Raw genomic sequence first — 115,343 nt, 5'->3', positions numbered from 1 at the left:
GCCGCACGAACCGGGCAAGGGATCTCCCTGCCGAAGGACTGGCCGGCCTCACGCCGCAGCCACCATCATGCCGAACTGGCGCGCGCGCAGATGTGGACGGGCGATATCGACGGCGCCTTCAAGAATCTGCTGTCGGCGCGTAAGGCAGCCCCGCAGCAGGCGCGTTACCACCAGACCGTGCGTGAGACGTACGCGGGCCTGGAAGCGGCCAAGCGTCAACTCCCTGACTCCTTCCTCTCATTCGGCTCCTGGCTCGGAGCCTGACGCACCGCAAAGCCCTGGCCCCGGCTATCACCATGTCGTGATAACCGGGGCCTTTCCGTGCGCTCACCATGGCACTCACTTGCCCCAAGTGCATGGAGCCGACCATGACGTACACCGCCCCCGATACCGAGACGGCCATCTCCCGCTGGCTGGCCTCCACCACCCGACACCCTGAAATCGCCGAACAGGACTGGCGCGACGGACGCCCGGCGATCCTCCGGACCGGCATCATCTACGACGCCGTCCGCATGCCCATGGAACTGGTGCACGCCGCCGTCCAGAGCACCGTCCCGGACGAGGTGGCCCGTGCCCTGACCGAGGCCCTCGACGGTCCTGTGGTGTGCCACCCGGGTCGGTGGCACTACGCCCTGGTGCCACCGGGGACCTGCGAAATCTGGATGTCCCCGGTGGCTGCCATCCGTGGTCGGGGCGGGTGGCTCGGCATCCCGAGAGTGGACCGTACGAAACCCACCCCGGTGGATCCGTACTGGGCCGTCCCCGTCGAGCGGATCGGCCGGTTATGCCTGCCGGCCGCAGTGGCCGAACTGCTGCACATCGGCCGTGAACGGTGCGAAGGCGAAGGCGCATGCCCGGAACACACGGCGGCGTACATCGCCTTCCTGGAGCACGCCGAGGAGTGCACCGCGTGCGCCACGGCCACCACCTCTACAGCCTCGACCTGCACCGTAGGCACCCGCTTGCGCGAAGCGGAACGGACAGCCCGCCGGTGAGCGGCATCCGGCCCACCGCCCCGAACCCGCCGCCCCTGTGCGACTACTGCGGCCACGTCCACGATGCCCTCATCGTCGTCGGCGTCGTCCACTCGGCGAGCGGCCCCGGGCGAACCATTCGGGCATGCGTGCCGTGCCGTACCGCGCGCCGCCTCCTACCCCTGGCCGAGCACCCCGCCGACAGCCTCGGGCTCGTACGCGTAGAACCACGAACTCCCGCCCGCCACTGACCACACGCGGCGAGCGGGAACCCACCGCCCCGGCCGGCCACCATCCCCCGCCGCGCCGGCCGGGGCACCTCAGCCCGGCAAACGGGGCTGTCCACGACGGCTTCGCCGCCGTGATCACACCAGTCGCCCTGTGATCATTTCACTGCTGCCGCACTGGCTCTCAGGTCCTTCACCCGGCCTCCCTGCCGCCCGCGAGCCGACGACGCCACCAAAGGTCAGAACGCCACTGCCGACGGTCGGCGAACGGGTCGGGAAGAGTGCGCTTCACGTACACCGTGTCCAGAGAGGACACTTGGCGCTTCAGCTCGGCCCGAGCCCGGACAGGCAACTGCTCAAGGACCAGCCCAAGCACGTCGCGTGCGTGTCTCACGTCGTCAAAGGAACAGCCGCGGCACGAACACACCGCGTCCTGCGGATAGAGCGGCCGGCGTCCAGGCGATGCCAGAAACGCCTGGTATCGGCGCAGCGCACGGTCCGTGGCACCGGGATAGACGTAATAGTCGCCGGACAGCCTCTCCACTCGATGTATCGCGAGGCTGGTGTGGGTGGGGAGCCCGTGGATCCGATCCGGCGGCGGGCCCTCCCAGGTGCGAGGACCACGCTGTTCGACGCGCAGGGCGCCAGGCCGTCTACGCGGCATCGGCCTTTCGGTATGCAGTCATGGACGTCATCATGCCAGCACCCAGCCGCAGCCAGAGGTAAGGGGACACCCCTTGGGGCTTCCAGAGAATCAACCTGAGGTCGAACGATCTTTCTGGGCTGGGGCATCAAGAGAGAAAGCGCGAAACTTACGTCTGCAAGCCCTTGGCCAAGCCGGCGCGCACCTGTTCACCCCCGCGTTCTTCAAGCCCCGACTAAGCTCCGACTCCGGCGTCTTCGCGCTTCGCCGGCTGTCAGCCGCCCCGATAGAACGTCGCGCAAAGCAGTGTCTTGTTGTCGTTCACCAACCAGGCCAGGTACTGCGTCTGGTCGTACGCCCCCTGCACACAGTTGCGGGGGCCGGCACTCTGCGGGGCCTCATAGACGCCGAGGATGTGGATGATCCGGTTGTACGCGACGGGAATCTGCTGCGCCTTGCAGTCGACGGCCGTCATCGATCCCAGCTTGGTCTCGTCGCCAACCTGATTGCCGAGTACGCAGTAGTACTTGAAGTAGATGCGGGTGACACAGAGCGTCGTGGTTTCGCGCGAGACGGCGGACGTGTATATCCAGGACGATTTCCCCGCACCGTTGGGACAGGTGGTGTTCGTGGTGCTGGTGACTTGGACGAGGCCCGCTCCCTGAATGTTGCAGGGCACGGGGGCCGGCGGAACGTCGACGCTCCAGTCGATGCTGCCGACGCGGCGGCCGGTGTCGTGGACCTCCAGGCAGTCGCCGACCGATACAGCCTTGAATGACTCTTCGGTGGGGTCCGGAGTGGGTGACGGTGTCTCGGATTCGGGCTCCTCCGATCCGCCACCGACGCCGCCGCCCGAATCCGGACGGACGGTTTCCACATCACTGGTCTCAGTTACGTCGGGGGTGTGAACAGTCTCCGAAGGCTCAAGTGTCGTTGAGCTGGAACTGGAACTAGGTGGGGACGAGTCGACCAACACCTCTCTGAACTCCTGCGCGTTGCTCACACCCAACCAGGCCAGGATGGCCAGCGCGGATGCGATTCCTCCGAGTAGCGCCCAAAACTTACTGGTGGAATCGCCGTCGGATGAACCTGTCATGATCCCCTCCCCCGTCAATTCCCAGACGATATCGGCTTCTACAGATCAGCCCAAGAGCCTTACCCTCCACCTCCGTAAGTCGACCTCGGCAACGACCGCGGCATTATGCTGAGAGGTCGAGTTCTCTCCTTTGCGTGCCCTGCGACAGACCGTCGTCACGGCTACTGACCTGTGTGGGAACGTCCACCTTGCGTCCTGGTCAGTGAGGGGAGTACGGGGCGAACTTGGCCTTCGGCCGTGGCGCAGGTGCAGGCACAGGTGCGGACAAAGGGTGCCGCAGGTCGGCGCAGGCCGTCAGCTGCGCCGACCCCTTTACTTCTCTGCGCCGTGCGGTCGAAAATGTGCTGCTCCCCCACCACCTGAACCGTACGGAACGGAACGGTGCCGCCTCCCCCACTTCCCCTGACCACTTGGTCATCGGAGCTCCGGAGAATGGTGCGCCATGCGAAGTTCCACCGTCCTGACCCGCCTCTGCGGCGGTGCCGCGCTCGTCGCGGTTGCCGTAGCGATCGGTCTGGCCCTCGTACGGCAGGACGCTCCCACCCCCAGGTGGGACATCATCGAGGCACTCGGGGTCGCTGCCCTGGCCGTCTGCGGGTGGGTACTCGCGTGCCGGGCCGCGCCCGCGGTGCGGGTCGAGTCGCCCGTGCCGGCGCAGCCGTCGATCCCGCGCTCGTTACGCAAACCGCCCCACGACTGGGGCCTGGCGGCGGGCGCGGTACTGACGATCGTCGCTCCGCTCACCGTGCTGCGGTTCGGATTCGATCTGTACGAGGGTGTACTGACGGGGCTCGTCGGCATCGCGGGGACGGGCCTCGGCTTCTGGCTGCTCGTCTACGTCGCGACGGACCTGCTGGGGCACCGGCTGGGCCCCAGCCAGCGCGTCCTGTTCGCGGACGCAGCCGCAGGGCAGGTGCACGCCGTGCGCGTACGGATCGGGGCACCCGTCTGGAAGCGGTACGAGAAGCGCGGCGACAAGCCCGGCACGACCAAGGCCGAACACACGCACTGGCTCGAAGTGTCACCGGTCGAGGGCGGCCCACCACTGCGGGTCCACCCGATGTATCCGGCGGGCGGCGGCACCGGCCTGACGCGCGCCACCACGGACCTGCTCCAGGCCGGACTTCAACTCACCGGACATCAGGCCTGGTTGTGCCTGCCGACGCGCTGGAAGCTGATCGAGAAGGGGCTCCCCGCAGCTCTCGTCACCGATACCGGGCATGTGGTGTGGGGCGAGCTCTCCCGCGATGCCGCCCGCCAGTACCTCGCCGACCCCGTCAACGGCGCCTCCGTCAACGTGCACGCCACCTCTCCCGACCGCCCGAGCGTCGCCCTGCCCGACCGCGCGAAGTTCCGCCAGGATCTGCACGGACCCCAACTCCTCTGGCTGCTCGGCGCGTTCGCACTGGCGGCACCAGCCCTCCTCGGCGCGGTGGAGGGCTTCCCCGGCTCGCTGCTCTGCCTCGGCTCGGCGGTGACCGTGGCCACCTCCGGCCTGGGCGTCACACGCCGCGCCCGAGAACTTCCGGGCACGATCGGCTGGACGGTCCGCGAAGGTCGGGACCCGGCGATCCAGTAACCAGGCCCGAGGGGCGGAAGGCCGCAAGTGGGCCTCGCCGCACGGATTGTCCGGCCTCGTCGCACGGATTGTCGCTGAAGACTTTCGGCCATGTGTAACTGCGGGTAAGACCGAGATCGATCGGCAACTCAGAGCCGTTCCTGGACGTCATGGGAGCACCCCGGTCGGCGTGCACGCTCTCGGGCGCGATCCCATTACGTTCAAGGGTTTCCCTGATCAGCGGTCAAACAGCGCTCCAGGCAGGGCGGCACCACACCCCTCAGGCCATCAGATCCTCATGAGGGACAACGAGCGCAGTGATGCCGGAGCCGAAGGCCGATTGGCCTCGCCGCGAGGCCACTGAAAAAGGCAATGATGTGCTCTTTTCATGTACATGATTCTTATTGTTCAGAGAATCGACCCTCAACACCTGGCATGGTCTCGTTCTGTTCGCAGTGCCCCGACACTCACTTGATGAGAGGGAACGCCCATGTCTGGACGCACTACCTCCTCGCCCCACTCTGGCAGACGACGCTTCCTTGCCACCGGAGCCGGCGCGCTCGGCGCCGCCGCCGTCAGCCAGTTCGTCGTGACCGGGACCGCCCGCGCCGCCGCCGATCCGCTGCCCGACGGCGTGTTCGCCCTCGGTGTCGCCTCGGGTGATCCGCTGCCCGACGGCGTGGTGCTGTGGACCCGGCTCGCACCGGATCCGCTGAACGGCGGCGGCATGCCGGACCGTACGGTGGAAGTCGAGTGGCAGGTAGCCAAGGACCGGGGCTTCCGCAGCATCGTGAGGCGGGGTACCGCCCAGGCAACGCCCGCGCTCGGCCACAGCGTTCACGTGGACGTACGCGGACTGCACGCGCACCGCGACTACTGGTACCGCTTCCGCGTCGAGGGCCAGATCTCCCAGGTCGGCCGCACCCGCACCGCTCCGTCACGGACCTCGTCCGGGCGACTGCGGCTGGCGCTGGCCTCCTGCCAGAACTGGCAGCACGGGTACTTCACCCCCTACGCCGACATGGCCGAACAGGACCCGGACGCAGTGCTGTTCGTCGGGGACTACATCTACGAGAGCGTTCCGGCGTCCACGGGCGTACGGCGCCACGAGGGCAAGGGCGAGCCGGTCTCGCTCGTCCAGTACCGCAACCGCTACGCCCAGTACCACACCGACCCCGACCTGATGCGGATGCGCGCCTCCGCGCCCTGGATCGTCACCTTCGACGACCACGAGGTGGACAACGACTGGGCGGGTGAGATCCCGCAGGACCCGGACAAGCAGCCGCACGACGCGTTCGTGGCCCGACTGACCGCCGCGTACCAGGCGTTCTACGAGAACATGCCTGTACGGGCCACCGCCGTGCCGAACGGGCCGCACATCAGGATGCACCGCCGCCTCGACTTCGGCCGCCTGGCCCGGCTCCAGGTCCTGGACACCCGGCAGTTCCGCAGCGACCAGGTGACCACCCAACAGGCTGCGCAGGACCCGTCGTTGACGATGCTCGGCGCCGACCAGAAGGCGTGGCTGCTGGACGGCCTGCGCCGTTCGCCCGCCCGGTGGAACCTGATCGGCTCCCAGATCATGATGGCCGAGACCGACATGCTCGCGGGCCCCGGGAAGTTGTGGTTCTACGACGCCTGGGACGGCTACCAGGTCGAACGCAACGCGCTGCTCAAGGAACTGGCCGCCGTCCGTAACCCCGTAGTCCTGTCCGGGGACCGCCACCTGACGATGATCAGCGACCTGAAGCGGGACTTCGCGAACCCCTCGTCACAGGTGATCGGGGCGGAGTTCGTCGGCACGTCGATCAGCTCCAACGGAGACCAGGACCAGGCCGCCTTCCACGCCCAGTTCGACCCACTGGTCCCGGACAACCCGCACTGGAAGATCATCGACGCCCACCGCGGCTACCACCTCTTCGACATCGATCGCGGAGGCATCGACGCCCAGGTACGGATCGTGGACACCGTGACCAGCCCCAAGTCGGCGGCACGAACGCTGGCGCGACTGCGGGTGGAGAACGGCCGGCCGGGCGTCGACCTGGTGTGACCGGAGCGACATGATCCGGGGCCGGGCCGAAGGCGTGTGATCCGGAGACCGGCCGACTGTAACGGGTGGGTGCGTCGGCCGGGTTTTCTCCCGGCCGGCGCTCTCACGGTTCACGCGGCGGCGAAGCCGACGAAGACCACCGTGTTACGGAGGCCAGGTCTGGGCGCACCCTCATCGAGAGAAGACATCCTCGGCGGCCCGGAGGAGGCCATCCAGGCGCCACATCACGGGCACCGCGCGGCACCACAGCAGGTCCGACCGTTGCCGCCTCTTACGACTGGTCAAACGACTCCAGCGACGGACGTGAGCGCCTGCGGTGCTCCCGTGTGGCATCTTCGACGCAGCGGAGCGGGCGGCATGTTCGACACCTACGCCGGCAGCTTCGACGCGGTGTGGGCGACCGCGACGCCGGTAAGGGAAGGGCAACCGTGGCACGGACCGAGTATTACGACGCCCCGGCGGCACCGGAGCCGAACAGCTTGGTGGTCGCCGCGTCCGCCGTGGTGACCGACGACGAAGAGCGCATTCTCCTTCAGCGCCGCCGGGACAACGACCTCTGGGCCCTCCCTGGTGGCGGCATGGAGATGACCGACTCACTCCCGGGAGCGGCCGTCCGCGAGGTGAAGGAGGAAACGGGTCTGGACGTAGAGATCACCGGGCTCGTAGGCACGTACACCGACCCGCGGCACATCATCGCCTACTCGGACGGTGAGGTGCGCAGACAGTTCAACGTCTGCTTCACCGCCCGTGTGGTCGGTGGCTGCCTCGCGATCTCGGACGAGTCCACGGAGCTGCGGTTTGTCCAGCCGGAGGAGATCGCCCAACTGCCGATGCACCACACGCAGCGACTCCGGATCCGTCACTTCCTGGAGCACCGCGAGCGTCCCTATCTCGGCTGACTTCTTGGGTTGGAGTGACGGCTCCTGGCCGAGCCGGTCGACCAGTCCGTGCGCTTGGACCGCGTAGCCATCGATGGGCGCCGCAGGATAAGCACCGCCCACAGCGAGTACGTCGGTGAGCAGGCGGCTGTGCGGGTCGGTGAGGTTCACTCAGCGCCATGGGCGCTGCGAGCAAGTTCGCCGAAGGAACTCTCCCAGACCTCACGGACATCACGGCTGACCAGTGAGCGCAGCGTGGGCCACAGGCCGAGGAGCAGATCGTGGTTGAGGTACCGCACCAGGTCGTCGCGCTGCCCCTCGGCCAGCACAACGCGGTAGTAGCTCATCCGCAGGCGGGGCCGATCAAGGTCGAACGTGGTCAGCCCCGACCACGCAAGGTGGAGCGGCAGACTCACTGTGCCGTGCTCGGGGCCGGCAAGCTCGGAGAGCCCTGCGGGCAGGCGCCGCGCGAGCTTCGCAGAGCGGAGATCGGAAAGACCGGGCTGTGATGCCATACGTCAACTATCCAGAAAGAGGCCGCGGCCAGCTGCCCGGTCCGGGAGCATGGGCCACAAACGGCGATGGCCGACCGATGGTTGACCAAAAGATCGGCCCGGGTCCACGACCTGGGCCTTTGCCGTGGAGCGCGTGACGAGAATCGAACTCGCGCTCTGAGCTTGGGAATCACCGAACAATTGCGGGCCCATAGTCGGTCTAACCTGGCCGAATTCGCTCTTCCTGGAACGAGAGCTCTAGCTTGACCGACCGCCATTGACCGTGGTTTACCGCGTGGTCTGGTGCGCATCTGGTGCGGCCCTGGATCTACAGACCTCGCAAGGCCTCTCGGAAGTCTGTGTAAGCGCTCCAGCAATCAACACTGCCGTCGTCGTTGAGACTGCCCATGTACCAATCCTTGTCGTCAATCGACTGCACCAGGCAGAGGCTGTGAAACCCGATCACCATCTCGGGCCGTATCTGCTCGCCGTCCGCCGGCCCTCCACGCCACACTGCTACGCGCTCGACGCTGAGCAGGACTGCTTCCTGGTCTCCAGAGACATCACGGATCGCTGTAAGGGTCCAACCTGCGGGCAGTCGCTCACTTGCCATGTCTCGATCATGCCACCCGGGCAGAAGGCCGCGACTGCGGCAACCGAGTCAGACACTCACTCGGGACACGACTCACCTGAAAGGCGCTGCGCGGGTTCGACGGGAGCCTGCTGCTTGCGTCAGATGGCTGTGACATCAGGGCACGAGAAACCGTGCTGCTCCCGGGTGGTCGCGCGCGTACCGTTGGTTGAACCATGGGGGTGGAAGTCTGTGTTGTACGCACACGAGGTGATCCTGAACGAACTCGCTCGGGGGCTCAGACCGGTGGCCGAGGGTATCGAGTGGTTCGAGGGTCTCTCAGAGGATGACCAGCGCAAGGTCCTGCACGCATTGGTGTTGTTCTGTGGGCAGGCTCGCGCCTGCGAGGAGGACGTGCCGGAGAGCATCGCGCGTTCCGGTGTCCGTCCCACTCACGCGCCGTCGGTGATGCTTACGAAGTGGCGCTTCGGAATGGAAGCCCTTCCGGCCTACGAACTCACCAAGTCTTTCCGCCTGCTCGTCGCCCTCTTCAGCATCGCGGACACCCGCAGGCGGACGCTGTACTGCATCGGGGGATGTGGTCATGCGTGGCACAACCTGCCCGATCCGCCACGGGACGCAACCTGAAATGACTTCTTGCCCTGGATCTTGTGGGGACCTTGATGGGCTGCGATGCGTCTGAGTCGGTGTCATTGGTCATCGTTGGCCCCTGTCGAGCGGCCTCGGGCGCCAAGCATGGCCCACGCAAGGCCGCTGATGAGCCCCCTCATGCGGTACGTCGGAGCCTCAGCCGACGGCAGTCAGCCACGATGGCGGGTGCATCGACCGATCTGGCGCGCGCATGCCTCGCTGTACTCCCACCGGCCTTAGCCACGCTATCGGATGTTGTCGTCGACCAGAGAGCCTCCGTGACGGCTGGCCCGCGGTGATGGCACTGGAGTCTTGCGGTCTGTGTCAGGACCGACCGTACTGGCGGTTTGGCGATTACGGAACCTGCGTCACTCGGCGGTACTTCCTGGCGACCGCCTACGGTTCTGAAATTCCTCGTACTTGACCGTGAAGACGTAGACGTAGTTCAGAAGAGCCTCGGCGAGAGACAAGGCGTCTGCTGCGTCTTCCCGGCTCACCGAGTGCTCGCTGAAGTGCGCGCCTTGATTGCCGAGCACTCGCAGCGCCTGTGCCCAGTCGAAGAGGCGGCCCTCAATCTTCCCGTCATCCCGGAGTTCCTGGAGTGCCTGAAAGAGGGCTCCCTTCTTCGTGCCCTGCTCGATGCACATGCCTTCCAGCGAGCGACGGACCATGACTGCGGCAGCTGTGTACAGCTTGGCATCGAAGCATGCACGTGCTTCGATTACCTCGCGCGCTATCGGCGTCGGGATGTCCTGAGCCAGCGTGGGAACCTGCGGCCACAACCGTTGACGCTCATCCGAGTCGTCAAATTCCGCGGGCTCAGTCCAGAGCCAGAGCTGAGATTGTCGGCACAGCATGCAACCAAGAAGAGTGTAGGAAGTTTCCGAGAAATCTTGATCTGGGTCGGGAATGTCGTCATACCTGGCCCATATCTCCAAGAAGGACGATTTCTTGCAGCGTGGGCACTCGCCCACCTGTATTGCTTGGCCCATGTATTTCCCCCCGGGATCTGGCGCACTCGCCTCCTGAGCCTAGCGTGACTGCCTCGGGCACGATGTACCCGCTTTCGATACAAAGGCGGATTGCTTGGCGCGGCCGGGGTGTCGGCCGGGCTGCAGCGGGCCGGAGACAGGAGCGCAGGCGCGGCCGGGGGCCGGGCCGCTCGCGGGGAGCGAAGCGAGCCGCCTTGAGGCCGTAGAGAAAGTTGTTACTCAGGCTTTGGCCCGGATGTGTCAGAAGGGACCACGTGCTGCTCAGGCTGGGCTGCCGATCAGTGGAGATCTGAAGTCTCGGCGCAGGTTAACCGCGCGCGGACCGCTCTCGGTCGAGGATCGCGTGGACGATGGAGTCTCGCCATTGGCCGCCCTCCGGCGGCTGATCGGATACATGCTCCGGACTCTACTCACGCAGATCAGTGGGGAAGAGTGAGCCTGGTGGGGGCGCCGAGTTCCTGCACCAGCTCACCGCTGACTGACACGGCAAGGGCATCCGCTCCCCGCTCAGCACGGCCCAAGCGGCATCAAGGCGGCTGCGGAAAGTCCGGAGGTTGGATCTTGGGTGGGCACTCCGGGACAGCGGAGTTCATGGGCATACGCGGGCTTCCGGCGATGTCGAAGTTGCGAGGGAGCAGAACGCTGCGCAAGGTGGACAAGACGAGGATCGACTCACCATCCACGTTCGTCCGACGGTTTACCGGGTCAGCCCAACTGGGCCACCGACCGCGCTGTCGAGCGGAGGGCCACCATCATGGCAACGACGGAAACCTCCCGGGCCGGGGCGGCGTGGCCGCGGTTGCGCGTGGACGATTGGGCCGAGACCCGCGAAACGCTGCACATGTGGGTCCAGATCGTGGGCAAGGTCCGGTTGGCGCACGCCCCCTTGCTCAACCACTGGTGGGAGGTGACCTTTTACGTCACTCCCCGGGGGCTCACCACCTCAGCCATTCCCTACGGTGCCGGATTCTTCGACATCGAGTTCGACTTCGTCGACCACATGCTGCGTCTGCGCACCAGTGACGGCGGTGCCCGCGACATCGCCCTGGAGTCCATGCCGGTGGCCGACTTCCACGGCTGCGTCGGGCAAGCGCTGGAGGAACTGGGCGTACCCACAACCATCCAGGACCATCCGAACGAAGTCGAGCCGGCGGTCCCGTTCTCGGTGGACTACCAGCACCACACCTACGACCCGCGGGCGGCGCACCTGTTCTGGCGGCAACTCCTTCAGGCAGACCGCGTGTTGGGGGCATTTCGCGCGCAATTCGTCGGCAAGGTGAGCCCGGTGCACTTCTTCTGGGGGGCCATGGACCTGGCGTGCACCCGGTTCTCCGGGCGCCGGGCCCCCAGACATCCCGGGGGTGCGCCGAACTGCGGTGACTGGGTCATGGTGGAGGGCTACTCGCACGAGCTGAGCAGTTGCGGGTTCTGGCCGGGCGGCGGGGAGGAAGGGGCCTTCTACTCGTACGCCTACCCCGAGCCGGCCGGGTTCGCCGACAGCCCGGTCAGCCCGTCGGATGCCTTCTACAGCCGGCAGAACGGGCAGTTCCTGCTGCCGTACGAGGCGGTACGCACCGCCGACGATCCGGACCGCACAGTCGCCGGTTTCCTGCACAGCACCTACGTGGCGGCCGCGAACGGGGCCGGATGGGACCGGGCGGCACTGGAGACCGATCCGGACCGCTGGGCCGACCGGTAGGCAGGCTCATCGATGTGGCGAGCGCCGCCAAGCCCATGCCCAGGCCAGGGGCGGTCTTCCGCTGTCCGTCACCTCGCGTCCGAGCGCACCGGACCGACGCGGCACCACCGCGTACCACTGGGTGACCGCCGTGATGGCGCGGACAGTACGGAGCCCTCGGCCCCAGCAACCGGGCTGTCACCGCTGCGGTGACCGGCTGAGGCTCGTACAACCGATCGACGCTCTTGTCGGTCCTGTTCGGCGACGTCTGATCGACATCTGTCGCCGAACAGGACTGAAGGACTTGATGAACCCAGCCAGACGCAGCACCGCCACCGCCTTGGTTCTGGCCACGGCAGGCGGAGTGCTCTACGCCACGGCCGTACCCGCCTCCGCGGCGGTGAGCTGTACCTCCCCCGTCTTCAAACGGCAGTTCTTCGCGAACACGACGTTCTCGGGCACACCCAAGAAGTCGGACTGCGACTCAGTGATCGACCAGAACTGGGGCACGGACGAACCCGCCTCCGGCGTGCCGTCCGACAACTTCGGCGTACGCTGGTCGGTGACGCGCGACTTCGGCTCCGGCGGCCCCGTCACGTTCACGGCGTCCGCCCAGGACGGCATACGGGTCTACCTCGACGGTGTCCGCAAGATCGACCTGTGGAAGAACGTCTCCACCACCGTCAAGAAGACGGTCAACGTGACGATCCCCAGCGGCAAGCACACGCTCCGCGTCGATTTCGTCAACTGGACGGGCACTGCGAACGTCAAGTACGCCTACACGCCGCGCACTTCCGCCAACCTTGACAAGGTCAAGCCCCTCACGCCTATGGGCGTGGCCGTCTCTTACAACACCGCCACCGGCACGGCCAAGCTCAACTGGTCCAGGAACAGGGAGATGGACCTCGCGAACTACTGGGTCCACCGGCGGCCAAAGGGCTCGTCGTACGGTAGCAAGCCGCTCGCGACGACCACCGCCACGTCGTACACCGACAGCACCCTGCCGAAGACCGGCGCGGCCCATTTCTACGAGGTGCGGGCCGTCGACAAGGCGGGCAATGTCTCCGGCGGCAGCGCCGACAAGCTCGTCACCACCATCGACAAGACGCCGCCCGCCGCGCCCTTCGTCGAATGGGACGTGTGCCCGTCCGACCAGCCCTACGCGGCCCCACAGCTGGTTACCACCGCGGAGAACGCCGCAGACATCGCCTGGTACGAGATGCAGCGGCTCGACGCCGTCACGACCCGCTGGAGCACCGTCTACTCCGGCGCCAAGGGCGCGATCTGCGACACCGGCTATCCGGCCGACGGCAGCAAGGTCACCTACCGGGGGCGGGCCCGGGACACCGCCGGGAACTGGTCGGCGTACTCGGCCGCCACGACGTTCACCACCCCCGACCTGACCCCGCCGGCCGCCGTCGCACAGCTCGACGTCGAGTACCGGTCGGGCGTTCCGCATCTGGTGTGGTCGCCCGTCACCGGGGCCGCCTCGTACCAAGTCCTCCAGTACAACCCGGCAACCGGCGGCTATGGCGATGCCCTGCCCGAGAACAGCACCACCACGCAGACCGACGTGGTGCCGCGCCAGCTGGCGGCCGTCGCCGACAGCTACCGGTACGCGGTGCGCTCGGTGGACGCCAAGGGCAACGCCGCCGCGCCAGTGGAAATCACGCTGAAGATGGCCGACCGGCCGGAAGCGGTCCCCGCGTTCAAGACCACCGCCCACAGGTTCGATGAGGGCGTGATGGTCGCGTGGAGCAGCGTCGACCCGTGGACCGTCGACGAAACGCCCCTTCCCACGTACAAGATCGTCCGCACCGACACCGCGACCGGCGAGACCAGCATCGTGGACAAGTGCAAGCCGTTCACCCCGTGGGACGAGCCGCTGGAGGACCCGGACACGTACTGGACCTGGGCGGACGACGATGCCCCCTTGTCCGCACGCAAGCAGGTCAACGGCACCTGCTGGGACGTCCAGGGCAAGTCGGAGACGACGTACGAGTACCGAGTCGTGACGACCGACCGGTACGGGCGTGTCTCGCGGCCCGGACCGGCCGCCACGGCGACCACCCCGGACACCGAACGTCCCGCCCCGGTGCAGGACCTGACCGCGGAACGCGTCCCACTCGGCGTCCGGCTGACCTGGACGCCGCCCGCCGATGCCGACGTCACCGGCTACCACGTGTGGCATGGCGTCACCGACCCGGACAGCGGCGAGACGGTCTGGAAGGAGAACTGCTGGACCGGCAGCTCCCTGGCCAGGACCGAGATCCTCTGTCCGACAATCCCCGACGGCGCCACCCATATCTACAAGGTGGCCGCCACGGACGGTCGGCTTCAGCACGACGACAAGCCGCTCGACGTCCTCCACCCCGCCGAGATCTCGGTCACCCTGCCCGACACCCGACCGCCGGGCTGGACGGAGACCGAGGTCCATCAGGGCCAGTACCCGAAGCTGTACGTCGGCTGCTCCGAGACCTCCGACCCCCGGGACTGTTCCCGGTTCGCGAGCTACCGCGTGGAGCGCTGGGAGCCCGCCACGGCCGCCTACGTCACCCTGGCCGAGGGCACGATGGGTGACGCCGCGTACTACATGGACACCACGGTGCACAAGGACCGGCTCGGCCTGTACTACTACCGCGTCGTACTCCTGGACGCCTCGGGCGCCGAGGCCGTGACCCGATCGACGGCGTACGGCATCTGGGACTCCTGGCTCTGACCGGCCGTGAGTCATGAGGAGGGGGCCAAAGGATCCTCCGGGCCCCTCCTCACACGCCCCTGAGCGTCAGTCCGATTGCCGATTCCGCTTGGGCAACCGCCACTCCAGCAGGTGCGGGCGGCTTATCTCTCCTCGTCCAGGACACGCGGCGAGAGGCCGTCAGCCACCTGGACCGGATACTCAAGAGGCGCTCCGATCGGGCATGATCCTGCACGTAGATGCCGAAGGCCCCCCGTAGAGAAAGTTGTTACTCAGGCTTCGGCCCGGATGTGCCAGAAGGGGGCGCGGGCTGCTCAAGGTGGGCTGCCGGCCGGTGGAGATCTGAAGTCTCAGGGCAGGCTGACCGTGCGGGACCACTCACGGTCATCGCGAACACGTCATCCGCGTCAGTGGTCTGGACTTCCCGGACTTCCAGGCGTTCGCTCCGGCGGCTGATCGGATACATACTCCGGACTCTACTCACACAGATCAGTGAGGAAGAGTGAGACTGGTGGGGGTGAACTGGGAGATCTCTTCCCGCAGTTGCTTGGCGACGGCCGCCGTACGGACCGGTCCTCGGAGGGCGCCGACCTGCTGCTCAGCCCAGTCCTCTGAGTCGAGCTGGATCAGCTCGTCTGTGAGTTTGATTGCCAACAGCCGGATCGTAAGTCAGTCCTCGGCTACTACCTCCTGGCCACGGCCTCCTCGGCAGCCACCAGAGCGCGCCCCCACGGGAAAGCCTGCGGGTCTCCCTGCTTCGGCGGGTGCGACTCGTAGCCCTCCGTGCCGTCCAGGTACCACACCCCCTGCGCCCGCAAGTCCGCGACACTCCGGGCTACCGCCGGCTGGCCGCCCTGTGCCCGGTTGAAGTACGGCATCGCCAGCACGGGCACGCCCATGTTCACGCCCTCCGACACCAGGCCGAGAGCGAGCGTGTCCGCGATCCCTGCGCCCCACTTGTTCAAGCTCGTGCTGCTCAGCGGGGCGACCAGCATCGCGTCCGCCTTCGGCAGTGCGTCCGACTCCCACGGCAGCTTGTACCGCGACCGCACGGGATGACCGGTCAGCTCTTCCAGCTCGGCCATACGCGGCTCCCACCACCGGGCCGCCGACGGCGTAAGAATCAGGCAGACGTCCCAGCCCGCGGCCTGCGCCGCCCGTACGCCATCGTCTATGTACTGGGTCGGGCCCGCTGCGCAGGCGATCAAGTAGAGCACTCGCATCGTCATGCCCGGAGTCCACACCGCTCGGCCAGAGCACGCAACTCCCCGCTCGGCACCGGCATCGCTCCCACAACGTCCGCCACCAGGTCCACGGTGGACTTCCTTCGCCGGACCTCCTCCGGAGCCAGCTTGTCCGCTCGCAGCAGAGACTTGCCCGCCTCGCTCTTACGTCGTGTCAAGAGTTGGGCGCGTGCCATCGTAATGAGGTGCTGTGCTTTCCGTTCACGCGTCAGTCCGGCAAGCGCCGCCGCGTCCACACCCTCAGCCGCCTCCAGGGCTGACCAGCCATCCTCGAAACGGGCCAGCACATCCACCCGGTGCAACCCCACGTTCGTCGGCCCGAACGCAGTCCAGTCCTCGTTCAAGTCCACGCCCTGCTGCTCGGCCACCTCGCCGGCATGGTCGACAAGGCTCGTCGCCCGAGCCACTGCGGCCGTCGACCGTTCTGAAGCAGCTGACGAGATCGCGGCGGACAGGTACAGCATCCCGAGAGTCGACAGGCCCAACGGGCCGGCTGCGGCCAGGTCTTCTTGGAGGCGGCGTGCTGCCGATACCGCGAAGTCGCGTGCCGCTTCCGGACGGCCCTGATAGGCCAGGGCCTTCGCAACTCGTCGGGAGGCCGCGCCGATTGCTACGGCGTCTCCGGACCGCTCGGCCGCGCTGAGCGCACGGTCGGCTACGAGGGCGGCCGGCACAGCAGTGCTGGAACCGTATTTATGGAGAAACGAGGCGGTCAGCTGAAGAGTGCGGGACAGCAGGGCGTGCGCCTCGCCCGCTTCAGTTTCCAAGTCTGCGGCACGCTGAGCGTTCAGCAGCAGGGCAGGCAGATCCCGGCCGAGCGCCCCGTAATGGCATGCCTGAAATGCGACGCAACAGAAGGCGAGGGCTCGGCGAAGGTCGGCGAGCGGTGGAGGCCGCTCACCGTCCTCGGTCCGGTACAGGACGTCAATCACGGCAACCGCTTCGGCGGGGGGCGTGGTCTCGGGTGGCGGGCTCGCAGGGGAGTCCATCAGGAGTTGCTCCAAGGGAATGCGCAGGACTTCAGCCGCGCGCACCAGCACCGAGAGGCGCGGGTCGACCTGGCGTTTTCCGCCTTCGAGGTCCTGCACCCAGCGTTTCGTCTGTCCCATCAGCCGACCGAAGTCTGTCTGGGTGAAGCCTCGCCGTTCGCGCCAGTAGGCGATGCGTCGACCGATGCGGCCAGTCTCCATCACTACTCCCCGTACGAGGCACGCACTTTGCGTGCTCGCCTCCGTTGTACCGCGACCTACGGTGCAGAAACAGCGGTTCCAACGGACGGGACATCATGAGCGATACAACCGAAAGTCGACTCGCACCGACGGCAGCGATCTCGCGGTGGCTGACGTCCACCACCCGACATCCCGAGATCGCCGAACAGGACTGGGCGGCCGGGCGCCCGGCGATCCTCCGGACCGGCATCCTGTACGACGCCGTGCGCATGCCCATGGAGCTGGTGCACGCAGCCGTCTGGAGCACTGTCCCGGCCGTAGTGAGCGGCGCGCTGGCCGAGGTCCTCGACGGCCCGGTGGTGTGCCACCCCGGGCAGTGGTACTACGCCCTGGTGCAGCCCGGGACGTGCGAGGTGTGGAGGGACCCGGTGTCGGTTACCCGTGGCCGGGGCGGGTGGCTCGGCATCCCGAGGGTGGACCGTACGGAGCCCGCCCCGGTAGACCCGTACTGGGCCGTGCCTGTGGAACGGATCGACCGGCTGTGCCTGCCGGCTGCGGTGGCCGAACTGATGCGCATCGGCCGGGAGCGGAGCGAAGGCGCTGGCGGTGGAGTTCACTCGGCGGCGTACGTCGCCGTACTGGAGCACACGGAAGAGTGCACCGCATGCGCCACCGCCACCTCGACCTGCGCCGTCGGCGCGCAGCTGCGTAAAGCGGAGCGGGAGGCCCGCGCGTGACCAGAAAGGACATCAACGCCCCGGCCCCGGCGCCCTTGTGCGACTACTGCGGTCATGCCCGCGACACGCTCATCGTCGTCGGCGTCGTCCACTCGGCGAGCGGCCCCGGGCGAACCATGCGCGCCTGCCCGCCATGCCGTACCGCGCGCCGCCTCCTACCCCTGGCCGACCACCCCGCCGACAGCCTCGGACTCGTACTCGTGGAACCGCGCCTCTGACCCCCGCTCGTCGCTGTCACACAGCGACGGGCGGGTGGCTACCGCACCGGCCGGTTGTCGCCCCCCGTCGGCGCCGGCCCCCGTTGTTCCCCCCTTGCGGGGGCCGTCGCGCTCGTCAGGTCAGTGCCGTCATTCTTCGTTGCGGCATGCGGCTTTACCTCGCCGCGGTTTGAGCCTTATTCACACGCGACACCGTCCCCGTCGCGGTCCAGGTGACTGCCGTAGCCAGGATCGCCGGTGCGAATCGGCGCCGCGCCCGCGGCGCGGACGGCCGAGCAGTTCGCGTAGTACGTCGACCCGCCACCGGACGAGCCGCCCGTCGAGCTGCTGCTGTCGTCGCTGTCGTCAACGGCAGGCGCGACGGTGACGCGGACGGTCTTCGTCTTCGTGACCGTAGGCGCCGGCTTCGGCTTGGCCGTGACGGTCTTGGTGGCCGCGGGTTCCGGCTCGGCGGTCTCGGTCGTGGTCGCCGTTACGGTCGCCGCGGGTGCGGCCTTCACGCTGGCGGCCTTCTCCGCCTGGGCCGGATCATCGGAGACACCGACCATCACACCCAGGAAGAACAGGGCACCTCCGACGGGGAGCAGGATCCTCTTCCTCATCCACTTCGGTCGGCTCTCCGGCAGTGCGGGCGCTATGTACGGGGTCGGGCCGGGCTGGGGCGGCTGACCCCACGGCGGCGGCTGCGACGGCGGGTTGTACGACATGAGTCCCCCTGAGTGGTTCGTGAGCGATGACCGTAACGAGAGATGTGGGCATCGTGTGACGAGTGCGCACAATCGGTAATCGAGTTGTGACCAATAAGTTGAGGGGGTACTTCCCGGGAGTCGGCCGCCGTGAGTGATCGCCGCCGTTGATGTCAGACCTCAATGCCGAAGGCCCCCAACCATGATCGGTTGGGGGCCTTCGTAGCTGTGGGCGCGGACGGTTTCGAACCGCCGACATCTGCTTTGTAAGAGCAGCGCTCTACCCCTGAGCTACGCACCCGTGGATGAAGGAACAGCGTACATGGCCGACGGGCCGGGCCTGTAAACCGATCCCGTACCGGCCCAGGGTACGGACGGGTACGGGGGCTATCCCCACCTTCGAGACGGTGGTCGGCCGGATCGGCCCCGGCGGCGCGGCTCCGTACGGTGTGGGGACACAGCCGAGACGTGTCGGCAGGCATCGCAGCATCGCCGCGGGGCCGCCCGACCAACTGGGGGACGATCACCGTGGCCGCACGCCGTAACCGCACCCGTACGCTCCTCGCCGTGGGCGGGGCCGCGCTCGTCGTGGTCTCCGTCAGTGGGTGCGGTGGCGCGGACGCCTCGGACGCGCCTGCCGAGAAGAAGTCGTTCCCCCTCAGCGGGAAGACTCTGACGATCGACGCCGGGAATTCCGCGGTCGATCTCGTGCCCGCCGATGTGAAGGCGGTCGAGGTGACCCGGCGGGTCGACGGTTGGGTGGTCATGGGGAATGGGCCTCATCCCCGCTGGAAGATGGCGGGCGGCACGCTCACGCTCGACGTGAAGTGCAGTGGGGTCGTGAGCAACTGTGTGGCGCAGCACGAGGTGAAAGTGCCGCGTGGGGTCGCGGTGACGGTGAACGGGGACAACGGGGGCGTGCGCGCCACCGGGTTCGACACCGCGTTGCGACTGAAGGCCGACAACGGGGCGATGACCGTACGGGACTCCAGCGGGCCGCTCGACCTGGAGAGCGACAACGGAAAGATCACGGCGGAGGGAATCTCGGCCAAGGACCTGGCCGTGAAGTCGAGCAACGGGGGCGTACGCATCGCATTCACCACCGTGCCCGATTCGGTGGAGGCGACCAGCGACAACGGGGGCATCGTGATCGATCTGCCCAGGTCAGATACCTCGTACGCGGTGAAGACGCGCACCGAGAACGGCAAGATCGACGTGAACGTACCGACCTCCGACACCAGCTCCCACATGGTGAAGGCGCGCACCGAAAACGGGAAGATCACTGTCCGAACCGTGAACTAACCGGCCCGTGTGTTCGTCCTTACCTGGTGGGAGAATGGACCAGGCAGGGCGAACTCGGCACGGGAGAGGGATGTGACGGCCACACACGCGCAGTCGCACACGCAGCCGCACGCGAGAGCGAAGCCGAGTGCCGTCCAGGCGGAAAGCGACGTAGACGTAACAGCGGTTCGTGCCGTACCAGCGGTGCGCGTCGGCCGTGGGGTCCGGGATGTCCTCACGCTCGTGCTGCTGCCGGTACCACTGGTCGTCGCCGCGCTGCCGGCCGCCTTCGCCGGTGGGGGTACGAGGCGCTGGTTCGGCGGTCGCGGGGAGAGCCAGCGGGCCGACGCCCAGGCGGCGAAGGACGACGCGGCGGCGGCGTTCTACGAGTTGGACACGGCCCAGCGCGATCTGCGGATCTCGATAGAGACGATCACGGCGGTGGACAGTTCGCCGGGTGCCCGTAAGGCCGTGTCGGACTTCGCCGTCCTGGGGCAGCGTATCGACGAAGTGAGCCAGGGCTACATCAGCGCCGTGGACGCGCACGACCTGGACCGCGACGACCTGGAGCCGTCGGTCGCCTCCAAGGCCCGCGGCGAGCTGACGCGGGCCAAGGACGAGCTGAATCGGGTCAAGAGCGAACTGGACCGGTTCGAGCAGGGGCTCGGGCCGCTGCTGGACAAGGCCGAGACGCAGCTGGCACGGCTCGCCCCGGCGGTGGAGCGCGCACGGCAGGCGCTCCTCGGCGCGAGCAATGCCCTCGACACGGTGCGCGCCTCCGGGCTGCGCGCGGACGAGCTGGCCACCCGTCTCGCCCAGCTCGGGCCCGAGCTGACCAGGCTCAACGAGGGCGCCGGCCGGCACGGCGTTCCGGAGACCCTCCAGCGCGCCGACCGGGTGCTCCGTGACGCCGAGGCCGTCCGTACGGAAGCCGAGCGGCTGCCGGAGCGCGCTCAGGAGATAGACCGGCGTCTGGTGTCGCTGCGTACCCGCGCGCAGGCCCTGACCAACCGCGCGGGCTCCGTGGAGCCCATCCTCAGCGAGCTGCGCCGTCGCTTCACCGCCGCCTGCTGGCAGGATCTCCAGCACGTCCCCGACCACGCCGCGACCAGCGTCCGCCAGGCCGAGGAGAAGCTCAAGGAAGCCGGCCAGGCGCGCACGGAGCAGCGGTGGGCGGACGCGACATCGCGGCTCGCTACGGCACGGGCCCTGCTGAACAGCACCGATGAGGCGGTCTCCGCAGCCGGTGACCGGCTGCAACGGTTGAACGCCGTATCGAAGGACCCGCAGCAGGAGATCGACCGCACCCGGTTCGCGATCCGGGACGCGCAGCGGCTGGCCATGACCGGGCGGAACACTCCCGAGCCCCGCCATGCCCGCCCCCTGGACGGATCCGTGGCCAGGCTGGACCGGGCGGTGGCCGCGCTGGAGGGCCGCCACCCCGACTACTGGCACTTTCTTACGGAGACCGAGGCGGTACGGGAGGCCGTGGCCCAGGTGGTCTCGGACATCCGTGAGGAGCGGGGCGCGGCGGCCGGACACGGCGGCGGCTGAATCGAGTTCGGTCCGTCGGGCACGGCGGCGGCTGAACGGCGGCTGAATCGAGCTCGGTCCGTGCCCCGGTTTCGCACCCGGTTTCGCACTCGGTCCGCGCCGTTCTGGCGCCTGTCTCACGCCTGATTCGCGCCCGTCACCAGCTCACCACCAGCCCACTTCGCCCTGATTTGTCCCCTGGTCATGGTGGGCGGATCCTGGAGGGGTACTCAGTAGCCCCATACGTACCTACACCGCCAGGAGACACAAGGAGACCGCTCATGGCCACCCAAGCGCTCCGTCCCCCGCCGCGGCGGCATGTCAGGCTCGACGAACAGCTCCCCCTCGACCACCGCCTCAACCAGGTCTACCGCATCGGGGCCGGGCTGATGGGCCTGATCCTGATCATCTTCGGAGTCCTCGGACTGATCGACAAGATCGGCTTCTTCGACACCGGCGGCGACACGGTCGCGGGCCTCAACACCAACGGCGCGCTGAGTGTGCTGTCCATCTGTGTCGGGCTGATCCTCCTCGTCGGGATGGTGGTCGGCGGGAACATCGCCTCGACCCTGAACATGGTCCTCGGCGTGCTCTTCATCGCCAGCGGCTTCGTCAACCTCGCCCTGCTGGACACCAGTTACAACTTCCTCGCCTTCCATATCCAGAATGTGCTGTTCAGCTTCGTGGTCGGGGTGATGCTCATGTTCTTCGGGATGTACGGAAGAGTCAGCGGCAGCCTGCCGCACGACAATCCGTACTGGCGGGCCCGCCACCCGGAGCAGGCGGAGCGCGAGCAGCGCGACAGGGCCAGGGGGCGCCTCGGCCGGGTGGGCGTCGGATAGGCCTAGCCGGACGGGCGTGCCGGACGGTTCAGGTCCGCCTCCGCAACGGCTGGGCGGTCGTCCGCCGGGCCGGATAACCTGCCTCTATGCCTCGTTACGAGTACCGCTGCCGCTCCTGTGGTGACACCTTCGAACTCAGCCGCCCGATGTCGGAATCCTCGGCCCCCGCGTCGTGCCCGGCCGGGCCCGACGACACCGTGAAGCTCCTCTCCACCGTGGCCGTCGGCGGAACCGCCAAGGGCGGCGCCCCCGGCCCGGCGGCCGGTGGCGGCGGAGGCGGCGGGTGCTGCGGCGGTGGTTGCTGCGGCTGATCCGCCTCGAACCGGGCCGGGCTCAGACCGGAGCGGGCTCAGACCGGAGCGGGCTCAGACCGGAGCGGGCCCGTCCGGGGCGGGCTCAGACCGGGTCAGGCCCGTCCGGGGCGGCGGCGAAGCTGAGGCGGCGGAGGATCTCCTCGCCCGCCGCGACGCCCGTCTCCGTGAGCACCTCGACGTGCGGGGCGCTCCAGCCGGAGTCGGCGAGTTCGCCGTGGCCCGGACGCCAGGCACGGTCGGCGGCCAGCAGCAGGTCGGCGTCGAGAAGCGAATCGCCTGCCGCGAGGGTGAGTTCGGCACCGGCCCTACGGGCCACCTCGCGCATCGCGGCGCTCTTCGTGAGCGGCTGCGGTACGGCGTAGATCTTGCGGCCCTGGAGAGAGACGGTCCAGCCACGGCTTCCCGCCCACTCGGCGAGTTCCTTCACCCAGCCGTCGGGCAGCAGGGCGCGGTCCACCACCAGATAGGCGAAGAGATCTTCCGCGATCCGCTCCTTGAGGAGCCACGCGGGGTCGGCGGCGGCGAGCAGATGTGCGCGGACCTCGGCGAGAGGGGCGCACTCCTCGGCCAGCCGGCGGACCACCCGCGCCTGCCAGTCGGGGTCGGACACCCCGTCGACCAGCAGATGCCCGCCGTTGGCGCAGATCGCGAACTCCGGTTCCGGACCCGGCAGATGGATACGGGCGTACTGCTCGCGGGTGCGCGTGGTCGTCGGTACGAAGACCGTGGCACGGGCGAGTTGGGCGAGCAGCCCGGCGGCCGTCTCCGTGAGATACGACAGTGGCTTGCTCTCGTACATCTCGACGCAGAGCAGCCGGGGAGCCTCGGCATCCGGCATCGGGAGCTGGAGCGCCGCCGCCGAATAGATGAGGGTGCGGTCCAGATCGCTGGCGACCAGGACCCGTGACATCGCGGACGCGTTCTCGGGTGTGTTCACGGCGTATGGGGTCCCGTCGTAAGGAGTCGCGTCGTAAGGAGTCGCGTCGTAAGAGGTGTTCACGGTGCGACCACCGCTTTGCCGTCCGCTCCGGTCGCGCCACGCGTGTACTTCGGGTGGATCAGCCCGACACAGGAGTACGGGAGTCCGTCGACCTCCTCCACGGGCACACCACGCTGCTCGGCGAGCAGCCGTACGTGGTCGAGGTCGGCGCCCGCGTCGCGCTGGGCGAGAACCTTCCAGGGAACGCGGCGCAGCAGGACGCGGGTCGTTTCCCCCACCCCCGGCTTGACGAGGTTCACGTCGTGGATGCCGTACTGCTCGCTGATCCGCTCGACCGCCGCCCAGCCCTCCCAGGTGGGCGCCCGGTCCGCCGCGAGCAGCTCCTTGACCTCGGCGTCCACGGCGTCCGTGACCTCGTCGAAGCGGGCGGCGACGGTGTCCACGAAGTAGCCGGAGACATCGGTGTCGGCCAGTTCGCGGTAGTGCTTGGCGCCGTGGAAGTCGTACGGGCCGACCAGGTCGGATCGTAGGACCGTACGGGAAATCAGCCCGGAGACGGTCGAGTTGAGGCAGGCGGAGGGTACGAGGAAGTCCTCGCGGGTGCCATAGGTCCGTACGCAGCCGCCCGGGTCGGCGAGGACCGCGATCTCGGGGTTGAAGCCGTCGAACTCGGCGAGAGCCTCGGCCAGTTCACGAGTGATCGCCCCCTTGCCGGTCCAGCCGTCGACGAAGACGACGTCGGCGGGATCGTGGTGGGCGGCGAGCCAGCGCAGGGCGTTGGCGTCGATGCCCCGGCCACGCACGATGGAGACGGCGTAGTGCGGCAGGTCCAGTCCGTGCCGCCGCTGGGCCCAGCGGCGCATCAGGACGCCGACGGGGGTACCGGCGCGGGCCAGCGAGACCAGGACCGGGCGGGGCGAACGCTCGGCGAGCACGGTCTCGGTGACGGTGCCCACGGCCCGTGCGATACGGGCGGCCGAGGTCTCCAGAGCGGATGTGAACAGCTGCTGGTACTGGGCGCTGGGCTGGTATTCGACCGGAAGCGATTCGGCGTAGTGCGCACCGCCGCTCTGGACCGCCTCCTCGCGCTCCTCCGTCGGGGCCTCCAGTTTTACGTCGGACAGGTCCTGGAGCAGCCAGCCCACGTCGTCGGGCGCGTAGGAGGAGAAGGCGGGGCCACGGAGGGGGTCGGGCAGCATGGCGAGTTCCTGCCGTTCAGCGTCGCGCGAGGGAGTGGTGGGGAGAGATGAGGAGGCGGGGAGAGACGAGGGAGTGGTCGAGAGAGCGGAGGAGGCGGGGAGAGCGGAGGAGGCGGGGAGATACGACGGGACGACGGTCAGGACCACGCGGGGTATGTGTGCGGCGAGCTGCTCCAACAGACCGCCGGGCGCGTGCAGTTCGGGAGAGTCGGCCAGGGAGTCGACCACGGCGACCACGGCGTCGAAGCCGCCGCCCGCGACGTTGTACGCGTACCGGTCACCGATGCCTTCGCCGTCCGGGAACGCCTCGGTGTCGTGGGCGGGGAAGACGAGACGGCTGCGTATCGCGTATCCGGGGTCGTCCACCGCCAGCACGGGCGAACGCGTCGTCGTGGAATACCGCACCTCGGCGTCGGAGTCGGAGGTCCGCTCCAGGGCCTCGGCCAGCCGCAGGGGGGCGTACATCAGCTCCTCGAAGCCGAGGACCAGTATGCGCCGGGCATCGCCCAGTTCGTCGGCCACGGCTGCGGCCATGGACGGCAGCGCGGACTCCAGCCGGGCCCGGTGGTCGGGGGTGAAGCCGTGACGGCCGCCGTCCGGAAGCCCGGCCGGCCAGTCGAGCACCACCCGGGACACGGCGCCGAGTTCCGTCCCGGTACCCCGCTCAGCTTCCGTCCCACTCCCGCCCTGGGCCTTCTCCTCGTACTCCGCCACCAGCGCCTGGCCCTTCTCCAGGACGCCGTCCGGCAGTTGGACCGTCCCGGTCGCCAGGGTGACCAGATCGACACGGGCCCCGATCTCCCGGGCGAACTCCGAGAGCCGCCCCTGGTCGGCCGCCGAGCGCATATCGACCAGGGCGACGATGACGTACCAGGCACGGGGGTAACGCTCGTGAAGCGAACGGATGGTGTTCAGGACGGTGTTGCCCGTCGAGAACTCGTCGTCGACAAGGATCAGCGGGCCGCCCGAGGCGAGCAGTCCGGTGTCCTCGGGCAGCAGCAGATGTGAGGTGTGGTGCGAGTGCGACTCCTCGAAGCCGCCCGACCTCTCGGCCCCCGGGACCGGGCGGCGGGTGGAGTGGAGATACGGAGCACTGAGCACGCCGTCCGCGACCGAGTGGCCCAGGCCGGTCGCCGTCTCGGCATAGCCGAGCACCACCGCCCGCTCCACGTCGGCACCCAGCAGATCCCGTACGCGCCCGCCCAGTTCGACGCCTGTCCCGTAGACGACGCCGGGATGCTGAGGCACATGCTTGCCCAGCACGTTCGAGACGAGGAGGTGCGCCCGCTTCGGGTTCCGGCGCAGGGCCAGGCCGAGCAGGTCCCGCAGCCCCTCGCCACCGGCGAGCTCGACTCCCAGCCGTTCAGCGACCCATGTCCCCGACCACACCACCATGTTGGCGATCTCTTCCTTCGTCGTATGTCCGGCCATCACCGACCCGGACCTCACTGGCCCACCCGCAGACGAACCGCCCGTCGGCGCCCCATCCCCAGGCGAACCGCCACTCGGCGACCCGGCCCATCCGGACCGTACCGGCCCGGTCACTCGGCCAGGCCGGCGGTGAGCAGCTCCACGAAGCCGACGTCCGCGCGCGCGACACCGAAGACCTCGGCCCGCTGAAGAGTGCGCTCGGCCCAGGCCCGGTGGGGCTTCACCTCGTTCATCTTGTTCGTGTACGCCGAGCGCAGCACACCTCCGCCGCCGCGCTCCGGCCGCAGGATGTCCTGGGCGTCGCTGAACTCCTCGTGACTGACGACCGACAGCGCGTGGACGGGCGGGACGTGCGAGGGATGGATGCAGGTCTTGCCCAGCAGTCCGTTGGCCCGGTCCAGCTCGATCTCGCGCAGCAGTCCGTCGATGTCGTGCTCGATCAGGGCCGTACGCAGCTCCTCGGCGCGGCCTTCGAGGAAGGGGCTGCGGCGCAGCTGCGGCTTGAACATGCGCTCCTGAAGCCGGAAGTACTCCCAGACAGGACCGGTGATCGTGAAGCCCGAGCCGTCGGCGCGGCCCAGCACATTGACCACGTCCGCGATGACCGCGGCCACGATGCGTACGTCGTACGCCGTCATGTCCGGCGACCGGCGCAGGCCGTACGCCGAGCAGAAGTCGGTGACGCCCAGGCGCAGCGCGAGCACCCGGTCGCGGTACTTGTCGACCACGTTGGCGATCCCGGTGAGTGTCGTGGTCCTGCTCTCCAGATGCAGCAGCTCGGGCGATTCGAGCACCGGCATCGCGTAGAGCCTGCGGCCGCTCACGCTCTCCGCGTCGACGAGCGCCTCCAGGAAGGGTGTCCCGCGCTCCTCGGTGAATTTGGGAAGTACAAATCCGGACAGCAGCCGGACGGCGGTTCCCAGCCTCCGTACGAGGTCGGAAATCTGCTCCGGCTCCCGGACCCGGATGAACAGCAAGGGGGCCTCGGCGCCCCGCTCCTCAAGATCCTTGAACTGCCGGACGAGGTTCGTCTCGGCCTCCTCGACCTCGGAGTCATGGATGGAATCCTCCAGGCAGAGCACCATGGAGACGACTCCGCGCCCGGTCTGCTTCACCACGTCGTCGGCGAGCCGGGGCCGGGTCGCCGGGCTGTAGAGCGTGGCTCCCAGAGCGGCCGACAGCAGCCAGGCCGGGGAGTCCGAGCTGAACTCGCACGGCTCCTGGTGGAACAGGCCCTCCCTGACAGCAGGCGAGATATGCCCGAAATGACGCATTTAAATCCCCCGTACTGCCTCATTGGCCCGTTGGTCATGTGGCCGGTAATAGTACGTATGGGTGGGTGTCAAGAGTTCCCCAGGTAGATGAAATCCCGGTAACCCGTCCGCTTCACGCCGCTGCTCTGTGCGTGCCTCCGGGCCCGCCGAACCTACGTGGACCAGGCCCACGTTGTCCGCGCGGGTACCGGGAGGGCAGGATGACCGACATGACGCACGCGATGCTGAAGGGCTCGAACGTCCCTCTCGATGCCATGGCCGTACGAGCCGTGCTGCACTGGTCCCCGGGCCCCGGGATCCCTGATGTGGATGTCTCCGCCCTGCTGCTCGGGGCAGAGGGCCGGGTGCGTTCCGACGAGGACTTCATTTTCTACAACCAGCCGCGGCATCCGTCGGGTCTGGTACGACGGCTGCCCAAGAAACAGGCCGGTGAGGCGCTGACCGATGCGGTCGAGGCCGATCTCACCGCGCTCGACGCCTCGGTCGAACAGGTGGTGCTGGCGGCCTCCACCGACGGCGCGACCTTCCAGCATGTGAACGATCTTCGGATCCTGCTGTACGACGCCGCCTCGGCCGACGGCGAACCGCTGGCCGTCTTCGACGTCCGGCCGGAGACCGGCGAGGAGACCGCCATCATCTGCGGCGAGCTCTACCGGCGCGGGGACAGCTGGAAGTTCCGTGCCGTGGGGCAGGGCTATCCGACCGGTCTGGTCGGCCTGGCCACGGCCTTCGGTATCTCGGTGGACGACACGGAAGCCGCGGACGAGCCCGGCACCGATCCGTCGGCCGATCTTTCGGCCGACCCTTCGGCCGTCACCTCGGCGCTCCCCGGGCCGTCCGCCCAGCTGCCGCCGCCACCGGCCCAGCCGCCCGCCCAGCCGGTCGGCCCGCCGGCGTACGGATACCCACAGCCGCCCCTGCCCGCGGCCCAGCCCACGTACGGCTATCCGCAGCCGGTGTCCTCGCCGCAGCCCGCCTACGGCTACCCGCAGCCGGCCGCGGCAGCGGCGCCCGCGCCCGATCCCAACTTCCGGCTGCCTCCGATGGGGCCGCAGTTCGCCCGCTGACCTCCGTGGGCGCCCGAACCTCCACGGGCGCCCACGCCGTCGCCGACAGCCGAGACGTCGCTGACACCCGGGCCGTCGCCGATGTCCGGGCTTACCCGGGTGCCCCGCTCTCGCCGGGCACCCGGGTAAGCCATGGCCGCTCCGGTCGCCGGGGACACCCCGGCGACCCCCGCTCACGGCCACCCCTCAGGTCTTCGTCTTGTAGCCACGCCCCCACTGGAGGCCCCAGCCGTACAGCCGGTCCAGCTCCGCCTGGAAGCCGTAGACGAACTTCACCTCACGCCGTACGACCAGCTCGCCCTTGACGTTCTCCAGCGAGAACACCGCACAGGACCGGGCCTCGGGAGCGTGCTCGTCCAGTTCGATCTCGACGCGCGGGCCGTTGCTCGGATACAGCGTCACCGTGGCGTGCGTACGGTCGAAGGCAGGCGTCTGGTCATAGATGTAGACGAAGAACAGCAGCCGCTTGAACTCCTCGCGGTGGTCGAGATTGACGTAGACCGTCTCGCCCGACGCGGCCCCGAACCGGTCGTCACCGCTGAGCTTGATGTACGGCGCTTCGTTGAGATCCCCCAGGAAATTACCCAGCGGCTGTACCACGCCCTTGCTGCCGTCCTTCAGTTCGTACATGCAGCCGAGGTCCAGGTCCACATTGACCACGCCCTGTGTATGGGCCTGCACCACTTCGGGCTTGAAGAGTTTGAGGGGGTTGCCCAGCAGCCGGCCGCTCTGCTTGGACCGTCCCCCGATGTCGGACGTACGCATCTGCCAGGAGAGGTTGACCCGCAGATTGCCGGTGGCCGCCCCCTGCTTGGAGAGCGAGACCGTGGGGTGTCGCTTGGTCAGCCCGATGGAGTTGGATGCGGCACTGCCCGAATCGAATTGCGATGCCCTTTGTCCCTGCCACAGATTGTCCCAGAAGGCCATGCCCACCCCACCTCTGTCGTCAACTCGCCACCACCACACGGAACAACGGGGCGGCCCGGAGGCTTCCGCCTCCCGGCCGCCCCGTTGAGAGCGTTCCCGAAAACCCCTCCGGATCACACCCCGGAGGACCGGCTCACCAGAGGGCTCACCGGAGCACGGCGTCAGACGGGCAGCGCCGTCTTGTCCTCGTCGGGATCCTTACCGGCCTGCGCCTCGATCGCCTTGTTACGGCGGACCGAGGACCAGAACGAGGCCGCGATCAGGACAATACCCACCAGACCTGTGATGACTTCGTGGATCGAGTGCTGAATGGTGATCAGCAGGATCACGGCCAGCGCACCGATCGCGTAGTGCGCGCCGTGCTCCAGGTAGACGTAGTCGTCCAGGGTGCCCTCGCGGACCAGGTAGACCGTGAGCGAACGGACGTACATGGCACCGATACCGAGACCCAGCGCCATCCAGAAGATGTGGTTCGTGATCGCGAAGGCGCCGATCACTCCGTCGAAGGAGAAGGACGCGTCCAGGACCTCCAGGTAGAGGAAGAGGAAGAACGCGGCCTTGCCGGCCAGGCCGACCGCGGACACTTCCTTGCCCTCGGCCCGCGCCTTCGCCTCTTCCTCCTGCTCGTGTTCCTCCTGCTCCTCCAGCCGGTTCTCGAAGTAGCCCGAGAGTCCGCCCACGACGAGGTAGGTGATCAGACCGGCGACGCCGGCGAGCAGCACGGTGGCCGACTTGTCCTGGGTGCCGGTGCTGGTGTGGGCGTGGGTGGCGAAGGTCAGTGCCGTGCCGAGGAGAACGATCAGCGCGATGCAGACCGACAGCATGTCGACCTTGCCGAGCTTGGCCAGCGGACGCTCCAGCCAGCTCAGCCACTTGATGTCCCGCTCCTCGAAGACGAAGTCGAGGAAGATCATCAACAGGAACATGCCACCGAAGGCCGCGATCGCCGGATGGGCGTCCGTGACCAGCGCTTCGTACCTCTCGGGATTGTCCATCGCGAGTTCGACGGCCTCGATGGGGCCGACTTTGGCACTGATGGCGACGATGACGACAGGGAAGACCAGTCGCATACCGAACACCGCGACGAGGATGCCGATGGTGAGGAAGATCTTCTGCCAGAAGGCGTTCATCTTCTTCAGAACACCGGCATTGACGACCGCGTTGTCGAACGACAGCGAGATCTCTAGGATCGACAGGATCAGTACGATCCCGAACGCCTCCCACCCCCACTGCCAGGCCGCGAAGGCGAGGCCGATCGCCGTGATGGCGAACGACCAGCCGAAGGTTTTCAGGATCACTGGCTACCCCATCTGGTGATTAACGGGTATTCCCCCGCGCAGAGTGCTGCTTTACGAAACGTTGACCCCGAAGTCTAGAGCGATGCCCCTCAGGCCCGACGCGTACCCCTGCCCCACGGCCCGGAACTTCCACTCAGCGCCATAGCGGTAGAGCTCGCCGAAGATCATCGCGGTCTCCGTGGAGGCGTCCTCGCTGAGGTCGTAACGCGCCAGCTCCTGGCCGTCGGCCTGGTTGGCCACCCGGATGAAGGCGTTGCTGACTTGGCCGAATGTCTGGCCGCGGTTGTCGGCGTCATGGATCGAGACCGGAAAGACGATCTTGTCGCAGCCCTCCGGCACCTTGGAGAGGTCGACCAGCAGGGACTCGTCGTCTCCCTCGCCCTCACCCGTCAGATTGTCACCGGTGTGCTCGACGGATCCGTCCGGACTGATCAGATTGTTGTAAAAAATGAACCACTCGTCGCCGAGGACCCGGCCGGCCTGGCACAGGAGTGCGCTGGCGTCGAGGTCGAAGTCGGCTCCGGTGGTGGAACGCGCGTCCCAGCCGAGCCCGACCAACACCTGGGTGAGGTTGGGTGCGGCCTTGGAGAGGGAGACATTGCCTCCCTTTGCGAGTGTGACGCCCATGACGGTGAGTCCTCCCCGAGGTGATGTGCTGCGAGCCGGCCGAACAGGCCTGTGCGCGCCTGACGTCATGCCCGTTCACGCCCTGTTCATGCCGCTCGTACCCGTATCGATGCATGTACGGGACGTCCCGCACCGATGCGTGTACGCGGGACGTGAGCGCGTACGGGGCGCGTGGCGCGGCCGGAGCGCCCACAACCCCCGGCAGGCGTGTCCGGCGCCGCACAACAGGAGCTGTGCGGCGCCGGACACGGAGGAACCGAGCCCGGCCGGCTCAGACGTTGACGCCGAAGTCCTGCGCGATACCGCGCAGGCCCGAGGCGTACCCCTGACCGATGGCGCGGAACTTCCACTCCGCGCCGTTGCGGTACAGCTCGCCGAAGACCATCGCGGTCTCCGTCGAGGCGTCCTCGCTCAGGTCGTACCGCGCCAGCTCGTTGTTGTCGGCCTGGTTGACGACGCGGATGAACGCGTTGCGGACCTGCCCGAAGGACTGCTGGCGGCTCTCCGCCTCGTAGATCGAGACGGGGAAGACGATCTTGTCGACGTCGGCGGGGACCGTGGCCAGATTGACCTTGATCGCCTCGTCGTCACCCTCGCCCTCACCGGTGAGGTTGTCACCGGTGTGCTCGACGGATCCGTCGGGGCTCTTGAGGTTGTTGAAGAAGATGAAGTTGCCGTCGATGGCGACCTTGCCCTCGGCGTTCGTCAGCAGGGCGCTGGCGTCGAGGTCGAAGTCACTGCCGGTGGTCGTACGGACATCCCAGCCCAGACCCACGGTGACCGCGGTCAGGTTGGGCGCGGCCTTGGTCAGCGAGACGTTTCCGCCCTTGCTGAGGCTGACTCCCACGAGTCCTCCCTATGGTTTCTCGGGTCCGGCGACCGCGGTCGGCGACTGATCCCGCGGGTCGCGCGTCCCCTGAAGCGTTGGCATCGGATCAACGACTGGATCCTAGTGACCGGTTCCCCGTCGCTGTGCGATTTCGGGGGACCCGGGTGGATTTCAGAGGGTGGCGAGCGCCTTGACGTACTGGTCGAGGTCCCTCGCGTCCGGCAGACCGTTCACCACGGTCCAGCGCACGATGCCTTCCTTGTCGATGATGAACGTGCCCCGCACGGCGCACCCCTTGTCCTCGTCGAACACTCCGTACGCGCGCGAGACCTCGCCGTGCGGCCAGAAGTCCGACAGCAGCGGGTACTCCAGGCCCTCCTGCTCGGCGAAGACCCGCAGGGTGTGGATGGAGTCGTTCGAGACGGCGAGCAGCTGGGTGTCCTCGTTGACGAACGAGGGAAGCTCGTCGCGGAGCGCGCACAGCTCGCCCGTGCAGACACCGGTGAAGGCGAACGGATAGAAGAGCAGGACCACGTTCTTCGCGTCGGGCCCCCGGAAGTCGGACAGGCGCACGGTCCGCCCGTGGTTGTCCTTCAGTTCGAAGTCCGGGGCGAGGGTGCCGACCTCGATCGCCATGGAGAAACGTCCTTTCAGGTGGCTCAACAGATGCTGTCCGATCCCATCGCGTCGATGGCATCGGATGCCGTCAGGCGCCGTCCACCCTACGCACAGGGCCCCCGCCGACGGGAGGTCGGCGGGGGCCCTCAAAAGCCGCTCGCTGGGAGCTGCTGTGTCTTGCGCGCTCGATACGGCGCTCGGCGTCAGCGCTTCGTCTTCGCCGCCTTGGGGGTGACGAGCCGGCTGGCGCTCCAGTCCTTGCCGGCGCTGATGCTCTTGGTCTGGGACAGGCCCGAGGTCTGGGCGGCCTCGTTGATGTCGCTCGGTTCGACGTAGCCGTCACGGCCCGTCTTGGGCGTCAGCAGCCAGACCGCTCCGCCGTCCTCGATCAAACCGATGGCGTCCACCAGCGCGTCCGTAAGGTCGCCGTCCTCGTCACGGAACCACAGAAGGACGGCGTCGGCCACGTCCTCGTAATCCTCGTCGACGAGCTCCTGGCCGATGACGGCCTCGATGGACTCGCGGAGCTCCTGCTCGACGTCGTCGTCGTAGCCGATCTCCTGGACCACCTGTCCGGGTTCGAACCCCAGCCTTGCGGCCAGGTTGGTCCGTTCCTCCGCGTGGTCCGCGGTCGCGCTCACGGATTGCCTCCTGATCATGTTTCGGAAAATGCTTCAGCCACGCGCGCACGCGGGGCACTGGCCGTAGTCCACACGGGCGGGACGGATCGCGCAAGTACCCGGCCGCCGAGACCGCCGAAACGGTGACGATCCGGGCCTCTTCATCGCATCTCCTGTCACTTCGATACCTACCCCTGTGACGCAGGCCATATATTTCCTCCTCCTTTGCCATGTTATGCCGTTTCAGTATGCCAATCAGAGCCGAACGACCGAACGAAACGCATAGCCGGGTTGGGCGTAAGGTTGCGATTCAAGCGACGCGCAGACCCGCGCGGAGACCGGTCTCGAACCTGGTTTTCCTGGCGAAATGCGGGTTACTCCTCAGTAGAGGTGACGTTTGCGTCGTCGCGGTACACGATGGAGACGGCGTACGAGCCCACCCCCCTCGGGGCTCCGGTGAGACACCCGCAGAACCTTCGGATCGCCGGGCCCACGCAGAACCCGCGTAGAAGCAGTATCCCGACGGCGTGCACCGCATCGATCGCGTGCGGGGCACGACACGACGAGCGAAGGAAAAGCGTGGCTTCCGGATCCGATCGCACCCCGATCATCATTGGCGGCCTTCCCAGCCAGGTCCCGGACTTCGATCCCGAAGAGACCCAGGAGTGGCTCGACTCCCTCGATGCCGCTGTCGACGAGCGCGGTCGTGAACGCGCCCGGTATCTGATGCTCCGGCTGATCGAGCGCGCGCGTGAGAAGCGTGTGGCCGTGCCCGAGATGCGCAGCACGGACTACATCAACACCATCGCGACCAAGGACGAGCCGTTCTTCCCCGGCAACGAGGAGATCGAACGCAAGGTCCTCAACGCCACCCGCTGGAACGCGGCCGTGATGGTGTCGCGCGCTCAGCGCCCGGGAATCGGCGTGGGCGGTCACATCGCCACCTTCGCCTCTTCCGCCTCCCTGTACGACGTGGGCTTCAACCACTTCTTCCGGGGCAAGGACGACGGCAAGGGCGGCGACCAGATCTTTTTCCAGGGCCATGCCTCCCCCGGCATCTACGCCCGCGCCTTTCTCCTCGACCGGCTGAGCGAGGCCCAGCTCGACGCGTTCCGCCAGGAGAAGTCGAAGGCTCCGAACGGACTGTCCAGCTACCCGCACCCGCGGCTGATGCCGGACTTCTGGGAGTTCCCGACCGTCTCGATGGGCCTCGGCCCCCTCGGCGCGATCTACCAGGCGCGGATGAACCGTTACATGGAGGCGCGCGGTATCGCCGACACCTCCGGTTCCCATGTCTGGGCGTATCTGGGCGACGGCGAGATGGACGAGCCCGAGTCGCTGGGCCAGCTGTCCATCGCCGCCCGCGAGGGCCTGGACAACCTGACCTTCGTCGTCAACTGCAACCTCCAGCGCCTCGACGGCCCGGTGCGCGGCAACGGCAAGATCATCCAGGAGCTGGAGTCGCAGTTCCGCGGGGCCGGCTGGAATGTGATCAAGCTGGTCTGGGACCGCTCCTGGGATCCGCTGCTCGCCCAGGACCGCGACGGTGTGCTGGTCAACCGGCTGAACACCACGCCGGACGGACAGTTCCAGACGTACGCCACGGAGACCGGCGCGTACATCCGTGAGCACTTCTTCGGTGACGACCAGCGGCTGCGCGCCATGGTCGAGAACATGTCCGACGACCAGATCCTGCATCTGGGCCGCGGCGGGCACGACCACAAGAAGGTCTACGCGGCGTACGCGGCGGCCAAGGCCCACACGGGCCAGCCGACCGTGATCCTGGCGCAGACCGTCAAGGGCTGGACGCTCGGGCCGAACTTCGAGGGCCGCAACGCGACCCACCAGATGAAGAAGCTGACCGTCGCCGACCTCAAGGGCTTCCGCGACCGGCTGCACCTCCCGATCACGGACCAGCAGCTGGAGGACGGCGCGCCGCCGTACTACCACCCGGGCCGGGACTCGGAGGAGATCCAGTACATGCACGACCAGCGCAGTTCGCTGGGCGGGTACGTACCGACCCGGGTCGTGCGCGCGAAGCCGCTGAATCTCCCGGAGGACAAGACCTACGCGGCGGTGCGGAAGGGGTCGGGCCAGCAGTCGATCGCCACCACCATGGCGTTCGTCCGGCTGCTCAAGGACCTGATGCGGGACAAGGAGATCGGCAAGCGCTTCGTGCTGATCGCCCCCGACGAGTACCGCACGTTCGGAATGGACTCGTTCTTCCCGAGCGCCAAGATCTACAACCCGCTGGGCCAGCAGTACGAGTCCGTGGACCGTGAGCTGCTGCTCGCGTACAAGGAGTCGCCGACCGGCCAGATGCTGCACGACGGCATCTCCGAGGCGGGCTGTACGGCCTCGCTGATCGCGGCGGGCTCGGCCTACGCCACGCACGGCGAGCCGCTGATCCCGGTGTACGTCTTCTACTCGATGTTCGGCTTCCAGCGGACCGGTGACCAGTTCTGGCAGATGGCCGACCAGCTCGCACGCGGCTTTGTGCTGGGTGCGACCGCCGGACGTACGACTCTGACCGGTGAGGGCCTCCAGCACGCGGACGGCCACTCGCAGCTGCTGGCCTCGACCAACCCGGCCTGTGTCGCGTACGACCCCGCCTACGGCTTCGAGATCGCGCATATCGTCAAGGACGGTCTGCGCCGGATGTACGGCGCGGACAGCGAGGACGTCTTCTACTACCTCACCGTCTACAACGAACCGATCCAGCACCCCGCCGAGCCGGCCGATGTGGATGTCGACGGCATCCTCAAGGGAATCCACCGCTTCAAGCGGGCCGAGCAGGGATCGATCCCGGCGCAGATCATGGCGTCCGGTGTGGCCGTGCCCTGGGCGGTGGAGGCACAGCGGATCCTCGCCGAGGAGTGGGACGTCAAGGCCGATGTCTGGTCGGCGACGTCCTGGAACGAGCTGCGCCGCGAGGCCGTCGAGGTGGAGCGGCACAACCTGCTGCACCCGGAGGAGGAGCAGCGCGTTCCGTACGTAACGCGCAAGCTGTCCGACGCGCGGGGGCCGTTCGTGGCGGTCTCCGACTGGATGCGGTCCGTACCCGACCAGATCGCGCGCTGGGTTCCCGGCACGTACCAGTCGCTGGGCGCGGACGGCTTCGGCTTCGCGGACACGCGCGGCGCGGCCCGTCGCTTCTTCCACATCGACGCGCAGTCGATCGTGCTGGGCGTGCTCACGGAGCTGGCCAAGGAGGGCAAGGTCGACCGCTCGGTGCTGAAGCAGGCGCTGGACCGCTACCAGCTGCTGGACGCATCGGCGGCCGACCCGGGCGCAGCCGGCGGCGACGCGTGACCGTAGCGGCGACGGCTTCGGCTGTGACGGCAGTGGTGGCAGCAGCGGCTCGGTAGTACGCGGGGCTGATGTGCGGCCCCGGAGGGCGGCGGAACGTGTCTGTTCCGCCGCCCTCCGGCTTTCCCCAGCCGGTGGACACCCGCCGCCGTGGAGGACGGTCACGTCTCCCAGACCTTGAACGCCCGTACGCGGTACGGCGAGCGGGGCAGCCAGGTGCCACCTCCCGGATAGGTCTCGAACTCCCCCGTCTCCGCGCACTCCTCGGACTGATAGGTGGTCACCGGCCGCCCGGTGCGGTTGGCCAGCGAGTGGGCGGTGACGCCCGCCGGGAGCGGCACACAGCTGTCGATGTCGATGCTGGACAGCTCATGCGTCCGCCGTGAGCCCTTGAAATCGTCCTTCTCCCAGAGGCACAGTTCGCCCGCCGCGCACTCGCCGAGCCGGGGCGGGGCGGCCTCGGCGACGGTCTGAGGCAGCAGGGCGGCGACAGCCAGCACCCCTACGGCGACGGCTTTCGGAGCCCGCGCGGAGCTCCTTTTCGGCGTACCGGCGGAGACGGCGCCGGGCGTACGGGCGACGCCCTTCGGCGTGCCGGCGGAGACGGCTTTCGGCGTCCCGGTGCATGTGGTCGTGCGCATATGGATCAGTCCCCGTGTCGTATCGGATCGGTCGGCGAAAAGGTCGGTCGACGCCTCGGTTCACGAGCCGGTCGGCGATTCGCTCGACAGCAGCCTGACCTGCGGCGCACGGCCGGCGGAAGGGGGTCCGGGCTCCCTCCACCCGGATAGGCGACAGCCCCGCCGGAACCTTCCGGCGGGGCTGTCACAGGCACGGAGTTGACGTCGGGTCACCCGCGGATTGACATCAGATGTGCACCCCTCCGCCCGCCGCGTCCGCGTTGTCACCGCGCTTCGTCAGCAGGGCGACAAAAACCGCCACGGTCGCGACACCGGCCGCGACCAGGCAGGCCAGCCCCATGCCGGACATGAAGGTCTCGTGGGCGACGCTCGTGATCTTCTCGCCGATCGCCGCCGGGGTGTTCGGCGGTACCGGAGCCACCCCGACCTGGACCGCCTCGGTCGCCTGACCGACCTGCTCGTCGGTGAGCGGCGGCAGACCGGCGCCGGTCCAGTTGCCGGGCAGGTCGGAGGAGACCTTCGAGGCCATGACCGCGCCGAGCACCGCCGTACCGAGGCTGCCGCCGATCTGCATCGCGGACTGCTGAAGGCCGCCGGCCACACCGGACAGCTCCATCGGGGCGTTGCCCACGATGACCTCGGTCGCGCCCACCATCACCGGGGCCAGACCGAGACCGAGCATCGCGAACCAGATCGACATGGTCACGGTGCCGGTCTCCGTGTCCAGGGTGGACATACCGAACATGGCGACCGCCGTGAGCACCATGCCGCCGGCCAGCGGGATACGCGGCCCCAGCTTCGTGATCGCCAGACCCGCCAGCGGCGAGCCGACGATCATCATGCCGGTGAGCGGCAGCAGACGCAGACCGCTGTCGACCGGGCTCATCCCGTGCACGTTCTGAAGGTAGAAGGTGACGAAGAAGAGGCCGCCGAGGAAGGCGACGGCCATGAGCACCATCAGGATCACACCGGCGGACAGCGGTACGGAACGGAAGAGGCCCACCGGGACGAGCGGTTCCGCGACCTTGGTCTCCCAGACCGCGAAGAGTACGAAGCAGGCCAGCGCGATGCCTATGAAAAGCCAGGTCATCCCGTCGCCCCAGCCCCATTCCGGGGCCTTGATGATCGCCCAGACCAGACAGAACATGGCGGCGGAGAGCAGCAGGATACCGAGAATGTCGAACGACCTCGGGGCGTTCTCGGCCCGGTGGTTCTTGAGGATCAGCGCGCCGGTCACCAGCGCCACCACACCCACCGGCACGTTGATGAAGAAGACCGACTGCCAGCTCACATGCTCGACCAGTACGCCGCCGATAATCGGTCCGCCCGCGGTGGAGGCGCCGATGACCATGCCCCAGACGCCGAGGGCCATGTTGAGCTTCTCGGCGGGGAACGTGGCACGCAGCAGACCCAGCGCGGCGGGCATCAGCAGGGCGCCGAAGAGGCCCTGGAGCACCCGGAAGCCGATCACGAGCGCGATGCTCTTGGACATGCCGATGGCCCCCGAGGCCACGGCGAAACCGACCACGCCGACGAGGAAGGTCTGCCGGTGGCCGAAGCGGTCACCGAGCTTGCCGGCCGTGATCAGTGCCACGGCGAGGGCGAGGAAGTACCCGTTGGTGATCCACTGGACATCGGCGAAGGTGGCACCGAGGTCGTCGCGGATGACCGGGTTGGCGATCGCGACGATGGTGCCGTCCAGGGCCACCATCATGACGCCGATCGCGACGGAGAACAGGGTCAGCCAGGGATGGCCGCGCAGTCCTCCGGACGGCGCCGATGGTGGAGGTTCCGGGCTCTGCGGCGCCTTGTCGACGGCAGTCTGACTAGTCATATCCGGAAGATAATGTCAGCGACTGACAGTTGACAAACCAATTCACAAGCCGGTAGCTGTCAGGTGACCCACGACTACACTGAGCAAGCCGGATCAAGGAAAGCGGTGCACATGAGGGCCATGTGGTGACCCCCACGCACGACATCACCACCGAGCAGCCGGCCGTTCAGCCGGCTGAACGGCCGGCCGGGCTGCGCGCCCGCAAGAAGCGACGCACGCACGACGCCCTGCTGCGCGTGGCGCTTGAACGGTTTACCACTCAGGGGTACGAACAGACCACCATCGACGAGATCACGGACGCCGTGGAGGTTTCGCAGCGCACCTTCTTCCGCTATTTCGCCAGCAAGGAAGAGGTCGCCTTCACCGCGATGGACATGGTCGAGGACGCGCTCATCGAGGCGCTGCGCACCCGGCCCGCCACAGAGCCACCGTTCGAGGCGATGCGGCACGCCATCACGTCCGCCTGGAGCACCGTCGTCGAGACCATCGAGACCGTCATGCCGGTCGGGCTCTACATGCGGACGTGCCTGATGATCGAATCGACCCCGCCCCTCGCCGCCGTCCATCTGCGGCGCTCCGTCGACCTTGAGGACGGGCTCGCACGGCTGATCGCCGACCGCGAAGGCCTCGACGTGAACACGGATCCGCGGCCACGGGTGGCCGTCGCCGCGTTCACCGGGGTGATGCGGCTGACCGGACGGCTCTGGGGCCGGAGGCAGGAAGCGGACCTGGAGTCGCTGCGCGAGCTGACCGAGCTCTATCTCGACCAGCTGACCCCGGTACTCGCCGGGGAGTGGCAGCGGCCGGAGCGAGAGGGCTCGGGGCCCGCCTGACCACGCGCCTCCGCCTGCCCCGCACGCCTCCGCGTACGCCCACGCTCCCGCGGCACCTCCGCGCACGCCCAGGCCGCTCCCGCGGCGCCTCCGCGTACGCCCGCGTGGCACGCCACGCCGAATGCCCCTTCGTTTCCGTTCCGTTCCCATTCCGTGCCCGCCCCGTGCTTGCCTCGCCGCCACCACGCCCTCGTTCCGTTTCCGCTCCGGGCGCCCGCGATGCGCCGGAGCGTGTGTGCGGCGTGCACAATCGGTGAGGTTACCGGCGGTTCAACCCCCCGGAACCCGTGATCTGCCTCACCCTCGTCGCGAGGGCCCCCGCGCTCGGCCTAGGGTTATGGGCAGTGACTTCCTTCGACTCCTCCCCCACCCTCGGCGCATGGCGGGCTCTGCTCGCCATCGCCGTGGTGTTCGTGATGCTGGCGTCCACCGGATGGACCGCTGTCCAGCATCAGCGCGATCCCGGCGAGCCTTTGAAGGTCGCCCTGTCGGCGTGGGAGCGGGGCCGGATAGGAGCCCACGACCTGCCGTCGCCGAACACCTCGGCGAAGCGGCTGGCCTCTTTCTTCGCCTCCCTCAGCACCACTCAGCAGGAGAGGCTGACCACCCGGTATCCGCTCGTCGTCGGCAATCTCAACGGTGCGCCGGTCACGCTGCGCTACCGCGCCAACCGGCTGGCCCTGCTCCATGCGCGTGGGGTGGAGGAGCGCCGTATGCAGGACGGCAGGCTGTCGGCCGACGGCCGGCAGCAGGCGAGCCGCCGGATGAGCCGGTTCGAGTCGATGCTCAGCAGCGGTCGGCAGATTCTCGCTTTCGACCCGTCGGGGAAGGGCCGGGCGGCCGAGGTCTTCGGTGATCTCGACCGCGCCGAGCGCGTCTCGGTGGTGGTTCCCGGAGTCGACACGAACGTCCTGACGTTCGAGAAGACGAACCGCCCCTACACGGCGCCGGTGGGCATGGCCGAGTCGCTGTACTCCGCCGAACAGAAAGCCGATCCCGGCACCCCTACCGCCGTCATCGCCTGGGCCGACTACACCTCGCCCGCCGGTCTCGGTGTGGACGCGGCGATCGGCAAGCTCGCCGAGGACGGTGCCGTACGGCTCTCCGCGCTCACCGCGGCACTGCCGGGGAAGTCCCGGGTCTCGCTCTTCTGCCACAGCTACGGCTCCGTGGTGTGCGGCGTCGCCGCCCATACGCTGCCGGGCCGGGTCACGGACGTGGCGGTCGCGGGCAGCCCCGGGATGCGGGTCGGGAGCGCGGAACAGCTGCGCACCAACGCCCGCGTGTGGGCCATGCGTGACCAGGACGACTGGATCCAGGACGTCCCGTACATGGCGGTCGGCGGGCTCGGACACGGCGCGGACCCGGTGACCCGGGCCTTCGGGGCACGGGTGCTCTCGTCGTCCGGCGCGGTCGGCCACGCCGGCTACTTCCAACCCGGTACGGAGAGCCTCGACAACTTCGCGGACATCGGGGTCGGTTCGTACCGCGCGGTGACCTGCGCGGACGGCGCGACGGCCTGCCGGAGCGGAATCGCCTCGTCCGGCGTGAGCATGGCGGGCTGAGACCGACCGGCGGAGGGCTGGTGCCTGTTGATCCACGAACAGGCTCAGGTCAAGGACCGGTTCGGGGCGCGGATCGGTCTCAGGGGCGGCCCGAAGCGGCACGGGAACGGTCTCAGGGCGGGGCGGGAACGGGCTCGGACCGTGGCGTACATCGGACGCGCGTAGAAATGGTTCGCTGCGGCAGGGGACTCAGGCGCGCGCGCCGCCTACGATGAAGCACATGGGTGATGTGCTGGCGGGGATTCATGCCACCTGGGAGTTCGAAAGCGACTCCGTGCTCATCCGCTTCGAACGGGGGATACGGACGCCGAAGCTCTTTCAGGCGCTCGGCGAACGTCGCATCCCCCACGAGGCGTTGTCATCGGTGTCGCTCACTCCCGGCAAACGCGGAACGGTGGTGCTGCACGCTGTGCCGAGAGCCGGCGCCGACCCCCTCGTGGAGGCGGCGGCCGGGCAGCTGAAGGCGAGTGGTGATCCGTACCGGCTGGTGCTGCCGGCCGATCGCGAGACCCTCGCGGAGTACTACGCCGACGAGTTGCGGGCCGCGCTGGCCCGTACGCGAGGCCGGGGCCAGGGGCTGTCCCTGGAGCAGGAGGCTGCCGAACGCTATCTGGTGGCCGCGCCCGAACCTCCCCTGAACTTCAAGGCGTACGACGGCAAGGCCTCCTTCGACGGGGAACGGGTCGTCTTCCGCTGGTTCTGGACGGGCGCGTCCTCCGCCAAGTGGAAGGCGGGCGATCAGGACCTCCCGGTCGGGGAGTTGCAAGGGGTCGAATGGCGCTCTCCCGAGCTCTTCGACGGCTATCTGCGACTGCTGCGGCGCGACGGAGACGGTACGGGGCCGGCGCAGCCGCCCCAGGTGGACCACGACCCGGCGGCCGTTGTCTTCGGGCTCGGCTACGGACCGGTGCACGAGTCGCTGCCGTTCGCGGCGGCCGTCCTGGAAGCGGTCCAGGGCGCGGCGACGAACCGTGCCGTAGTCCCGGTGCACGCCGTGGTGTCCGGCCGTCGCGACCCGGCCGACGTCGCGGACCGGATACGGCATCTCGGCGAGCTGCATCAGGCGGGACTGGTGACGGACGAGGAATTCACGGCGAAGAAGGCGGAGTTGCTGGCGGAGCTGTGACGGACAGACCTCCGGACGGGACTGTGACGGTCAGCCGTCCGGCCGGGACCGGGACGGACAGCCCTCCGGACGGGACCGGGACGTCATACCCCGGTATGACATTCGGACCAGCTCCCCGGTATGACGCCCGTCCACCCGGCGCTGCCTACCCTGTAACGGGTCATGAGTAGCGCACCCCCGCCCGCACCCCCGCCCGCACCCCGTAACCCGCCACGAGCCCCGCTCGGTTCGCGGACTCCGCTCGGCTCGTGGGCGCTCCCCGCGCTGCGGGCGCTGTTCGGCGCGCTGCGCACGCCGGCGGAATCCACCGAGCCGCTGTTCGCCCACGCGCCCCGGCCGTGGCAGCGGCTCGCGCCGTACGTCGTGGCGTTCGGCTTCGCCGTGTCGCTGCTGCCGACCACCACATCCGTCCTCATGGGCGACTACCGGCTGGGCGGCGCCTGGTCGGGCGCGCTCGCCACCGCGCAGAGCGCGCCCCTGCTGCTCGCGGTGACCCGGCCCCTCCAGGCGTGGTGGATCATCTTCACCGCCGATGTCGTCGGTGCGGTGCTGCTCCAGAGCGCGGACGGCATCGCGGGCCGCTCCTGGCCGTGGCCACCCACGGTCATCGTCGGTTACGTGGTGCTGATGATCTGCCTGGGGCTGCGTGCATCACGCCGTACTCTGCTCGCCGTCTGGCTGGCGACGGGCGCGGCCGGCTTCTTCTTCGAACTGATCTCGCAGAAGCACAGCGACGGCTCCCATCTGCTGTTGACCGTACTCGCCGGCGTGACACTGGTCGTTACCGCCGCGCTGCGCGAACGCGGCGACGCCCAGCGCAAGTTGGTGGAACAGGAGAACATCAGCGAGGCGGAGCGCGCCCGGCGCACACTGCTGGAGGAGCGCGCCCGTATCGCCCGTGAGCTGCACGATGTGGTGGCCCACCACATGTCGGTGATCACGGTGCAGGCGGACTCCGCCCCGTACCGGATCGAGGGCCTGCCGGACCCCGCGCGCGAGGAGTTCTCCACGATCGCCGCGAGCGCGCGCGAGTCGCTGGCCGAGATGCGGCGGCTGCTCTCGGTACTGCGCAGTGACGGTACGGAGAGCGAGCGGGCGCCGCAGCCGGGGCTCGACCGGGTGCAGCAGCTGGTGGAGGCGACGGTACGGGCCGGAGTCCCGGCCGAGTTGTCGCTGGCCGCCGACCTGGGTCCCGTACCGCCGGCCGTGGATCTGTCCGCGTACCGCATCGTGCAGGAGGCACTCGCCAACGTGGTGCGCCACGCGCCCGGCGCGCGGACCCGGGTCTCGGTGACCTCCGACGGCGACCGGCTGACCGTCCTCGTCGTCAACGGCCGTACTGAAGGCCGCACTTCACCGCTGGAGACCACCGGGACAGGGCACGGGCTGGTCGGGATGCGTGAGCGCGTACGGCTGACCGGTGGCACGCTGGACACCGGTCCGCTGCCCGACGGCGGCTTCCGGGTGGCCGCACAACTCCCCCTCGCGGACGCGGCCCGGCTCCGCCACGCGGACCCGGCTCCTACCGGCTCCGACTCCGGCCCGAAGGACTCCCCTTGACCATCCGTGTGATCGTTGTCGACGACCAGGCCATGGTGCGCGCGGGGTTCGCCGCGCTGCTCTCCGCGCAGGCCGACATCGATGTGGTCGGCGAGGCGCCGGACGGCCGCCGGGGCGTCGAGGTGAGCCGTTCCGTCCATCCGGACGTGGTCCTGATGGACGTCCGGATGCCGGAGATGGACGGACTGGCCGCCGCCCGGGAGCTGTTGAACCCGCCGGCGGGCGTGGTCCATCTCCCGAAGGTGCTGATGCTGACCACCTTCGACGTGGACGACTATGTGTACGAGGCGCTGCGCGCCGGGGCGTCCGGGTTCCTGCTCAAGGACGCGCCCCCGGCCGACCTGATCGCGGCGGTACGGATCGTCGCGGCCGGCGAGGCGCTGCTCGCGCCGTCCGTGACCCGACGGCTGATCGCGGACTTCGCCCAGCGGCGGCCCGCCCCGCGCAGGGACCCGTCCCTGCGGCTGAACGGCCTCACCCCTCGCGAGACCGAAGTGCTCGAACTGATCGCCCGGGGCCTGTCCAACCAGGAGATCGCCGACCGTCTCGTGGTCGCCGAGCAGACGGTGAAGACCCATATAGGCCGCGTACTGTCCAAGCTCGATCTGCGCGACCGCGCGCAGGCGGTGATCTTCGCGTACGAGTCGGGCCTGGTCACACCGGGCGACGCGCCCGCCTGACTCCGCCCCGGCGCGGACCGGCGCGCCCCGGCTCGGACCGTTCCCTTTTCCGTTCCAGGACCACCCCTACCCAGGTATCACCCGGCAGTTGGCTCCCCGGTGTGACGCCCGCCCGCGCACCGTCTCCTTACCTTCCTGCTCGCCACCTCCACGGACGAGCAGCAGAAGAAGGAGGCGCACATGCGCCGCTACAAGAGGACCCTGGCCGCCGCAGTGCTGGCGACGACCATGGCCGGGGGCACGGTGGGCTGGGCCTCCGGGAGTGCGCAGCGGGCCGTGACCGGGCCGCCCGTGGGGAGCGCCGCCTGGCGTGCGGATGGTTCGCTCGGCCGGGCCCTGCCCGATCCGGCGACGGCCTCACCTGCCCAAGTGTCGCGATTCTTCGCCTCGCTGACGCCGCGTCAGCGACAGAAGCTGCTCCGCGATCATCCGCTCGTCGTCGGCAATCTCGACGGTGCGCCGGTCGCACTGCGGTACGAGGCCAACTCCCTGGCTGTACGGGCCGAGCACGACCCGCGCTACGACCGGCTCGCGGAACCCGGCCGCCAGATCCTCGCCTTCGACCCGCGCGGCCGTGGACAGGCCGCCGAGGTGTACGGCGATCTGACCGGCACCCGTCATGTGTCCGTCGTCGTACCGGGTTCGGACATCGACGCGGCGAACTTCGACCGTACGCACGATCCTTACGGCACCCCCGCCGGTATGGCCGCCTCGCTGCGAGCCGCGACGGGCGGCCGTACCGCCGTCGTCGCCTGGACCGGCTACACCACTCCCCTCGGGGTCGGCCCGGATGCCGCCGGCGGTGATCTCGCCGAGGCCGGAGCGGCGCGTCTGGCCCGGTTCACCCAGGGGCTCGCGGCGGCCGGGGCCGAGAAACCCGTGCTGTTCTGCCACAGCTACGGCTCCGTGGTGTGCGGGCTCGCCGCCCACGCGGTGAACGCCTCCGACATCGTGGTGCTCGGTTCCCCCGGTATGCGCGCCGCCGACGTGGCGGACCTCCGTACCGACGCACGCGTCTGGGCCGCCAAGGACCGTTCCGACTGGATCTCGAAGGTCCCGAACGTCGAACTCATGGGCCTGGGACATGGCCAGGACCCGACCGCACGGGACTTCGGCGCCCGCCGGGTGCCCGCCGAGGAGGCCCGGGGGCACACCGGCTACTTCGCCCCCGGCAGCGACTCGCTCCGCGCTTTCGCCGCCATCGCGCGGGGAGAGACTCGGGGAGACGTCCGATGAGCCGGACAGATTCCACGAGTCCCACACGCCCGACCCGCCGGACGGCGCTCGCCGGGACCATCGAGAAGATCGAGGCACGCACCCCCGCCCACCGCGACCGCGCGATCGACGGACTGCGCGCCCTCGCGGTGCTCGCCGTACCGACCGGGCACTGGCTGCTCGGCGGCTTCACCCTGGACCGTGACGGCGCGCTCCACAACGCCAGCCCGCTCGCCACCTTCGGCGGCTTCGCGCCCGTGAGCTGGGTGCTCCAGATGCTGGGCATCTTCTTCCTGGTGGGCGGGTACGCCTCCGTGCTCTCGTACCGCAGGAGGCCGGCCACGACCAGCGCCTGGCTCCGGCAGCGTCTGGTCCGGCTGGGCAGGCCCGTCCTCGGGGTGACGGCCGTCTGGGCGGTGCTGGTCCCGGTGCTGTACGGGCTCGGGGTGCCCGAGGCCACTCTGCGTACCGGATCGACGCTGATCGTCCAGCCCCTGTGGTTCGTGGGCGTCTACACCGTGGTGACCGCGCTGACGCCGTACTGTGTGCGCGCCGCGCACGCGATGGGCGCCTGGGCCGCCGCTCCCCTGTTGGTGACCGTCGCCGTCGTCGACTTCCTGCGCTACGGACCGTACGCCGACACCATGCCGTCCTGGCTGAGCATGGTGAACGTGCTGCCGGGCTGGCTCTTCGCCTATCAGATCGGGGTCTCCTGGGGCGAGGGCAGGATCGGCCGGCGAGGGGCCCGGGTCCTGCTCGTCGGCGGTTCGGTCCTCTTCGCCGCGCTGCTGCTCGTCTTCCACTACCCGGCGTCGATGGTCGGCGTCCCCGGTGAGGTCCGTACGAACTCGCATCCGCCGTCACTGCTGGTCCTCGCCCTGGCCGCGGCCCAGAGCGGCGCGGCGATCCTGCTGCGGGACCGGATCGGACGTCTGCTGACGAAGCCCGCCGTGTGGGCGCCGGTCGTCGTCGTCAACCTCTCCGCGATGACGATCCTGTGCTGGCACCAGACGGCGATGCTCGCGGTCGCCGTGCCCGGCTCCTTCCTCGGTCCGGTGGCGGGCCTGACGACCGCCCCCGACTCCCTGGGCTGGATCGTGGCCCGGCTGACCTGGATGCCGCTGTTCGCCACGCTGCTCGTGGTCATCGGGCGGTACGCGCGCGGCTTCGACGGGCCCTGGAAGACGGGGACGCGCGCGGCGAAAGCCCGCCGCGCGGCAGCGGCGGGGCTGCTCGCGGCGGGCTTCGCCCTGTTCGCGCTGGGGCTGACGTGAGCCGGAGGCCCCGGCGGCAGCCGACAGGAGCTACGGGGTCACGGCGGCCCCGGCAACCCCGGCGACCAGGGGGCCCGCAGCGCCTACGAGGACTCCTCGCGACCGGCCGAGGTGAACGTCATGTCGTAGTACCGGCCACCGGCCACCCGGTCCGCGATCGGCTCCAGCAGCTGAAGCTCGCTCTCGGTGAGGATCAGGTGCGTCGCCGCGGTATTCTCCTCGACCCGGCTGCGCTTGCGGGTCCCCGGGATCGGTACGACGGCCAGCCCGCGCACCGCCGCCTGCTGCTGCACCCAGGCGAGCGCGACCTGCCCGAGCGTGGCGTTCCGCCCCTCGGCCATCTTGCGCACCGGTTCGAGCAGCGCGGCGTTCGAGGCTGCGTTGTCACCGGTGAAGCGGGGCTGCTGGCGGCGGAAGTCGTCGGCGCTCAGTTCCTGGTCGGCGTTGACGAACGCGCCGGTCAGGAAGCCACGCCCGAGCGGCGAGTACGGCACGAGCGCGACACCCAGCTCGGCGGCGGCGGGCACGACCCGCGCCTCGATGTCCCGGCTGAACAGCGACCACTCCGACTGCACGGCGGCGATCGGGTGCACGGCGTGCGCCGCGCGCAGCTCGTCGGCGGTGACCTCGCTGAGCCCCAGGTACTTGACCTTGCCCTCGGCCACCAGTTCCGCCATGGCGCCGACCGTCTCCTCGATGGGGACGTTCACATCGCGCCGGTGCATGTAGTACAGGTCGATCTCGTCCACCCCGAGGCGCTGGAGGCTTCCCTCGACGCACTCGCGGATGTACGGGCGGTCATTGCGGATGACCCGCTTGGTGGGGTCGGCCCGGTCCATCCCCAGCGCGAACTTCGTGGCCAGGATGATCTCGTCGCGGTGCTCCCGGACAAACGGCGCGATGAACTTCTCGTTCTCGCCGAATCCGTACACGTCCGCCGTGTCGTACAGCGTCACACCCAGCTCGAAGGCGCGCTCCAGAGTGGCCCGCGCCTCGTCCACGTCCGTCGGCCCGTACGCGAAGCTCATCCCCATGCAGCCGAGGCCCTGAGCGCCGACCTCCGGGCCCCCGGCTCCGAGCAGCACCTTTTCGATCTTGTCGCTCTTGCTGTCGCTCATCAGGGTTCAGACCCTCTCCGACGCCTTGCGGGCGTCCGCGTAAATACCGATCTTCAGATCGAGAACGGCGACCGTGTCCTGGAGCTCCTCGATCCGGTCCAGCACATCACGCCGCGTGCTCTCCAGCAGCTCCTGCCGCTCCTCGAACGTCTCCTCACCTGCCCGGACCAGCTCGGCGTAACGGACCATGTGGGCCACCGGCATCCCGGTCAGCCGCAGCTTTCCGACGAAACCGAGCCAGTCCAGGTCCTTGTTGCTGAAGCGGCGCTGCCCGGTGTGCGACCGGTCCACGTCGGGCAGCAGGCCGATCCGCTCGTACCAGCGCAGGGTGTGGGCGCTGAGGCCGGTGAGGGCGGCGACCTCACTGATCGTGTACCGGTCCTTGCCGTCCGGACGTGGATGCGCCGGAGGAGCCGGAGCGCAGCCGTCCACGCGATCCGTCCGTACGAGCCTGCCCTCGGTCAGCGTCATGATGTCAACGCTAAATCCTTCGAGTGCACTCCAAGCAAGGGGAAAAGGTCAGGAGTTTCGTGGCGCCCCCGATTGGGCTCCTGCCCCAGGAACCTCACGGTCCTGGGGCGCCCCCGCACCCACCCCCGCGACGCCGCCTCCCGATCGCCGGTCGGTCCAAGACCGGCCGACGATCGGGGGGTGGGAGAAGGAGCGGGAGTGGGTGCGTGCAGGTGCAAGGCGGAGGACCGAGTCAACGCGGAGCGTTGGTGAGGGACGACAACGCCGCAGATGCGCGTGCCCACCCCCGCGACGCCACCCCCCGATCGTCGGCCGGTCTAAAGTCGTAGCCATGCAGAGCAAGGCGCTGATCGAGAACTGGCCCGTGACTACCGCAGCGGCCGCCGTCGTACGAGCCGACGGCACCGTCTTCGCGTCGTACGGCCCCACGTCGCACCGCTTCCCCCTCGCCTCCGTGACCAAGCCGCTCGCCGCGTACGCGGTGCTCGTGGCGTACGAGGAAGGGGCGATCGAACTGGACGAGCCGGCCGGGCCCGAGGGGTCCACGGTCCGTCATCTGCTCGCACACACGAGCGGTCTGGCCTTCGACGAGCACCGCGCGTCGAGCGGGCCCGGCACGCGCCGGCTCTACTCCAACGCGGGCTTCGAGGTGCTCGGCGACCATGTCGCCAAGGCCACCGACATCCCGTTCGCCGACTACCTGCGCGAGGCGGTGCTCGAACCGCTCGGGATGGACGCGACGTCCCTGGACGGTTCGCCCGCCAAGGACGGCGTCTCGACCGTGGACGACATGGTGCGGTTCGCCGCCGAGCTCCAGGCGCCCCGGCTGCTCGACGCGCGCACGGTCCTCGACGCGATGACGGTCGTGCACCCCGGGCTGTCCGGTGTCCTGCCCGGTTACGGCAACCAGAAGAACAACGACTGGGGTCTGGGCTTCGAGATCCGGGACGCCAAGTCCCCGCACTGGACGGGTGGTTCGTCCTCGCCGCGTACGGTCGGGCACTTCGGCCAGTCGGGTACGTTCCTGTGGGTCGACCCGGACGCGGGGGCGGCGTGTGTGGCGCTGGCCGACCGGGACTTCGGCTCGTGGGCGATCGAGGCCTGGCCGCCCTTCACCGACGCCGTGCTGAGCGAGCTGCGCTCAGCCTGACATCTCCCAGAGCAGCACTTCGGCCGACGGCGGGGTTCCCGGCCCCGCCGCCGGATCCCTTCCCGACGGCTCCAGCCCGGTCGCCGTCAGCTCCAGGCCCGCCGCGTCCGTGATCCGCGCCGAGTCGCCGGGCCCCAGCTCCGTACCCGCACCCGTATCCGTATCCGTACCGACACTCCCGCCCTGCCCCGCGCCGCCGTCGAGCCGTACCCCGCCGCGCACCACATGGACGTACACGGACCGCGCGTCCGGCACGGCGGAGCGCTCACCCTCCTGGAGTCGCCGCACGTGCAGCATCGCCCCGGCCTGCGGAAGGGCGTACGGCGTGGAGTCGGCGATGCCCCGCACGATCTCGTACACCGGCTCGCCGCCCGGCTCCAGCGGCGCGAGCCACATCTGTACGAAGACCAGCGGCCGCTCGCCGTCGTTGCGCTCCACATGCCGCACTCCGCCGGCCGAACTGAGCCGCTGGACGTCGCCCGCCCTGACGACCGTGGCGTGCCCGGCCGAATCGCGGTGTGTCAGCTCGCCCTCGACGACCCAGGTGACGATCTCCGTATGGCTGTGGGGATGCTCGTCGAATCCCGCACCCGGCGCGAGCCGCTCCTCGTTGCAGGCGAGGACCGCGCCGAAGCGCAGGTTGTCCGGATCGTAGAAGTGTCCGAAGGAGAAGGCGTGCAAGGACTCGATGCCCGCGGCCGGGTCGCCGCCGGCGTAACGCTCCGCCGCGTGCCGTACGAAAATCACGGTCCCACGGTAGTGGAGGGCGTCCCGTGGGCCGGATCGGATCACATCGAACCGGACCGCACAGAACCAGACAGGACCGGCCGAGCGGGCCACATTCACTCAGGATCGATCAGCTTGGATCAAGCCTGATCCAGCCCGATCAGGCCGGATCGGCGCGCGGGCCCCCCGCGCGGGAAAGATCCACAGGACGCACCCCTCCACCCCACCCCCGCGCCGCCCCTTCCCGATAAGGCAGTCTTGTCCCCGTGTCTGAACCCTCGAACGAACCCCATCCGCATCCCGCGACGCTGCGGCGGCTGGAACAGTCATCAGGACGGCTCGCCGCGAGCGCCATCGCCCGTATGGACGAGACGCTGCCGTGGTACCGGGCGATGCCGCCGGAGAACCGTTCCTGGATCGGGCTGGTCGCCCAGGCCGGTATCGCCGCGTTCACCGAGTGGTTCCGTCACCCGGAGGCCCCGCAGGCCATCTCCACCGATGTCTTCGGCACGGCACCGCGCGAGCTGACGCGCGCGATCACACTGCGCCAGACCGTGGAGATGGTGCGGACCACGATGGTGGTCATGGAGTCGGCGATCGAGGAGGTCGCGGCGCCGGGCGACGAGTCCGTACTGCGCGAGGCACTGCTCGTGTACGCGCGGGAGATCGCCTTCGCGACGGCCCAGGTGTACGCGCAGGCCGCCGAGGCCCGGGGCGCGTGGGACGCGCGGCTGGAGTCCCTCGTCGTGAACGCCGTGCTCTCCGGGGAGGCCGACGAGGGCGCGATCTCCCGGGCGGCGGCCCTCGGCTGGAACTCGCCCGAGCATGTCTGCGTACTGCTCGGCACCGCCCCGGACGGGGACAGCGAACTGATCGTCGAGGCGATCCGCCGGGCCGCCCGGCACGCCAAGCTCCAGGTCCTCACCGGGGTGCTCGGCGACCGGCTCGTGGTGATCGCCGGCGGCAGCGACAACCCCCTCCAGGTCGCCAAGTCACTGATCGGCCCCTACGCCGCCGGTCCGGTGGTGGCCGGTCCGGTGGTGCCCGACCTGCTGGCCGCCACTAAATCGGCGCAGGCCGCGGCCGCCGGGCTCAAGGCCTGTTCCGCCTGGCAGGACGCACCGCGCCCGGTGCTCGCCGACGATCTGCTGCCGGAGCGCGCGATCGCCGCCGACCCCGCCGCGCGCGACCAGTTGGTGGAGGAGATCTACAGACCGCTGGAGGAAGCGGGGTCGGCACTGCTGGAGACTCTGAGTGTCTATCTGGAGCAGGCGAGCAGTCTGGAAGGCGCCGCCCGGATGCTCTTCGTACACCCCAACACCGTGCGCTACCGGCTGCGACGTGTGACTGACGTCACCGGCTGGTCACCCTCCGATGTCAGGTCCGCCTTCACGCTGCGGATTGCCCTGATCCTGGGACGCCTGGCCGACGGGGATCCCCAGTCCTAGACTTTTGTCGTACCCCAACAATTACCCCGACAGTTCTTCGTCCCTGTCCCCACGGGCGCCGAGGACCGTCCGCAAGAGAGAGTGTGAGGGTGCTCGTACTCGTCGCTCCCGGCCAAGGCGCTCAGACGCCCGGCTTCCTGACCCCCTGGCTCGACCTCCCCGGTGCCGAAGATCGGCTGCGGGCCTGGTCCGACGCCCTTGACCTGGACCTTGTCCACTACGGCACAGAAGCCGACGCGGACGAGATCCGTGACACCGCCATCGCCCAGCCCCTGCTGGTCGCCGCCGCACTGCTGTCCGCCCGTCAGCTCTTCCCGGCCACCGAGGACGTGGCACGTGAGGTCGGCGCCACGGCGGGCCACAGCGTCGGTGAACTGGCCGCCTCGGCGCTGTCCGGTGTGCTCACGGACGACGAGGCCCTGAAGCTCGTACGGGCCCGTGGCCTGGCCATGGCCGAAGCCGCCGCGGTCACGGAGACCGGGATGGCGGCGCTGCTCGGCGGTGACCCCGAGACCACCGTCGCGCATCTGGAGAAGCTCGGCCTGACCCCGGCCAATGTGAACGGCGCCGGCCAGATCGTGGCCGCGGGCACGCTCGAACAGCTCGCCGCGCTGGAGTCCGACAAGCCGGAGGGCGTACGCCGTGTGGTGATGCTCAAGGTCGCCGGGGCGTTCCACACGGAGCACATGCTCCCCGCGGTCGCGAAGCTCGAAGCGGCCGCCGCCTCGCTCGACGCCGCCGCCCCGGCCGTCCCGTACGTCTCGAACCGGGACGGGCTGGCCGTCGCCACCGGTGCCGAGGTCGTGACACGCCTGGTCGGCCAGGTCGCCAATCCGGTCCGCTGGGACCTGTGCATGGAGACTTTCCAGGACCTGGGCGCGACCGCGCTGATCGAGCTGTGCCCCGGCGGCACCCTCACCGGCATCGCCAAGCGCGCCCTGCCCGGTGTGAAGCCCCTGGCGCTCAAGACCCCCGACAACCTCGACGCCGCCCGGACGCTGATCGCCGAGCACTCCTCCACGGCTGAATAGGAGTCCGAGAGCATGTCGAAGATCAAGCCGAGCAAGGGCGCCCCGTACGCGCGCATCATGGGTGTGGGCGGTTACCGCCCGACCCGTGTCGTGCCCAACGAGGTGATCCTGGAGACGATCGACTCGTCCGACGAGTGGATCCGCTCGCGCTCCGGCATCGCGACCCGGCACTGGGCCTCCCCCGAGGAGACCGTCGCCGCGATGTCCATCGAGGCCTCGGGCAAGGCGATCGCCGACGCGGGGATCACGCCCGAGCAGATCGGCGCCGTGGTGGTCTGCACCGTCTCGCACTTCAAGCAGACCCCGGCCGTCGCGACCGAGATCGCCGACAGGATCGGCGCGGGCAAGCCGGCCGCGTTCGACATCTCGGCGGGCTGCGCCGGCTTCGGCTACGGGCTGACCCTGGCCAAGGGCATGGTCGTCGAGGGCTCGGCGGAGCATGTCCTGGTGATCGGTGTCGAGCGGCTCTCCGACCTGACCGACCTGGAGGACCGCGCGACGGCCTTCCTGTTCGGTGACGGCGCGGGCGCGGTCGTGGTCGGCCCGGCGAAGGGCCCGATGATGGGACCGACCATCTGGGGCTCCGAGGGTGACAAGTCCGACACGATCAAGCAGACCGTGCCGTGGGACGATTACCGCAACGGCACCGTGGCGAAGTTCCCGGCCATCACGCAGGAGGGCCAGGCGGTCTTCCGCTGGGCCGTCTTCGAGATGGCGAAGGTCGCCCAGCAGGCGCTGGACGCGGCCGGGATCAGCGCGGCAGACCTGGACGTCTTCATTCCGCACCAGGCCAATATGCGGATCATCGACTCGATGGTGAAGACTCTCAAACTGCCGGAGAGCGTCACGGTCGCCCGTGACGTGGAGACCACCGGCAACACCTCGGCCGCCTCGATCCCGCTCGCGATGGAGCGGCTCCTGGCGACCGGACAAGCGAAGAGCGGTGACACCGCGCTCGTCATCGGCTTCGGGGCGGGTCTCGTGTACGCCGCGACGGTCGTTACCCTCCCCTAGGCACACCGGATCTTTCCGGAGCGTGTTCCCATATTTCCGTCAGCTCAATATCGAAGGAGCGCCCACATGGCCGCCACCCAGGAAGAGATCGTCGCCGGTCTCGCCGAGATCGTGAACGAGATCGCCGGTATCCCGGTCGAGGACGTTCAGCTGGACAAGTCCTTCACCGACGACCTGGACGTCGACTCGCTGTCCATGGTCGAGGTCGTCGTCGCCGCCGAAGAGCGCTTCGACGTCAAGATCCCGGACGACGACGTCAAGAACCTGAAGACGGTCGGCGACGCCGCCGCCTACATCCTGAAGCACCAGGCTGCCTGACCCGGGCAGCACGGCTGACGCCACCTGGTGGTGGCGCCGTAAAAATTCAGCACCCTCTACACGTGGAGAAAGAATTCCAGTGAGCTCGACCAATCGCACCGTGGTCGTCACCGGTATCGGCGCAACCACACCGCTGGGTGGCGACAGCGCATCGACCTGGGACGGCCTGCTCGCGGGCCGCTCCGGGGTACGTCCCCTGGAGGACGAACGCTTCGCCGAGCTGCCGGTCCGTATCGCCGCCACGGCGGCGGTCGACCCGGGCGATGTACTGCCCCGTCCGCTCGCCCGCAAACTGGACCGTTCGGCGCAGTTCGCGCTGATCGCGGCCCGGGAGGCCTGGGCGGACGCGGGTTACACCGCCAGGGCCGGCGACGACACCTCCGTCGACCCCGACCGGCTCGGCACCGTGATCGCCTCCGGCATCGGCGGCGTGACCACCCTGCTCGACCAGTACGACGTGCTCAAGGAGCGGGGCGTCCGCCGCGTCTCCCCGCACACCGTGCCGATGCTGATGCCGAACAGCCCCTCCGCCAACGTCAGCCTGGAAGTGGGCGCCCGCGCGGGCGTGCACACCCCGGTCTCCGCCTGCGCCTCGGGCGCCGAGGCCGTCGGCTACGCGGTGGAGATGATCCGCACCGGCCGCGCCGACGTGGTCGTCACCGGCGGTACGGAAGCGGCCATCCATCCGCTGCCCGTCGTCGCGTTCGCCAACATGATGGCGATGTCCAAGAACAACGACGAACCCACCAAGGCATCGCGGCCGTACGACAAGGCGCGTGACGGCTTCGTCCTCGGCGAGGGCGCGGGCGTCCTCGTCCTGGAGTCCGCCGAGCACGCGGCGAAGCGCGGGGCGCGGGTCTACTGCGAGGTTCTCGGCCAGGGCCTGTCCTCGGACGCCCATCACATCGCCCAGCCGGAGCCCACCGGCCGGGGTATCGCCAAGGCGCTCCAGAACCTGCTGGACTCCACGGACCTCAAGACGTCCGAGGTCGCCCACCTCAACGCGCACGCCACGTCCACGCCGCAGGGCGACCTGGCGGAGATCAAGGCGCTGCGCATGGTGCTGGGCGACGATCTCGAACATGTCGCCATCTCCGCCACGAAGTCGATGACGGGCCACCTGCTGGGCGGGGCGGGCGGCATCGAGACGGTGGCCACGGCCCTCGCGCTGTACCACCGCACGGCCCCGCCGACGATCAACGTCGACGACCTGGACGACGAGGTGGACGCGGACGTCGTACGCGACGAACCGCGCGCGCTTCCGAGCGGCACGATCGCGGCGATCAACAACTCGTTCGGTTTCGGCGGCCACAACGTGGTGCTGGCGCTGCGTACGGTCTGATCGCACGACGCGCGAACGAGACGCCCGGCCGGGGCTTCCCCCGGCCGGGCGTCTCGTTTCGTCTGTACGTGTCGTGTCCGGACGGGGCGGTCTCTTCCGTACGCGTCTGTCTCGTCCGCCTCGTCCGTCCGCCTCGTCCGTACGTGCCGGTCTCAGCGGTCGAAGCTCGCGAAGTACGTCGCCGCCATGTCCTTGTCGCCGTGCCCCTGGGCCTCCGCCCGGCGGAAACGTTCCGCGCCCGCTGCCGCGACGTCCAGGCGTACGCCTTCGGCCGCACCGGCCTCGACGATCAGGCGGGCGTCCTTGCCGGCCGTGGTGACCGAGAAGCTCGGGGTGTAGTCGTCCCGCATGATCGCGGCGGCCTTGGCGTGGAGGTAGCCGCAGTCCAGGGAGCCGCCGGCCATCGCCTCCAGGAAGTACTGCGGGTCGACGCCCAGGCCCTTGGCCAGGGAGAGCGCCTCGGCGGCACCGTTGGTGAGGGCCAGCACCCAGCTGTTGCAGACGAGCTTCAGGCGGCTGGCCGCGCCGGTGGTGCCGTCGTCGGACAGCCAGACCGTACGCCGGCCCACGGCGTCGAGGACGGGGGCCAGCGGGGTGCGGGCCTCTTCGGGGCCCGCCGCAAGGATGAGGAGTTCGCCGTCCTCGGCGGGTGCCTTGGTTCCGAGAACGGGGGCATCGACGAAGACCAGGCCCTGCCGGCGGGCCAGATCGGCCAGCGGGGCGATGGCCTCGACTCCCGCGGTCGTGGACTGGAGCCAGATGGCGCCGGGCCGCAGTCCGGGGCCCGCGGCCGTCATGGCCTCCAGCGCGGCCGGGCCGTCGTACAGCATGGTGAGGACGACATCGGCGTCGGCCACAGCCTCGGCGGGCGTGGCGGCGACCGTGGCACCGTCGGCGGCGAGGGGTTCGGCCTTGGCGAGGGTCCGGTTCCAGACGCGGACGTCGTGGCCGGCGCGGCAGAGATTACGGGCCATCGCGGCGCCCATGATGCCGGTGCCGAGGACAGCTACTGCGAGTTGGTCAGGCATGGGACCACGGTAAGACGGCTCGCTCCGGCGCGCTCGGAAGGCCGGGAGGGCGATCGGTCCGAGGTCGGTCGGTCCGAGGGCGAGGTCGGCCAGGCGCGCGCCCGGAGCGTCGAGCTGAGCGCGCCCGGAGGCTCCGGTGCGCTCAGACGACCTGGTGCAGCCAGCGGACCGGGGCGCCCTCGCCCGCGTACCGGAACGGCTCCAGTTCGTCGTCCCACGGCTTGCCGAGCAGCTTGGCGACCTCCGCCTCCAAGGCGGTCTCACCCTGCTGGGAGCGTACGAGCGCGGCGCGCAGCCGGTCCTCCGGGATCAGGATGTCGCCGTGCATGCCGGTGACGGCGTGGAAGATGCCCAGGTCGGGAGTGGCGCTGTAGCGCTCGCCCTCGGCCGTGGCGCACGGCTCCGCGGTCACCTCGAACCGGAGCATCTGCCAGCCGCGCAGTGCGGAAGCGATCTTGGAGCCGGTGCCCGCCCGGCCCTTCCAGGACACCTCGGCTCTCCAGGTGCCCGGCGAGGCCGGCTGCCGGATCCAGTCGAGCTGGACCCGCTGGCCCAGCACACCAGCCACCGCCCATTCGACGTGCGGGCACATCGCGCGCGGTGCGGAGTGCACGTACAGAACTCCACGTGTCGTCACCGGGACCTCCAGTGTGGGACGAGGTTCGCCTTTCCCAGCGGCCTCAGTAAACAGCATCGGGAGTAAAACTCCGCAAAAGGGACAGCATGTGACGTGATGTAATTTACCGGAGCCCAGAGATCTGGCGCCTCTGGTTCGACGTGGGAAAAGCTACCGTGCGGCGAGGGACCCGGGGTGACGTACCGTCGGTCTCGGCTCCGATATACGCGAAGCTTTCACTCGCCAGGAGGCCGCCGGATGTCTGAAGGCACCGTAGGACGCCGAAGATGCCAGAGGACACCAGACGACGCCGACCGGGGAGGCCTTGGTGCGGAAGACCCTTGAGAGCTCGGAACGAGGCGGAAGCCCCGTCCCGGGCCGGGGCGCGAGCAGCGCTCCGGGCCGGCCGCACGACCCTGCGCGGGACCGTGTCCTGAGTGGGAGCGAGCGGCGGGGTCCCGGGCACCGGTCACGGGCCGGCGTCGCCGCCATGACCGCCACGCTGCTCGCCGTGTCCGGCGCGCTGGCGGGCTGCTCCGGGTCCGGCGACGGGGACGCCGAGCCGTCCCCGCGCCCCACTCCCGTCTGGAACCGCAGCCCCGCCTCGGTGGCCGCCGTCGGCGACTCGATCACCCGCGGCTTCGACGCGTGTGTGGTGCTCGCGGACTGCCCGCAGGCGTCCTGGTCGACGGGTACGGACAGCGAGGTGCGCAGCCTCGCTCTCCGGCTCCTGGGTGCGCCCGCCACGAAGAACCGCAGCTGGAACCACGCCCAGACCGGCGCCAAGATGTCCGACCTGCCCGGCCAGATGGCGCAGGCCGCACAGCGCGAGCCCGAACTGGTCACGGTCATGGTGGGGGCCAACGACGCCTGCCAGGACACGGCGAGGCAGATGACACCGGTCGACGACTTCCGCACGTCCTTCGAGGCGTCGATGCGTCAACTGCGCGCCGGGGCGCCCAAGGCGCAGGTGTACGTGTCGAGCGTGCCGGACCTCAAACGGCTCTGGTCGACCGGGCGCGGCAATCCGCTGGGCCGGCAGATCTGGAAGCTGGGGATCTGCGCCACGATGCTCGGGGACTCGCAGGACATGAGCGAGCGGGCGAAGAAGCGGCGGGACAACGTCTACGAGCGGGTCGTGGCGTACAACGGGGTGCTGAAGGACGTGTGCGCGAAGGACCGGCGCTGCCGGTACGACGGCGGTGCGGTCTTCGACTACCGGTTCACCGGCGAGCAGTTGAGCCACTGGGACTGGTTCCATCCGAGCAAGAACGGGCAGGGCCGGCTCGCGGAGATCGCGTACCGCAATGTCACGTCGGCCAAGCCGCCCGCGTAGAGCCTGATTTCCGGACGGCGTGAGTGACTCCGGCCGCGGGCAGCGCGGCGTAGGGTCCTGATCGTGACTGTCATGAACACGGAACGTGTCGGTACGACCCCCGAGGGCACGCCCTTTCACCGCTGGACCCTCGAACGCGCCGGTACCCGGATACGGCTGCTGACGTACGGCGGTGTCCTCCAGTCGGTCGAGGTGCCCGACCGGAACGGGAACGTCGCCGACGTGGTGCTCGGCTTACCGGACGCCGCGGGCTATCCGGAGTCCCGAGGGTCGTATTTCGGTGCCCTGGTGGGCCGTTACGCCAACCGCGTCGCGGGAGCGGCCTTCACTCTGGACGGCCGGACGTACCGGCTCGCGCGCAACGACGGGCCGAACAATCTGCACGGCGGCGAGGAAGGCTTCGACCGGCGGGTGTGGGACGCGGAGGCGGTCGGCGGCCACGGCGTACGGCTCTCCCGGATCAGCCCGGACGGCGAGGAGGGATTCCCCGGCCGCCTGGAGGTCTCGGCGACGTACACGCTGGACGCGGACGGCGCGCTGCGGATCGGCTACCGCGCGGTGACGGACGCCCCCACGCACGTCAATCTGACGAACCACACGTACTGGAACCTGACCGGCGCGGGCAGCGGCCCGGCGACCGGGCACCTGCTGCGGATCGCGGCCGGACGGATCACTCCGGTGGACGACTCCACGATGCCGACCGGGGAGCTGGCGCCGGTCGACGGCACGCGCTTCGACTTCCGTACGTCGCGCCCGGTGGGTCCCGGCTACGACCACAACTTCGTTCTGGACGGAGACGAGAGCCAGGACGGGGAGAGCCAGGACGGGGAGCGGACCGCGGCCGAGCTGTACGACCCGGTGTCAGGGCGTGTGCTGACCGTCGCCACCACCGAACCGGGGCTCCAGCTCTACACCGGTGACCACTTCGACGGGAAGCCGTACGGTCCCGGCGAGGGCATCGCGCTGGAGACCCAGCACTTCCCGGACTCCCCCAACCGGCCCGCTTTCCCGAGCACGGTGCTGCGGCCCGGCGAGGTGTACGCGTCGAGCACGACGTATGCCTTCGGTGTGCGCCGGTAGACCAACGTGGCAGACCGGCGAGGAGCGCGCATACGGCCCCGGGGCGGTGTCAGGTCCGCCCCGGGGCCGTACGTTTCTCCACCCCGCGCGCCGGTACGCGGTTGCGCCCGCGCGCCGGTACGTGGTTGCGCCCGCGCGCCGGTGGGCGGTTACGCCCGCGCCTCCACCAGGCCGGTCAGCCGGCGGTCGGTGACCGAGCGGGCGGCCTGGACCTCGTACGTACCGGGGACGAACGACCAGGCGCCCGACTCCTCGTCCCAGATCTCGAACGCCCGGCGCCGGAGCGGGATCCGCACCTCGACGCTCTCGCCCGGTCCTGCCTCGACCGGAGCGAAGCCGGCCAGCCAGCGCGCCGGGCGTTCCGGGGTGTCCGGGCCCTGGCCGGGCACCGGTGCCAGGTAGATCTGGACGACCTCACGGCCCGTGCGTGTGCCGGTGTTGCGCAGGCGGACCCGGGCGTCGGCCGGGGTCGCCGCGAGCGTCTCGTACTCCCAGTCGGTGTAGCCGAAGCCGTGGCCGAAGGGGTACGCGGGGGTCGTCCCCGCCCGTTCCCAGGCGCGGTAGCCGATGAACACGCCCTCGGTGTAGTGGAGTTCGCCGTCCGCCGGGGTGGTCGCCGAGACCGGTGCGTCCGCCAGGGCGACCGGCCAGGTGGTGGGCAGCCGGCCGCCGGGCTCCGCCGCGCCCAGCAGGACATCGGCGAGGGCCGCGCCGCCCTCCTGTCCCGGGAACCAGCTGAGCAGGATCGCGGCCACGTCCTCACGCCACGGCAGCTCCACCGGGGAGCCGGTGTTGACGACCACCACGGTGTCCGGGTTGACGGCGGCGACGGCTCGTACGAGATCGTCCTGACGGCCCGGCAGCTTCAGGTTCACGCGGTCGAAGCCCTCGGACTCGACGCGTTCGGTGGTGGCGACCACGACGACCGCCGTGTCCGCCGCGCGGGCGGCCTCGACGGCCTCCGCGATCAGTTCGTCGGGGTCGTGGCGCGGGCCGAGGTGGAGGAGGGAGAAGGCGACGGCCTGGATCGGGGCGTCCGGGATCTTGTGAACGGTGTGCAGAAGCGAGATCTCGACCTCCTCGCCCTCGGTCAGCTCGACGCGGGCGCGCTCCACCGGGCCGCCGAAGAACGCCTCGAACGGGTCGGAGGCCAGGCCGGGTTCCTGCGTACCGTCGAAGACGGCGTCGCCTCCGATGGCGAGGGAGAAACCGCCCAGGCCACGGGTGCCGAAGGCGTGCTCGCCGCTCTCCCGGGGGACGAACCGGCCCGTCAGCTCGACGGTGTGCAGTGCCTCGTGGGTGACTCCCTCGGGGATGTCGGCGCCGGCCCACTGCACCCGGCCGCCGGGGACGGTGGAGGTGCCGAGCACCCGCCCGTCGGCCGCGCGGCAGATGGCGGTCAGCTCGAATCCCTTGTCGGCGTCGGCGAGTTCGTCGTTGGGGTCGGCGCCGACGGAGTAGGTCAGGGCGCCCTCGGGCAGGGCCCGGGTGAGCCCGTCGAGCGGGGAGACGATGTGGTCGGGGAAGACCACGGCCGAGCCGCCGCCGAGGACCCGGGCGTCGCGGGCGGCGGCCCCGATGAGCGCGATGGTGCCGGTCCGGCCGGACGCCCCGTCCGGGGTGATCGGGAGAGCCCGGCGCCCGTCGCCGGACTCGCCTCGTACCTCGTTGCGTACGAGGACGAAGGAACGGCGCGCGACCTCGCGGGCCAGGGCCTCGCCGTCGAGGGGCGCGGGGAGTTCGGTGACGGCCGGCGGGGCGCCGTCCAGGATGCCGACGCGGGCGGCGAGCCGCAGCACACGCCGTACGGCGTCGTCGATGGCGGGCTCCGCCACCTCACCGGCCCCGACGGCGGCGACGAGGGCCTCTCCGTACACCGTCCTCGGTCCCGGCATCGCGACATCGAGACCGCCGAGGAGGGCGCCGACGGTGGAGCGGGCGGCCAGCCAGTCGGAGACGATGTAGCCGTCGAAGCCCCATTCACCGCGCAGGACTTCGTTCTGGAGGTAGCGGTGTTCGGTCATGGTCGAGCCGTTGACCTGGTTGTACGCGGCCATGATGCCCCAGGGGCGGGCGTGGGCGACGATGGCCTCGAAGGGCGCGAGATACAGCTCGCGCAGGGGGCGCGGGGAGACGATGTTGTCGACGGTGAAGCGGTCGGTCTCGGCGTCGTTGGCGACGAAGTGCTTGACGGTGGTGCCGACTCCGCCGTCCTGGACACCGCGGACATAGCCGGTGCCGATCTCGCCGGTGAGGTACGGGTCTTCGCTGTACGCCTCGAAGTGGCGCCCGCCGAGCGGCGATCGGTGCAGATTGACGGTCGGCGCCAGCAGTACGTGCACGCCCTTGCGGCGGGCCTCCTGCGCGAGCAGCCGCCCGGCCCGGCGGGCCAGCTCCGGGTCCCAAGTGGCGGCGAGCGCGGTCGGCGAGGGCAGGGCGACGGACGGGTCGTCGGCGGTCCAGCGGATCCCGCGGACACCGATGGGGCCGTCGGACATCACCAGGGAGGCCAGCCCGATCTCGGGGAGCCCCGGCAGGGACCACATGTCCTGGCCGGCCAACAGCCGTGCCTTGGCGTCCAGATCGAGCTTGCCGAGCGCCGCCTCGACGACGGCTTCGCGTGCCTGGTCGGCCCGGGTGGTGGATGCGCCTGTCACGGATGCCACGGACGTACCTCCTCGTCGATGTGTGCTGAATGGTTACATGACGATCCGCGAATCTGTAGCTCTCCTTCCAGGCCAAGGAGCACCGGGACGCAGTGGCGGATGCCAGGTTCCGGACGGCCATGGTCAACCGCCTGGCCGGGAAGCGATACTTCCGCCACCGACGGAAGGACTCCCATGAGACTCACGCGCCCCACGGAGCGAATAGGCGTACGGACGCGGGCACAGGCTCGGACACGGCTGCGCGTACAGCTGCGCGTACGGCCTGACCTGCTCGGACTCGTCCTGCTCACGTCCGCCGCCCTCACTCTCGCCGCTCCGCCACCGCTCGCCGCCGCGGCGGCTCAGGAGTCCCCCGGCACACGGGCGTTCACCGTCGAGGAGCAGCGTCTCGACCAGGACGTGCCGCGGGAGATCCTGCGGCGCAGCGGTTTCGACGGCGTGGCGCCGGACTTCGTACGGTCGTTGCACGGCGCGCGGTCGTACGCGCAGGCCGAGCGGGCCGTCGCGCGGCAGGGCGAGCGGCTGTGGCAGCGGGCCGTGGACCGCGCGCAGGGGCGAGGGAGCGCGCACGGCGATCTGAGCCGGGACGACGACCGGCCGCTGTACTGGGCGCGGCTCGGGATGACCCGTGAACTGCGCCAGTGGCAGCCGGAGTTCACCTTGTCCGAGGCGGCGCGGGCGCGGCTGCTGGGGAAGCTGGAGCGTTCGTCGCGCGGCCAGGACTCCCTGGCGTTCCCGTCGGGGAAGGGCGACGCGGGCGTCAAGCGGATCGTCGTGACCGGATTCGACCCGTTCACGCTGGACCGCGACATCCGGATCAGCAATCCCTCCGGGGCGACGGCGCTGGCCCTGGACGGCGCGGTCATCAGCACCGCCGACGGGCCCGCCCGTATCCAGACCGCCGTCTTCCCGGTGCGCTGGCAGGACTTCGCGGACGGCACGGTCGAACGCGCCCTGCGCGTACCGCTGTCGCGCGCCGACCTGTTCACGACGGTCAGCCAGGGCCGCGTCGGCCGGATCGACGTCGAGCGCTTCAACGGCGCCTGGCGCGGCGGGTTCGGGGACAACGAGAACGTCTCGGAGACCGGGCTCGTGCCGGTGACCGACCCCGCCTCGCAGCCGCAGTGGACGACGACCAGCCTGCCGTACCGCGCGATCGTGGCGGCGGACACCGGCCGGTTCCCGGTGTACGACAACACGTCGGTGACGGAGGTCCCGGCGGGCGGGACCGGTCCGGTGGTACGGCCCGACGGTCCGACGGCCGGGTCCGCGGCCCGCGCCGGGGGCGGCGGGGACTATCTGTCCAACGAGATCGCCTACCGGGCGACGCTGCTGCGGGACCGGCTGGGCCGGGACATCCCGGGCGGCCATGTGCACACGCCCGTACTGGAATTCGGGGCGGGGAACACGGACCCGGCGACGGGCTCCGTGACCGATCCGGAGTTCGTGCGGAACCGGCTGGACATCATCGCGCAGCTGAAGTCGATCGTCACGGTGGCGGCGGACGCGTCCTGAGAGTCGCCGGAGGACTCGCCGCACATGAGTCCGCCGCCGGATCCGGGACGGTACGGCCTCGGATCCGGCGGCGGTGACGTTTGACTGTGGGCTATCGGCTACTTGTCGAGGGTGAGCGGTACGGCGGACTGCCGCGCGCCCTGCCCGGCGCCCTCGGCGTCCTCCGGCCGCGCCGTCAGCTCGCGCGCCATCAGCGTCGCTCCCGCCACCGCGCCCGGCATCAGGAAGACCGCCACGAACGGAATCAGGAAGGCGAGCGTCAGCGGTACGCCGAAGCCGAGCGTGAGCATGCGACGGCCCCGGAGCAGGCCGAGGCGTTCCTTCAGCTCGATGCCGCGCCGTTGGAGCGCCACCGCCGTCAGCTCCTCCGCCAGGAAGAAGCCGGAGACACAGAAACCGAGCACGGGGACGGCCGTCTGACCGACGACCGGAATGAAACCGAGCGCGAAGAGCAGGATGCCGTACAGCGCCACCCGCACCAGGATCCGCAGGCTGTCCCGGGCGGAGATCCACAGGTCGCGCCAGAACGACAGGCCCGACTCGGGGACTTCGCCGCCCTGCGTACGGTCGACCTCCTCCGAGAGCGACTCGTAGAAGGGCTGGCCGACGAGGAGTGTCACGGCGGTGAAGGTGACCACCGCGAGGAACAGTCCGAGCGCGAAGAGCAGCGCGGTGAGGGAGCCCCGGAAGAGACCGACCCAGGGCGAGGACCAGTCGTCGGCGAAGGGGGTCGCCCAGGCCGTGAAGTCGTCGGCGCCGTACCACAGGCCGACGAGCGCGCCCGTGTACAACACCAGTGTCACCAGACCGGGCAGCAGCCCGAATCCGAACCACCGACCGTGGCCGGCGACCCATCGCTGGCCTTTCCACAGATAGCCGAAGCCTGCCCCGAGATCACGCATGCGGCTCACCCTACCGGCGGATCGGACGCCCTCTTGTTCTTCGAGGGCATAACAGGTAGACCCTGCCTAACGATCACCGTCGATCGCTTCAGATCAATTCAGGTCAACTCGGATCACTCTCCAGACCGTATCTGATCATCTTGGAGCGTTTCGGATCGTTCCAGCTCTCTCTGGATGATCACGGATCGCTTTGCCCACCCACGCGCCACCCACGCGCCACCCACCCTTTCTCGGAAGCCCGGAGGTACACACGTATGGGGATGCCCAGACCCGTCCTGCTCACCACCGCCGTCACAGCCGGCGCCCTGCTGCTCGCCCCGCTCCCCGCGACCCCCGCGACCGCCGTTCCCGGCCGCGACGCGCTCCGGCCGCATCCCGTACGGGAGAACGGCGCCCCCGACGCGGCCACCACCCTCGGCACGTCCGCGACCCGCACCACACCCACGACCGGGACGGCGGCCACCACCGCTCCCGCCCTCCGCAAGGACGGCGGCTATCCGCGTCGTACGGTCCTCACCCCGCCCCCGGCGAACCCCGCCGACAAGTCGATCAAGCTCGGCCTGACCCCGTACCACTCCCTCGCCCCCAGGCTCAACGCCCTCCAGAAGCTGGGCAACCGGGTCAGCGTGGAGGTGGCGGGCCGGTCCGCGGGCGGCCATGAGCTGTATCTGGTCACCGTCACGGCGCCCGAGAGCACGCGGGAGGCCCGCGAGCAGGACCGGATGCGCGAACTGATCGAGGACTCCCCCGCGGCCGCCGCGAAGGACCGTCGTATCAAGTCCGCCTACAAGACACCGGTCTTCATCAACAACAACATCCACGGCAACGAGTGGGAGGGCACCGACGCCGCCCTGAAGCTCATCGAGGAACTCGCGAAGGCGAAGGACGGCCGGACCCGCGACCTGCTCGACAGGAACCGGATCTATCTCAATGTCACCGCCAACCCGGACGGCCGGATCGCCGGAACCCGCGCCAACTCCGAGGGCTTCGACCTGAACCGGGACTTCATCACCGCCTCGCAGCCCGAGGCGCGCGCGGTCCGGCAGATCGCCGTCGACAAGCAGCCCGCCGTGATGCTCGATCTCCACGGCTACGTCAACGGCACACTGATCGAGCCGACGACCCCGCCGCACGGCGAGAACTACGAATACGACCTGTTCCTCAAGAACAGCTACGCCAACGCCCTCGGTATGGAGAAGGCGGTGAACGACCTCGGCTACACGCCCGGCAAGGACGGCGTCGAGCCGCCCGTCATCCCCTTCCGCGACCAGCAGGAGGGCTGGGACGACTGGCCGCCGGTCTTCACCCCGCAGTACATGGCGTTCCAGGGCGCGGTCGCGTCGCACACCGTCGAGTTCCCGATGCGGGTCAACAACAGCGACTACGAGACGCTCCCGGTGCCGGAGCTGCGCCGGCGGTCCGCGATCAACACGGACATCGCGGGCGCGGTGATGCGCGCGACCCTCACCTACGCGCTCGGCCACCGCACGTCGGTGATCGCCGACCAGATCGAGACCTTCCGGCGGGGCGCGGCGGGCGAGGCCCAGCGGCCGGTGTCGGCGCAGACCGTGCCGGGCGTGCCGGGGATCGGCCCCGAGGACGTGTACACCACGGACTTCCCTCGCGCGTACGTGATCCCGGCCGGCGGCGGTCAGCGCTCCGCGACCGCGGCGGCCCGGCTGGTGGACCACCTGATCGCCAATGACGTACAGGTGCGGCGGGCGACCGCCGGCTTCCGGCTGGCGGGACGCTCCTATCCGGCGGGCTCGTACGTGGTCGACATGCACCAGGCCAAGCGCGGTATCGCCAATGTGATCCTGGCCGAGGGGCGCGACATCAGCGCGGACGTCTCCACGATGTACGACATCTCGGGGTGGAGCCTCGGGCTGCTGTGGGGCGCGAGCGTCGACAAGGTCCAGCGGGCCGACGGCGGGCTGCGTGTTCCGGGCCGTACCGTCCGGGCCGCCTCCCCCACCGGCTCCGTGGCGGGGGTGCCGGGCGGCGGCGCCCTGCGGCTGCGCCTGGACGACCCCGACGAGCTGGCCGCGCTCAACTCCCTGCTCGGGCAAGGGGTGAGGATACGGCGGGCGGCTGACGGTTCGGCGATCGTGCCGGGCTCGGCGCGCCGTCAGGCCGCGGTCCTGGCCGACCGTTACGGCGTGGCCTTCGCCGCGACGAAGGAGAAGGGAACCGGGGAGCTGCACCGTACGCGCGTCGCCGCCGCGGTGACGCCCGGGGAGCGGTTCGCGCTGCGCGAGATGGGCTTCGAGGTGCTGCCCGTGTCGACGGAGACACTGAACGCGGGCTTCGACTGGTCGACGGCGGATGTGCTGTACGTGTCCTCCGGCCTCCAGTACGACGGTCTGAACCCGGCCGCGCGCACGGCCCTGGACGGCTTCCTCAACGGAGGCGCGGACGGTGGCGGGGACGGTAACGGGCGTGTGGTGGCGCTCGGTTCGGCGGGAGCGGCCTTCAACACCGCCGCCGGTCTGCTCACGGCCGAGCCGGTCGCGGGCAACGGCGACGCCAACGGTGTGGTGCGGGTGACCAACGCCGGTGGCCCGGTCACCGGCGGCGCCCCGGCGCACTCCTTCGTCTACTCGCCGCTCTGGTTCACGGGCCTCGGCGACGAGGTGCGCGTCGACCAGTCGTACGGCACCGGCAACCCGCTGGTCTCGGGCCACTGGCGCGCGGCTCAGAACGGTACGGGCGGCCCCACGGACGCGGCGGGCAAGGCGTCGGTCGTCAGCGGTACGGCGGCGAAGGGCACGCGGGTCGTGCTGTTCGGCACGGAACCGCTGTTCCGGGACCACCCGAAGGGTCTGTTCCCGCAGGTCGGCCGCGCGCTGCTGGGCGCGGCGGGCTGATCTGATCACGTACGACGTCAGGGGTGTTCTTCGGCAGGGAAGAACACCCCTGACGCTCTGCCGAAACGAACCGATCTGGTTTGTCAGGCCGGCTTCAACTGCCACTGCTGGCACGTGTTGTTCAGCCAGGGCCACTGCCGTACGTCCGCCCCGTCCGCCGTGGAGCAGTCGGCGACGTCCGCGACCTTGCCGCTGCGCGCGCCCACGATCCGTACCCAGCCGCCCTGATCGGTGACGACGAGGCGGAACGCCTGGCAGATGTTGTTCAGCCAGGACCACTGCCGCAGATCGGCGCCGTCGGCGACGGAACAGTCCGCCGTGTCCAGCACCTTGCCGCTCGCGACGTTGACCAGACGGCTGGTGTCGTTGCCGAGATCGTCGACGCGCCAGCGCTGGTGGGTACCGCCGTCGCAGGTCCACTGGAGGACATTGGCGCCGTCCGCGCCCGAACCGCCTTCCACCTCAAGGCACTTGCCGCTGTTCCGGTTCACCAAGGTGTACGCGGTCGGAGTGGCCGCGCTCTCACCGGCGGGCCCGGCGAGGGTGGTGCCGAGCGCGACCGGGCTGCCGAGGTTCGGTGTGCCGTCCGCGTTCCAGGTGAACTTCTGGGCACGGGTGGTGCGGCCGTTGTCACAGCCGTCGCCCGCCGCGTCGTTGGCGTGGTAGACGATCCAGCTCTCGGCCCCGTCGGGCGAGTTGAAGAACCCGTTGTGGCCGGGTCCGTACACTCCCGCCGCGTCATTGCGGCTGAAGACCGGCGTGGACTTCTTCGTCCAGGAGGACGCGCTCAGCGGGTTGGTCCCGGTGTACGCCAGCTGCCCGAGCTTGTAGTCGGCGGTCCAGCAGCCGCTCGCCGAGTAGACGATGAACGTCTTCCCGCCGCGTTGCAGGACCTCCGGCCCCTCGTTGACCGAGCCGCCCGACTTCTCCCAGCCGTACGTCGGCGTGGAGATGGTCGAGAAGGCGCCGCTCGGGGTGTACGGGTTGCTCATCGGGGCAATGACCAGGTTCTGCGTACCGCCCCCGCTCGCGCTGCCCAGCAGGTAGAGGCTTCCGTTCAGCGTCAGCAGGCTGGCGTCCAGCATCCAGGCGCTGCCCAGCTGGTTCCTGTACTTGTACGGGCCCATGGGGTCGGAGCCCGCGCTCTCCAGCACATGCACGCGCTGCGTGGGGTTGTAGTCCACGATGCCCTGGCCCGCCACGTAGTAGAGGTACCAGTGACCGTTCCAGAAGTGGATCTCGGGCGCCCACATGTTGCAGCAGCGCGAGGCGGTGGAGTCGGCCCACACCTGCACACTCGGCGCGGTCGCGAGCCCGGCCAGGGTGGGTGACTTGCGCATGGTGAGCTCGGACGTCCAGGACGTCGTGACCAGGTAGTAGTTGCCGTCGTAGTACTGGATCCAGGGGTCTGCGCCCTTCTGGGACTTGACGGGATTGGTGTACGGACGGCCCTCGGCGGCACCGGCCGGCTGGGCGACGAAGGCGGCGAGCAGCAGGGCCAGCAGGAAGGCCAGCGAACGGTTGCCCCTGCGGGTACGAGGGCGGAGGCGGGTGCCGCTACGGCTACGGGTGCGAGTCATGGCTACACCCCGTCAGTACGCCGTAGGCCAACCGCCGGACCAGCTCAGCAGATTGACGCCAAGCTTGGGTGTGCCGTTGTCCTGGCCGTCGTAGTAGTGGTAGACGAGCAGGTCACCGTCGCTGTCCGGCATGATCGACTGCCCGCCGGGCCCGATGTAACGGCCATGGCTCTCCAGTACGAGCGAGCCGCCGTTGTTCATCATGTTCACGCCGTTCTTGTCGACGTAGGGTCCGGTGACACTGGTGGCCCGGCCGACCTTGATCTTGTACGTGGAGCCGGCACCGGCGCAGCAGGTGTCGTACGAGGCGAACAGGTAGTAGTACCCGTTGCGTTTGACCACGACCGGCGCCTCGACCGCCTTGGTCCCCGTGGGGCGTGAGGCGAGGCTGCGGCGGGCGGTGTCCCCCGCGTACTGCTTGCCGGTCGACGGATCGATCCGGATCATCTTGATGCCGGTCCACCAGGAGCCGAAGGACAGCCACCACGTGCCGTCGTCGTCCACGAAGAGGTTGGGGTCGATGGCGTTGTAGTCGCTCGTGGAGCTGGACGTGTAGACGATGCCCTGGTCGGTCCAGCTGCCGGCCTGCCCGGTGGCCGAGGTCGCCAGCCCGATCGCGGAGGTGCTGGAGCCGAAGGACGAAACGGCGTAGTACATCAGGTACTTGCCGCCCCGGTACGAGATGTCGGGTGCCCACGGGTCCTTGGCCGAGGAGTAGGTGGACCACCAGCTCGGCAGGGTGGTGAAGGCCGAGCGGTTCCGGCTGAAGGCGATCCGGTCGGTGGAGGTGCGGGCCTGGAGGCCGTCCCCGGTGGAGTAGAGCAGGTACTGGCCGGACGAGGTGCGGAGCATCGTCGGGTCGTGGACGACGATGTCGCCGGTGACCCGGCCCGGGTTGGGGTAGGCCGAGGCACTGCTCGGGACCAGGGCGAGGAGAAGGGCGGCGGGCAGGGCGACGAGCGTGGTTCTGCGAGAGGTGCGGCTCACGCGAAGTCTCCTTACGGCGTGGGGAGGCAGGGGGGACCGTTCGGAATATCGAACTGCGATCGCGACTTCGAACGGGAAGCTAGAGTCGAAGCGCTTGCGCGTCAATGCTTCGCCCGGAATTGGAGGCCGGGCGCGGTGGGGGCGGCCCCTCGCACGACGTGACGGGCGGCGCGTGGGGCGCCGCCCGTCACCGGGTCGGAGGTCAGGGGGCTGGGTCAGAGCTCAGGGGGCTGGGATCACGCCAGCCGGATCACATTCCAGGAGAGCGGCTCCAGCGTCGCCTTCAGCGTCCCGTCGGTGAGTGTCGCGCCCTCGCCCGGGTGCGGGGCGACCCTGTTCCGGTCCTCCAGGGTGTTCCTGGCGTCCGGATCGGCGTCGGCGAGCACGCTGTGCTCGACCAGGGTCGTCAGTTCCAGGCCGGACAGCAGCACCTCCAGCGGCAGCGACTCGGTCAGTCCGCGGTTGACCGCGAAGACGGTGACCGTACCGTCGTCGGCCCGTACGGCGGTGGCGTGCAGCAGGTCCGTCTCGCCGAACTTCTTCGTCTTGTGCGTCGGCGAGTCGACCCGTACGTCCAGCACCGTCCCCCGCCCGTACCGCGAAGCCTGGGCGAAGGGGAAGAAGGTGGTCTGCCGCCAGGCCGCGCCGCCCGGCTCGGTCATGATCGGTGCGATGACATTGACCAGTTGCGCGAGGCACGCCACCGTCACCCGGTCCGCGTGCCGGAGCAGGGCGATCAGCAAGGTGCCGAACACGACGGCGTCCGTCACCGAGTAGACGTCCTCCAGGATGCGGGGAGCCTCCTGCCACTCCTCGACCTCGTGCGGATTCGGCCGGTCCATGTACCAGACGTTCCACTCGTCGAACGAGAGGTTGATCTTCTTGTCGGACTTCAGCTTGGCCCCGACATGGTCACAGGTCACGACGACCTTCTCGATGAAGGACTCCATGTCCACCGCCGAGGCCAGGAAGGAGTCCCGGTCGCCGTCCTGCTCCCAGTAATAGGCGTGCAGGGAGACGTAGTCCACCAGGTCGTACGTCTCGGTGAGGACGGTCGCCTCCCACGCGGCGAAGGTGTCCATCCCCGCGCCGGAGGACCCGCAGGCGACCAGCTCGACGCTCGGGTCGATCTGCCGCATCGCCCGCGCGGTCTCGGCCGCGAGCCGCCCGTACTCCTCCGCCGTCTTGTGGCCGGTCTGCCAGGGCCCGTCCATCTCGTTGCCGAGACACCACAGCTTGATGCCGTACGGGTCCTTGTCGCCGTGCGCCCTGCGGCGCTCGGAGAGTTCGGTCCCCGACGGGTGGTTGGCGTACTCCTGGAGTCCGATGGCCTCGGCCACGCCGCGCGTACCGAGGTTGACGGCCATCATCGGCTCGGCCTCCGGGCCGGCCTTGCGTACGAAGTCGATGAACTCGGCGAGTCCGAAACGGTTGGACTCGGTGGTCTTCCAGGCCAGATCGAGGCGGCGCGGCCGCTCGTCCGCCGGGCCGACGCCGTCCTCCCAGCGGTAGCCGGACACGAAGTTGCCGCCGGGGTAGCGGATGGCGGTCGGGCCGAGTTCACGGATCAGGTCGAGTACGTCCGTACGGAGCCCCGCGTCGTCGGCGGACGGGTGGCCGGGCTCGTGCACACCGGTGTAGACGCAGCGGCCGAGATGTTCGACGAACGAGCCGAAGAGACGTGGGTTCACCTCACCGACGGTGAAGTCGGGGTGCAGGGTGAAGCGTGCGGTTCGGGTCATGATTCCTCAACTCGGTAGGACACAGGCAGGACATCGAGGGGACCTTGGCGGGACAACGGCGGCGGGACAACGACGACATGGGACATCCGCGCACGAATCGCGGAAGCGCTTCGACTCACTGACCCGCCAGGCCGGTATGGGCCACGCCACTGACGATCTGACGCTGGAAGAAGACGAAGACGACGACCAGCGGAAGCCCCGCCATCAGACCGCCCGCCATCAGCTGCGCCCACTGGATGCCGTAGGAGTTCATGACGGTGGCGATGCCGTTCGGCATGGTCATCAGGTCGGGGTTGTTGGTCACCATGTACGGCCACAGGAAGTTGTTCCACGAGGCGATGAACGTGAAGATGCCGACCGCCGAGAGCGAGGGCCGTGAGAGCGGCAGCACGATGGTGAAGAAGACCCGCCAGCGCCCGGCGCCGTCGATGAACGCGGCCTCCTCCAGCTCGCGCGGGATCGACTGGAAGAACTTGTAGAGGATGTAGACCATCGCCGCCGGCGCGCACTGCGGCAGGATCATGCCCCAGTACGTGTCGACCATTCCCATCGACTGCACGGTGGCGAACAGCGGTACGCCCAGTACCGCCGGCGACACCATCAGACCGGCCATGACGAGGGTCATCAGCGCGCTCTTGCCACGGAACTCGGTGCGGGCGAAACCGTAGCCCGCCAACGCGCCGACCAGCATCACGATGAAGGTGACACAGACCGAGACGACGACTGAGTTGACGAACCAGTTGGGGATGTTGCCGGTCTCGAAGATGCCCTCCCAGGCCTGGGTCGTCCATACCTTCGGCAGCCACCGCACCGGGACGGCGACGGCCTCGGTCTCCGACTTGAACGAGGTGAACACCGCCCACAGCAGCGGCGCCGTCCAGATCGCGGAGACGACGACACCGGCCGCCGTGAGCACGATCTGGCCACCGGTCCACTTCCTGCGGACCGCCGGAGCTTTCGGGGCCGTCGGGGCCTTCGGGTCCTTCGAGGCCTTCGGGTCCTTCGAGGCCTTCGGGTCCTTCGAGCTTGTCCGGGAGAACACCGTGTCGGCGGTCATCGCACACCCTCCTCACGCTTGCGCAGCAGCCACATCCGTCCCAGGGCGACGACCGCGATGATCACAAAGAAGATGATGGAGATCGCCGAGGCGTAACCGACGCGATAGCTGGTGAACCCCTCCTCCAGCGTGTACTGGACGAAGGTGCGGGTGCTCTCCTCGGGCCCCGGGCCGAAGTCGTACATCACGACGACCTGGTCGAAGACCTGGAGCGAGGCGAGCACTTGAAGGGTGATGACGAGTCCGGTGATGGTGCGCAGCATCGGCAGGGTGATGCGCACCATGCGGTGCCAGGCGTTCGCGCCGTCGAGCTCCGCGGCCTCGTACAGGTGCCGCGGAATGCTCTGCAGCGCCGCCAGGTAGAGCAGGAAGCTGAAGCCGACCGTCCACCACAGGGTGGCGATGACGACGGCGATCATGGCGGTGGACTTCTGGGTGAGCCAGGGGGTCTCGATGCCGAGGACATGGTTGACCATGCCCGTGCCCGGGTTGAACAGCCACTGCCACAGATTGCCGATGACGGCCGACGGCAGGAGGAACGGGGCGAAGAAGCACAGCCGCCACAGCCACTTGGCGCGCTCGATGTGGTGCGCGAGCATCGCCATCAGGAAGGCGAGGACGACGATGCAGGGCACCACGAGGAGCGTGAAGTACGCGCTGTGGCCGAGCGATTGCCACACCAGCGGGTCGCCGAACGCCTCGCGGTAGTTGTCGAGGCCCACGAAGCGGGTCCCGACGCCGGAGATGTTGGCGTCGGTGAAGCTCAGGACCAGCCCGCGGACCACGGGCAGCAGGACGAAGAGCGCGAACAACACCAGGAACGGCGCGACGAACCAGCCGCCGTGCTGCATCACCCGCCCCAGCCGGGCGCGCACGGTCCCGTCACCGGCGGCGCGGTCGGGACGTACGGCCTCCGCGGTCGGGACCGGGGTCTCGGCGGTCGTCGCGGACATCGCATGCGTCGTCATACGCCGGAACCTCCCTCGGCCGCGGCCTTGCCCTCCATCGGGTTCTTCGTCACCAGGAGCCGTTCCAGTACGCCGTTCATACGGCGGGCGGTCGCGGCGGGCTTGGCGGATCCGAGGTTGGAGGAGGCGACCGCCGGGCCGATGCGCGCCGCGAGGGTGCCGGCCGAGCCGGCGAACCACGCCTGCGGTTCCAGCGCCATGGTGTCCATGGCCGAGACGTACTCGTACTGCGGTTCGAGCTTCTTGTACGCGGGACTGGTCAAGGTCGGCAGATAGGCGGGGATGTGGCCGCCCTTGGCCCACTCCAGGGCGTGGAGCACGACGTACGCGGCCAGTCGGTGCGCCCCCTCGTTGACGGCGCCACCGCGGTCGCTACGGTGCGGCAGGACGAAGCAGTGCGATTCGGCCTGGGTGGCGGGCCTGCCGAAGACGGACGGCAGCGGAGTGGCCCCGTAGTCCAGCTTCGGGCCCGAGTAGACGGGCACGGACCTGTCGCCCTCCCAGACGAAGGGGCTGCCGTTGACGAACTGCTCGGAGTCGGCGGCGCCCACGGTGGAGTACCCGTCGGTGACATGCCTGCGCAGGAACTCCAGGACCTCGGTGGCCTTGTCCTCGTCGAACGTGACGTCCGTGAGACCCGCGTCGAAGTACGTTCCGCCGAGTTGCGCGTAGAAGGAGAGGAAGAACCACCAGGAGAAGTTCGGGTCGTTGGCGTGTAATCCGAGGGCCTGAAGGCCGGACCCGGTCGCCTTCTTCGCCGCCTTCAGCGCGCCGAACCACTCGTCGGTGGAGGTGATCGGCACGAGACGGCCGCCGTCACCGATCAGCCCCGCCTTCTCGCACACGTCCTTCCGGTAGAAGCTGACCTGGGGGTGGATGTCGAGCGGCAGCGCGTACAACTCGCCGTCGATGACGGCACGCTTCCACAGCGCCGGGTTGAAGTCCCGCTCGTGGACGCCGTACCGGGCCAGAAGTTCCACATCGAAGGGGTCGAGGAGCCGGCCCGGCGCGAAGCCCGCGATACGCCCCAGGTGCATCACGGCGAGGTCGGGCGCGCGGCTGCCGGAAGCCGCCATGGCGAGCTTGGTGTAGTACGGATTGCCCCACTGGAGGGTCGAATCCTTCACGTCGATACCGGGATTGGCCGCGCGGAAGGCGTCGAGCACGGCGATCATATTGGCGCCGTCGCCGCCGCTGAACAGGTTCCAGTAGCGGACGCGTACCTCCGCGTCCGAGGTGAGCGCGGAGGCGCCGCTCCCGGCGGCGGCCAGCCCGAAGCCGCCCGCGACGGCAAGCGCTCCGAGCCCGCCGAGCACGCCGCGGCGGCTCGGAAGGGAAGGTGACATAGCGGCTCGTTTCTGTCGTCCCACGGCCCCGCCCACCTGGTCCGACATACCGAACGGCGACCGTAACTTCGAACCCGGAAACTAAGGTCGAACAGAAAGCACGTCAATGCCTGGCGCAAGAATCCCGAACGATGTTCGTGATGCCGAACACGCGAAGGCCGAGGGCCGCACCCCTGGTCCAGGAGTGCGGCCCTCGGCCGTGCGCCGCGTTCACGACGCGATCGGGCGGCCCCTCAGCGGGCGGCCCGTCAGACGACGGTGAGCTCGACCTTGATGTTGCCGCGCGTCGCGTTGGAGTACGGGCACACCTGGTGCGCCTTCTCCACCAGCGCCTTGGCGGTGGCCTCGTCCACGTTCGGGATGGAGGTGGTGAGCTCGACCTCAAGGCCGAAACCACCGTCGCCGAGCTTGCCGATGCCGACCGTGGCGGTCACGGTCGACCCGGAGATGTCGGCCTTCTGCTGACGGGCGACCACACCGAGCGCGCTCTGGAAACAGGCGCTGTACCCGGCGGCGAAGAGCTGCTCCGGGTTGGTCCCGTTGCCGCTGCCGCCCATGCTCTTGGGCGGGTTGACGACGACGTCCAGGTTGCCGTCGTCGCTGGAGACACGGCCGTCACGGCCGTTCTCGGCGGTGGCGACGGCGGTGTACAGGACGTCTATCTGCTGGATGCTCATGCGGTGCGTTCCTCCTGTGAAACCGACTGGTGACACGAATCTAACGGTCGAGCGTGACGATCATCTTCCCGGCGTTGTCACCGCGAAGGAGCCCGAGGAAGGCGTCGAAGCCGTTCTCGATGCCCTTGACCGAGGTCTCGTTGTACTTCAGCTCACCGGAGGCGAGCCAGCCAGCGACGTCCTCGACGAACTGCTCCTTGAGGTCGAAGTGGTCGCCGACGAGCATGCCCTGGAGCCGCAGTCGCTTGCCGATGGCCAGCGCGAGGTTGCGCGGGCCCGCGGGCGGCTCGGTGCTGTTGTACTGCGCGATCGCGCCGCACAGGGTGGCCCGGCCGTGGACGTTGAACGAGGAGAGCGCGGCTTCCAGGTGATCGCCGCCCACGTTGTCGAAGTAGACGTCGATGCCGTCGGGCGCCGCTTCCTTGAGCTGGTCCCTGACCGGGCCGTTCTTGTAGTTGAAGGCCGCGTCGAAGCCGTAGCCCTCGGTCAGCAGCTTGACCTTCTCGTCGGAACCCGCCGAACCGATCACCCGCGAGGCGCCCTTGAGCCGGGCCATCTGGCCGACCTGGCTGCCGACCGCGCCGGCCGCGCCGGAGACGAAGACGACATCGCCCTCCTTGAAGGACGCGGTCCTGAAGAGGCCCGCGTAAGCGGTCAGGCCGGTCATGCCCAGCACACCGAGGTACGCGGAGAGCGGGGCCAGCGAGGCGTCGACCTTGGTCCCGTGCTCGGCCGGGAATTCGGCGTACTCACGCCAGCCGAGACCGTGCAGGACATGGTCACCGACGGCGAAGCCCTCGGCGCGGGAGGCGATGACCACACCGACCGCTCCGCCGTCCATCGGCTGGTCCAGCCGGAAGGGAGCCGTGTACGACTTCACGTCGTTCATCCGGCCCCGCATGTACGGGTCGACCGAGAAGTGGAGGTTACGGATCAGGATCCGGCCCTCGCCCGGCTCCGTCACCGGGACCTCGCGCAGGGCGACGTCGGCCGGCTCGGGCCAGCCGTGGGGGCGGGCTACGAGATACCAGGCACGGCCGGATTCGGGAAGTGCGGTCATGGGGGCGAAACCTCCTCAGATAGTCCTGCGACGGTGAGCCATGGGGAAAGCTTCACCACCTGAAACAACCATGCTCCTGAATATTTCATGTTGTCAAGTAAACGGGTACCCTGGCGCCCATGGCCACTACGCGCAAGGACCCACTGACCCTGGAAGTCATCGAACTCATCGGCTCCGTCGTGGCCCGTTACTACGAGGAGTACGAGCAGGCCGCGGCCAAGTACTCCCTCACCGGCGCACAGGCGCGCGTACTGGGGCTGCTCTCCCTGGAACCTATGCCTATGCGTCGGATCGCGCAGAAGCTGAAGTGCGAGCCGTCGAACGTCACGGGCATCGTGGACCGGCTCGAAGCACGCGCCCTGGTGGAGCGCCGCCCCGATCCGGCCGACCGCAGGGTGAAGCTCGCGGCCCCGACGGAGCAGGGCCTCGCGACGGCCGCGCGGCTGCGGGACGGACTGAACTTCGCCCGCGAGCCGCTCGCCGAACTCTCCGCCGAGGAGCGCGGGATGCTGCGCGATCTGCTCAAGCGGATGCTGGGCGAGCGCGTGCTGTAGCGCACGGAGACGCGGGGCGCGGCCGACGCCGTGAGAGTGGTCGGCGCCGTGAGAGTGGCCGACGCCGTGAGAGTGGCCGACGTGCGGGCATCGAGGCCCGGATCAGCTGCACCACCAGAGGAACGGGGTGCAGGTCTCGGAGGGCTCGGGATCGGGCTCCGGCTCCGGCTCGGAATCCGACGGGGTGGGCGCGCCGGGCGTCGCCGGATCGCCCGAGGTGGGATCGTCCGTCGGCCCGGACGGCCCGCTCGTCCCCGTCGTGGGGGCGTCGGAGGTGGGCGATCCGGGCCGCGACGACTCCGTACCGTCCGGGCCCGGCGAGGCGGAGGACGACGCCGACGCGTCCGGAGATCCCGAAGCGCCCGGTTCCCGGCTGTCGTCCGGGCTCGCGGTCCCGCTCGCGCCCGGCCCCGATGACGCGGCGGGCCCCGGATCGTCGGGGTCGGCGGGACGGTCCGAGCCGTCCGGTCCGCCCTCCATGTCGACGGCCGCCTCCTCCTTCACGGAGTCGGCGCCACCCCTGCCCGGCGCCTCCATGGCCAGTTCGGCCAGGCTCAGCGCGGCCGCCGCGAGAACCACACCGAATATGACGGTCCGCGTCCGGCGACCACGCTTGCTGCGCGCCCGGCGCGGTCCGGCGCGACGGGGAGCGTCACGACGGGAGGGACGGGAGGCCTCGCGACGAGAGGCCTTACGCCGTGAGGAGCGGGTGGAGTCCGAGGAGTCCGAAGACCGGGAGGAGTCCGAGGAGTCCGAGGAGTCCGAGGAGCGGGAGGACCGCGAGGAGGCGCGATCCGAGGCCTGTCCGCCACCCTCCCGCGTGCCGCCCTCGGGGTCGAGGCTCACCAGCCCGTACTCACCCTCCGACGCGACCTCGTACGCTCCGTGACCACTCTCCCCCTCGCCACCCCGCTCGTCCTGGTCCGAGCGCCGACGACGGCGCGAACCGGACGGTGCGGAATCTCGCTGACGCAGCTCCTCGACGGGGGTGCCGCAGTCGGCACAGGTCAACGCCCCGTTGAGATGCCGTCGGCACTGGTGGCAGTAGTCCATGGCGCCCGCAGAGTATGCGGCGGCCGGACAAGGCCGGTAGCCAAGGCTGTGAGGATCTTGTGTGAACAACCGCCCTTCACGGATATGCCCCGTTTCGGCCCGCCAGGAGGAGGCAGTTCCCTGCCCGCCAGGAGGAGGCGGTCCCTGCCCGCCGGGCCTGCTCCGACCCACGCCGGGCGCAGCGGGCAGGATGGCGGCATGACGTCCAACGGGCCGTTCGGGCCGCGCGAATTCCAGCTCGTACTGCTGCGCAGGATGGCCGATCACCAACCGGAACTGGTCGAGGACGCCCGCCGCGAACTGGGCGCGTCCCTGGCCGACATGCGCGAGGCCAACCGCCGCTGGCAGGCGATGGTGCGCTCCCCGCGCGCCCGGGGCACGCTGTCCCGCTACCGCTCCGTACTCGGCGCGCCCGAGCTGACTTTCCGGCGGACGGTCGGCGATCTGGAGTGCGAGGCCCTGCTGTGGCCCGTGCCGCTCTGGCCCGGCCTGCGCTTCGAGGTGATGGCCGCGCCGGGCGGCGCCGTATGGAACGAGTGGCTGATCCGCGCACCGGGGGCGACCGGCCCCGGGCCGCGCACGGCCGAGGATCTGCGCCCCTGGTCATGGACCGTGGACGAGGTCGCGCGGGCGTTCCCGCCGGCCCGCCCCCTGGAGGGCACCGCCCCGACCCGGATGGGGCTGGCGTTCACCCTGCCGGACGGCGGACCGGCCGTCGCGGAGTTCACCTGGGGACTGTTGCAGCGCTGGTCGCGCCAGACCGCGCCGGGCGGATCCGACAAGGGCCCCTGACCGCCCGACCAGGTGACGCGGTCATACGGATACGACCGGGGCAGTCGTACCGTGCGACAGACGCCGTCATACGAATACGCCGCGCGGGTCCGGCCGAACGGGCGTCACACGGGCGCCGAGCGGACCGGTGTACGGGCGGGGAGCGGCCCTGCCGCACGGGCGGGGAGCCGGGCCCCGTACGCGTCCCGCACACGAATCCCACGCCGGGCCCCCGCGCGAGCACCGCGTCCGAGTCCGCCATTCGGGTTCGTCGCGCGCGTCGATCGTACGATCCGACGCGTCAGGGTCATGCTTTCTGACGTGCCGTCAGCTCCGTACGCCCGACTGGCGTAGTCCAGCGCGCGTGGCGGAGCCCCTCGACGCACGATGCGAACAGGGCCCGGCGGCCGCCGGTGAACCATCTCAGCGTTCTCGGGAGAACCTGCCGTGACCGTCAGTCTTGAGCAGTTGCGCCGTTGCCACATCGCCGTCGACCTGGGGGCCGCCAGGACCCGGGTCTTTGTGAAGGGAGCCGGACTCGTCGTCGACGAGCCGAGCGTCGCCGCGGTGAACACCCGTACCGGTGCCCTCATCGCCGTCGGAACCCTCGCCGAGCGGATGACGGGCCGTACGCCCGACTACATCCAGGTCGCCCGCCCCGTCACCGGCGGCACCGTCATCGACATCGAGATGGCCCAGCGGATGCTGCGCCATCTACTCGGCGACAAGCTCCGTCGCCAGCTGCGCCGCAAGCCGCGACTGCGCGCCGCCGCCTGCACCCCGCACGACAGCGACCCGCTCGCCCAGCGTGCCACCATCGAGACCCTCGTCGGCCTCGGCGCGCGCCGGGTCGAACTGGTCGACACCCTGATCGCCGCCGCCGTCGGCTGCGGACTCCCCGTGGAACAGCCCACCGCCACCATGATCATGGTCTGCGGCGCCGCGACCACGCAGGTCGCGGTGCTCTCGCTCGGATCGATCGTCACCGCCCAGCGGATCCCGGTCGGCGGCAATTCCATCGACCACGCGGTGATCCAGTATCTGCGCCACCAGCACGAGTTGATGCTGCCCAGCCAGTCCGTACGCCCGCTGCAACTGGCACTCAGCGGCAACGGCCTCACTCCGGGCGGCCCCAGCACGACCGAGATCCACGGCCGGGACGTGGCCACCGGCATCGCGCGTTCGGTGCTCGTGGACACGGCGGCCGTACGGGCGGCGATCTATACCCCGCTGACCTCCGTCCTCGACGGCATCGGCAAGGTGCTCCGCGACTGCCCGCCCGATCTGGTGGCGGACCTGGCCGACCGCGGGATCATGATGGTCGGCGGCAGCGCGCTGCTCCCCGGCCTCGACCAGATGCTGCGCGACGCGACCGGCATGCCGGTCGCGATCGCGGAACGCCCCGACATCTGCACCGTTCTCGGTCTCGGGGCGATGCTGGAGGGCAAGATCCAGCCGATGGTCCTGAACCCGCTGGCCGACGCCCACTGAGGGGTCGCGGGCCGGCCGACGCGATGAGCGACGCAGACGAAGGCGGAGACGGAGGCAGGACCGAGGAAGCGCGGGACGCGGAAGGCGCGGAAGGCGCGGAAGGCGCGGAAGGCGCGGAAGGCGCGGAGAACGCGGCGGACTCCACCAGCACCGAGGGCTCCGCGGAGGCGTCGGCGCCCCGACTGCCCATGCTCCTGGAGGCGGTGCTCGGCATCGGCACCGACCTCGAAGTCCGCACCACACTCCAGCACATCGTCGACACGGCCACCGAACTCATCGGCGCCCGCTACGGCGCGCTCGGTCTGGTCGACCCCGAACGCGGCAGGCTCACCGAGCTGTTCACGGCCGGCATGAGCGACGCCGACCGGGAGCGCATCCGGCGGTTGCCCGACGGACACACCGGGATCATCGGGGTCCCCGTCCAGGATCCGCGGCCCCTGTTGCTGGACGATCTGACGGCCGACCCCCGCTCGTCCGGGGTGCCGCCCGGCCACCCCGTGATGCACTCCTTCCTCGGCGTCCCGGTCCAGGTGGGCACCGAGGTCTTCGGCAGTCTCTACCTGACGGAGAAACGGATGGGACACTTCACCGAACGGGACCAGAGCCTGATGCGGGTACTCGCCTCGCAGGCCGGCATCGCGATCGGCAACGCCCGGCTGTACGGGACGGCCCGGCAGCGCGAGCGGTGGATCGAGGGGGCCGCCGCCGTCACCACCGTCCTGCTGGCCGGGGAGAATCCGGCCGAGGCACTGGTGACCGTGGCCGAGTCGGCGCGAGCCCTCGCCGACGCCGACGCGGGCGTCGTACTCCAGCCCACGGACGAGGGCGGGATGGAGATCGTCGCCGCCTCCGCGCTGGAGGACCCGGGCGACATCATCGGCACCACCATCGAGCCCGGATCGCCCGTCCTGGTCCAACTGCTCGGCGGGGAACCGGTGTTCATCGAGGACTCGGCGACCGACCCCCGGATGACCACACCGGTGAGGGCCCGCTTCGGGCCGAGCATGATGCTGCCGCTCCAGAGCGGCGGCAAGCTGATCGGCACGCTCGCCCTCCCCCGCCGGCGCGGGGGCCTCCCGTACAGCGCCGTGGACCGGCTGCTGGCCACGCAGTTCGCCTCACAGGCGGCGCTCGCGCTCGTACTCGCGGATTCCCAGCACGACCGGGAGCAGCTCGCGGTGTACGAGGACCGGGACCGGATCGCCCGTGATCTGCACGATCTGGTCGTCCAGCGGCTGTTCGCCACGGAGATGATGCTGGAGTCGACCCGGCGGCGCGCGGCCACACCGGAGCTGGACGAACTGCTGGGCCGGGCCGTGGACGAGCTGGACTCGACCATCCAGGAGGTACGGACCACCATCTTCGCCCTCCAGCAGCCCCCGGCCGACGCTCCGACGAGCGTGCGCGGGCAGGTGTTGCGCGAGACGGCCGGCGCGGCGGTCCTGCTGGGCTTCCGGCCCTCCGTGCGCTTCAGCGGACCGGTGGACACCCTGGTGGGCGAGCCGGTGTCCGGGCAACTGCTGGCGGCCCTGCGCGGCGCCCTCGCGGCCGCGCACCGGCGCGAGGGTGTGACGGGCGTCGAGGTGGAGATCGACGCGGCGGCGGAACTGCCGGACGGGCGGGAGGCGGTACGCCTGCTGGTCACGGACGACGGCCTGCGCGAGGACGGCGCACCGGGCGAGCGGGGGACGACGGTGACCTGGGAAGCGGCACATTAGCGCCTGCCTTCCGCGTGTTCTCCGTCTGTTCTCCGTCTGCCTTCCGCCCGCCTTCCTCCTCCCTTTCATGCCCGCGTGCGTCCTTACGGCTTGCGGCCCACTCCGCAGTAGGCGTCGACGGCCATGGCCGCCCCGGCCCCACCACCCGGCCCGTCCGCCTCCGGACGCCACCGCGTGACCTGCGCGATACCGGGGTCCACCAGCTCCAGCCCGCCGAAGAAACCGGCGATCTCCTCGACACCGCGCACGTAGTACGGGATCGCCCCGCTGGAGTTGTAGGCCTCCGAAGCGGCGATCATGCCCGCGCTGGTGGAGGTGCTGTCACTGATCACCAGGTAACTGCCCGACGGCAGACCCGCCATGAGGCCGGACACCAGCGAACGGGCCTGTTCGTAGTCGGCGACATGACCGAGCGTGTTGAGGATCATGAGCGCGACCGGCTGGGACAGATCCAGCGTCCCCTCGGCGGCCTTCAGGATCGACTCGGGCTCGTACAGATTGGCGTCGAGGTAGTCCGTCCTGCCCTCGGGCGTACTGGTGAGCAGAGCCCGCGCGTGCGCCAGGACCAAGGGGTCGTTGTCGACGTAGACGATCCGCGCGTCCGGCGCCACGCGCTGGGCGACCTCATGCGTGTTGTCGGCCGTCGGCAGGCCGGTCCCGATGTCCAGGAACTGACGGATCCCCTGCTCCCCCGCCAGATGCCGGACCGCCCGCCCGAGGAAGTGCCGGCTCGTACGGGCCACATCGACCAGGCCGGGAAATATCTCCTTGATCTGGTCCCCGACCTCACGGTCGATGTCGTAGTTGTCCTTGCCGCCCACGAAGTAGTTCCAGAAGCGTGCGGAATGCGGCTTGCTGGTGTCGATCCGCGCCCTGATAGCTGCGGTGGACTCATAACTGGGGTCACGGTCGGACACGGAAACGCCTCCTTGGAACGGACAGGGACTCAGGCCATGATTCATGAACCCTAAACAATCTTCACACCGTACGCACACTTCGGATCTTGCCAACTACCGCTCCACACCGGCGATTTGGCCTGGATCCACCTTCCGTCGGCCGGCCCGGACGCACTCACCCGTCGGCCGACGCGCTGCCTGGCGAGCGGGACCAACGGGTGGGACCGGGACGGTTCTGCGGTTTGTCTGATCTTTTCGGCCGATCGGGTGGGATCAGCCACAGATCGACATCGCCGACAGGCCGACCGGGGCACGCATGCGGTGTTCGCACCAACCGACGTAGGAGTTCGAATGCGTATCCGTACCGCGCTCGCTGCCACCGCCCTCGCTGCCACTGCTCTGCTGGGTGGCGCCAGTTCGGCGTTCGCCGGAGAGGACCATGGGGGGTTCAGTGCGGCGGCCGGCTTCCACAAGGAGGCCAAGAAGGGCTCCTACCACAGCGTGGGCGGAGACGCCGGGATCGTCGACGCCAGCTTCGCGTCGCGCGACGCCGCCGGCTGGTTCGCCTTCCTGGGCCGCTGATACTCCGCACTTCCGCTGATCGCCCCGCCCCCTGCGCCGAGCGCGCAGGGGGCGGTCCGCTGTCCGCAGCCGGAAGCACGCTCGGCACGAGAGGACGATGTCCCGCGGCCGCAGCCGGGCCCTGATGGCACCGGCGAAGCCGTGGGCCATGAGTGGAGCGTCCTCGCCGGAGGACACGTGAGCTGACGGCGCACTGTTCTTTCGTGCGGCCCCCAGCCCTACATGGTTCGGTATGCCCGGAGGAAGGTCCGCACTCCCTCGACGACGAGTGGCCGGACGCGGGTGTCCTCCGCGGCGTTCGCGGAACCGAGCCTGTCCAGCGCGACGCCGAAGGTCAGCGCGAGGAACTGGTCGGCCGCGAGCCGGGGGTCGGGGACGTCGAGCAGCCCCGCTGCGGCGAAGGCGGCGAACCGCTCGGCAATCGCCTCGTCCGGGGTGTCGGCCATGGAGTTGTAGCCCCGGTGCGGCAGGTGGCCGGCTTCCGCCCGGACCAGTCGTTGCAGCGTCGCGTACTCCGCCGAGCCAAGCATGTCGGTCGCGATGCGCATCGAGAACGTGACCAGGGCGTCTTCGAGATCGGCGTCCTCGGTGAGGCCGGTGAGGGTGTCGTCGAGGGTGCGTCGGATCGTGGTGATCAATGACTGGCCGACGGCGTCGACGACTGCTCGCAGCAGCGTCTGCTTGTCGCCGAAGTAGTCGTAGACCGTCCGCTTGGACACCTCGGCCCGGGCGGCGACCGCATCGACGCTGGAGCGGTCGAAACCGTCGGCGAGAAACAGTTCCCGGGCCGCCGAGAGGATGGCGGCCCGCTTCCGCGTGGACCCCTCGCGCAGTGTCTTCGTGGTCGGCATGGGCACATCGTAACCTTTCTACACTGCACGGTGTAGTGTAATAATGGCTCGGCGGGCACCGTACTCGTACATCCGCTCCGCCCGGCGGAGCCGTACATGCGCCAACTCGGTTACGGGTTCACCGGGTTCACCCCGCCGTACGACCTCGGACCTGTCCACAAGCACCATGCACACCGCGCCCCGCGTGAAGGGCCGCTATGTCCGCGCCGGGCCGGGCAAGGCGGCAGCGCTACGCGTACGGCCGGCCCCTTACTCGCCCGGCCATGACGGAAAGGACGTCCATGACCGCAACTCTCGCTCCCCCGGCCCGCATCGGGAAGGCCGCTGTCGGGGCCCTCGGCATGCTGGCAGTCGCCACCGGTGCCCTGGAGTCGGTGGTGACGCCGACGCTCCCGCTCCTGCAACGCGAGCTGGACATGAGTCCCGCCGAAGGGGCGTTACTCAGCATCATGCTCCTCATCACCGGCGCGCTCATCACACCGGTCGCGGGCAAGTTCGGCGACCGCTACGGCGGAAAACGGGTCCTGATCCGGCTGATGGCGGTGGTCTGCGCCGGTGGACTGGTGTCCGCCCTGGCGCCGAACCTGCCGGTGCTGCTGCTCGGTCAGGTACTGCAGGGGGCGATGGTGGGCGCGCTGCCCCTGTCGTTCATCCTGGTGCGCGCACACCTCCCCGCGGGAGAGGCGAAGGTGGCCATCGGGGTGGTCAGCGGGTTGTTCGTAGGGGGCGGGATGGCGGGAACGCTGTCGGCCGGGCCCGTGGCGGAAGGACTGTCCCGGCACTGGATGTTCGCGCTGCCGACGATCGCGGTCATCGGGGCCACCATGCTGGTGAACAGGCTGATGCCGCATGATCCGCCGGGCCGGTCGGACGACACCGGGGTCGACTGGCCCGGCCTGGTTCTCCTGAGCGGGACGCTGGTCACGCTCATGCTCGTGCTCGCGCTGGCGCCCGACATCGGCTCGCAGCCACTCGTGCTCGGCGCCCTCGTCGTGGTTCTGGCCGCCTTCGTGACCGGATGGACAGCCGTTGAGCGTCGTGCGGCCTCGCCGATGGTCGATCTGCGCATGCTGGCCCGGCCCGCGGTGTGGAAGTCGTGTGTGCTGACGTTCGTGATCTGCGTCGGTACCTCGGTGGCCGTCTATCTCGTCCCACAACTGCTCGCGGTGTCCGCAGACGAGTACGGCTTCGGGGCCGGCGCCACCGAGATCGGCTTCATCCTGCTGCCCGGCGCCGTGGCCGCGACGCTGGCCGGGCCGATCAGCGGGATCGGGGCGCGGCGTTTCGGCTCGCGTGCCGTGCTCACCGCCGGGATCGTCATCATGGTCGCCGCCCTGATCGCCCTGGCAGCCGTGCACACCGAGGTCTGGCACCTCGTCATCGGCAAGATGATGATCGCGCTTGCCAACGGCCTGTGCGTCACGGCGATGGTGACCAGCACCGCCACATCCGTCGATCAGAGTGACACCGGCATCGCCACCAGCCTGGTCCTGGTGACTCGCGTGATCGGCTACGCCGTGGGTGTGCAGGTCAGTGGTGCGATCCTCACCGCCGGAACCCCATCCGGGTCGGATGTCCCGGCCGAATCGGCCTTCGTCACCGGCTTCGTCATAGCCGGCGCCGTCACGGCGCTGTCCCTGCTTGTCGCCCGCACCATGAGCAAAGGACCCAAGGAATGACCCGCACTGATGTGTTGAGGGATATCCGTAGCACGCCGAGGCGCACGGTCCTGATATCCGGGGCCGGCGTCGCTGGGCCCGCCCTCGCGTTCTGGCTGAACCGCTACGCATTCGCGGTCACGGTGGTCGAGAAGACGGGCACACTTCGCAGCGGTGGTTACCCCATCGACGTACGCGGCACCGCACTTGAGGTCGTCCGGAGGATGGGAATCCTGCCGCGACTGCGGGACGCACACATCGACCTGCGCCGGCTGACCTTCCTCGACGGGGACGGCGGCGAGGTGGCCTCGGTCAACCCGCAGCGCCTCACCGGCGGTGTCGCGGGACGGGACCTGGAGGTGCGGCGCGGGGATCTGACCGACGCTCTCCACACGGCGGTCCGTGACGACGTGGAGTTCTTGTTCGACGACTCCATCGACACCCTCGACCAGTCCGGTCACGGGGTCGACGTCACCTTCCGCGGGGGCAGCAGGCGTACGTTCGACATGGTGTTCGGTGCGGACGGTCTGCACTCACGTACCCGCGAGTTCCTGTTCGGCCCCGAAGAGCAGTTCCACCGGTATCTCGGCTACTGCTTCGCCGGGTTCACCATGCGCAACACCTTCGGGCTCTCCCACGAGACCATGATGTGGAACACCCCGGGCAGGGCCGCGGCGCTCTACGCCGTGGGAGACAACGACGACGTGCATGCCCTCCTGAACTTCGCCCACCCGGAACCGCCGTTCAACGCGTTCCGGAACCCGGAGGCCCAACGGGACCTGGTCGCCACGGTCTTCGCCGACGCGGGATGGGAAGTCCCGGGCATGCTTGCCGCCATGCGCGACGCGGATGACCTGTTCTTCGACGGGATCAGCCAGATCCGCATGCCCCGCTGGTCCAGCGGCAGGGTCGCGCTGGTGGGCGACGCCGCGTACGCGCCCTCGTTCCTTACCGGACAGGGCTCCAGCCTCGCGCTCGTCGGCGCGTACATGCTCGCCGGTTCCCTGGCCGACCGGGACCACGCCGCGGGCTTCGCCGCCTACGAACACCACACCCGCGAGTTTGTGACCGTGAACCAGGAACAGGTCGGCGAGGGCGATGCCACACTCTTCCCGACCACCGCTCGGGCCCTGGAACAGCGCAACGACATGCTGCGCAACCTCAGCGCCACGCCCCACTGAGGGACGACCGGCTCATTCGGCCCTCACCCTGCCCGAGTTCATACCCATGACGTGAGCCCGGGCACGCGCGCCGATGACGGGGACACCGGCATGGCGTCGGGTGCCCGTACGGCCCGCCAGATGAGTTCCAACGCCCTTACGGAGAAGGCCAACCAGGCGAATGGCGAGTCGACCGGCACGTTGGGGGCACCGGAGGTTCCTGGGCGGGAAGGCCGCGTATCGGTGGGCAGTGCCGGCCGCTCGGTACGGGTCGGTACGAGCGAGCGTTACCGGCCCGGCGATGCCGTGTATGCCTCTGATCTCTGACGAGAGACACCTCGTGGGAACGCCCCTGCCGACTTGGGACGTCAGTAGGAGTGAACGACGGAACACGGAGGTGGAGAAACATGCTGATTCTGGTGCTGCTCGGCGTTGTGGCGCTCGCTGTCGTCGGGTGCGTATGTGTGGTGTGGGCGGAGCGTGGCGGGCCCCGGTGGGTCCATGCCGCGGCGTCAGTGACGCTCACCATGGGCAAGGTGGTGCGCCGCCCGAACCGGCGGCGGGGCCTGAACGGGACCACCGGTGACAGCGACAGCGGCGGGGCCTGAACGGGGCCGCCCGTGACGACGGCCTCCACGCTCGGAAACCGAACGCCCTCCGAGCCACGGGATCATGCGACTATCGATGAACCTGGTTGCTGTACGCGACCGTTGGCGGGACCCACGAGGCGTCGTGCGGCGCCTGCGCGGCGAACCACTTGACGGTGCTAAGGGCTGTGGCGACCTCTCCGCAGGCCACATCGCTTCTTCTACGGTGGGGCGGATGGGACTCGAAACCATTCCGGTGACGCTTCTCACCTGCAGTTTCCCCGGAGACCTGGACGTTTGCACCCGACTCGATCCGGCTGCGTCCTCCTCGGTCCAACCCGATCCAGAACCGTGCGGCGATCGCTGCACGGTTCCGCAGGACGTCGAGTTGCTTCCGGAGTTGACGCTCGTGGGCAAAGCACGCACTGCGGATTGTCCGCCTCACGATGACCGCAGGTTCACCACTGCCTGACCCATGGCTCGTTCGACCGATATCTCGATCACGACGCGCTCAGGATCCGGGGCCGGCTTGCGCCCGTACCGCTGTGCGTACCGGGCAACGGCGTCATCGACCACAGCACGCTCTGTACGGACTTCTGCCGTGTCTTCCCACGTGGCCCAGCGGCCACCGTCGATTTGGCAGACCGCGACTCGGGCCTGACCTTCGCCCACCGCCAAGGACCTGACCACAGCCGGCACCTACATCGAGCTGGTGTCCCGCGGGACCGAGCCACCAGGCCGCTCCCGACCGTGATCTCGACCCCGACCGCATGCCCTTCACCCGGCCGCCGCATTTGCCGTAACGGCAAGCAACCTTGCTGGCGCGCTCGGGGCGGGCGCACCATCCAAACCACCGACCCCACCAGTCGGTCCGCGACGACCGGTCGAGGTTCACGGTCGGCGGTGAGTCCTGACGGCGGTCGCGGGTGACCGCCACCTACAGAGGAGAACACTGTGTCCAGCGATTGCTTCGATGGCGACGACGCGTTGACCGGGTACGACAGGTGGCGTCGGAGCCGGTGGGAGGAGATGGCGGGCCCGGACGGGAAGGCGGGCCGCATCGCCTATCGGCTGATCACGGAACCGGGTCAGGAGGTCCCCGAGGTTCCGGGGCAGTGGACGTCCACCGGCTTCTCGGGGAGCCTGACGCTGACCGCGGCCCGTACGGAGGGCGTGTCCGTCGATGGGCAGGCCGTGGACGGCACGGTGGAACTGACCAGCGTCAGCCGCCTGTCCTTCCCCGGCGGGCGGCGCGGCACCATCGAGGAGCTGCGGGGCGCCCATGTCCTGGTCGTGTGGGATCCGGCCGCGCCCACCCTCGTCGGCCTGCGCGGGATCGAGGCGTGGCCGTGGGACCCGGCCTGGACCGTCGAGGCGGAGTACCGTCCGGCGGAGGCCGGGCGTCTCCTGGATGTGACGCGGCTGACCAGCCCGAGTATGCGGGACACCCTCCCGGCTCCTGGTGACTTCGTCTTCGATCTGCGAGGCGAGCGGCACACGCTCCGGGCGTTCGGCGTGGGCGGCGACACTCTGCTGATCACGTTCACCGACGGCACCAGCGGCACGGACACGCCCGGCATGGGCCGGTGGCTGATCCTGTCCCGCCCCAAGGACGCCACGGGTACGGCCCGTATCGACTTCAACCGGGCCGTTGTTCCCCACCACATGTTCTCGGCGGCCTTCCCCTGCCCCCTGCCGCCCCGGGACAACCACCTCCAACTACGCATCGAAGCGGGGGAACGCGCCCCCGTCTTCGAAGAAGAACCGGCCGCCGGCACCGCGACCGGCACCGCCGTCTGACATCCGCCTCAACCGGCACACCCCGAAAGGAAATAGACGATGACAACCGACCAGGACCTTCGCGCAGCAGCGGTGCACTACCTCCGGCAGTGGGAAGTGCGGGACTACGCCACGATGCGATCCCTGTGCACCGACACCGCCACCGTGTGGCACAGCGACGGAAGCGGTGACCAGCCGATCGACGAGAACATGGAACTGCTGAAGCAGTTGGCCGCCGGCGTCGAGACGCTCCGGTACGACATCGTGCGGCAGTTCCAGGACGGCGACGCAGTGCTCCAGCAGCAAGTACTGCACCTGACCATGACCGACGGGTCCCGCAGTGACGTACACGCGGCGATGTACTTCCGGTTCGACGGCGGCCTCATCGACCGCATCGAGGAATACTTCAACGTCGTACCGATCAACGAAGCCATGCCGTCGTCCGGATCGCCCGACCAGCCCTGATCGCGGCCGCTCCGGCGAAGCAGTCGGCCGCGGCAGGGCCCAGGACGCAGGACCGGTCACCGAACCGCCCCTCAAGCTCGTCCTCATCGAGGGCGAACCCGGCCAGGACACCCGCCCGGACCACCTCGGCGTCGAAGTCGACTCCACGGCCCCGGCCCCGAGCCCTGGGAGGTCTACGGCAGCGACCAACACGCCCTCCCCTGTGGGCTGGGCCGTTGCAACCCAACGCCGAGACCGGCAATGTTTGACCGCCCCGGAAGTCTCCGAGTGGGGGCTCCCGAAGAACCCTCGGCCCGGATCCGGCACCAGCCACGAGGCGCGTAGAGATCGCTCTGGTCTCCGCAGCGACTCGCCGGGCCACCGTAGGGCCACTTGATCATGGTCTGGAGTTAAAGTGAGGGCCGTCACACGTACGTGACGGCCCTTCACTACTGCCTTCGCCCAGGTCAGAACGTTTCTGCCAAGGCCCGCTCTGGTGGGGCGGGAGGGACTCGAACCCTCGGCCGACGGATTATGAGTCCGCTGCTCTAACCGGCTGAGCTACCGCCCCTAACGGCGCGTCGCGCACATTTGTGCGCGCCGTCTGCCGCAGCATAGCCGCTCATACGATCTCCTGCCTCGGATGGTCGGCATCGCCTGACCTTGAGGACTTCGCCGGGCACCGACCGGTTCCAAGAACTTCACAGAAGAGCCGAAAGAGGGACGGAAACACGGCGAACGGGTCCGGGTGAACGTCTGTGGGCATACGAAAGAGGACCCCGTAGGGTCCTCTTCGTTTTCCCGCTCCCCCGACTGGACTCGAACCAGTAACCCTCCGGTTAACAGCCGAATGCTCTGCCAATTGAGCTACAGGGGACCGCGCTCCCCCGACTGGACTCGAACCAGTAACCTGCCGGTTAACAGCCGGCTGCTCTGCCAATTGAGCTACAGGGGATTGCTGTGTGTGCACCGAACGTACCTACCCCGGATGCCCTGGGCGGCGCACGTTCGCTGCGACACATACATTAGCGCAAGCAGGGGGGTGCTTCGCCAATCGCTTACGGGGCCGGGACTCCTCGGGTGATCTCGGGCTCCCACGGGGTAGGCGGAGAGCAGACACCACGGTCCGGCGCTGACGCTGGGGACTCCGACGCACAGGAAGGGTGGCGGCCATGAGGTATCGCCTCACGTTCATCGCGGGCCTGGCCTGCGGATACGTTCTCGGAACGCGCGCCGGACGCGAGCGTTACGAGCAGCTGAAGAAATCGGCGCGACAGGTGTCCCAGAACCCGGCCGTGCGCAACGCCGCCGAGTCCGCCGCGCAGACCGGGCGTGAGGTCGCGGGCAAGGCGTACCACTCGGTGAGCGGGGTGGTCGGCGAGCGGGTCGGGGACAAGGTGCCCGACTCCGTCGCCCAGCGGGTGCGCTCGCTGCGGGAGCGCAGTCAGAACGGACAGGACGACTGGGGTACCAGCAACACGTAGCGGCGCCGGACGGGGACGCCGGGATCCGGGCCCGCGCTGCCGGGCCCGGATCCCGGCGTCCCCGGCAGCGCCCGACGCACCGGGAGTGCGGCAGAATCGGGTGCCATGGGAATAGTCGCCGGGTTGGACAGTTCGTCCGGATTCACACGCGTCGTCGTCTGCGACGCGGAGACAGGTGCCGTGCTGCGGCAGGGGTACGCGCCGCATCCGGTCGAGCCCAAGGCCACCGAGGTCGATCCGCAGGCCTGGCTGCTCTCCCTCGGTGAGGCCGCGTCCGGCGGGCTACTGGAGGGGGTGCAGGCCATCGGGGTGTCCGCGCAGCAGCACGGGATGGTGGCGCTGGACCGGCAGGGCAACCTGGTACGGCCCGCGCTGGTCGGCAACGACAAGCGGGCGCAGGTCGCCGCCGCGGATCTGATCGACGCGCTGGGCGGGCGGCATGCCTGGGCCGACGCCGTCGGGTCCGTACCGCAGTCGGGTCAGCTCGTGGCGAAGCTGCGCTGGATGGCGCGGAACGAGCCGGAGGCGGCGCAGCGCACCGCGCTGGTGCTCCAGCCGCACGACTGGCTGGTCTGGCAGTTGCTGGGACGCCCCGCGCGCAGGACGACGGACCGGGGCGCCGCCTCCGGGACCGGCTACTGGTCCGCGCGTACGGGGGCGTACCGCCCTGATCTCGTGGAGCTGGCGCTCGGGCACCAGGCCGCGCTGCCCGAGGTGCTCGGCCCCGCCGACTCGGCCGGGACCACCCCCGAGGGGCTGCTGATCTCCGCGGGGACCGGCGAGACCATGGCCGCCGCCTTCGGGCTCGGTGTGGGGGTCGGGGACGCCGTGGTGTCGCTGGGGGCGTCGGGGTCGGTGATGGCCGTGCATCACGAGGCGCTCGCCGATCCGGCCGGGATGATCACTTCCTTCGCCGACGCCACCGGGATGCATCTGCCGGTCGTCCATACGCTCAACGCCGTACGGACCCTGCGCGGTACGGCGGAGCTGCTGGGGACGGAGGATCTGGGCGAGCTGTCCACGCTGGCGCTCAAGTCCACGCCGGGCTCCTCGGGTCTGGTGTTCCTGCCGTATCTGGAGGGTGAGCGGACTCCGCAGCTGCCGCACACGGCGGGCACGCTGACCGGGCTGCGGCGCGAGTCGATGAAGCCGGAGCACCTGGCGCGGGCCGCGTTCGAGGGGATGCTGTGCTCGCTCGCCGACGCGATGGACGTTCTGCGCGGGCGCGGGGTGGAGGTCCGCCGGGTGTTCCTGCTGGGGGCCGCCGCCGAGCTGCCCGCCGTACAGGCCCTGGCTCCGGCGATCTTCGGGGCCCAGGTCGTCGTACCGCAGCCCGCCGACTACACGGCGATCGGCGCGGCGCGGCAGGCGGCCTGGGCGCTCGGGTTCTCGCAGGGGTCGCGCGGCCCGCACGACCCGCCGGCCTGGCAGGGCGCGGCGGCGCAGGTCTTCGAGCCGGGTGACGACGTGGCCGTGGGGACGGCGGTACGGCAGCAGTACGGGGCGACGAGGAATCAGATCCACCCCGGGGCGTTCGGGCCCACGGTCTGAGTGGCCCGCGGTCCGAGTGGCCTGAGTCGTCTGAAGCGGTCTGGGTGGTCTCAGCGGTCTCAGTGGTCGCGGAATCCCAACCTCCGCCGGTGGGAAGGGTTCGGGAGTCCGGACGTCCGCCGGTGCGAGCGCCCTCGGACTCGCCGTACGCCCCGGTTTTGACCGGTCTTTGGACATAACCCTTGGGGTTCGGCGGGCCGGATAACGCAAGATGGATCGGGACCCCTGATCTTCGCCGACCGAACCTCGTCGATGACCTTCGTGGACAATCCTCACGGACGGTCTTCGCCGATTCCGAGCCGACTCCGAGAGACTGCGTGTGCTGCTACGACTTCTGCGAGCCCATCTCGCTCCGTACAAGAGACCGATAGCCCTGCTGGTGGCGCTGCAGCTGTTGCAGACGTGCGCCACTCTCTATCTGCCCACCCTGAACGCCGACATCATCGACAACGGCGTCGTGAAGGGGGACACGGGCTACATCCTGGAGTTCGGCGGCATCATGATCGCCGTCAGCGTGATCCAGGTGATCTGCAACATAGGCGCCGTGTACTACGGAGCGCGGACGGCTTCGGCCCTGGGCCGGGACGTACGGGCCGCGATCTTCGACCGGGTGCAGAGCTTCTCGGCGCGTGAGGTGGGCCACTTCGGGGCTCCCTCGCTGATCACCCGTACCACCAACGACGTCCAGCAGATACAGATGCTGGTCCTGATGTCGTTCACGCTGATGGTGTCCGCGCCCATCATGTGCGTCGGCGGCATCGTCATGGCGCTCGGCCAGGACATTCCGCTCTCCGCCGTGCTGCTGGCCGTGGTGCCGCTGCTCGGTATATCCGTGAGCCTCATCGTCAAGAAGATGCGGCCGCTGTTCCGGACCATGCAGACCCGGCTGGACACGGTGAACCGGGTGCTGCGGGAGCAGATCACCGGCAACCGCGTGATCAGGGCCTTCGTACGCGACGAGTACGAGAAGGGACGATTCCGCGGCGCCAACACCGAGTTGACCGATGTCGCGCTGTCGACCGGCCGGCTGATGGCGCTGATGTTCCCGACCGTGATGACGGTCGTGAACCTGTCGTCGATCGCCGTCGTCTGGTTCGGCGCGCACCGGATCGAGAGCGGCGGGATGGAGATCGGCGCGCTGACCGCGTTCCTCGCGTATCTCATGCAGATCGTGATGGCTGTGATGATGGCCACCTTCATGTTCATGATGGTGCCGCGTGCCGAGGTCTGCGCCGAGCGCGTCGAGGAGGTGCTGGACACCAAGTCGAGCGTCGTACCGCCCCGGAATCCGGTACGGGAACTGCGGCGGCACGGTCATCTGGAGCTGCGGGGCGCGGAGTTCCGCTTCCCCGGCGCCGAGGAGCCCGTGCTGCGGAACGTGTCGCTCGTCGCGCGTCCCGGCGAGACGACCGCGGTCATCGGGTCGACGGGCAGCGGCAAGTCGACGCTGCTCGGGCTCGTACCGCGGCTGTTCGACGCGACCGGCGGGGAGGTGCTGGTCGACGGGCAGGACGTCCGGGAGCTCGATCCCGCACTGCTGGCGAAGACCGTGAGCCTCGTGCCGCAGAAGCCGTATCTCTTCTCCGGGACGGTCGCGACGAATCTGCGGTACGGAAACCCGGACGCGACCGACGAGGAGCTGTGGCACGCGCTGGAGGTGGCCCAGGCGAAGGAGTTCGTCGAAGCCCTGGAGGGCGGGCTGAACGCGCCCGTCGCGCAGGGCGGTACGAATGTCTCCGGCGGGCAGCGGCAACGGCTGGCGATCGCACGGTCGTTGGTGCAGCGGCCGGAGATATACCTGTTCGACGACTCGTTCTCGGCGCTGGACTACGCCACGGACGCGGCGCTGCGCGGCGCGCTGACGCGGGAGACCTCGGAGGCGACCGTCGTGATCGTCGCCCAGCGCGTCTCCACCATCCGTGACGCCGACCGGATCGTGGTCCTGGACGAGGGCAAGGTCGTCGGGACGGGCCGGCACCAGGAGCTGATGGCGGGCAACGAGACATACCGGGAGATCGTCCTCTCCCAGCTGACCGAGGCGGAGGCTGCCTGATGAGCGGTCCGGGCGGACGCATGATGATGGGCCCGACGCAGCGGTCCATGGACTTCAAGGGGTCGTCGAAGCGGATGCTGCGGCTGCTGGTGCTGGAGCGGACCACCCTGTGGTGGATGCTCGGGGCCGGCGTGCTGAGCGTCGCGCTGTCGGTCGTGGGGCCCAAGATCCTCGGGCAGGCGACGGACCTGATCTTCGCGGGGGTCATCGGCCGGCAGACACCGGACGGCGTCACCAAGGCACAGGCCATCGACGGGCTGCGGGAGAAGGGCGACGACGGGCTCGCCGATCTGCTCTCCGGCGTGGACTTCACCCCCGGCCACGGCATCGATTTCGGCTCGGTGGGCCAGGTCCTGCTGATGGCGCTGGTGGTCTACGTGGGCGCCGGGCTGCTGATGCTGGTGTCGACCCGGCTCTCCATCCGGGTCATCAACCGCACGGTGTACCGGATGCGCGAGGACATCCAGGCGAAGCTGTCCCGGCTGCCGCTGTCGTACTTCGACCGGCAGCCGCGCGGCGAGGTGCTGAGCCGGGCGACGAACGATGTCGACAACATCTCGCAGACTCTTCAGCAGACGATGGGCCAGCTGATCAACTCGCTGCTGACGATCGTCGGTGTGCTGGCGATGATGTTCTGGATCTCGCCGCTGCTGGCGCTGGTCGCGCTGGTGACGGTGCCGCTGTCGGTCCTCGTGGCGACGAAGGTCGGCAAGCGGTCGCAGCCGCAGTTCGTACGGCAGTGGAAGGTCACCGGCACGCTCAACGCGCACATCGAGGAGATGTACACCGGTCATGCGCTGGTGAAGGTCTTCGGGCGGCAGCACGAGTCGGCCGAGGCGTTCCGAGAGCAGAACGACCAGCTCTACGAGGCGGTCTTCAAGGCGCAGTTCAACAGCGGGATCATGCAGCCGCTGATGCTGTTCATATCCAACCTGAACTATGTGCTGGTCGCGGTCGTCGGCGGGCTGCGGGTCGCGTCGGGCACACTGTCGATCGGTGATGTGCAGGCGTTCGTGCAGTACTCGCGGCAGTTCTCGATGCCGCTGACGCAGGTCGCTTCGATGGCGAACCTGGTGCAGTCCGGGGTCGCCTCCGCCGAGCGGATCTTCGAGCTGCTGGACGCGGTCGAGCAGGAGCCCGACGGCGTGGCCGTGGAGCGGCTGCGCGAGCCGGAGGGCCGGGTGGCGCTGGACCATGTGTCGTTCCGGTACGAGCCGGAGAAGCCGCTGATCGAGGACCTGTCTCTGTCGGTGAACCCGGGGCAGACGGTCGCGATCGTCGGCCCGACCGGCGCGGGCAAGACCACGCTGGTCAACCTGCTGATGCGGTTCTACGAGGTGACGGGCGGCCGGATCACCCTCGACGGCATGGACATCGCGAGGATGCCCCGGGAGGAGCTGAGGGCCGGGATCGGGATGGTGCTCCAGGACACCTGGCTGTTCGGCGGCACGATCGCGGAGAACATCGCGTACGGCGCCTCGCGCGACGTCACCCCGAAGGAGATCGAGGACGCGGCGCGGGCGGCCCACGCCGACCGTTTCATCCGTACGCTCCCCGACGGCTACGACACGGTGATCGACGAGGAGGGCTCGGGCGTCAGCGCGGGCGAGAAGCAACTGATCACGATCGCGCGGGCGTTCCTGTCCGATCCGGCCATTCTCGTGCTGGACGAGGCGACCAGCTCGGTGGACACCCGTACCGAGGTGCTGATCCAGAAAGCGATGGCCCGACTGGCACACGGCCGGACCAGCTTCGTGATCGCACACCGGCTCTCCACCATCCGCGACGCGGACGTCATCCTCGTCATGGAGAACGGCTCCATCGTCGAACAAGGCACACACGACGACCTGCTGGCCACAGAAGGCGCGTACGCACGCCTCTACGCCGCCCAGTTCGCGCAGGCGGTCGCCGAGGTCGACTGATCCAAGGTCGACTGATCCAAGGCGACTGATCCCCGGTGCCGGGAGGCGCATGAGCCTCCCGGCACCGGGTCAGTCGAGATAGCCGCGGAGCTGGTCGGCGAAGGCGTGGTCGCGCAGTTTGCCGAGGGTCTTGGACTCGATCTGGCGGATACGTTCGCGGGTCACGCCGAAGATCCGGCCGATCTCCTCCAGTGTGCGGGGCCGGCCGTCGGCCAGCCCGTACCGCAGCTGGACCACCTTGCGTTCGCGTTCGCCGAGCGTCGAGAGCACGGCGTCCAGGTGCTGGCGGAGCAGGAGGAAGGCCGCGGACTCCACGGGGGACGCCGCGTCGCCGTCCTCGATCAGGTCCCCGAGCGCGACATCGTCCTCCTCCCCCACCGGGGCGTGCAGGGAGACCGGTTCCTGGGCGAGCCGCAGCACTTCACTGACCCGCTCGGGAGCCAGCTCCAGCTGGACGGCGACCTCTTCGGGGGTCGGCTCGTAGCCGCGCTCCTGGAGCAGGCGGCGCTGGACCCGCACCACTCGGTTGATCAACTCGACCACATGGACCGGGACCCGGATCGTACGGGCCTGGTCGGCCAGCGCGCGGGACATCGCCTGGCGGATCCACCAGGTCGCGTACGTCGAGAACTTGTAGCCGCGCGCGTAGTCGAACTTCTCGACTGCCCTGATCAGACCCAGATTTCCCTCCTGGACGAGGTCGAGCATGGTCAGTCCGCGGCCGACGTAGCGCTTGGCCACGGAGACGACGAGGCGCAGATTGGCCTCGATCAGGCGGCGTTTGGCCATCCGGCCCAGGACGACGAGCCGGTCGAGATCCAGGGCGAGCCGGGAATCCAGATCGGCGGCGCCGCTCAGCTTCTCCTCGGCGAACAGGCCGGCTTCGACGCGGCGCGCCAGGTCCACTTCCTCGACGGCGGTGAGCAGCGGGATACGGCCGATCTCGCGCAGATACTGGCGGAAGAGGTCCGAGGAGGGCCCTCCGGTGTCGGCGCGGGTGCCTCCCCGCCGGGACTGCGGCTCTGGCGTGAAGGGCACGTGCACCGGGTCCTCGGTGAGGGGCTCGGCGTGCGCCCCGCGCGTGACCGTCTCGGGGTGGTGCGCGGCGCGGCTCTGTGACGGGACCGCCGTGAGCTCGGACGGAGGAGCGGGGGCGCCGGGGGCGGCCGAGCCGGCCGAGCCGGTGGGAGTGACGGGGCCGGTGGGAGTGACGGGCGCGGGGGTGGCGGGTGCGGTCAGCGTCTCGGTCAGGGTCCGGGTCTGCACGGGGGGCGACCTCCAGGGTGATCGCTGCCGGGGCGGGGGGCGTGCGCCGGGCGTCGCGGGCAGGCCGACGTCTCCGACAGGACCTGGCACCGCACCCCAGTGTGGGGTACGACACAAGGCCGCCACGAGGGGCGTGCGGCGACTTTCTGAGTCCGGTACGTAACCGGGCCGTTACGGGAGGCGCAGCGGCCCGCCGGGGCCGAAGATCCGCCGGACAGCCCCTACAGCGCGTCGGCGCCGCGGTTGCGCAGGGACTGGCCGTACTGCTCCAGCACCCACAGATCATTCTGCACAGCCGCATAGTGGTCCGGGTCGGCCTGGGTGCCCAGCCGGGTCAGACTGCCGGTGACGTCCTGGATACGGCGATCGACGGCGCGCAGCCGGACTTGGACAAGCTGCTGCCCCGCGTAGACCTCGTCGATCGTCTTGCCTCGGAACACCTCCACCGCCAACTCGGTGACCATGGCGCGCACCACGTCGTTCGGCGCAGCCTCACGGACCCGGGCCAGATACTCGAAGGGAGACCCCACTCCCTGCTCGGCGCCGCCCGCGTCTTCTATGGCGCGGCGCACTGCGGCGTACGGCTGGGCGGTGAACTCGTCCTCGCCATAGGCGTCGAAGGCTGGGGAAACCAGCTCAGGTCGCTGGAGGGCGAGCTTCAGCAACTCGCGCTCGGTGCGGTGAGCGGGGCTGCGGAGGGTGAGTGCGGGCCCTGACGGAGGCGGTGCCCCCCGCGTCTCCTGCGACGGCGACGACTGGCGGGGAGACGCTGCAGGGCCCCTGCCACCCCGGTCATGTGCCCGGCGAGCTATCCGCGCCGCTCGCTCGACCACGAACTGGGTGTCGAGGATGCCGAGGATACCGGCGAGTTGGACCGCCACCTGGTGCTGTACGGCGTTGTTCTTGATCCGACCGACGATGGGCGCAGCCTCGTCCAACGCGGCGGCCCGACCAGCCGGGGTCTCCAAGTCGTACCGGGACACGATCTGGCGGATCGCGAACTCGAAGAGCGGCGTGCGGGGTTCGGCGAGGTCCTGGACGGCGTCGTCGCCCTTGGCGAGCCGCAGGTCGCACGGGTCCATGCCGTCCGGGGCGATGGCGATGTACGTCTCGGCGGCGAACTTCTGGTCGTCCTCGAAGGCGCGCAGCGCCGCCTTCTGGCCGGCCGCGTCCCCGTCGAAGGTGAAGATCACCTTGGCGGTGCCGTTGTCCATCAGCAGCCTGCGGAGGATTTTGATGTGATCGCCGCCGAAGGCCGTGCCGCAGGTGGCGATGGCGGTGGTGATCCCGGCCAGATGGCAGGCCATCACATCGGTGTAGCCCTCGACGACGACGGCCCGGCTGGCCTTGGCGATGTCCTTCTTGGCCAGGTCGACGCCGTACAGCACCTGGGACTTCTTGTAGATCGCGGTCTCGGGGGTGTTCAGATACTTCGGACCGTTGTCGTCCTCGCGCAGCTTGCGCGCGCCGAATCCGACCATTTCGCCGGAGATGTCGCGGATGGGCCACATCAGCCGGCCCCGGAAGCGGTCGATCGGGCCGCGACGGCCGTCCTGGGAAAGGCCGGAGAGCAGCAACTCCTTGTCGGTGAAGCCCTTTGCGCGCAGGAAGCGGGTGAGGTGGTCCCAGCCGACCGGGCTGTAGCCGATGCCGAAATGCTCGGCGGCCGCCTGGTCGAAGCCTCGTTGGGCGAGGAACTGGCGGCCGGGCTCGGCCTCGGCGCCGGACAGCTGCTCCACGTAGAACTGCGCGGCGATCTTGTGCGCCTCGACCAGCCGGGTGCGCTCGCCGCGCTGGCTCGCCGGGTTGTATCCACCCTCCTCGTACCGGAGCGTGATGCCCGCCTGCGCGGCGAGCCGCTCGACCGTCTCGGAGAAGGAGAGATGGTCGAGCTTCATCACGAAGGCGATGGTGTCCCCGCCCTCCTGGCAGCCGAAGCAGTGGAAGAGACCCTTGCTCGGACTGACCTGGAAGGAGGGGGACTTCTCGTCGTGGAAGGGGCAGAGACCCTTCAGATTGCCGCCGCCCGCACTGCGAAGCTGGAGGTATTCGGACACGACGGCGTCGATCGGGACCGCGTCCCGTACCGCCTTCACGTCGTCATCGTTGATCCTGCCGGCCACGCGTGAATTCTACGGGGACGCACCGACGCCGCTGGACCGTCCCGTCACCGCCGGGACGGGCGGGCCGGTTGCGTACCCGGTGATGTACCCGGTCACGTGCCGAGGGAGTCGAGCGGCACACCCGGGTCGGCGAGGGCCTCCAGGTCCTGCGGGGCGCCGGACCGGATCAGGCGCTGGATGTCCCCGGTGACATCCCACACATTGACGTTCATCCCCGCGAGCACCCGGCGGTCCTTCAGCCAGAAGGCGACGAACTCCCGCTTTCCGGCGTCGCCCCGGACCACCACCTGGTCGTACGAACCGGGCGGCGCCCAGCCCGAGTACTCCAGGCCCAGGTCGTACTGGTCGGAGAAGAAGTACGGGATCCGGTCGTACGTCACATCCTGGCCGAGCATGGAGCGCGCGGCGGCCGGGCCGCCGTTGAGGGCGTTGGCCCAGTGTTCGACGCGCACCCGGGCCGTGGAGAGGCCCGCGCCCCAGCCGGACACCGGGAAGGCCGCCGCGTCCCCGGCCGCGAAGATGTCGGGGTCGGAGGTGCGCAGACCGGAGTCCACGACGATGCCGCCGCCCTGGGCCCGGTCGGCGAGAGCCAGACCCGCGGCCTCGGCGAGGGAGGTGCGCGGGGCGGCTCCGATCGCGGCGAGCACGTCGTGGGCCGGGTGCTCCTCGCCACCGTCCGTACGGGCCGCCAGGACCATGCCGTCCTGACCGATGATCTCGGTGAGCCGGGCGCCGAAGTGGAACCGGACGCCGTGCTCCCGGTGCAGCTCGGTGAAGAGCTGGCCCAGTTCGGGGCCGATCACGTGGTGGAGCGGGGTCGCCTCGGACTCGATGACGGTGACCTCGGCGCCGTAACCGCGGGCCGCCGCCGCGACCTCCAGGCCGATCCAGCCCGCACCGGCGATCACCAGATGGCCGTTGTCACGGCCGAGGGCCGCCAGCACCTGGCGCAGCCGGTCGGCGTGGGCGAGGCGGCGCAGATGGTGCACGCCCGCCAAGCCGGTGCCGGGGATGTCGAGTCGGCGCGGTTCGGCGCCGGTGGCCAGCAGCAGTTTGTCGTACCGCACAGATGTGCCGTCGCCGAGATGCGCGCAGCGAGCGTCCCGGTCGATGGAGGTGACGGTCTGGCCGAGATGCAACTCCACCTGGGCCCGTGCGTACCAGGCGCGCTCGTGCACGAAGACGCTGTCGCGCTCCTCCTTGCCGGCCAGGTAGCCCTTGGACAGGGGTGGTCGCTCGTACGGGTGGTCGCGCTCATCACCGATGAGGATCACCCGGCCGGTGAATCCCTCCGCACGCAGGGTTTCCGCGGCTTTCGCCCCGGCGAGCCCTCCGCCGACGATGACAAATGTCTGATGTGCGTCGACCACTTGATGCCTCCTCTTCGTGCTGCCGCCATCTGCGAGCGTCCCGCACGGAGCGTGATGGCGAAAGAGGGAGCGCTCCGCGGGCCGGTCTCACTGCCGTGATCCGGCTACTTTCGTACACGCGTGAGGCGGAAACCGTGAGGCATGAGCGGCATATGTCACCCAGCCATTACATCTGCGGGGTTCCACGCGCACCGGATGCGCCGGATGCGCTCCGAAGTGGCTTGAGTGCTCCGAAGTGCTCCCGCGTGCGCCGGAGAGACTTGAGTGCACCGGACGGTCTTGAGTGCGCCATGTGTCGGAGCAGCGTCGGAGCAGGGACTTTGGGGGCCGGGGACTGTTCGGGGGCGCGGACCGAACGGAGGCGGGGACTGTTCGGGGCAGGGACTCGCGGGCCGGTCAGGAGCGGCCGGCGTGTCCCGCGTGCAGGGAGCGGGCCGCCGCGTCCGTGAGAGACGCGATCTGATCGATGATGACGCGTTTGCGCGCCCGGTCGTCGGAGGCTGTGTCGAACAGCGCGCGGAACTGGGGGTCCAGGCCCTCCGGGGCGCGGGCCGTGAGTACCTCGGCCAGCTCGGCCAGAACGATCCGCTGGTCGGCACGGAGCGCCTCCTGTTCGGCGCGCTGCATGACATAGCGGTCCGCGACGGCCTTGAGGACGGCGCACTCGTGACGGGCCGCGCGCGGGACGACCAGTTCGGCGGCGTACCGGGTGAGCGGGCCCGTGCCGTACGCCTGGCGGGTGGCGCCCTCGGCGGCCTCGCAGAACCGGCCGATGAGCTGGCTGGTGGCGTCCTTGAGGCGGGACTGCGCGACGGCCGAGCCGTCGTAGCCGTGCGGCCACCACTCCTGCTCCATGAGCCGGTCGAGCGCGGCGGCCAGCTCCTGCGGATCGGTGCCGGCCGGTACGTACCTGCCGATCGCCACCGCCCAGATCGCGCGCCGCTCGGTCTCGGAGGAGAGCGCGGCGGGGTCGACATGACCGGCGTGCAGACCGTCCTCGAAGTCGTGGACGGAGTAGGCCACATCGTCGGACCAGTCCATGACCTGCGCCTCGAAGCAGGTACGGCCCGCCGGCGCGCCCCTGCGGGCCCAGGCGAAGACCGGCAGGTCGTCCTCGTACACCCCGAACTTCGCCGAACCGGGCCGGGTGGGGTGGGAGCCGCGCGTCCAGGGGTATTTGGTGGCGGCGTCCAGGGCGGCACGGGTGAGGTTGAGGCCGACGCTGACCAGGTCGCCGCTGTCGGGGGACCGTACGAAACGCTTCGGTTCGATTCGGGTCAGCAGCCGGAGCGACTGCGCGTTGCCCTCGAAGCCGCCGCAGTCGGCGGCGAAGTCGTTGAGGGCCTGCTCACCGTTGTGACCGAAGGGCGGGTGGCCCAGGTCGTGCGCGAGGCAGGCCGCCTCCACCAGGTCCGGGTCGCAGCCGAGGGCCGCGCCCAGCTCACGGCCGACCTGGGCGCACTCCAGGGAGTGAGTCAGGCGGGTACGGGGGCTGGCGTCCCACTCCTGACCGCGGGATCCAGGGGTCACCACCTGGGTCTTGCCGGCGAGCCTGCGCAGCGCGGCGGAGTGCAGCACGCGCGCGCGGTCGCGCTGGAACGCGGTGCGGCCGGGGCGCTTGTCGGGCTCCGCGGCCCAGCGTTCGGTGGCCGTGCCGTCGTATGCGCCCGCCGGTCCTGAGGGGTGCGATGTGGTGGTGCCGGTGGTGCCTGCCATGGACCGACGGTAACCGGTACGGGTGACAACCGGGCGGCGCGGTGATGTGCGGGAGCGGACGGCCGGAATGTATCCAGGGCCGGTTCGGGGGCCGGGTCGGGGGCCGGGTCGGGGCTGGTTTGCGACGGATCTAGGCGGAGGCCAGTTGGCGGTGGCCCGTCTTGTACGGCGTCGCCAGCGCCTCGTCGTAACGATGGAGCAGCAGCCTGGCCATCGCCGGGTGCGCGCCGAGCGGGGCGGCGGCGATCCAGGGCGCCGCGGCGGTGCTGCGGGTGGCGAAGTGGCCGGGGGCCGTGAAGTACGAGGCGATCGCGGTCCGGTGGCGGCCACGGGCGGCGAGGGCGCGGAGGGCCTCGGGGACGGTGGGAGAGGCGGCGGAGGCGTATGCGGGGACGACCGGTACCCCGCCGAGGCGCTCGCTGAGCTGGGCGGCCGTGCGGCGGGTGTCGGCCGCGGATTCCGGGTCGCGTGATCCCGCGGCGGCCAGGACGACTCCGGCGCCGTTCCGCGCGCGGTCGTGGCTGCGTGAGGCCGCGGATCCGGTGGCGTCCGTACGCCAGCCGGCCTCGACGAGACGCGCGTACAGCGTCTCGACCAGCAGCGGATGCGGTCCGAGCGGGGCGGCGATCCGGGTCTCCAGCGCGGGTACGGACGCGGCGGCGGCCGGCAGGTCCCGTTTGATGTGTGCGCCACGGCTGAGCAGCAGCGGTACGAGGACGGCCCGGCTGGTGCCCCGCCCGGTGCCTCGGTCGGTGCCTCCAGCGGCGAGGGTGCCGAGGGTGTCGGACAGGCGCGGCTCGTTGAGCTCGATGTGCCCGAGGCGTACGTCCAGGCCGGGGCGGAGTTCACGGACGCGTTCGAGGAGCGTCGTGATCGTGCGCAGGGCGCGCGGGTCGCGGCTGCCGTGGGCGACGACGACGAGGCTGGGACCTGCGGCGGCGGCGTAGCCCGGCCCCGGACCGGCAGGGGCGGGACCCGGACCGGCGGGGGCGGGACCCGGACCGGCGGGGGCGGGACCGTTGCTGTGCATACTCCTGCGAGTTCCGTTCCGTGCGACTTTTCCGAGCTGGTGGCCCAGCTGGGCGGTGATCCGGGTGAACAGCTGCGCCGCGCTGCCGAGAGGGAGGCTGTCGGGCGGCGTGGTGTCGAGCGCCACCTTGTCGAACGGCGTGGGATCGAGCGGCGTGGGATCGAGCCGGGCGCTGCCGCCCGGCGGGAGTGGTGCGGGCTGAGGCATTGGCATGCGGTGGTACGCCGACTCCGTCATGAACCGATCCTGCCGGGTCCTGATTGCGGAGCGGTTGCGCGAGGGTGACGGAGGTTTTCCACCACCTCACAGCCGCTGCCGGGGCGTTGTCAGTGTCATCACTTAGCGTAATCACCATGAAGCGATCAGAGGCATCGGAAATGACCGCGTGCGGTACCGCGTGCGGGTGCGCGCCCACCGAGGCGGTGCGCACCCGCACGCGGCGGGCATGGCGCGCGTTACCGCACTCCGAACCGCCGCCGGGCGACAAGTACGGAGGTCAGGCTGACCACGGCGAGCGCCATCAGGTACCAGGTGGGCGCCAGCTTGTCGCCGGTCACGTCGACCAGCCAGACGGTCACCGCCGGCGTCATGCCGCCGAACAGCATCACGCCGATGTTGTAACTGAGCGCCATGCCTGTCGCCCTGCTGCTCATCGGGAACAGGTCCGCCAGCAGCGCGGGGAGCGACCCGAAGTACCCGGCCTTCAGGACACCGACCAGGAACATCACGACGAGGATCACCCCGAATCCGGGATGCGCGACGAGGAAGGAGAAGGCGGGGTAGAGCAGCAGCAGGATCAGCACGGCGAACGCTCCCATGATGCGCACCCGGCCGACCTTGTCGGACCAGTAGCCGATGAAGGGCGTCATGACCGTGAGGACGCCGCCGGTCACCATGGTGGCCGCGAAGCCCGTCGAGGCCGGCAGATCCAGCTCCTTGACGGCGAAGGTCGGTATGTAGGAGATGAAGTAGGTGATGGCCGTGGACACGGCGAGTGTGCCGACGGACAGGAGCACCCGCATCTTGTGGTGGCGCAGCACCTCCGCGACCGGCTTGCGCTCGGCCTTTTCCCGGGCCACCGCTTCGGCGTTTTCGGCGGCCTTTTCTGCCGTCTTCTGGCCGGTCTGCTCTCCTGCTTTCTCCCTTGCCTCCGCTCCCGCTTCCGCCTCGGCCTGCTGGGCCCGTTCGAACTCGGGGGGCTCGTCGACGTAGCGGCGGATGTAGTAGCCGATCGGCCCGATCAGCAGACCGAACACGAACGGGACGCGCCAGCCCCAGGACTCCAGTTGCGCGGTGGACAGGGTCGACGTCAGCACCGTTCCGAAGGTCGCGGCGAGCAACGTGCTGACGCCCTGGCTGGCGAACTGCCAGCTCGCCATGAAGCCGCGAAGCTTCGGGGCGTGCTCCACGAGGAAGGCCGTCGAGCTGCCGAATTCGCCTCCGGCGGAGAAGCCTTGGATGAGGCGGGCGAGCAGGACCGCGAGGGGAGCGAGGAGGCCGATGGAGCCGTAGGACGGCATGAAGGCGATCAGGGCGGTGCCCAGCATCATCAGCCGGATCGACAGCATGAGCGCGGCCTTGCGGCCCACTCGGTCGGCATAGCGTCCGAGCACGATCGCGCCGAGCGGGCGTACGAGGTACGAGACGCCGAACGTGCCCAGTGCGAGGAGCAGCGAGACGGTGTCGTCCGTGGCCGGGAAGAAGATCTTGGCGATGGTCGTCGCGAAGAACGCGTAGATGAGGATGTCGAACCACTCGAGCGCGTTGCCTATCGACGCCGCGGCGATGACGCGGTACGCCTTGGCGGGTATCGCCGGTTCCGCCGCGCTTTCAGGCCTGATGTCGGTGCCGGGTGTTCCCATGGTCAGTGCTCCTCTTCGCGGCAGGGGGCGTCGCCGGACCTGCCGCCGGGGCGGTCACCCCGGTTCTCGTCAAGGTCTTCGCCGATGTCCTCGCCGATGTCCTCGCCGAGACCGTCGCCCAGGTCCCAGAAGAGCCCGGCCATGATTTCCAGGGCTTGTCGCGCCAGGGGCGCGAGGAGGTGTTCGTCCGGCGCGTGCTGGGCGCAGGCGGGGTACGAATGCGGCACCCAGACCGTGCTCAGTCCGAGTACGTCGGCGAACGCGTCGTTGGGGATGCTCCCGCCGAGGTTGGGCATGATGGCGGGCCGTTCGCCCGTGGTCCGTTCCACCGAGCGCGCGGCCCGGCGCACCCACGGGTCGTCCGGGTCGGTCCTGGTGGCGCCCATGGTCCGGCCCACCTCGATCTCGACCATGGGGAAGCCGTGTTCGTCCAGGTGGTCACGGAGGACCTGGCCGAGGGTGGCCGGGTCCGTGCCGACCACGAAGCGGAGCTGGCAGTGCGCGTGCGCGGTGCCGGGGATCGCGCCCACCGGGGTGACGGGGTTGCCGGCGGCCAGGGAGAGGACTTCGAGGGTGTTCCAGCCGATGACCCGCTCGGCCGGGGTGAGTCCCGGCTCGCCCCAGCCCTCGTCGATGGTGGGATCGTCCTTGCCGCCTCCGACGGTGAGGTCGGCCAGGGCCGCCTTGACGCCGGCCGGGATGTCCGTCGGCCGCAGGCCGGGGACGAGGATCCGGCCCCGGCCATCCACGAGGGTCGCCAGGGCGCCGGCGAGCACGGTCGCCGGATTGCGGAGCAGCCCGCCCCAGTTGCCCGAGTGGTGGGCGCGCTCGCGCAGCGGGACGCGCAGGGTGAAGGCGGTCATGCCGCGCGATCCGAGGAAGAGCGTCGGCCGCTCCGCGTGGATCCGGGGCCCGTCGGAGGCGATCAGCAGATCCGCGGCCAGTTCGTCGCGGAGTTGGGCGCAGACTTCGTTCAGCCCGGGAGAGCCCGACTCCTCGCCGGTCTCGATGATCACCTTGAGGTTGAAGCCCAGCTGTCCGCCCCGGGCGTGCAGCACGTGTTCCAGGGCCGCCAGGTTGATGGTGTGCTGGCCCTTGTTGTCCGCGGTGCCGCGTCCGTACCAGCGGTCCCCCTCGACCACGACCCGCCAGGGGTCGAGTCCGGCCCGCCAGCGCTGTTCCTCGCCCAGGACCACGTCGGCGTGCCCGTACACGAGGACGGTGGGCAGCCGCTCGGCCTCGTGCCGGTGCGCCACGAGGAACGGGCCGCGGCCGGTCACCGGGTTGTCCACGATGCGGGTGGTACAGCCGAGGCCCAGGAGGGCGGGGACCATTTCCTCTTCCAGATACGACCGCAACTCGCCCACCGGATCGGCGGCCTGGCTCTCGGTGGGCAGGGCCACCCGCCGCGTGAGATCTGCCAGAAAAGAGCCTGAATCAAAGTAATCGACCGCCCGGTCGATTGCCGTGGAACGCGTCATCGTGACCCTTTCTCGTAATAGTCAGGAAACAATTGCCGAGTGGTGAATTCACGTCATTGGCATGGCAGGCTACTGACGCCCGAGGGTTGACACAATTGCAATAATCAGAAGGCCGCGTTGCTCGATGGGCAACGTCCTTGGGATTGACACAAGCGGGAACGAGGAACAGATGGACGTGACGGGATCCGGGCTGCGGTACTTCCTGGAAGTGGCGCACATCGGCTCGATCGGCCAGGCGTCCGAGCGTCTGCATGTGGCGGCGTCGGCGATCAGCAGGCAGATCGCCAAGCTGGAGCACGAAATCGGCGTGCCGCTGTTCGAACGGCGACCGCGCGGAATGGTGCTCAGCGAGGCCGGTGAGATACTCGCGGCCTACGCCCGGCGCAGTCAGCTCGAATCCGAGCAGGTCCTCGCCGATATCCGCGGTCTCGGCTCTCTGCGGCGCAGCACCATCAGGCTGGCCAGCTCCGAGGGATTCGCCCGGGATTTCCTCCCCGAAGCAATCACCGCATTCCGCGAGAACTACCCCGGCGTGCACTTCCAATTGCATGTCACTTCGCCCGGGGGAGCCACTCAGGAAGTCCGTGACGGTACGGCTGATCTGGCCATCACGTACAGTCTCGCGCCCGAGAAGGATATTCGGGTCGAATTCTCGGAGGCCCAGCCGGTCTACGCGCTGATGCCCACCGGGCACCCCCTCGCCGGGCGCGAGGAGATCTGGATCGCCGACCTGCTCCCCTACCCGCTGGCACTGATGGAACAGGGCACGACCCTCCGGCAGGTCTTCGACATCTGCGTCAGCCTGGAGGGGCTGGTATTCGAGCCCGCTTTCGTCAGTAACTACTCCGGCGCTCTGGAAGGCTTCGTACAGATGAAGGGCGGTATCACGCTCGTAGGACATCTGACGATCCGGCGACGACTGCACGCCGACGACGAGTTGACGGCCGTGCCGATCAGAAATCCGGAATTGTCCCGCCGGACCGTCCAGATCCAGTCCATGGCCCGCCGGAACCTGCCCACGGCCGTCTCCGCGTTCCTCGCCCATCTCATCGCGCACACGGAAGGGCCATGAGGCTGGGGCGCACCTGGCCCTGCCCCTGGACCGTCACGGCGGCCCTTCGGCCCTGGACCGCCACCGCCACCGCCACCGCCACCGCCACCGCGAACTGTTCGGCGGCCTCGATCGTCGTACAGAGCAGAACGGACGAGAGCGGAACGGAAATGGCCGGGAAAGCGGGATCCGGCCGAGGGGAACGGGACCGGGGAACATGCCACTGCCGAAACTGTCGCGACCACGCCTCACACTGCCGCGACGGGCACGCCTGCCACGCCTGCGCAGGCCACACCTACGCGTGCCACGGCCGCGCATGCCACGACTGCCGCGCACAAGACGCGGGCAGCGGCTCGCCGTGCAGGCCGTCATGCTGGGGTGCGCGCTCGCGCTGACGCCGGCGACGTGGATGTACGCGGTGGCCGACGACCGTGTCCGTACGGTCGCTGAGGTCCCGGCCCAGGATGTCGCCGTGGTCTTCGGCGCCGGACTGCGCTTCGGTCAGCCGTCGCCGTATCTCGCCCACCGCCTCGACGCGGCCGCGGAGTTGTACCGCGCGGGCAAGGCGCGGGTGGTGCTGGTCACCGGGGACAACAGCCGCGAAGAGTACGACGAGCCGGACGCGATGCGGACGTACCTCGTCGGCCAGGGCGTGCCGGACGGGCGGATCGTCAGCGACTACGCGGGGTTCGACACCTGGGACTCGTGCGTACGGGCCAAGAAGATATTCGGCGTCGAACGGGCGGTGCTGGTGACACAGGGCTTCCACGTCCGGCGCGCGGTGGCGCTCTGCGAAGCGGCGGGGGTCGAGTCGTACGGCGTCGGGGTCGAGGAGCCCCGTAACCTGACCTGGTATTACGGCGGGGTACGCGAGGTCATCGCCGCGGGGAAGGCTGCGGCCGACGCTTTCACACGGCCGGATCCTCTCTTCCTCGGGCCGACGGAGACGGGCGTGACCGAGGCGCTGGCGGACGCCTCGGTCGATTCACCGTAGGAGCTTGTCGGCAGTCAGCCGGCAGTCGGCTTGCCTTCGCCTTACGCGGCGACGGCGACGAACTGGGCGGCGTAGAGGCGTGCGTACGCGCCTCCTGTGGCCAGGAGGTCGTCGTGTGTGCCTTGTTCGACGATGGAGCCGTTCTCCATGACGAGGATGACGTCCGCGTCGCGGATGGTGGAGAGCCGGTGTGCGATCACGAAGCTGGTACGGCCGTGTGCCAGTCGGGCCATCGCCTTCTGGATCAGCACCTCGGTACGGGTGTCCACCGAGCTGGTCGCCTCGTCCAGCACGAGAATGGCCGGTTCGGCAAGGAACGCCCGTGCGATGGTGAGGAGTTGTTTCTCTCCCGCGCTCAGCCCCGCGCCCTCCTCGTCCACGACCGTGTCGTAGCCGTCGGGGAGCGTACGGATGAAACGGTCCGCGTGGGCCGCCCGCGCCGCGTCCTCGATCTCCTTCCGGGTGACGTCGCGCGAGGCGTCGGCGCCGTACGCGATGTTCTCCGCGATCGTGCCGCCGAACAGCCAGGTGTCCTGGAGCACCATCCCGATCCCGGCCCTCAGCTCCTCCCTCGGCAGCGTGGCGACATCGACGCCGTCGAGGGTGATCCGGCCGCCCGTCACCTCGTAGAACCGCATCAGCAGATTGACCAGCGTGGTCTTGCCCGCGCCGGTCGGGCCGACGATCGCGACCGTCTGCCCCGGGCTCACCGACAGAGACAGGCCGTCGATCAGCGGCTTCTCCGGCTCGTACCGGAACGCCACTTTCTCGAACGAGACCTTCCCTGCCCCCACCTTCGTTCCCGTTCCCGTTCCTGTTCCCGTTCCCGCGCCCGTTCCCGACCGGTCGGCGTTCCGGGGCTCCTCCTCCGCGTCGAGCAGTTCGAAGACACGCTCGGCGGAGGCGACGCCCGACTGGAGCAGGTTCGCCATGGAGGCGAGCTGGGTGACCGGTCCGTTGAACTCGTACGAGTACTGGACGAAGGCCTGGACATCGCCGATGGACAGCGTGCCCGAGGCGACCCGCAGGCCGCCGACGACCGCGATCAGCACGTAGGTCAGATTGCCGAGGAAGCTCAGCGCCGGCTGGATGACGCCCGAGATGAACTGGGCCCGGAAACTCGACGCGTACAGCGCTTCGTTGTGCTCCTCGAAGGTGCGCACGGCTTCGCGCTTGCGGCCGAAGACCCGTACCTCCGCGTGGCCGGAGTACATCTCCTCGACATGGCCGTTGAGCTTGCCTGTGACGGCCCACTGCTTGATGAACTGCGGCTGCGCCCGCTGTCCGACGCGTACGGCCACCAGTACCGACAGCGGCACGCCGGCGAGGACGATCAGCGCCAGCAGCGGCGAGATCCACAACATCATCGCGAGCACCCCGGCCAACGTCAGCACGGCACGCACCATTTGGCCGAAGGCCTGCTGCATGGTCTGAGTGATGTTGTCGATGTCATTGGTGGTGCGGGAGAGCACCTCGCCGCGCGGCTGCTTGTCGAAGTACGCGAGCGGCACCCTCGAAAGTTTCGTCTCGGCGCGCTCACGCAGCCGGTAACCGGCTCGCTGGACGATCTCCATGGTGAGCCTCATCTGGACCCAGCTGAGGGCGGCGGAGAGCGCGACCAGGAGGAGGGCGACCGCGAGCACCTGGCCCACCGCCCGGAAATCGACGCCGGACGGGCCCGCCGATCCGGTGACGACGAGGTCCGTGGCGTGGCCCAGGACCTTCGGGGCGGTGACGGTGAGGGCGACGGCCGCCGTGCCGGTGGCGAGGACGCCCAGCAGCAGCGCGTGTTCGGGGGCCATCATCCGCAGCAGACGCACGCTGGACCGGCGGAAGTCCAGGGAGCGTTCGAGAGACGGCACGCCGGGCACACCCGGACCGCGCCGCGGGGCCCCGGTGCGGTCCGGGTGTGCCTCGGTGCGGGCCCCGGCACGGATCCCGGTGCGCCTGCGTCGATCGGGGGCACTCATGCGGCTTCCTCCTCGTTGAGCTGGGAGAGGACGATCTCCCGGTAGGTTTCGTTGTCCCGCATGAGCTGTTCATGGGTGCCGCTGCCGACGACCCGGCCCGCGTCGAGGACGACGATCCGGTTGGCGCGGCGAATGGTGGAGACGCGCTGCGCCACGATCACCACGGTCGCGTCGGCGGTCTCCTCGGCCAGGGCGGCCCGCAGCGCGGCGTCCGTGGCGTAGTCCAGCGCCGAGAAAGAGTCGTCGAAGAGATAGACCGCCGGGCGGGCGACCAACACCCGTGCGATGGCGAGGCGTTGGCGCTGGCCGCCGGAGAGATTGCTGCCGCCCTGGGCGACCGGGGCTTCGAGCCCGTCCGGCAGCGCGGTCACGAACTCCGCCGCCTGCGCGGTCCTCAGCGCCCGCCACAGTTCTTCGTCGGTCGCGTCGGGCTTCCCGTAACGGAGGTTGGAAGCGACCGTTCCGGAGAAGAGGTACGGCTTCTGCGGTACGAGTCCGACCGTACGGGAGAGCAGGCCCGGGTCCATGGCGCGGACGTCGGCGCCGCCGATCCGTACCTCGCCCTCCGTTGTGTCGAACAGCCTGGGCACCAGGTTGAGCAGGGTGGTCTTGCCGCTGCCCGTGGAACCGATGACGGCGGTCGTACGGCCGGGGCGCGCGGTCAGATCGACCTCGCGCAGCATCGGTTCCGCGGCGCCGGGATAGCGGAAGGCCGCGCCCCGGATCTCCAGCCGACCCTGCTCCCTCAAAGCGGCGGCCGAGGCGACCGAAGCGGCAGGAGCGACGGGAACGGCAAGGGCGACGGGATCAGCCGGGGCGGCCAGGACAGCAGAGGCAGCAGGGGCCCGCACGCTCGGCTCGGTGTCGAGGACCTCCTGGATGCGCTCGGCGCTGACGGTCGCACGCGGCACCTGTGTCAGCAGGAAGACGGTCGTCATCACGGCCATCAGGATCTGCATCAGATAACTGAGGAAGGCGATCAGCGAACCGGCCTGCAATTCACCGGAGTCGATCCGATGAGCGGCCGCCCAGATGACGGTGACGGTGGCGAGCTGCCACACCAGCATCACCGTCGGCAGCATCAGTGCCATGAGCCGGCCGGCCCGCAGGGCGACGGTCATCAGCTCCCGGTTGGCTCCGGCGTAGCGCCGCTGCTCGTGCGTGTCCCGGACGAAGGCCCGGATGACGCGGACCCCGGTGATCTGCTCCCGCATGATCCGGTTGACCTGGTCGATGCGCCGCTGCATCCCCCGGAACAGCGGCGACATCCGCCGCACGATCAGGCTCACGGCCCCGGCCAGCAGCGGTACGAAGACCAGCAACAGCAGGGAGAGCGGCACATCCTGCTGGACGGCCAGGGCGATACCGCCGAAACAGGTCAGCGGGGCCGCGACCAGCATGGTCAGCCCAAGCACCGTCAGCATCTGCACCTGCTGGACGTCGTTGGTGGTACGGGTGATCAGCGAGGAGGCACCGAACCGGCTCATCTCCCGTACGGAGAAGTCCTGTACGCGCGAGAAGACGGCGGACCGCAGATCCCGGCCGACGCCCATCGCGACCCGGGCCCCGACGTACGTGGCGGTCGCGGCGGCGAGGATCTGCAGCACGGTGACGGCGAGCATCACACCGCCCATGGACAGGACGTGGCCGGTGTCACCGGTCAGCACACCGTTGTTGATGATGTCGGCGTTGAGCGTGGGCAGACAGAGCGCGGACAGGGTCTGGATCAGCTGTAACAGGACGACCAGGGCGATCGTCCGGGTGTAGGGGCGCAGGTGGGCGCCGAGAAGGCGAATCAGCATGTCTTCCTCGCAGTCGCGATCCGATCACACGGGCACCGGCAAGGCACCGCGAGTGCGACTGGCACTTCCGGTACTGGTGCCAGTCGCACTCGCACTCGCGGTCAGGTCAGGTCAGGTCAGGTCAGGTCAGGTCAGGTCAGGTCAGGTCAGGATCGGTCGATCAACTCGCGTACGGACGAACAGACTTGGCGTCCCGCAGCGCCAGCCCCCACCAGGCCAGCTGGTCGAGCATCGCCTTGGCGGCCGCGTCGCAGTCGGCGGGGTCCTTGTGGCGGCCCTCGTCGTCGAAGTGCGCGCCCGCGTTGTGGAAGGAGACCGTGTCCCGGACGGTGACGGCATGCAGCTCCGCGAAGACCTGACGCAGTTGCTCGACCGCGCGCAGTCCGCCGGAGATGCCGCCGTAGGACACGAATCCGACGGGTTTGGCCTGCCACTCGCCGAAGTGCCAGTCGATCAGGGACTTGATGCCGGCGGGGAAGGAGTGGTTGTACTCGGGGGTCAGTACGACAAAGGCGTCCGCCTCGGCCAACCGTGGTGTGACCTTGGCGAGTTCGGCCCGTACACCGGGGCCCGGCTGGAAGGAGAGGGCGGTCGGCAGGTCCACCTCGGCCAGGTCGACGAGTTCGGTGGTGAAGTCCTGGCGCGCGGCGGCATGGGAGAGGAACCAGTCGGAGACGA

At 69.4% G+C, this 115,343-nt stretch carries 96 protein-coding genes, 4 tRNA genes and 3 pseudogenes (2 of these 103 cut by a window edge); 52 read left to right on the top strand and 51 right to left on the bottom strand.

Features of this window, described 5'->3' with window-relative positions:
• Positions 1-264, top strand: partial view of a helix-turn-helix domain-containing protein gene (locus ACIQD6_RS12310; protein ID WP_401881149.1) — the 3' portion only. It extends 921 nt beyond the left edge of the window; 264 of the gene's 1,185 nt are visible here — the last part of the coding sequence; its start codon lies off the left edge, out of view; the stop codon is at positions 262-264.
• A 104-nt stretch (positions 265-368) separates the two neighbouring features.
• Positions 369-995 carry a hypothetical protein gene (locus ACIQD6_RS12305; RefSeq protein WP_401881147.1) on the top strand — a complete coding sequence of 209 codons (627 nt, stop codon included), beginning with the start codon at positions 369-371 and terminating at the stop codon, positions 993-995.
• 1,123 nt (positions 996-2,118) lie between these two features.
• Here ACIQD6_RS12305 and ACIQD6_RS12300 read toward each other — a convergent pair.
• Positions 2,119-2,940, bottom strand: a complete 822-nt coding sequence (locus ACIQD6_RS12300) for a hypothetical protein (RefSeq protein WP_401881146.1) — start codon at positions 2,938-2,940, stop codon at positions 2,119-2,121.
• Between the two features lie 442 nt (positions 2,941-3,382).
• Between ACIQD6_RS12300 and ACIQD6_RS12295 the strand changes: the two genes are divergently transcribed.
• The 4 genes and pseudogenes from ACIQD6_RS12295 (at position 3,383) to ACIQD6_RS12280 (ending at position 7,447) form a co-directional block, all read left to right on the top strand.
• Positions 3,383-4,519: a hypothetical protein gene (locus tag ACIQD6_RS12295; protein ID WP_401881144.1), complete on the top strand. Its 1,137-nt coding sequence runs from the start codon at positions 3,383-3,385 to the stop codon at positions 4,517-4,519.
• Positions 4,520-4,988: 469 nt separating this feature from the next.
• The gene (locus ACIQD6_RS12290) at positions 4,989-6,548 is read left to right on the top strand and encodes an alkaline phosphatase D family protein (protein ID WP_401881142.1); all 1,560 of its coding nucleotides are present in this window, start codon (positions 4,989-4,991) and stop codon (positions 6,546-6,548) included.
• A gap of 303 nt (positions 6,549-6,851) precedes the next feature.
• A pseudogene (locus ACIQD6_RS12285) lies at positions 6,852-6,968 on the top strand (XRE family transcriptional regulator); the annotation flags it as partial.
• A gap of 8 nt (positions 6,969-6,976) precedes the next feature.
• Positions 6,977-7,447: an NUDIX domain-containing protein gene (locus tag ACIQD6_RS12280; protein WP_401881140.1), complete on the top strand. Its 471-nt coding sequence runs from the start codon at positions 6,977-6,979 to the stop codon at positions 7,445-7,447.
• 146 nt (positions 7,448-7,593) lie between these two features.
• Here ACIQD6_RS12280 and ACIQD6_RS12275 read toward each other — a convergent pair whose 3' ends face one another.
• Both ACIQD6_RS12275 and ACIQD6_RS12270 read right to left on the bottom strand, forming a co-directional pair.
• The gene (locus tag ACIQD6_RS12275; RefSeq protein ID WP_401881138.1) at positions 7,594-7,941 is read right to left on the bottom strand and encodes a transcriptional regulator; all 348 of its coding nucleotides are present in this window, start codon (positions 7,939-7,941) and stop codon (positions 7,594-7,596) included.
• Between the two features lie 307 nt (positions 7,942-8,248).
• Positions 8,249-8,533, bottom strand: a complete 285-nt coding sequence (locus tag ACIQD6_RS12270) for a hypothetical protein (protein ID WP_401881136.1) — start codon at positions 8,531-8,533, stop codon at positions 8,249-8,251.
• A 228-nt stretch (positions 8,534-8,761) separates the two neighbouring features.
• On the opposite strand from ACIQD6_RS12270, the gene ACIQD6_RS12265 reads away from it, so the two are divergent.
• Positions 8,762-9,139 carry a DUF5958 family protein gene (locus ACIQD6_RS12265; protein WP_401881134.1) on the top strand — a complete coding sequence of 126 codons (378 nt, stop codon included), beginning with the start codon at positions 8,762-8,764 and terminating at the stop codon, positions 9,137-9,139.
• 371 nt (positions 9,140-9,510) lie between these two features.
• Here ACIQD6_RS12265 and ACIQD6_RS12260 read toward each other — a convergent pair whose 3' ends face one another.
• Positions 9,511-10,080 carry a DUF4145 domain-containing protein gene (locus ACIQD6_RS12260; RefSeq protein ID WP_401881133.1) on the bottom strand — a complete coding sequence of 190 codons (570 nt, stop codon included), beginning with the start codon at positions 10,078-10,080 and terminating at the stop codon, positions 9,511-9,513.
• An 808-nt stretch (positions 10,081-10,888) separates the two neighbouring features.
• Here ACIQD6_RS12260 and ACIQD6_RS12255 point away from each other — a divergent pair.
• Positions 10,889-11,833, top strand: coding sequence for a DUF5996 family protein (locus ACIQD6_RS12255; protein WP_401881131.1), 945 nt, complete (start codon positions 10,889-10,891; stop codon positions 11,831-11,833).
• 286 nt (positions 11,834-12,119) lie between these two features.
• Positions 12,120-14,531, top strand: coding sequence for a PA14 domain-containing protein (locus ACIQD6_RS12250; RefSeq protein ID WP_401881129.1), 2,412 nt, complete (start codon positions 12,120-12,122; stop codon positions 14,529-14,531).
• 468 nt (positions 14,532-14,999) lie between these two features.
• Here the strand turns inward: ACIQD6_RS12250 and ACIQD6_RS12245 are convergent, their stop codons facing one another.
• The 3 genes from ACIQD6_RS12245 to ACIQD6_RS12235 are packed head-to-tail and all read right to left on the bottom strand — an operon-like array spanning position 15,000 to position 16,944.
• Positions 15,000-15,164, bottom strand: a complete 165-nt coding sequence (locus ACIQD6_RS12245; RefSeq protein ID WP_401881127.1) for a hypothetical protein — start codon at positions 15,162-15,164, stop codon at positions 15,000-15,002.
• 29 nt (positions 15,165-15,193) lie between these two features.
• A complete protein-coding gene (locus ACIQD6_RS12240) occupies positions 15,194-15,739 on the bottom strand; it encodes a flavoprotein (RefSeq protein WP_401881126.1) in 546 nt (181 codons plus the stop codon).
• Positions 15,736-16,944: a helix-turn-helix domain-containing protein gene (locus ACIQD6_RS12235; RefSeq protein WP_401881124.1), complete on the bottom strand. Its 1,209-nt coding sequence runs from the start codon at positions 16,942-16,944 to the stop codon at positions 15,736-15,738. Before ACIQD6_RS12235 ends, ACIQD6_RS12240 begins: the two co-directional genes overlap by 4 nt.
• A gap of 95 nt (positions 16,945-17,039) precedes the next feature.
• On the opposite strand from ACIQD6_RS12235, the gene ACIQD6_RS12230 reads away from it, so the two are divergent.
• Together ACIQD6_RS12230 and ACIQD6_RS12225 are read left to right on the top strand one after the other, a co-directional pair.
• Complete coding sequence (locus tag ACIQD6_RS12230) at positions 17,040-17,660, top strand: hypothetical protein (protein ID WP_401881122.1); 621 nt, start codon at positions 17,040-17,042, stop codon at positions 17,658-17,660.
• Positions 17,657-17,878, top strand: a complete 222-nt coding sequence (locus tag ACIQD6_RS12225; protein ID WP_401881120.1) for a hypothetical protein — start codon at positions 17,657-17,659, stop codon at positions 17,876-17,878. Before ACIQD6_RS12230 ends, ACIQD6_RS12225 begins: the two co-directional genes overlap by 4 nt.
• Before the next feature lie 176 nt (positions 17,879-18,054).
• Here ACIQD6_RS12225 and ACIQD6_RS12220 read toward each other — a convergent pair whose 3' ends face one another.
• Positions 18,055-18,585 (bottom strand): excalibur calcium-binding domain-containing protein, encoded by a 531-nt coding sequence (locus tag ACIQD6_RS12220; RefSeq protein WP_401881119.1) that lies wholly within the window; start codon positions 18,583-18,585, stop codon positions 18,055-18,057.
• Between the two features lie 208 nt (positions 18,586-18,793).
• Positions 18,794-18,865 (bottom strand) — tRNA-Val (locus tag ACIQD6_RS12215).
• Between the two features lie 227 nt (positions 18,866-19,092).
• Here ACIQD6_RS12215 and ACIQD6_RS12210 point away from each other — a divergent pair.
• The 4 genes from ACIQD6_RS12210 to ACIQD6_RS12195 all read left to right on the top strand — a co-directional run bounded on the left by ACIQD6_RS12210 (position 19,093) and on the right by ACIQD6_RS12195 (position 22,531).
• Complete coding sequence (locus ACIQD6_RS12210; protein ID WP_401881117.1) at positions 19,093-19,866, top strand: DUF4097 family beta strand repeat-containing protein; 774 nt, start codon at positions 19,093-19,095, stop codon at positions 19,864-19,866.
• Positions 19,867-20,049: 183 nt separating this feature from the next.
• The gene (locus ACIQD6_RS12205) at positions 20,050-21,399 is read left to right on the top strand and encodes a hypothetical protein (RefSeq protein WP_401881115.1); all 1,350 of its coding nucleotides are present in this window, start codon (positions 20,050-20,052) and stop codon (positions 21,397-21,399) included.
• A gap of 260 nt (positions 21,400-21,659) precedes the next feature.
• The gene (locus ACIQD6_RS12200) at positions 21,660-22,220 is read left to right on the top strand and encodes a DUF4383 domain-containing protein (protein WP_401881113.1); all 561 of its coding nucleotides are present in this window, start codon (positions 21,660-21,662) and stop codon (positions 22,218-22,220) included.
• Between the two features lie 86 nt (positions 22,221-22,306).
• Positions 22,307-22,531: a zinc ribbon domain-containing protein gene (locus tag ACIQD6_RS12195; RefSeq protein WP_401881112.1), complete on the top strand. Its 225-nt coding sequence runs from the start codon at positions 22,307-22,309 to the stop codon at positions 22,529-22,531.
• An 85-nt stretch (positions 22,532-22,616) separates the two neighbouring features.
• Here the strand turns inward: ACIQD6_RS12195 and ACIQD6_RS12190 are convergent, their stop codons facing one another.
• The 3 genes from ACIQD6_RS12190 to ACIQD6_RS12180 form a co-directional block, all read right to left on the bottom strand.
• Positions 22,617-23,444 (bottom strand): HAD family hydrolase, encoded by an 828-nt coding sequence (locus tag ACIQD6_RS12190; RefSeq protein WP_401881707.1) that lies wholly within the window; start codon positions 23,442-23,444, stop codon positions 22,617-22,619.
• Positions 23,445-23,530: 86 nt separating this feature from the next.
• Positions 23,531-26,104, bottom strand: a complete 2,574-nt coding sequence (locus ACIQD6_RS12185) for a phosphoribosyltransferase (protein WP_401881110.1) — start codon at positions 26,102-26,104, stop codon at positions 23,531-23,533.
• Between the two features lie 110 nt (positions 26,105-26,214).
• Positions 26,215-27,378, bottom strand: a complete 1,164-nt coding sequence (locus tag ACIQD6_RS12180) for an HpcH/HpaI aldolase/citrate lyase family protein (RefSeq protein WP_401881108.1) — start codon at positions 27,376-27,378, stop codon at positions 26,215-26,217.
• 200 nt (positions 27,379-27,578) lie between these two features.
• Here ACIQD6_RS12180 and ACIQD6_RS12175 point away from each other — a divergent pair, with 200 nt between their 5' ends.
• Complete coding sequence (locus ACIQD6_RS12175; protein ID WP_401881106.1) at positions 27,579-28,445, top strand: TerD family protein; 867 nt, start codon at positions 27,579-27,581, stop codon at positions 28,443-28,445.
• Between the two features lie 186 nt (positions 28,446-28,631).
• On the opposite strand, the gene ACIQD6_RS12170 is transcribed toward ACIQD6_RS12175, so the two are convergent.
• The 6 genes from ACIQD6_RS12170 to ACIQD6_RS12145 all read right to left on the bottom strand — a co-directional run bounded on the left by ACIQD6_RS12170 (position 28,632) and on the right by ACIQD6_RS12145 (position 33,385).
• The gene (locus ACIQD6_RS12170; protein WP_401881104.1) at positions 28,632-29,372 is read right to left on the bottom strand and encodes a Tellurium resistance; all 741 of its coding nucleotides are present in this window, start codon (positions 29,370-29,372) and stop codon (positions 28,632-28,634) included.
• Between the two features lie 161 nt (positions 29,373-29,533).
• A complete protein-coding gene (locus ACIQD6_RS12165) occupies positions 29,534-30,670 on the bottom strand; it encodes a DUF475 domain-containing protein (protein ID WP_401881102.1) in 1,137 nt (378 codons plus the stop codon).
• Positions 30,671-30,721: 51 nt separating this feature from the next.
• A complete protein-coding gene (locus ACIQD6_RS12160) occupies positions 30,722-31,297 on the bottom strand; it encodes a TerD family protein (protein ID WP_401881101.1) in 576 nt (191 codons plus the stop codon).
• A 271-nt stretch (positions 31,298-31,568) separates the two neighbouring features.
• On the bottom strand, positions 31,569-32,144 hold the full coding sequence (locus ACIQD6_RS12155) for a TerD family protein (RefSeq protein WP_401881099.1): 576 nt from the start codon (positions 32,142-32,144) through the stop codon (positions 31,569-31,571).
• A gap of 153 nt (positions 32,145-32,297) precedes the next feature.
• Positions 32,298-32,762, bottom strand: coding sequence for a peroxiredoxin (locus tag ACIQD6_RS12150; protein WP_401881097.1), 465 nt, complete (start codon positions 32,760-32,762; stop codon positions 32,298-32,300).
• A gap of 185 nt (positions 32,763-32,947) precedes the next feature.
• Positions 32,948-33,385, bottom strand: coding sequence for a DUF3052 domain-containing protein (locus ACIQD6_RS12145; protein ID WP_401881095.1), 438 nt, complete (start codon positions 33,383-33,385; stop codon positions 32,948-32,950).
• Between the two features lie 558 nt (positions 33,386-33,943).
• On the opposite strand from ACIQD6_RS12145, the gene aceE reads away from it, so the two are divergent.
• The gene (gene aceE, locus ACIQD6_RS12140; RefSeq protein WP_401881094.1) at positions 33,944-36,676 is read left to right on the top strand and encodes a pyruvate dehydrogenase (acetyl-transferring), homodimeric type; all 2,733 of its coding nucleotides are present in this window, start codon (positions 33,944-33,946) and stop codon (positions 36,674-36,676) included.
• A gap of 158 nt (positions 36,677-36,834) precedes the next feature.
• On the opposite strand, the gene ACIQD6_RS12135 is transcribed toward aceE, so the two are convergent.
• Both ACIQD6_RS12135 and ACIQD6_RS12130 read right to left on the bottom strand, forming a co-directional pair.
• Positions 36,835-37,173, bottom strand: a complete 339-nt coding sequence (locus tag ACIQD6_RS12135; protein WP_401881706.1) for a peptidase inhibitor family I36 protein — start codon at positions 37,171-37,173, stop codon at positions 36,835-36,837.
• A gap of 367 nt (positions 37,174-37,540) precedes the next feature.
• Positions 37,541-39,148, bottom strand: coding sequence for an MFS transporter (locus tag ACIQD6_RS12130; protein WP_401881092.1), 1,608 nt, complete (start codon positions 39,146-39,148; stop codon positions 37,541-37,543).
• Between the two features lie 125 nt (positions 39,149-39,273).
• Here ACIQD6_RS12130 and ACIQD6_RS12125 point away from each other — a divergent pair, with 125 nt between their 5' ends.
• The 7 genes from ACIQD6_RS12125 (at position 39,274) to ACIQD6_RS12095 (ending at position 47,401) form a co-directional block, all read left to right on the top strand.
• The gene (locus ACIQD6_RS12125; RefSeq protein WP_401881090.1) at positions 39,274-39,981 is read left to right on the top strand and encodes a TetR/AcrR family transcriptional regulator; all 708 of its coding nucleotides are present in this window, start codon (positions 39,274-39,276) and stop codon (positions 39,979-39,981) included.
• 344 nt (positions 39,982-40,325) lie between these two features.
• The gene (locus ACIQD6_RS12120) at positions 40,326-41,546 is read left to right on the top strand and encodes an alpha/beta hydrolase (protein WP_401881088.1); all 1,221 of its coding nucleotides are present in this window, start codon (positions 40,326-40,328) and stop codon (positions 41,544-41,546) included.
• A 220-nt stretch (positions 41,547-41,766) separates the two neighbouring features.
• A complete protein-coding gene (locus ACIQD6_RS12115) occupies positions 41,767-42,672 on the top strand; it encodes a DUF4429 domain-containing protein (protein WP_401881086.1) in 906 nt (301 codons plus the stop codon).
• 162 nt (positions 42,673-42,834) lie between these two features.
• On the top strand, positions 42,835-44,232 hold the full coding sequence (locus ACIQD6_RS12110; RefSeq protein WP_401881084.1) for a sensor histidine kinase: 1,398 nt from the start codon (positions 42,835-42,837) through the stop codon (positions 44,230-44,232).
• Positions 44,229-44,912, top strand: coding sequence for a response regulator (locus ACIQD6_RS12105; RefSeq protein ID WP_401881082.1), 684 nt, complete (start codon positions 44,229-44,231; stop codon positions 44,910-44,912). Before ACIQD6_RS12110 ends, ACIQD6_RS12105 begins: the two co-directional genes overlap by 4 nt.
• Positions 44,913-45,092: 180 nt before the next feature.
• A complete protein-coding gene (locus ACIQD6_RS12100; RefSeq protein ID WP_401881080.1) occupies positions 45,093-46,148 on the top strand; it encodes an alpha/beta hydrolase in 1,056 nt (351 codons plus the stop codon).
• The gene (locus tag ACIQD6_RS12095) at positions 46,145-47,401 is read left to right on the top strand and encodes an acyltransferase (protein WP_401881078.1); all 1,257 of its coding nucleotides are present in this window, start codon (positions 46,145-46,147) and stop codon (positions 47,399-47,401) included. Before ACIQD6_RS12100 ends, ACIQD6_RS12095 begins: the two co-directional genes overlap by 4 nt.
• An 83-nt stretch (positions 47,402-47,484) precedes the next feature.
• Here the strand turns inward: ACIQD6_RS12095 and ACIQD6_RS12090 are convergent, their stop codons facing one another.
• Together ACIQD6_RS12090 and ACIQD6_RS12085 are read right to left on the bottom strand one after the other, a co-directional pair.
• Positions 47,485-48,519 carry an aldo/keto reductase gene (locus ACIQD6_RS12090; protein WP_401881076.1) on the bottom strand — a complete coding sequence of 345 codons (1,035 nt, stop codon included), beginning with the start codon at positions 48,517-48,519 and terminating at the stop codon, positions 47,485-47,487.
• A 6-nt stretch (positions 48,520-48,525) separates the two neighbouring features.
• Complete coding sequence (locus ACIQD6_RS12085; protein WP_401881074.1) at positions 48,526-48,990, bottom strand: MerR family transcriptional regulator; 465 nt, start codon at positions 48,988-48,990, stop codon at positions 48,526-48,528.
• A gap of 331 nt (positions 48,991-49,321) precedes the next feature.
• Between ACIQD6_RS12085 and ACIQD6_RS12080 the strand changes: the two genes are divergently transcribed.
• Positions 49,322-50,140: a serine hydrolase domain-containing protein gene (locus tag ACIQD6_RS12080; protein WP_401881073.1), complete on the top strand. Its 819-nt coding sequence runs from the start codon at positions 49,322-49,324 to the stop codon at positions 50,138-50,140.
• Here the strand turns inward: ACIQD6_RS12080 and ACIQD6_RS12075 are convergent.
• Complete coding sequence (locus ACIQD6_RS12075) at positions 50,132-50,887, bottom strand: pirin family protein (RefSeq protein WP_401881071.1); 756 nt, start codon at positions 50,885-50,887, stop codon at positions 50,132-50,134. The two genes, ACIQD6_RS12080 and ACIQD6_RS12075, sit on opposite strands and share 9 nt — an antisense overlap.
• Positions 50,888-51,132: 245 nt before the next feature.
• On the opposite strand from ACIQD6_RS12075, the gene ACIQD6_RS12070 reads away from it, so the two are divergent.
• The 5 genes from ACIQD6_RS12070 to fabF all read left to right on the top strand — a co-directional run bounded on the left by ACIQD6_RS12070 (position 51,133) and on the right by fabF (position 56,019).
• The gene (locus ACIQD6_RS12070; protein ID WP_401881069.1) at positions 51,133-52,314 is read left to right on the top strand and encodes a PucR family transcriptional regulator; all 1,182 of its coding nucleotides are present in this window, start codon (positions 51,133-51,135) and stop codon (positions 52,312-52,314) included.
• A gap of 83 nt (positions 52,315-52,397) precedes the next feature.
• Positions 52,398-53,345: an ACP S-malonyltransferase gene (locus ACIQD6_RS12065; protein WP_401881067.1), complete on the top strand. Its 948-nt coding sequence runs from the start codon at positions 52,398-52,400 to the stop codon at positions 53,343-53,345.
• 12 nt (positions 53,346-53,357) lie between these two features.
• Complete coding sequence (locus ACIQD6_RS12060; RefSeq protein WP_401881065.1) at positions 53,358-54,359, top strand: ketoacyl-ACP synthase III; 1,002 nt, start codon at positions 53,358-53,360, stop codon at positions 54,357-54,359.
• Between the two features lie 66 nt (positions 54,360-54,425).
• A complete protein-coding gene (locus tag ACIQD6_RS12055; protein ID WP_401881063.1) occupies positions 54,426-54,677 on the top strand; it encodes an acyl carrier protein in 252 nt (83 codons plus the stop codon).
• Between the two features lie 79 nt (positions 54,678-54,756).
• On the top strand, positions 54,757-56,019 hold the full coding sequence (gene fabF, locus ACIQD6_RS12050; RefSeq protein WP_401881061.1) for a beta-ketoacyl-ACP synthase II: 1,263 nt from the start codon (positions 54,757-54,759) through the stop codon (positions 56,017-56,019).
• 152 nt (positions 56,020-56,171) lie between these two features.
• Here the strand turns inward: fabF and ACIQD6_RS12045 are convergent, their stop codons facing one another.
• Together ACIQD6_RS12045 and ACIQD6_RS12040 are read right to left on the bottom strand one after the other, a co-directional pair.
• Positions 56,172-57,047, bottom strand: a complete 876-nt coding sequence (locus tag ACIQD6_RS12045) for an NAD(P)-dependent oxidoreductase (RefSeq protein ID WP_401881059.1) — start codon at positions 57,045-57,047, stop codon at positions 56,172-56,174.
• A gap of 142 nt (positions 57,048-57,189) precedes the next feature.
• On the bottom strand, positions 57,190-57,684 hold the full coding sequence (locus tag ACIQD6_RS12040; RefSeq protein WP_401881057.1) for a DUF3145 domain-containing protein: 495 nt from the start codon (positions 57,682-57,684) through the stop codon (positions 57,190-57,192).
• 469 nt (positions 57,685-58,153) lie between these two features.
• On the opposite strand from ACIQD6_RS12040, the gene ACIQD6_RS12035 reads away from it, so the two are divergent.
• Entirely contained in the window at positions 58,154-58,999 is an 846-nt protein-coding gene (locus ACIQD6_RS12035) for an SGNH/GDSL hydrolase family protein (protein ID WP_401881055.1), read from the top strand.
• Positions 59,000-59,071: 72 nt separating this feature from the next.
• Positions 59,072-60,079: an aldose epimerase family protein gene (locus ACIQD6_RS12030; RefSeq protein ID WP_401881053.1), complete on the top strand. Its 1,008-nt coding sequence runs from the start codon at positions 59,072-59,074 to the stop codon at positions 60,077-60,079.
• Positions 60,080-60,228: 149 nt separating this feature from the next.
• Here the strand turns inward: ACIQD6_RS12030 and ACIQD6_RS12025 are convergent, their stop codons facing one another.
• Positions 60,229-62,736 carry a glycoside hydrolase family 3 protein gene (locus ACIQD6_RS12025; protein WP_401881705.1) on the bottom strand — a complete coding sequence of 836 codons (2,508 nt, stop codon included), beginning with the start codon at positions 62,734-62,736 and terminating at the stop codon, positions 60,229-60,231.
• Between the two features lie 183 nt (positions 62,737-62,919).
• Between ACIQD6_RS12025 and ACIQD6_RS12020 the strand changes: the two genes are divergently transcribed.
• A complete protein-coding gene (locus ACIQD6_RS12020) occupies positions 62,920-64,260 on the top strand; it encodes a pyroglutamyl peptidase (RefSeq protein WP_401881052.1) in 1,341 nt (446 codons plus the stop codon).
• A gap of 98 nt (positions 64,261-64,358) precedes the next feature.
• Here the strand turns inward: ACIQD6_RS12020 and ACIQD6_RS12015 are convergent, their stop codons facing one another.
• Positions 64,359-65,162 carry an EI24 domain-containing protein gene (locus ACIQD6_RS12015; RefSeq protein ID WP_401881050.1) on the bottom strand — a complete coding sequence of 268 codons (804 nt, stop codon included), beginning with the start codon at positions 65,160-65,162 and terminating at the stop codon, positions 64,359-64,361.
• Between the two features lie 254 nt (positions 65,163-65,416).
• Between ACIQD6_RS12015 and ACIQD6_RS12010 the strand changes: the two genes are divergently transcribed.
• On the top strand, positions 65,417-68,029 hold the full coding sequence (locus ACIQD6_RS12010; RefSeq protein ID WP_401881048.1) for a M14 family zinc carboxypeptidase: 2,613 nt from the start codon (positions 65,417-65,419) through the stop codon (positions 68,027-68,029).
• Positions 68,030-68,112: 83 nt separating this feature from the next.
• Here the strand turns inward: ACIQD6_RS12010 and ACIQD6_RS12005 are convergent, their stop codons facing one another.
• The 8 genes from ACIQD6_RS12005 to ACIQD6_RS11970 all read right to left on the bottom strand — a co-directional run bounded on the left by ACIQD6_RS12005 (position 68,113) and on the right by ACIQD6_RS11970 (position 77,446).
• Positions 68,113-69,609 carry a family 43 glycosylhydrolase gene (locus tag ACIQD6_RS12005; RefSeq protein WP_401881046.1) on the bottom strand — a complete coding sequence of 499 codons (1,497 nt, stop codon included), beginning with the start codon at positions 69,607-69,609 and terminating at the stop codon, positions 68,113-68,115.
• 12 nt (positions 69,610-69,621) lie between these two features.
• On the bottom strand, positions 69,622-70,596 hold the full coding sequence (locus ACIQD6_RS12000) for an arabinan endo-1,5-alpha-L-arabinosidase (protein WP_401881044.1): 975 nt from the start codon (positions 70,594-70,596) through the stop codon (positions 69,622-69,624).
• A 236-nt stretch (positions 70,597-70,832) separates the two neighbouring features.
• Positions 70,833-72,338, bottom strand: a complete 1,506-nt coding sequence (locus ACIQD6_RS11995) for an alpha-N-arabinofuranosidase (protein WP_401881042.1) — start codon at positions 72,336-72,338, stop codon at positions 70,833-70,835.
• Positions 72,339-72,453: 115 nt separating this feature from the next.
• Positions 72,454-73,395 (bottom strand): carbohydrate ABC transporter permease, encoded by a 942-nt coding sequence (locus tag ACIQD6_RS11990; RefSeq protein ID WP_401881040.1) that lies wholly within the window; start codon positions 73,393-73,395, stop codon positions 72,454-72,456.
• Positions 73,392-74,348: a carbohydrate ABC transporter permease gene (locus ACIQD6_RS11985; RefSeq protein WP_401881704.1), complete on the bottom strand. Its 957-nt coding sequence runs from the start codon at positions 74,346-74,348 to the stop codon at positions 73,392-73,394. Before ACIQD6_RS11985 ends, ACIQD6_RS11990 begins: the two co-directional genes overlap by 4 nt.
• An 11-nt stretch (positions 74,349-74,359) precedes the next feature.
• Entirely contained in the window at positions 74,360-75,709 is a 1,350-nt protein-coding gene (locus ACIQD6_RS11980) for an extracellular solute-binding protein (RefSeq protein WP_401881038.1), read from the bottom strand.
• A gap of 248 nt (positions 75,710-75,957) precedes the next feature.
• A complete protein-coding gene (locus tag ACIQD6_RS11975) occupies positions 75,958-76,386 on the bottom strand; it encodes an organic hydroperoxide resistance protein (protein WP_401881036.1) in 429 nt (142 codons plus the stop codon).
• A 40-nt stretch (positions 76,387-76,426) separates the two neighbouring features.
• A complete protein-coding gene (locus tag ACIQD6_RS11970) occupies positions 76,427-77,446 on the bottom strand; it encodes an NADP-dependent oxidoreductase (protein ID WP_401881034.1) in 1,020 nt (339 codons plus the stop codon).
• A 119-nt stretch (positions 77,447-77,565) separates the two neighbouring features.
• Between ACIQD6_RS11970 and ACIQD6_RS11965 the strand changes: the two genes are divergently transcribed.
• Positions 77,566-78,000 carry a MarR family winged helix-turn-helix transcriptional regulator gene (locus ACIQD6_RS11965; RefSeq protein ID WP_401881032.1) on the top strand — a complete coding sequence of 145 codons (435 nt, stop codon included), beginning with the start codon at positions 77,566-77,568 and terminating at the stop codon, positions 77,998-78,000.
• 102 nt (positions 78,001-78,102) lie between these two features.
• On the opposite strand, the gene ACIQD6_RS11960 is transcribed toward ACIQD6_RS11965, so the two are convergent.
• The gene (locus ACIQD6_RS11960) at positions 78,103-79,053 is read right to left on the bottom strand and encodes a hypothetical protein (protein ID WP_401881030.1); all 951 of its coding nucleotides are present in this window, start codon (positions 79,051-79,053) and stop codon (positions 78,103-78,105) included.
• A gap of 198 nt (positions 79,054-79,251) precedes the next feature.
• Here ACIQD6_RS11960 and ACIQD6_RS11955 point away from each other — a divergent pair, with 198 nt between their 5' ends.
• The 3 genes from ACIQD6_RS11955 to ACIQD6_RS11945 all read left to right on the top strand — a co-directional run bounded on the left by ACIQD6_RS11955 (position 79,252) and on the right by ACIQD6_RS11945 (position 83,033).
• Positions 79,252-79,845 (top strand): hypothetical protein, encoded by a 594-nt coding sequence (locus ACIQD6_RS11955; RefSeq protein ID WP_401881028.1) that lies wholly within the window; start codon positions 79,252-79,254, stop codon positions 79,843-79,845.
• A gap of 426 nt (positions 79,846-80,271) precedes the next feature.
• Complete coding sequence (locus ACIQD6_RS11950; protein ID WP_401881026.1) at positions 80,272-81,315, top strand: rod shape-determining protein; 1,044 nt, start codon at positions 80,272-80,274, stop codon at positions 81,313-81,315.
• Between the two features lie 188 nt (positions 81,316-81,503).
• Complete coding sequence (locus tag ACIQD6_RS11945; protein WP_401881703.1) at positions 81,504-83,033, top strand: GAF domain-containing protein; 1,530 nt, start codon at positions 81,504-81,506, stop codon at positions 83,031-83,033.
• 83 nt (positions 83,034-83,116) lie between these two features.
• On the opposite strand, the gene ACIQD6_RS11940 is transcribed toward ACIQD6_RS11945, so the two are convergent.
• On the bottom strand, positions 83,117-83,950 hold the full coding sequence (locus ACIQD6_RS11940; RefSeq protein ID WP_401881024.1) for an SAM-dependent methyltransferase: 834 nt from the start codon (positions 83,948-83,950) through the stop codon (positions 83,117-83,119).
• A 330-nt stretch (positions 83,951-84,280) separates the two neighbouring features.
• Between ACIQD6_RS11940 and ACIQD6_RS11935 the strand changes: the two genes are divergently transcribed.
• A complete protein-coding gene (locus tag ACIQD6_RS11935; protein WP_401881022.1) occupies positions 84,281-84,511 on the top strand; it encodes a hypothetical protein in 231 nt (76 codons plus the stop codon).
• A 218-nt stretch (positions 84,512-84,729) separates the two neighbouring features.
• Here the strand turns inward: ACIQD6_RS11935 and ACIQD6_RS11930 are convergent, their stop codons facing one another.
• A complete protein-coding gene (locus tag ACIQD6_RS11930) occupies positions 84,730-85,362 on the bottom strand; it encodes a TetR/AcrR family transcriptional regulator (protein WP_401881020.1) in 633 nt (210 codons plus the stop codon).
• Between the two features lie 281 nt (positions 85,363-85,643).
• On the opposite strand from ACIQD6_RS11930, the gene ACIQD6_RS11925 reads away from it, so the two are divergent.
• The 7 genes and pseudogenes from ACIQD6_RS11925 to ACIQD6_RS11895 form a co-directional block, all read left to right on the top strand.
• Positions 85,644-87,041: an MFS transporter gene (locus ACIQD6_RS11925; protein WP_401881018.1), complete on the top strand. Its 1,398-nt coding sequence runs from the start codon at positions 85,644-85,646 to the stop codon at positions 87,039-87,041.
• Positions 87,038-88,256: pseudogene (locus ACIQD6_RS11920) on the top strand (FAD-dependent monooxygenase). Before ACIQD6_RS11925 ends, ACIQD6_RS11920 begins: the two are co-directional and overlap by 4 nt.
• Positions 88,253-88,507 (top strand): hypothetical protein, encoded by a 255-nt coding sequence (locus tag ACIQD6_RS11915; protein ID WP_401881016.1) that lies wholly within the window; start codon positions 88,253-88,255, stop codon positions 88,505-88,507. The pseudogene ACIQD6_RS11920 and the gene ACIQD6_RS11915 overlap by 4 nt, the downstream one beginning before the upstream one ends.
• A gap of 80 nt (positions 88,508-88,587) precedes the next feature.
• Positions 88,588-88,788, top strand: coding sequence for a hypothetical protein (locus tag ACIQD6_RS11910; protein WP_401881014.1), 201 nt, complete (start codon positions 88,588-88,590; stop codon positions 88,786-88,788).
• A gap of 933 nt (positions 88,789-89,721) precedes the next feature.
• The gene (locus tag ACIQD6_RS11905) at positions 89,722-90,567 is read left to right on the top strand and encodes a DUF1684 domain-containing protein (protein WP_401881012.1); all 846 of its coding nucleotides are present in this window, start codon (positions 89,722-89,724) and stop codon (positions 90,565-90,567) included.
• 39 nt (positions 90,568-90,606) lie between these two features.
• Positions 90,607-91,011: a nuclear transport factor 2 family protein gene (locus tag ACIQD6_RS11900; protein ID WP_401881010.1), complete on the top strand. Its 405-nt coding sequence runs from the start codon at positions 90,607-90,609 to the stop codon at positions 91,009-91,011.
• Between the two features lie 55 nt (positions 91,012-91,066).
• Positions 91,067-91,159 (top strand): annotated as a pseudogene (locus ACIQD6_RS11895) (glyoxalase/bleomycin resistance/dioxygenase family protein); the annotation flags it as partial.
• 325 nt (positions 91,160-91,484) lie between these two features.
• Here the strand turns inward: ACIQD6_RS11895 and ACIQD6_RS11890 are convergent.
• The 3 genes from ACIQD6_RS11890 to ACIQD6_RS11880 all read right to left on the bottom strand — a co-directional run bounded on the left by ACIQD6_RS11890 (position 91,485) and on the right by ACIQD6_RS11880 (position 91,945).
• Positions 91,485-91,561: transfer RNA gene (locus tag ACIQD6_RS11890), tRNA-Ile, on the bottom strand.
• 233 nt (positions 91,562-91,794) lie between these two features.
• Positions 91,795-91,867: transfer RNA gene (locus ACIQD6_RS11885), tRNA-Asn, on the bottom strand.
• 5 nt (positions 91,868-91,872) lie between these two features.
• Positions 91,873-91,945, bottom strand: a tRNA-Asn gene (locus ACIQD6_RS11880).
• Positions 91,946-92,162: 217 nt separating this feature from the next.
• Between ACIQD6_RS11880 and ACIQD6_RS11875 the strand changes: the two genes are divergently transcribed.
• The 4 genes from ACIQD6_RS11875 (at position 92,163) to ACIQD6_RS11860 (ending at position 98,000) form a co-directional block, all read left to right on the top strand.
• Positions 92,163-92,474: a YtxH domain-containing protein gene (locus tag ACIQD6_RS11875; protein ID WP_401881008.1), complete on the top strand. Its 312-nt coding sequence runs from the start codon at positions 92,163-92,165 to the stop codon at positions 92,472-92,474.
• 105 nt (positions 92,475-92,579) lie between these two features.
• Complete coding sequence (locus tag ACIQD6_RS11870) at positions 92,580-94,025, top strand: FGGY family carbohydrate kinase (RefSeq protein ID WP_401881006.1); 1,446 nt, start codon at positions 92,580-92,582, stop codon at positions 94,023-94,025.
• 319 nt (positions 94,026-94,344) lie between these two features.
• Entirely contained in the window at positions 94,345-96,078 is a 1,734-nt protein-coding gene (locus tag ACIQD6_RS11865; protein WP_401881004.1) for an ABC transporter ATP-binding protein, read from the top strand.
• The gene (locus ACIQD6_RS11860; protein ID WP_401881002.1) at positions 96,078-98,000 is read left to right on the top strand and encodes an ABC transporter ATP-binding protein; all 1,923 of its coding nucleotides are present in this window, start codon (positions 96,078-96,080) and stop codon (positions 97,998-98,000) included. Before ACIQD6_RS11865 ends, ACIQD6_RS11860 begins: the two co-directional genes overlap by 1 nt.
• Before the next feature lie 69 nt (positions 98,001-98,069).
• Here ACIQD6_RS11860 and ACIQD6_RS11855 read toward each other — a convergent pair whose 3' ends face one another.
• The 7 genes from ACIQD6_RS11855 to ACIQD6_RS11825 all read right to left on the bottom strand — a co-directional run bounded on the left by ACIQD6_RS11855 (position 98,070) and on the right by ACIQD6_RS11825 (position 108,848).
• Positions 98,070-99,266: an RNA polymerase sigma factor gene (locus ACIQD6_RS11855; RefSeq protein WP_401881000.1), complete on the bottom strand. Its 1,197-nt coding sequence runs from the start codon at positions 99,264-99,266 to the stop codon at positions 98,070-98,072.
• A gap of 221 nt (positions 99,267-99,487) precedes the next feature.
• On the bottom strand, positions 99,488-101,389 hold the full coding sequence (gene dnaG / locus ACIQD6_RS11850) for a DNA primase (RefSeq protein WP_401880998.1): 1,902 nt from the start codon (positions 101,387-101,389) through the stop codon (positions 99,488-99,490).
• Between the two features lie 92 nt (positions 101,390-101,481).
• Positions 101,482-102,759 (bottom strand): NAD(P)/FAD-dependent oxidoreductase, encoded by a 1,278-nt coding sequence (locus ACIQD6_RS11845; protein WP_401880996.1) that lies wholly within the window; start codon positions 102,757-102,759, stop codon positions 101,482-101,484.
• Between the two features lie 396 nt (positions 102,760-103,155).
• On the bottom strand, positions 103,156-104,475 hold the full coding sequence (locus tag ACIQD6_RS11840) for a deoxyguanosinetriphosphate triphosphohydrolase (RefSeq protein ID WP_401880994.1): 1,320 nt from the start codon (positions 104,473-104,475) through the stop codon (positions 103,156-103,158).
• A gap of 130 nt (positions 104,476-104,605) precedes the next feature.
• Entirely contained in the window at positions 104,606-105,742 is a 1,137-nt protein-coding gene (locus tag ACIQD6_RS11835; RefSeq protein WP_401880992.1) for a sirohydrochlorin chelatase, read from the bottom strand.
• A gap of 218 nt (positions 105,743-105,960) precedes the next feature.
• A complete protein-coding gene (locus ACIQD6_RS11830) occupies positions 105,961-107,367 on the bottom strand; it encodes an MFS transporter (protein WP_401880990.1) in 1,407 nt (468 codons plus the stop codon).
• A 2-nt stretch (positions 107,368-107,369) separates the two neighbouring features.
• Entirely contained in the window at positions 107,370-108,848 is a 1,479-nt protein-coding gene (locus ACIQD6_RS11825) for a M20 family metallopeptidase (protein WP_401880989.1), read from the bottom strand.
• Positions 108,849-109,017: 169 nt separating this feature from the next.
• On the opposite strand from ACIQD6_RS11825, the gene ACIQD6_RS11820 reads away from it, so the two are divergent.
• Both ACIQD6_RS11820 and ACIQD6_RS11815 read left to right on the top strand, forming a co-directional pair.
• On the top strand, positions 109,018-109,920 hold the full coding sequence (locus tag ACIQD6_RS11820; protein ID WP_401880987.1) for a LysR substrate-binding domain-containing protein: 903 nt from the start codon (positions 109,018-109,020) through the stop codon (positions 109,918-109,920).
• A 295-nt stretch (positions 109,921-110,215) separates the two neighbouring features.
• Positions 110,216-110,893 carry a vancomycin high temperature exclusion protein gene (locus tag ACIQD6_RS11815; RefSeq protein WP_401880985.1) on the top strand — a complete coding sequence of 226 codons (678 nt, stop codon included), beginning with the start codon at positions 110,216-110,218 and terminating at the stop codon, positions 110,891-110,893.
• Positions 110,894-110,934: 41 nt separating this feature from the next.
• Here ACIQD6_RS11815 and ACIQD6_RS11810 read toward each other — a convergent pair whose 3' ends face one another.
• The 3 genes from ACIQD6_RS11810 to ACIQD6_RS11800 form a co-directional block, all read right to left on the bottom strand.
• Positions 110,935-112,863 (bottom strand): ABC transporter ATP-binding protein, encoded by a 1,929-nt coding sequence (locus ACIQD6_RS11810; RefSeq protein WP_401880983.1) that lies wholly within the window; start codon positions 112,861-112,863, stop codon positions 110,935-110,937.
• On the bottom strand, positions 112,860-114,665 hold the full coding sequence (locus ACIQD6_RS11805; protein ID WP_401880981.1) for an ABC transporter ATP-binding protein: 1,806 nt from the start codon (positions 114,663-114,665) through the stop codon (positions 112,860-112,862). Before ACIQD6_RS11805 ends, ACIQD6_RS11810 begins: the two co-directional genes overlap by 4 nt.
• Before the next feature lie 160 nt (positions 114,666-114,825).
• A protein-coding gene (locus ACIQD6_RS11800) for an NADPH-dependent FMN reductase (protein ID WP_401880979.1) crosses the window boundary here: on the bottom strand, positions 114,826-115,343 show its 3' portion. The gene runs 184 nt beyond the window's last position; 518 of the gene's 702 nt are visible here — the last part of the coding sequence; its start codon lies off the right edge, out of view; its stop codon occupies positions 114,826-114,828.

This window comes from Streptomyces sp. NPDC088400 (assembly GCF_044753355.1).
Classification (GTDB): domain Bacteria; phylum Actinomycetota; class Actinomycetes; order Streptomycetales; family Streptomycetaceae; genus Streptomyces.
The sequence above is the reverse complement of the archived record's forward strand: the minus strand, read 5'-3'. Positions and strand labels throughout refer to the sequence as shown.

Bases quoted from the DNA above. Each gene is read 5' to 3' on its own strand.
- ACIQD6_RS12305 (WP_401881147.1), top strand. From the start codon at position 369: ATGACGTACACCGCCCCCGATACCGAGACGGCCATCTCCCGCTGGCTG.
- ACIQD6_RS12300 (WP_401881146.1), bottom strand. From the start codon at position 2,940: ATGACAGGTTCATCCGACGGCGATTCCACCAGTAAGTTTTGGGCGCTA.
- ACIQD6_RS12295 (WP_401881144.1), top strand. From the start codon at position 3,383: ATGCGAAGTTCCACCGTCCTGACCCGCCTCTGCGGCGGTGCCGCGCTC.
- ACIQD6_RS12290 (WP_401881142.1), top strand. From the start codon at position 4,989: ATGTCTGGACGCACTACCTCCTCGCCCCACTCTGGCAGACGACGCTTC.
- ACIQD6_RS12275 (WP_401881138.1), bottom strand. From the start codon at position 7,941: ATGGCATCACAGCCCGGTCTTTCCGATCTCCGCTCTGCGAAGCTCGCG.
- ACIQD6_RS12270 (WP_401881136.1), bottom strand. From the start codon at position 8,533: ATGGCAAGTGAGCGACTGCCCGCAGGTTGGACCCTTACAGCGATCCGT.
- ACIQD6_RS12255 (WP_401881131.1), top strand. From the start codon at position 10,889: ATGGCAACGACGGAAACCTCCCGGGCCGGGGCGGCGTGGCCGCGGTTG.
- ACIQD6_RS12250 (WP_401881129.1), top strand. From the start codon at position 12,120: ATGAACCCAGCCAGACGCAGCACCGCCACCGCCTTGGTTCTGGCCACG.
- ACIQD6_RS12240 (WP_401881126.1), bottom strand. From the start codon at position 15,739: ATGACGATGCGAGTGCTCTACTTGATCGCCTGCGCAGCGGGCCCGACC.
- ACIQD6_RS12235 (WP_401881124.1), bottom strand. From the start codon at position 16,944: ATGGAGACTGGCCGCATCGGTCGACGCATCGCCTACTGGCGCGAACGG.
- ACIQD6_RS12230 (WP_401881122.1), top strand. From the start codon at position 17,040: ATGAGCGATACAACCGAAAGTCGACTCGCACCGACGGCAGCGATCTCG.
- ACIQD6_RS12220 (WP_401881119.1), bottom strand. From the start codon at position 18,585: ATGTCGTACAACCCGCCGTCGCAGCCGCCGCCGTGGGGTCAGCCGCCC.
- ACIQD6_RS12200 (WP_401881113.1), top strand. From the start codon at position 21,660: ATGGCCACCCAAGCGCTCCGTCCCCCGCCGCGGCGGCATGTCAGGCTC.
- ACIQD6_RS12195 (WP_401881112.1), top strand. From the start codon at position 22,307: ATGCCTCGTTACGAGTACCGCTGCCGCTCCTGTGGTGACACCTTCGAA.
- ACIQD6_RS12190 (WP_401881707.1), bottom strand. From the start codon at position 23,444: ATGTCACGGGTCCTGGTCGCCAGCGATCTGGACCGCACCCTCATCTAT.
- ACIQD6_RS12185 (WP_401881110.1), bottom strand. From the start codon at position 26,104: ATGGCCGGACATACGACGAAGGAAGAGATCGCCAACATGGTGGTGTGG.
- ACIQD6_RS12180 (WP_401881108.1), bottom strand. From the start codon at position 27,378: ATGCGTCATTTCGGGCATATCTCGCCTGCTGTCAGGGAGGGCCTGTTC.
- ACIQD6_RS12175 (WP_401881106.1), top strand. From the start codon at position 27,579: ATGACCGACATGACGCACGCGATGCTGAAGGGCTCGAACGTCCCTCTC.
- ACIQD6_RS12170 (WP_401881104.1), bottom strand. From the start codon at position 29,372: ATGGCCTTCTGGGACAATCTGTGGCAGGGACAAAGGGCATCGCAATTC.
- ACIQD6_RS12160 (WP_401881101.1), bottom strand. From the start codon at position 31,297: ATGGGCGTCACACTCGCAAAGGGAGGCAATGTCTCCCTCTCCAAGGCC.
- ACIQD6_RS12150 (WP_401881097.1), bottom strand. From the start codon at position 32,762: ATGGCGATCGAGGTCGGCACCCTCGCCCCGGACTTCGAACTGAAGGAC.
- ACIQD6_RS12130 (WP_401881092.1), bottom strand. From the start codon at position 39,148: ATGACTAGTCAGACTGCCGTCGACAAGGCGCCGCAGAGCCCGGAACCT.
- ACIQD6_RS12115 (WP_401881086.1), top strand. From the start codon at position 41,767: ATGGGTGATGTGCTGGCGGGGATTCATGCCACCTGGGAGTTCGAAAGC.
- ACIQD6_RS12110 (WP_401881084.1), top strand. From the start codon at position 42,835: ATGAGTAGCGCACCCCCGCCCGCACCCCCGCCCGCACCCCGTAACCCG.
- ACIQD6_RS12100 (WP_401881080.1), top strand. From the start codon at position 45,093: ATGCGCCGCTACAAGAGGACCCTGGCCGCCGCAGTGCTGGCGACGACC.
- ACIQD6_RS12095 (WP_401881078.1), top strand. From the start codon at position 46,145: ATGAGCCGGACAGATTCCACGAGTCCCACACGCCCGACCCGCCGGACG.
- ACIQD6_RS12090 (WP_401881076.1), bottom strand. From the start codon at position 48,519: ATGAGCGACAGCAAGAGCGACAAGATCGAAAAGGTGCTGCTCGGAGCC.
- ACIQD6_RS12085 (WP_401881074.1), bottom strand. From the start codon at position 48,990: ATGACGCTGACCGAGGGCAGGCTCGTACGGACGGATCGCGTGGACGGC.
- ACIQD6_RS12080 (WP_401881073.1), top strand. From the start codon at position 49,322: ATGCAGAGCAAGGCGCTGATCGAGAACTGGCCCGTGACTACCGCAGCG.
- ACIQD6_RS12060 (WP_401881065.1), top strand. From the start codon at position 53,358: ATGTCGAAGATCAAGCCGAGCAAGGGCGCCCCGTACGCGCGCATCATG.
- ACIQD6_RS12055 (WP_401881063.1), top strand. From the start codon at position 54,426: ATGGCCGCCACCCAGGAAGAGATCGTCGCCGGTCTCGCCGAGATCGTG.
- ACIQD6_RS12045 (WP_401881059.1), bottom strand. From the start codon at position 57,047: ATGCCTGACCAACTCGCAGTAGCTGTCCTCGGCACCGGCATCATGGGC.
- ACIQD6_RS12035 (WP_401881055.1), top strand. From the start codon at position 58,154: ATGACCGCCACGCTGCTCGCCGTGTCCGGCGCGCTGGCGGGCTGCTCC.
- ACIQD6_RS12030 (WP_401881053.1), top strand. From the start codon at position 59,072: ATGAACACGGAACGTGTCGGTACGACCCCCGAGGGCACGCCCTTTCAC.
- ACIQD6_RS12020 (WP_401881052.1), top strand. From the start codon at position 62,920: ATGAGACTCACGCGCCCCACGGAGCGAATAGGCGTACGGACGCGGGCA.
- ACIQD6_RS12015 (WP_401881050.1), bottom strand. From the start codon at position 65,162: ATGCGTGATCTCGGGGCAGGCTTCGGCTATCTGTGGAAAGGCCAGCGA.
- ACIQD6_RS12010 (WP_401881048.1), top strand. From the start codon at position 65,417: ATGGGGATGCCCAGACCCGTCCTGCTCACCACCGCCGTCACAGCCGGC.
- ACIQD6_RS12005 (WP_401881046.1), bottom strand. From the start codon at position 69,609: ATGACTCGCACCCGTAGCCGTAGCGGCACCCGCCTCCGCCCTCGTACC.
- ACIQD6_RS11995 (WP_401881042.1), bottom strand. From the start codon at position 72,338: ATGACCCGAACCGCACGCTTCACCCTGCACCCCGACTTCACCGTCGGT.
- ACIQD6_RS11990 (WP_401881040.1), bottom strand. From the start codon at position 73,395: ATGACCGCCGACACGGTGTTCTCCCGGACAAGCTCGAAGGACCCGAAG.
- ACIQD6_RS11985 (WP_401881704.1), bottom strand. From the start codon at position 74,348: ATGTCCGCGACGACCGCCGAGACCCCGGTCCCGACCGCGGAGGCCGTA.
- ACIQD6_RS11980 (WP_401881038.1), bottom strand. From the start codon at position 75,709: ATGTCACCTTCCCTTCCGAGCCGCCGCGGCGTGCTCGGCGGGCTCGGA.
- ACIQD6_RS11975 (WP_401881036.1), bottom strand. From the start codon at position 76,386: ATGAGCATCCAGCAGATAGACGTCCTGTACACCGCCGTCGCCACCGCC.
- ACIQD6_RS11970 (WP_401881034.1), bottom strand. From the start codon at position 77,446: ATGACCGCACTTCCCGAATCCGGCCGTGCCTGGTATCTCGTAGCCCGC.
- ACIQD6_RS11965 (WP_401881032.1), top strand. From the start codon at position 77,566: ATGGCCACTACGCGCAAGGACCCACTGACCCTGGAAGTCATCGAACTC.
- ACIQD6_RS11960 (WP_401881030.1), bottom strand. From the start codon at position 79,053: ATGGACTACTGCCACCAGTGCCGACGGCATCTCAACGGGGCGTTGACC.
- ACIQD6_RS11955 (WP_401881028.1), top strand. From the start codon at position 79,252: ATGACGTCCAACGGGCCGTTCGGGCCGCGCGAATTCCAGCTCGTACTG.
- ACIQD6_RS11945 (WP_401881703.1), top strand. From the start codon at position 81,504: ATGCTCCTGGAGGCGGTGCTCGGCATCGGCACCGACCTCGAAGTCCGC.
- ACIQD6_RS11935 (WP_401881022.1), top strand. From the start codon at position 84,281: ATGCGTATCCGTACCGCGCTCGCTGCCACCGCCCTCGCTGCCACTGCT.
- ACIQD6_RS11930 (WP_401881020.1), bottom strand. From the start codon at position 85,362: ATGCCGACCACGAAGACACTGCGCGAGGGGTCCACGCGGAAGCGGGCC.
- ACIQD6_RS11925 (WP_401881018.1), top strand. From the start codon at position 85,644: ATGACCGCAACTCTCGCTCCCCCGGCCCGCATCGGGAAGGCCGCTGTC.
- ACIQD6_RS11910 (WP_401881014.1), top strand. From the start codon at position 88,588: ATGCTGATTCTGGTGCTGCTCGGCGTTGTGGCGCTCGCTGTCGTCGGG.
- ACIQD6_RS11900 (WP_401881010.1), top strand. From the start codon at position 90,607: ATGACAACCGACCAGGACCTTCGCGCAGCAGCGGTGCACTACCTCCGG.
- ACIQD6_RS11875 (WP_401881008.1), top strand. From the start codon at position 92,163: ATGAGGTATCGCCTCACGTTCATCGCGGGCCTGGCCTGCGGATACGTT.
- ACIQD6_RS11870 (WP_401881006.1), top strand. From the start codon at position 92,580: ATGGGAATAGTCGCCGGGTTGGACAGTTCGTCCGGATTCACACGCGTC.
- ACIQD6_RS11860 (WP_401881002.1), top strand. From the start codon at position 96,078: ATGAGCGGTCCGGGCGGACGCATGATGATGGGCCCGACGCAGCGGTCC.
- ACIQD6_RS11840 (WP_401880994.1), bottom strand. From the start codon at position 104,475: ATGGCAGGCACCACCGGCACCACCACATCGCACCCCTCAGGACCGGCG.
- ACIQD6_RS11835 (WP_401880992.1), bottom strand. From the start codon at position 105,742: ATGACGGAGTCGGCGTACCACCGCATGCCAATGCCTCAGCCCGCACCA.
- ACIQD6_RS11830 (WP_401880990.1), bottom strand. From the start codon at position 107,367: ATGGGAACACCCGGCACCGACATCAGGCCTGAAAGCGCGGCGGAACCG.
- ACIQD6_RS11825 (WP_401880989.1), bottom strand. From the start codon at position 108,848: ATGACGCGTTCCACGGCAATCGACCGGGCGGTCGATTACTTTGATTCA.
- ACIQD6_RS11820 (WP_401880987.1), top strand. From the start codon at position 109,018: ATGGACGTGACGGGATCCGGGCTGCGGTACTTCCTGGAAGTGGCGCAC.
- ACIQD6_RS11815 (WP_401880985.1), top strand. From the start codon at position 110,216: ATGCCACGACTGCCGCGCACAAGACGCGGGCAGCGGCTCGCCGTGCAG.
- ACIQD6_RS11810 (WP_401880983.1), bottom strand. From the start codon at position 112,863: ATGAGTGCCCCCGATCGACGCAGGCGCACCGGGATCCGTGCCGGGGCC.
- ACIQD6_RS11805 (WP_401880981.1), bottom strand. From the start codon at position 114,665: ATGCTGATTCGCCTTCTCGGCGCCCACCTGCGCCCCTACACCCGGACG.